Raw genomic sequence first — 115343 nt, 5'->3', positions numbered from 1 at the left:
TATTCCGGTGAATCTGCTGTATATACTTCAATCGGGCAACCGATTTCATTTGAAAGGCATCCGCTATTCTCTCGGAGTATATTCTGTTCATCAAGATTAAAATCAAGCAACATCTCGAACCTTTCTGTTTTCATACTTGTAATGTCCGGGACAAGCTTCTGCACGTACTTCGGTATCTCTTTTCCATACCGGCGATTCTCCGGGTCTGCCATGAGAGTCTTGATAAGTTTTCCGGGATTAAGCTCATCATCCTTCCTCATCTTCAGGGCCAGCTTGAATGCTTCTGTTTTCCACGCAGGAGATGTATAAAGCACAGCCTTCTTTGGAGTGAGTTTTGTAACCTTGATAATCTCCTCAATGTCTGACAGTGTGTTACAGATAAGTTCCTCTGCAAGTTCAGCATCGTTGTCCACATGCTCAGGGGAGAATATCGGATACGGTGCCATTGATACAAAGTCTCTTCCACTGTGCCCCATCGCAGACCAGATTTCTTCACATACATGAGGTGTGAAAGGCGCCATCAGACGTATCCATGTGTCAAGTACGTCATAGAGAACCGCACTTCCACCACGTCTCTGGTACCATTTTACATCATTATAGAGCAGGAAGAAAGAATTCTGCAATGCACCCCTTGTCCTGATAGATGTCATATCGTTATTTGTATCTCTTACGAACTGCTGCAGCCTGCTGAGCATCCAGCGGTCGATGAGTTGCAATTCACCCTCTATTCCTGATTTTGCTCCGGAATCGATTATCTCCTTAGCCAGCTTGTAGAACCTTTCCATCTGTTTTTTAGCACTTTCCACTCCTGTATTTTTCCAGTCAGCATCCTGGGTTTGCTCTGCGCTGGAAAGAATGTACATGCGTGAGACATCAGCACCGTATGTATCTACTGCTTCTTTCATGGTCAGGATGGGCCCCTTTGACTTACTCATCTTCTGGCCCTCCAGCGATACAAAGCCATTTACAGCCATTGCACGTGGCCATTTATCCTCGTCAAATATTGCTACGTGATGGAAGAGGAAGAAAAGCAGGTGGTTTGGCACGAGGTCCTTCCCGGAAGATCTGAGGTCTACAGGATACCAGTAATCGAAGTCCGCTTTCATGTTTGCGATAAGCGGTTCATCGAGTCCTGTATCTTTTGCAGTTTCCTGTACCGTACCTTTCCCGAGCAACACATAGTCGAAAAGTGAGGGTTTTAATTGCACTGGCAGAATTCCATTTGAAAAAAACTTGTTGGTAATATAATATGACATATATATAGTCGAATCTCCAAGGGATTCGATAAGCCAATCTGTGTCAAAGGGCAGCTTTGTACCAAGTCCCTTCTTTCTGGCGCATGCCTTATCTTTGAGCCAGTCAACCTTATTGTTGAATTCGACCCGGATCTCTTCCGGGATTATTTCCATGTTTTCAATGCACCTGTAAACTTTGTCCTTCCACTCTGGGTTGGAATAGTTCAGGAACCACTGTCCTTTGACCATGTTCACTACACATGGAGTTCCGCAGCGACAAACTACTGGTTCACTGAATTCGTAGAATATTTCTCCAATTCCTTTTTCAAGAAGGTCACGTGTCAGTACATCTTTTATCTTTGAGACGGCAATTCCTGCGTATTCGCCGGTATTTTCCTTTAGTACGCCACCATGAAACTCGCGTCGGTATACAAGTTTGGTTGCCTCTTCTGCTTTTGGGTCTTTCTGGTCTTTTACCCCTAGCTGTTCAACAGCATCAACAGCAGGGAATTCCCCGAAATCCTTCACTTCGATAAGTGAGATTAGATCTATATCACGTACGTTCTCATTAATTCCATATTCGGAAAGATCTCGATCATACAGGTCCTTGACAGCGAGGTAATCGTAAGGTGCATGGGCAGGAACACTCATAACTATGCCGCTCCCGTTGCCTGCTTTAACAAAGGATGCTGGTAGTGTGATAACCTCTTTCCCTGTCAGTGGGTTCTTTACCTTGATTCCAATGATAGATTCCGAGGGAACGCTTTCTATAAATTCGACTTCCCTGTCCGTGTAGGTGAGTTTGTTATACGCTTCTTTGCTGACTACCCAGAACTCCTCTTTTCCGTCTTGTTTTACCTTAATCTTAACATGCTCAATTTCCGGGTTAACCCAAAGGTTTGTGACACCGAAAATAGTTTCAGGCCGCAGGGTAGCACAGGGTAGAATAAGTCCGTCATACTCAAATTTTATGAAAGTGAAGTCTACTATAGTTGCATCCTCGCCGTGGAGGATATCATGATCTTCAACCGGGTTATTGTCATTTGGACACCATTTTACAGGATGTGATCCCTTTACGATAAGGCCTTTGTCATGCAGAAGGTTGAATTGCCATTCGATGAACTTCTTATATGTTGGGTCAGTAGTGGTGAATTTTCTACGCCAGTCAATGGAATAACCAATTGAGCGCATTGCAATTTCCGCTTCTACACTGAAATAGTCAACTATCTTTTCCGGCGTATCCAGTGAAGGCAGGATTTCTTCCGGTATTTTGTGTAGCCTTGAGTAGACGTCCATAGTCTGCGGGTCCCTATTGGCGATGAGTTCCGCAAGACCTACTATGGGTGTCCCTGTAACGTGAAATCCCATGGGATAAAGTACATTGTAACCGAGCATTCTTCTGTGCCTTGCAACTACGTCACCAATCGTGAAGGTCCTTGTGTGTCCAGCGTGTAAGTTGCCGTTTAGATAAGGGTAAGGGATTGTTATGAAGAATTTCTCCCTATTGTCGGGTTCAGGTTCGAAGACCCGGCTCTCGTTCCAACGGCTTTGCCATTTATTTTCTATTACATGCGGATTATAGTCCTGTTCCATTGTTCGCACCTTCTCACGCCGGTTTTGATCTTTGATGAAATTGTAATTTAGTTAGTAAAATGCAAATATTAACTTTATGTCTTTAACTTTGAAAAGACAACCTTTCTAATATTAGGCTCTTGTGCTGCTAATAAGTGCCAAGCTAAATAAAACAAACGGAAATAACACAATTTTCTTATTTTTGAACTTCAAACAAGTAGAAAAAATTAGTTTTTACAAATCTCTCACTCTCTTAACTGCAAGGGTTCACCGCAGCACGGACATATGGACCTTCCTTCATCACAAACATCACAGGGATTCACAACTTCCATCTCAAAATCGCAATTCTCACAGAAATAACGGTCCCCTATTTGCATATCGCACGTCTTGTTCATGGAATCTTACCTCCCATAATTCATTTGTTTCCCCGGAAAATATAATTTGCGCAGATATGTGCAGAATTTTTTAAGAGATACCGATATGCTTATCCGGGATAGCTCCAATTCCAGCACATGGATTTTAGAGTACTCTGTGGCCATATGAACATAGGCAACGTTCCTGAATTTTTGGCACGGCTCTCATTAATATCTTCAGATAATGGGACTATTATCCAGGCAATGGATGTCGGAAAGGTAGCAGGGGAGAAACATATCATGTTTGCCGTCGAAAAGGCATTGCGTGCGATAAATAACAATTGCAATGCTGCAAAGGATCCCGGCATCGAGATCATGAGATATGCTTCTGGGAAAAGACAGATTGGGGAAGCGTTTTCTATGGGAGTTCATGAAGGAGAGATGGATCTTGTCTTTGTTATCCTAGGTGATTCTGAAAATATATCCATTTCAATGTCAGCACTGGAGAAACTGGTAAGCAGGAACAATTCAATCGATTACTCTGCTGAAAAGAAGGAAGCAATCCTCTCTCAGTTTGACATAACGAGCAAAGAGATCGATGCTGTAGGAGAAGAAATGATACCTGATCTGGTTCTTGAAAGAGTAGCTCTTGTGGATGTATTGAAGTAGTTCTCAACAGATAAAGGCTAACATTCTAATATGGAAATTGTTAATACAGGTATTACTTAATCTATTTATGTGGAATTAATTGAAATCAGGGGAAGATAATTATGCCTCATCCGAAAACAGCAGAAGAGATGATAAAATGTGCAGGTTCGATAGAAGCTGAGCTTCTTCCAAGGTTATTGCATGTTACTGAAGCAGCAGCTATTGCGGCATCCTACCAGATGGGCCGCGGAGACAAACACTATTCTGACCAGGTGGCAGTAGAAGCCATGCGCAGGATGCTGAATTGCCTTGATATGAAGGGTATAATCAAGATAGGGGAAGGTGAACGTGATGAGGCTCCGATGCTCTATATCGGAGAGAAAGTCGGTACATGGGAGGACGATTTTGAGGTGGATATCGCAGTTGATCCTCTTGAAGGTACAAACCTCGCTGCAAATGGATTTCCCGGAGCTATCGCGGTTATGGCAATGGCAGAAAGAGGAGGCCTTTTTCACGGACCGGATATCTATATGGACAAAATAGTAGTGGGTCCCGAGGTTGTTAGATATGAGCGTGAGCATCCCGATAAAAGAATAGACCTTGACGCACCAGTCCGCAAGAATCTTGAGATCGTTGCGGAAGCCCTTAACAGAAATGTAGATGAACTTGTCGTTGTTATTCTGGAAAGGAAGAGACATGAGCAGAAGATTCAGGAAATAAGGGAAGCAGGTGCACGTGTGATCCTTGTTACCGATGGTGATCTCATGCCCGGCGTGTCTACAGCTATAAGGGGTTCAGGAGTGCATATGGTTCTAGGATCTGGCGGTTCAGGGGAAGCTGTTCTCACTGCTGCTGCAATAAAAGGTCTTGGTGGAAAAATCCTTGCTCGTTTGGTACTTCCTACGGTGGCTAATGGCAAGTCCGATGAGGATGTTGCAAAGGAAAAAGAAGAGAAAATGGAAAGGCTGGCAACCATGGGTATAACCGAAGAGAACATCAATGATGTGCTTGACACGGAGAAGCTGGTGCCGGGAAAGGATGTAATTTTCTCAGCAACCGGGGTTACCTCTGGACCAATTTTGCGTGGTGTGAGTCTTTTCGGTGAAGGTGATGCAAGGGTGCACAGCCTGACTATTGGCAGTTCGGGTGTAGTTAAGTTCACTGATACCATTTACATCCATGACAAGGAAGAAACACCTCTGCGCTACCAGTAATTGAAATGAAGGTTCACGTATCAACCTACGGATGCTCTGCAAGCCAGGCATCCGCAGAGATTATGACGGCTACTATCCGAGACAGAGGTCACTCTCTTGTTTCCGAGAAGGATGCCGATGTGCTGGTTATCAATACCTGTACTGTAAAGTATACTACAGAGCAGAAGATTCTGCATAAGATAAGGGAAGCAGGTGAACTTGGAAAGGAAGTAGTGGTTTCGGGATGCATGCCTGAGGTCCAGCTGGATGATATCCTGGCCAGGAATCCTGAGGCTCACATATTAGGAGTAAATTCTGTTTCCGGGATTGGCCAGGTGCTTGATTCACTTGATTCTTCCGGGGAAAATGTGCGACTATTCATGAAGAAGCCCGAAGGTTTTCAGAATGTGCCCCGCATACGCTTCAATCCCAACATACACATCTGCCAGCTATCCCAGGGTTGTAATTATTCCTGTGCCTACTGTATCGTAAGTATAGCCCGTGGGAAGCTAAGATCCTTTGAGCCGGAGGAAATTTTTGCAGATATCAAGAATGCTGTTTCTGAAGGATGCCGGGAAATATGGCTGACATCCCAGGACAATGGGCAATATGGAACAGATAAGAGTGTACTTCTGCCTGAACTGTTGGATATGATATGTGGCATACCCGGGGATTTCAAGGTGCGAGTAGGAATGATGAATCCCTTTTCAGTAATTCCTATTCTTGATGATCTGCTTGATTCTTTTGAGAATGAGAAAGTTTACAAGTTGTTGCATCTTCCTATACAGTCAGCTTCTGACAGTGTCCTTGAAAAGATGAATCGTTATCATGGTATTGAAGAAGCTAACGATGTTATACGGAAGTTCAGGGAAAGATTCGATGACCTGACTCTTTTTACAGATATTATAGTAGGTTTTCCCGGAGAAGGAGAAGAAGATTTTCGGAAAAGCCTCGAATGGGTAAAGGAGTTCCGTCCGGACAAGGTGAATATCTCCAGGTATACTCCCCGCCCACTTACAAAGGCCCTGGATTTCAGGCAGATCGATTCCCGTATCATTGTCAGAAGGTCCAACGAACTTCATGATGCTTGTGAAAGCATCAAGCTAAATTCCAAGAACTCTTTGGTGGGTCGTGAATTCAATGTTTTTATTTCCAAGGAAGCAAAACAACGGGGAATGATGGCACGTACGGATTCGTATCTCCCGGTTGTGATACCTGAATGTGGTCCGGATTCCGGCCTTGGGCCTGGAGTGTCCTGCAGGGTTAGTATATATGAGGCCACTCCGGGATATTTCCTGGGAAAGATTATTAGTTGACTGTAAAAAGGTTATGGAAATGAGTATCACTCATCTTCCTGATGAACTTTTTCAAGTACTTTCTTGTCGTATACGTTGACAATATCGCTTCTGGTTATTATTCCCAGCAGTTGCCTGTTATCTTCTCTTGACACTACAGGAAGTCTCCCGATATCTTTTGAGGCCAGCCGTCTTAAAACTGTGTTGAGAGTTTCGTCGGGATACGCGACTTCAATTTCTTTGGTAGATATGTCACAGATGCTTCTTTCAAACTCGTCTTTTTTGACTTTGTCCCTGAGGTCTTTAAGGGTTACTATTCCGCAGAGCTTTCCACTTGAGTCAAGCACCGGGAATCCGGCGTGGCGACTTGACTGCATAAGGTCTATCAGTGCTGTTACGTCTTTGTTTTCAGAAACCGTCTGTACATTATGCTTCATGGCATCACGTACAAGCACGGATTCCATGATGTCAACTTCCTTACCCTTGCGTATGATGAAACCCCGCTTACGGAGTCCTTCTGTGAATATCGATTCGGGATTCAGTGCACTTGATACCAGATTACTTACAACACATGCGAACATGAGTGGCAGGATCAGGTTGTAATCCCTTGTCAGTTCAAAGAGTATGAGTATTGCCGCAAGAGGTGCGTGGCTGGTACCTGCCAGCAAGGCTCCCATTCCTGCAAGTGCGTAAGCTCCTGATTCGGCGGTAATTTCAGGGAATAAGCTATGTACGATAGTCCCATATGCGCCGCCCAGCATGGCTCCCGTGAACAATGCGGGGACTATGGAACCTCCCGAACCTCCCGATCCGAGGGTGAATGAGAATGCGACTATCTTCAGGACAACAAGTGCAAGCATAAGACTAAGAGCAAGATTGTTTGCAAGCGCATCCGTAATTGTGTCGTACCCGACTCCGAATACCTGAGGGTAGAAATAACCTATTATTCCTACAAGCAAACCACCAATTGCCGGTTTGACAATAGGGTGGAAATTAAGGGTTTCGAATGCGTCATGTGTTGCATCCAGAAACCGCATTAATATGACTGCAGTAATCCCTGCGCAAATTCCAAGGATGAGGTAGAGTATTGATTCATAGAAAGGACTCACAAGTTCGTAATTCGATACCTGGATCGTTCTGACTCCGAAGACAGTGTTAGAAACAAGGGTAGCAAAGACTGCTGCTATGACTATAGGTATGAAAGTGCTGGCTTCAAGTTCACCCAGAATTACTTCTACTGCAAAGACAACTCCCCCAAGAGGTGCGTTGAAAGATGCGGCAATCCCTCCGGCAGCGCCACATCCAAGGAGTATTTTTACGCGATCTCCACGTATCTTAAGATTTCGGGCGAGGGATGAACCAATGCCTGAGCCTGCAAGAACAACTGGCGCCCCTTTTCCAACTGATCCTCCTGAACCAATGGAGATCACAGATGCAAGGACTTCCAGGAAAGCGTATCTGGGAGAAATTCGTCCTCCTCTGAGTGTAGTTGCTTCTATGACTTCTTCAATATCATAGCGCCTGATTTTTATGAAAAAGTGTGCAATTATGCCAACAAGAAGACCACCAAGAGCAGGAAGCAGGATTACATAATAATCCGGGAGCCCGGAAATGCTACCAAAGAAAAGGCTTTCACTACCTATAAGAGCATAATTGTAAAGGACTATCGCAAGCCCAGTCAGGATGCCCACAATGAGTGCTAAAGTATTGGATATTACAGATTCGTTCTGAAACCAGTGGTAAAGGTTATGTTTAATTTTTTCCAGCAAATCATCCAAAGCAGGTCATCTCTATTAAAACCAAGTTGTCAAGAATATCCGTGCATTATAGAAAAACTTTACCAATAACTATTTAAATTGGCTGATAATATATTTATTTCAGCTCCTTAATTAATGTGATTTTATAATTTGGAACAAAATAAATAATTTTATAATATATTATTGTATATTACCTCTTAGTGGAGATATGTGGGTGTATCAGTTGTAATACTGGATGTCCACATTAAACAATACATATCAAATATAGGGTACGTAAAGTGCACTAACTGAAAAGTGGAGTATGACTTTAGATCTTGTCAGTCTGGAGTCTAATTAAAAATTGTCATCGAGGGTGGTAGTTATGCATCCTTTTACTAAAAACGAAGTTAAAAAGAGATTACTGAATAATGTCAAAATTCTTATAAGCATTTCAATTGTGCTTTCGATATTTAATCCTGTATTTATTGCGAGCGCTGCTTCAGGTGCAATTGCATCTGTTGATGATCTTAGTTTAGATGTTGGGGAAACATCTTACGTTTCCATCAATATTGGAAATTGCAGTAACGTTACAGCTTTGAACGCTACTCTTAGTTTTAATGATAATACTGTGGAATTTGTCGGAGCTATAATTAGCACAGGTGTTTCAGGTTCTTTGATCAACAAGAGCTCACCAGGAACTGTTAATATTGAGCTTACTGAAATGAACCAATTTAATGCGACCGGGCAGGTCTCGGTAGTTGATGTAATTTTTAAAGGAATTGAAATTGGAAGTGATGCTGTTTCTCTTGATGTTGTGGAGCTGACCACACCCCTTGGTTCAGAATTCCTGCCAGATTCCAGTCTTAATGATGGTTCTATTACTGTGGACTCAGAACCTGTTTCTAATAATGCTCCTGAGTTCGGTATTATTTCCGACCAATTTGTCAATGAAGGTGAAAAGCTCTCCTTGTTGCTCAATGCGAGTGACATTGATGATGACAGCCTTACTTTCAGTAAGAATTCCAGTATCGGTACCATCTCCGGTCATTTCTTCAACTGGACTCCTACTTCCTCTGACATCGGTATTCATTACATCAATTTCAGTGTCAATGATAGTGAGCTCTCGGATCACTCCGTTGTTACTATTACTGTAGAATCAGAACCTGTTTCTAATAATGCTCCTGAATTCGGTACTATTGCTGACCAATCTGTCAACGAAGGTGAGGAGCTTTCCTTGCTGCTCAATGCAAGTGACATTGATGATGACAGCCTTACTTTCAGTAAGAATGTCAGTATTGGTACTATCTCCGGTCACTTCTTCAACTGGACTCCTACTTCCTCTGACATCGGTATTCATTACATCAATTTCAGTGTTAATGATAGTGAGCTCTTGGATCATTCCATTGTTACTATCACTGTTAATGACGTAAATCATGCTCCAGAATTCGGTATTATTGCTAATCAATTTGTCAATGAAGCTGAGAAGCTCTCCTTGCTCCTCAATGCAAGTGATGCTGATGATGATATTCTTACTTTCAGCAAGAATGTCAGTAATGGTAGTATCTCCGGTCACTTCTTTAACTGGACTCCTACTTCCTCTGACATTGGTACCCATTACATCAATTTCAGTGTCAATGACAGTGAACTCCTGGATCACTCCATTGTTACTATCACTGTTAATGACGTAAACCATGCTCCTGAATTTGGTATTATTGCTGACCAATTTGTCAATGAAGGTGATGAACTTTCCTTGCTGCTCAATGCAAGTGATATTGATGATGACCTCCTTACTTTCAGTAAGAATTCCAGTATCGGTACCATCTCCGGTCATTTCTTCAACTGGACTCCTACTTCCTCTGACATCGGTATTCATTACATCAATTTCAGTGTCAATGATAGTGAGCTCTCGGATCACTCCGTTGTTACTATCACTGTTAATGACGTAAACCATGCTCCTGAATTCGTTACTATTGCTGACCAATTTGTCAATGAAGGTGATGAACTCTCCTTGCTGCTCAATGCAAGTGATATTGATGATGACCTCCTTACTTTCAGTAAGAATGCCAGTAATGGTACTATCTCCGGTCATTTCTTCAACTGGACTCCTACGTATAATGATTCTGGAATTCACTATATCAAGTTCAATGTAACCGACGGAATTGCATTTGATAGTGAGACCATTAAAATAACTGTGACCAACGTCAACCGTGCGCCACAATTCAATCATGTAGGCCAGCAGAATGTCAACGAAGGTGATCCTCTTTCATTCACTGTAACAGCAACTGATGCGGACGGTGATTCTCTGACATATGAGGTTTCAGGTGATCCCTCCGATGCTACAACGTCTTCAAATTCTAGTGGAATAACATTGAGTTGGACTCCTGATTTCAATGAAGCAGGCACTTATAATGTAACATTCTCAGTTACAGATGACGTTGTTGAGGATATTTTGATTGTCCCGATAGTCGTTAGTGATGTAAATCGTGATCCTGAATTTACTTCTCTTGAATCAATCTATACTGTAAATGAAAATGCTACACTAACAATTACTCTTGGTGCATCCGATCCTGACGAGGATGATTCTATCACCGTATGGGTGAATAATAGTGACAATGCTTCAGGAGCACTCAATGGAGGCTCTTACATCTGGAATACTGGTTATCTTGACAGTGGTGCTTATAATATAGAATTTGCAGTGTCAGATGGAAAATCAAACGTTACCTCAATAGCTACTGTAACTGTCAACGATGTGAATGCTCCTCCTAAATTCGAGCAGGTTTCATCTAAAACAGTGGAAATAAACAATAATGTCCAGTTTATGATCAATGCAACTGATATATATGACAACGATCCTCTCAACTATTCAGTAGTAGAGGGTACTTTGCCGACCAATGCAACATTCGATAATTCCACCCTCCTGTTTAGCTGGACTCCTTCTGATAGTCAGAAGGGAACATTCCCTGTTAAGTTTCAGGTAACCGACGGAGATGATTCGGATTATATGACCGTTTCAATAACCGTAAAGGACTCATCAACCAGCACAAGCTCAAGCTCCAGCAGTTCTGGTGGTGGAGGCGGTGGCGGAGGAGGTGCTACTGGCGAAGCATATGAGAATATTGATTTCAAAGATTATGTCATCAAGTCTGTTGTAAAGGATATGGAAACTGTCTTCAGCTTTGTAAAAGAAGACAATAGCATAATTTCTGTAAGCTTCACTACAGGCATCAATGGCGGACAGACAAAAGCAGTAGTTGAAATGCTCAAGAATACTTCCACGCTTGCCTCTGAAGATCCTTCGGGAACTGTTTACAAGAACATGAACATCTGGATGGGAGATGGAAAATTCCTTCCGGAACTAATCTCCGATGCGAAGATAGTGTTTAAGGTAGAAAAGAGCTGGATTGATGATAATGACATTGATCCTGATTCAGTAAAACTGCTCAGGCATTCAGGAAGCCAGTGGACACAGTTGCCAACTTCCAGAACCAGTGAGAATGATGAGTATTTCTACTATGTTGCCGAAACTCCTGGATTTTCACCCTTTGCTATTTCAAGCGTTGAAGAAGAAACTGTAGGTGTGCAGGCAAGTGACGAAAAGGCAGAATCCATATCAGAGGACAATGATGTCAAAAATTCAGTGGACGAAATGGTAACACAAGAAAGTAATATTGCAAACCAGGATGAAAAATCAACCGGTTTTATTCCGTTTGTTTTGATTCTTCTGGGAGCTGTTTTCATTGGGCTGCTAGGCTACAATAAAAGAAATTATTGTGAACAGTATTACGAAAGGATTCGGATGAATCTTGGTAATCCTGATGGAAAACGTTACAGACGTGTTAAAAGATAGTCGTAGGCTATTTTTTAACCTATTTACAGGACAGGGTCCAAGTATCCTGATTCTTTATTTAGATATATAAATAACTGAAAATTTATATTTATAGCTATATCTTCAGTAATATTTATCTCATGAAAAGAAAATATTGCCGTATAAGCGGTGGTACATATAGCTTTCAGATTTCCTTGCACATTTCAGGATTCCCCAGTAAACTCCTACTGTAAATTCAGTAGATTGTTTTCATATCTCCTTCTTATTCTGTTGGCTTTGTTTACTTCTTCTGCAGCAGCCGACAGTCTGCTTACCGATGATAATGTTCTTGGAGTAAGCAATGCTCCTGTTCTTGAATTAATAGGTGACAAATCTGTAAGTGAAAATAGTACGCTGACATTTGAATTATCCGTAACGGATTCTCATAATAGCAATATCAGATACTTTTCCTCAAATTTACCTGAAGGTGCAAGTTTGGATAATATATCAGGTGTTTTTGAATGGATACCAAGATATGACCAGTCAGGTGTTCATTATGTTGAATTCATTGCCAACGATGGAGAATACAATGACTCTGAATATATTGCCATTACAGTACTGGATGTGAACCGTCCACCTGTGTTTTCCACAATTGCCGATTCTGAAACGGAAGAAAATGCTTTTCTAGAGATTACACTGATGGCTTCCGATCCAGATGATGACATCCTTGAATTTACTAAAAATGTACCTTTTGGCACGATTTCCAATAACAAATTTTCATGGCTCCCTTCCTATAATGACTCGGGAAACTATACGATAAACTTTGCAGTGAACGATGGTAGTGAAGAAGTGGTCCGAACTGCGAAAATCAATGTTAAAAATGTGAATCGCCAACCAATCCTGTATTATATCTCTGATGTGGCAGTGAACGTAAGTGAATCAGTCAATATATCATTGGCTGGTTTTGATCCTGATGGTTATAATCTGATTTACTCTAATGTGAGTGCCTTGCCAGATGGTGCTTCGTTTAATAGTTCAACCGGAATATTCCAGTGGATTCCAACAAAGCACGCTAAAGAAAGAAATAATATAGTTTTCACAGCAAATGACGGCATATCAAGTTCAAATGTGAAAGCTGTAGAAATAATGGTTGACGTCCATAATTCTCCTCCTGTCTTCAATCCTATTTCGCCACAGTCAGTAAATGAGAACAGTACTCTTTCTTTTGAAATCAGTGCTATTGATTATGATGGTGATGGTCTTAGCTATTCAATGAGAACATATCCAGATGATGCTACCTTTGAGAGTACAACAGGATCGTTTGAGTGGACTCCTTCCTATGAGCAGGCAGGCACATATGTTGTTGAGTTTATGGCGATGGATAATGGCATATTTGATTTCAAATCGTTCGCATCGGTTTTGATTGATGTACACGATGTTAATCGTGCTCCTGTGATTTATCTGGATGAAACTGAAACTTATACTGTTAACGAAACGGAAACTCTTTTTGTAAACTTAAGTGTTTCAGATATTGATGGTGATTCTTTATCTCTTTCAACTAATGCATCATTTGGGACTTTGCGTGGAAACACTTTCATCTGGACCCCGGATTATAGTGATTCAGGCATTTATGATGTGCAATTCCTCGTTTCCGATGGAGATCTAAATTCAAGTGCTTCTGCAACTATATTTGTAGACGAAACAAATATGCCTCCTGAACTTGAAAGAATCGGATCCAGAACTGTTATTGTTAATGATACATTGCTTTTTACTGTAAATGCCTCTGATGGATATAATGATGAATTATTCCTATCTGCAAATGGATTGCCTGCCGGAGCTACATTCAACAATTCAAGCGGCTTTTTTTCATGGTCCCCTACCATTGATCAAAAAGGACTACATACAGTTTCTTTTCAGGTTACAGACCAGGAATTAAATGATTACGAAACAATATCGATAAATGTGAAGGAGCAATCGGAAAACAGTAACGAGACCACCCCAACTACTTCCAGTAGCATAAGTGGTGGTGGGGGCGGTGGAGGTGGCTCTCAAAATACCGGTGAGGCATATGAGAACATTGATTTCAAAGATTACACTATAAAACCTGTCCTGAAGGATGTGGAAACAGTTTTCAGTTTCGTAAAAAAGAATAACAGCATAACTTCTGTCAGTTTTACTACAGGTATCAATGGCGGACAGACAAGAACAGTTATAGAAATGCTCAAAAAAACTTCTACGCTTGTTTCCAAAGCTCCTTCCGGAAATGTTTATAAGAATCTTAACATATGGGTTGGAGATGGAAAAATCCTTCCTGAGATAATTTCTGATGCAAAGATAGCGTTTAAGGTAGAAAAGAGCTGGATTTCTTCCAACGACATCGATCCTGACTCAATAAAGTTGCTCAGGTACTCTGGAGATCAATGGACTCAGTTACCGACTTCCAGAATTAGTGAGAGTGATGAATATTCCTATTATGTTGCTGAAACCCCTGGTTTTTCCCCATTTTCTATTTCAAGTGTAGAAGAGGAAGCTATAAATTCAGGGACAAGTGGTGAAACGATTGCATTGTCACCAGATGACAATAATGCAAAAAAGTCAGTGGATGACAAAGCAATCAAGGAAAGCAATATTGCAAATCAGGATGAAAAATCAACTGGATCAGCTATATTCATTTTGGTTTTGCTGGGAGTTGTTTTTATCGGATTGTTTGGCTACACCAAGAGAGAATATTGTGAGCAATATTATGAGAAGGCCCGGATGCAATTTGGTAATCCTGACGGAAAACGCTATCGTCGCTTGAAACGTTAGTCATCTATTCTTTTTAAAAATATTAAACTAAATTGATTATGAATTTAGCTGATGCAATTAGCATTTCAGTCTATTTGGATCAATGAATTTTCTTATCAGGTAATTATATACTAAAAACAGTTTCTATAAAGCTTATTGCAATCCAGATTAAAACAAATTCGTTGATGGTGGGGATTCATGATATGTTCTTTTTTTCTCAAAGAGTGAGAACTACGGGGACAGGTCAATGTACTCATAAAAAAATAATTGTTTTCTTAGTCTTTATCTCTTCTCTGCTGCTGATTCCTGGATTGGCGATAGCAGATTCTTCTGAGAGCAGTGAAAATGATTCCGATAATGACGTAGAAGATTCCTCGGACAAAAAGGAGAAGAATGGAGGAAATGATCATTCTTCTGACGATGATTCGGAATCCAAAAACGATGATAGTGATGTCGGTGATGATTCTAATGATGAATCATCTCCTGAAGAAGATGACAACGCTGGCAAGTCGAATGACAGTGGGAATGGCAAATCTTCTGATGATGATGGAGAATCTGATGATATCGAACCAGACGATGATGAAGATGCCAGTGAAGATTCCGGTGATAATGAGGATGAAACCTCATCTGATGACATTGAACCAGATGATGTTGAAGATACCAATGAAGATTCCGGCGATAATGAGGATGAAACTTCATCTGATGACATTGAACCAGATGATGTTGAAGATGCCAATGAAGATGACAATCAATCCAATGACGATACAGGATCGGACGATTCGGAGGAGGATGGTGTCGATGAAAATAGTCCTTCTGATGGTGATGCCGAATCAGATAGCGACACAGGTGATGATTCATCCAATGATGATGTCAGGTCGGGTAATGTGAAGGAAGATCAAATCGAAGATGATACTTCCTCTGAAGATAGTAATGAATCGGGTGATGATAATTCATCTGATGATGACAACGAGTCAGATGATATGGAAGATGATTCCTCGAATGACAGAGAGAAAAAAGGACAAAGTAATCACTCCTCTGACGAAAATTCGAAATCACATAGCAGTGATGGAAATGCCGAGGATGATAACTCTTCTGAAGAGGATTCCAAAGCCGGCAATGCGAATACTAATGATCGGAGAAATGAAATTTCCTCAGAGGATAACAATGAGTCGGATGATTCAGAGGACGATAGATCATCTGTCGATAGTAACGAGTCAGATAGTGCTGAAGATCAAACCGATGATGAAAATTATTCTGAAAACACTTCTTCAGGTGATGAAGAACAAGGCGAGGATGAGGTTCAGCATGCAGAAGATGACAATGAGAGTAATGAAGCTATAAACAGTGCTTCAGGCAATACAACTACTGAAGATTCAACGGATTCGGCAGATTCCGGAAACTCAGCTGACACAAGTGGTACCAGTTCATCCTCCAGCAGTTCAGGGAGCAGCAATTCAGGTATTTCTAATCAGGCACATGAACCGTATGACAATATTGAGTTCACCGACTTTTCCTTCGAATCGGTTCTGAGCGGTAACGAAACGGTTTTTGATTTTAGCGAAGGAAAGACAGGCATTATATCAATTAGTTTCATGCCACAGTTAAGCGGGGGGCAGGTCAAGACAATAGTTGAATCATTGAAGAACACCTCAACTTTTGTAACTGAGAATCCTCCCGGTATAGTTTACAAGAATTTTAATGTGTGGGTAGGGAAAAGTCAGTATGCGCCTTACAAACTCACTGAAGCAAATGTAAACTTCAAAATAGAAAAGAAGTGGCTGGAATCCAACGATATCGAATATGATAACATCGTACTATACAACTACCATAGTGGATGGGATGCACTGGCAACAGAAAAGACGGATGAAGATGAAAAATATGTGCATTATGAAGCTCAAACTCCCGGCTTTTCAATGTTTGCCATAAGTGCGGATGAAAATTCATCTCTCACTCCTTCCGATGAAGATGAAGGTAATCTATCAGAACAAAATGGAAGTTATTCGAAAGATGAGTCTTCTGTTTCAGGTGAAATGGCTGTTACTTCTGAGACATCGAATATATCGTATGGCTTATTAATAGTGGGAATCAGCGTATTTGTGCTTTGGGTTATCGGATTTATAGTCATAAAACGCAGGGTGAGTCTTGATGAAACTGACTCCCAATTGAAGAATCAAGATGAAGAAGTGCTCAAGCAACACAAGAAGTAGTCTGCTATAAGGAATGAATCCCGGAACTGATTTTTCTCGGTGTTTAGTAATTATCCATTATCTTTCCCAATATTTTATCTATAATCGGGACTTAAGGTTAGCAAGGGAAATTCAGGGAAAAATATGCTTGACAGAATGTTTAATCCGAAGGCTGTGGCAGTGATAGGTGCTTCCAGAAAAGAAGGTAAAGTAGGAAGAGCGGTACTTGAAAACCTGGTAGCAAACGGTTTTGAGAACATTATACCTATAAACCCCAAAGATACTGAAATACTCGGGTTCAGTGCCTACCAAAGCATTCTTGATATACCGAAGGAGAAAAGTGTTGATCTTGCTGTCATAGTTATTCCTGCAAAGCTCGTCCCCGAAGCTATAGCCCAGTGTGGAAAGGCAGGTGTAGCGAATGTTGTTGTCATATCAGCCGGTTTCAAGGAAGCAGGTGTAGAGGGTGCCCGTCTGGAAAGGGAATGTGTTGAGATATGCAAACAATACGGTATCAGAATGGTGGGGCCCAATTGTCTTGGAATTATCGACACTGATTCCGGTCTTAATGCGACCTTTGCAGCAAATATGGCACATAAGGGCAATATTGCTATGATGTCGCAATCAGGTGCAATCTGTACTGTGGCTCTGGACTGGGCGGATAAAACAAATGTAGGCTTTTCCAAGTTTGTCAGCTTAGGGAACAAGGCAGACCTGGATGAAAATGATTTTCTGAAATTTTTTGAAAAAGATACTTCCATTAAAGTTATTGCTGCTTATCTGGAAGGTGTGAAAAGCGGTCCCGATTTCATCAGGATAGCACAGGATGTCACCCGGTCCAAGCCGGTAATCATTGTGAAATCCGGACGCACCTCTGTAGGTTCAAGAGCGGTTTCCTCACATACCGGAACGCTTGCAGGGTCTGATGCAGCTTATAATGCAGCTTTCAGACAAAGTGGGGTCATACGTGCAGACTCTTTGATAGAAATGCTTGACCTCTCAAGGGCTTTTTCATCTTATCCTCTTCCGAAGGGCAGGAACATTGCTATTGTTACTAATGCTGGTGGTCTTGGCATATTGACGGCGGATGCATGTGCCAGTGCCGGGTTGAACATTGCATCGTTTGAGGAACCAACCATCAGTAAATTGCGTGATACCTTGCCTCCTGCTGCGAATATATACAACCCGGTAGATGTTCTGGGGGATGCCAGTGCGGATGTATATGCGCATGCTTTGGAAATCGTACTTGCAGATGGTAACGTAGATGGTGTAATTCTTCTTGTTTCTCCCCAGGCAATGACCGATGTGGGTGAGATCGCCGAAAAGATAGTTAATGCGATAAGAAAATCGGAAAAACCGATTTTGTGTAACCTTGCAGGGGGGACACGTATTTCGGAAGGGGAGGATCTGCTGCAAAAAAACGGTATCCCTAATTACCCATCCCTGGAGCGGGCAGTTAACAGCATGGATGCATTATGCAGTTATTACTCAATAAGAAATAGAAAATACACTTCATCAGAGGAGATCAGTTCTGACAAAGATGCTGCGGATGCCGTAATAAAGGAAGCTATCTCAAATAAGGAACGCATACTCGGTCTTGAATCCATGGACATACTGGCTTCTTATGGTATTAATGTGGTTGATTCCCGAATAGTGAAAACACTTCCTGAGGCTGTCGGGGTATCTGAAGAGATTGGCTATCCCGTTGTCATGAAAATAGTCTCGCCGGACATATCTCACAAGACCGATGTGGGAGGTATACGTCTTAACCTGAAGCATGCGGATGATGTAGAACGTGCCTATAATTCCATGATGTCGGATGTCCATCGTTATATGCCGGATGCAAGGATAGCGGGCGTGCAGGTTCAGAAAATGCTTTCCGGTGGAAAAGAGGTTATCATTGGCATGAACAGGGATCCGCAGTTTGGTCCGCTTCTTATGTTCGGGCTTGGTGGTACCTATGTGGAGTTCCTGAAGGATGTCTCATTTGCCGTGGCACCGATAAGTGCAGATGAAGCAAAACACATGGTGTCGTCAATCAAAACCTATCCTTTGATTGCGGGTGTGAGGGGTGAGACACCTGCAGATATCAATTCTATCATTGACGCGCTTATGAAGATCTCGCAACTTGTGATGGACTTCCCCGAGATCCTGGAGTTCGAAATAAATCCTTTGATGGTGATGCAGGATGGGGAAGGCTGTGTCGCAATGGATGTAAGGTTCACTATAGATGTAAACTAAGCTGTAACAAACATATATCAATAATACTTCGCAGGGTTCAATGTTATGGAAATCAGATTCAAGGGAGCAAGATAATGGCATCGATATTGGTTAGTTCTTCAGAGAAATTTTCAGGTAAAAGCTCCATCTGTATGGGGCTGGGAAAGATATTCCGGGACAAAGGTTACGCAGTCGGATACATGAAACCAGTGGGAAATCTCCTGATAGATGTGCATGGTTCTCTCACGGATGAAGATGCTGAAAGCATTAAGGAAATGCTCGGACTCGATGATCCTACTAAACTGATAACTCCTATTCACCTGACAGACAGTTTGATAGATGATGCACTTACAGGTGTCAAAAAGGATCTTGATGAGAGGCTTCTGGAAGCCTATTCTATTATCTCGGAAGATAAGGATGTTGTTTTTGTAGAAGGCACGGGAGGTATTGGCGGAGGGGCTATGTATGGTCTTTCTGATCCCGAGATAGCTTCCAAACTCCAGACCAAAATGCTTCTTGTGACACGTTTTGATTCCATCTATGCAATCGATCGTATATTGTGTGATCTTCGCATAATACAGGATTCAAAAATACTTGCAGGTATCATCCTCAACGAAGTACCAGCAGATATGATGGAAAGAGTTACCGAGCTTGTTGTTCCTTTCCTGGAGAAAAAAGGTATCAGGGTATTCGGGGTTATTCAGCAGGATAAGACACTTCGTTCGGTGCCGATCTCTGAAATAGTTGAAGGTTTGCGTGCAGAAGTTCTTGTAGGTGCAGACAGGCTTGAAGAGTTTGTTGATAATTATCTTGTCGGAGCCATGGAAGCAGGTTCTGCTATCAAGTATTTCAGGAGAATTCCTAACAGTGCGGTGATAACCGGTGGTGACAGGGCTGATATACAGATGGCTGCCATCGAAACAAGGGTGAAATGTCTGGTGCTGACAGGGAACATGCTTCCGAGCGGTGCTGTCCTTGCAAGTGCCGAAGAGGCGAACATCCCCGTGATTCTTGTTCGCGGTGATACCATGACTACGATTGAGAGGATGGAGCAACTGATGGGTCACGCTCACATAAAACAAAAGGTAAAGCTCGACAGAATGGTCGAGCTGCTGGAAAGAAATGTTGACCTGAAATCGATCGCTGAAAGTATAGGCCTGAAATTTTGAAAAGAGGAGTGAAAACAAAGAGAACCTTTACGGTTCTCTAAGGAAATATTGTAATAGTCACTCCTCTTCTAATGTTTTCTTTTTTAGCTCATCAACAACTTCCGGATCCTGCAGCGTGGTAACGTCGCCTGTATCCTTTCCATTGGCTATGGCTTTGAGCACTCTGCGCATGATTTTGCCACTGCGTGTCTTTGGCAATTCATCGGAGAAGATGATTCTCTTAGGACGCGCAAAGGGTCCTATATTGGAACTAACATGTTCAATAAGCTCTTTTTTCAGCTTATCATCTCCGGATATGCCGGACTTTAAGATCACATAGGCATAGATGACTTCTCCCTTTATCTCATCTGATTTGCCCACAACTCCTGCTTCTGCAACCGATGGATATGATACCAGTATGCTTTCGACTTCTGCCGTACCGATACGATGACCGGCTACTTGGATTACATCATCAACTCGTCCACTAATATGGAAATAGCCATCATCGTCCAGTTTTGCCCCATCACCGGCAAAATAGGTATTTTTGTCCCATTTTTCCCAGTATGTCTCTATAAACCTCTTTTCATTTCCATGAATAGTTCTGACCATACTGGGCCAGGGTCTGGTGATAGCCAGCAGGCCATCCTCTCCCGGAGGCATTTCATTTCCATTGTCATCTAGTACTGCTGCCTTAATTCCCGGGAAAGGGAGAGTTGCACTCCCGGGTTTTGAAGTTGTGATTCCCGGAAGAGGTGATATCAGTACCATTCCTGTCTCTGTCTGCCACCATGTATCTACAATAGGACACCTGCCTTTTCCTATATTTTCATGATACCAAATCCATGCACCGGGATTGATAGGCTCTCCCACAGAACCCAGCAGCCTGAGTGTTGAAAGATCATGTTTTGCAGGCCATGTATCTCCCCATTTCATAAAGGACCTGATTGCTGTGGGAGCTGTGTATAGTATGGTTGCCTTATGCTTTTCCACAATGTCCCAGAACCTGTCTTTTTCCGGATAATCAGGAGCACCTTCATACATCACAATGGTTGCACCGTTTGAGAGTGGTCCGTAGACAATATAGGAATGCCCGGTTATCCAGCCACAGTCAGCGGTACACCAATAAATGTCATCGTCCTTGAGATCAAAGATCCATTTTGCGGTTATATGTGTCCCGACCATATATCCTCCTGTGGTATGCACGATCCCTTTTGGCTTTCCGGTAGTGCCGCTGGTATACATTAAAAATAGCATATCTTCTGAGTTCATTGCCTCAGGCTCACACACAGGTCCTGATGCTTCCATGAGATCATGCCACCATATATCCCTCCCGGCTCTCATATTGATATCGTTGTCAAGATGTTTGACAACAACAACCTTCTGGACCGCGCTACAGGAATCCAGCCCGCAATCAACCTTTTTTTTCTGCTCGACTATTTTCCCTCTTCGATAGTAACCGTCACAGGTTATGACAAGGTCGCTTTCAGCATCTGAGATACGTGTGCACAGTGACTCACCGGAGAAAGCCGCAAAAACCACACTATGGGGAGCACCTATCCTGGCACATGCAAGCATCGCGATGACTATCTCAGGTATCATTGGCAGGTAAATGGTAACAATATCACCTTTTTTCACGCCAAGTTCTTTAAGTACGTTTGCAAAACGAGAAGTTTCTACAAGGAGTTCTTTATAGGTGTACTTCCGGATCTCCCCGTTTTCCCCTTCCCAGATAATGGCAATCTTGTCTCCGTTTTTTCTGACATTTGCATCAAGGCAATTATACGACGCATTCAGCTTTCCACCAACAAACCATTTTGCGTGAGGAGGTTCCCATTCAAGAACATTATTCCATTTCTCGAACCATTCTATTTCTTCTGCCTGTTCTTCCCAGAATGCTTCAAAGTCTTCGTTGGCTTTTTTGTAGACATCAGAGTCATTGATATTTGCATTTTTTACAAAATCATCTGGTGGTCTGAATTCGAGGTCTTTTGCTTGAGGATTGATCGTTTCACTCATTGATAACACCACAGTTTGAATATTGTTCCCCAAAACAATATTGTATCAATTTGCTTAAATCGTTTGTTATAAGAGAAAAAATAAAGATAAAGGGCTTTTAATAACCCTAAAAAAGATATTTCGGATTATTTCATCATTTGCAGAACATCGCACAATTTATTGACGGTATCTTCTGCTGTTTTTATACCTTCTTCGTCTTCAGCAGCAGGTTTTTTGAGTATTCCTCCGAAGTGCCCGCCATCACCGACAACTATCATGCCATGTATGTGCATCCATTCATGTATTGACTGGACCGTCTTTTCCTGGCCTCCGTTCCTGGAACCGCCGATGGCCATTGCTGCACCCACTTTGTTGTTCAACTGGAAACCCTGCCTTCTGAGCAGGACACTCCTGTCACAAAGTGCCTTGAGCTGTGCGGTCATTGTTCCAAAATATACAGGTGAGGATACGATAATGCCGTCTGCCTGTGCAAGTTTATCGTATACTGGCTGCATATCATCATCTATTGGGCATTTTTCTCCTTTTCCGCAGACTCCGCAGGCAGTACAGGGACCAATTTCAGATCCTGAGATCAGGACAGTCTCAGTCTCAAACCCTCTTTCCTCTGCAATACCAAGCATTTTTCCAATGAGTGTATCATTATTGCCGTCTGTTTTAGGACTTCCTGAAATTCCGATTATTTTCATTTTATCACCGATGAAAATTTCCATTGATTGCCGTTGAGAATTACAGGTCAACAAATATTAGCTTTTGCTAACCTTCGACTAATCTTTGGTAAATTTTTGGATTAAGGTTTTGTGAAAGACGCAAAAATTATATCTTATTGGTCTATTTACACCAAAATTAATGATAGTTGTCTGTATTTATATCTCATAAAGATATTATGTATATAGACCTATATTGCCAGATATTTACAGGTGACAATTTTAATGGTGATGGAAATTTGACTGCCAGAGATTATCTTACTATCGATGATTTTGATGTGGATGGAAAAACTATCCTCGTGAGAGTGGATTTGAATGTACCCATGGACCCCGAGGAGAACATCCTTGATGATATGAGGATAAAAAGCCACATCCCCACATTAGAAGACCTGGAAGATGCCAAGGTCGTGTTGCTTGCGCATCAGAGCAGAGCCGGAAAAAGCGATTTTACTACTATGAAACCGCATGCACAACGCATGTCAGCTTATCTTGGAAAAGAGGTTGAGTATGTGGATGACATCTTTGGCAGCCATGCAGGATCCAGGATTGCTTCCATGGAAAAAGGAGATGTGTTATTACTCGAGAATGTCAGGTTCTACTCTGAGGAAAGCCTGAAACGTCCTGCAAAAGAACATGCACAGACACATATGGTAAAAAAGCTTGCACCTCTTGTGGACATATTTCTGAATGATGCTTTTGCGGTATCGCACAGGTCCCAGCTCTCAATTACCGGTTTTTCTGAAGTTCTGCCAAGTGGGGCTGGAAGGGTTATGGAAAAAGAGATAACTTCTCTTGACAAGGGTCTAAAGGGCAGTGAATGCCCCTGTATATTTGTGCTGGGGGGCGCGAAGGTAGATGATTCACTAAAGGTCGCCGAGAATGTACTGTCCAACGAAAGTGCAGACCGGATGCTTCTTACGGGAGTTGTGGCAAATGTTGTACTCGCAGCAAACGGTGTTGACATAGGTAAGGTTAACATGGATTTCATAGAATCCCAGGGTTATCTTGACCAGATAGAGCGTGGAGAGCAGATACTTGATGAGTATGATGGAAATATTGGTCTTCCTGTTGATGTCGCGTTAAACGATGGTGGAAAAAGGGTTGAGGTTTTGGTTGATGAACTTCCTGCAGATGGCTTCCCGATAAATGATATCGGCATTGAGACTATAGTTGCATATTCCAAGGAAATCAGGAATGCCAAGACTGTTGTACTTAACGGGCCGGCAGGTCTTTCGGAGCTTGATCCCTTTGCACTGGGAACTCATGAGATTATAAAGGCAGCTGTTCATTCTGATTACTCAATAGCCGGTGGCGGACACATCTCTGCCGAGATCAGAAATCTGGGATATGATGACAGGTTCTCTCACCTGAGCACGGGTGGTGGTGCATGTATTGATTATCTTGCCGGTATGTCCCTTCCTGGCATTGAAGCCCTTAAAGATGCAGCTTCACGATACAGACATAACCAATGAGATACAAATTCTAATTTATGGCCCGTAAGGGCCTGCAAGTCTGGCGATATCAGAAGGCATTCGGTATCGTTGATTTTGTAATTGATGATAATTGGGGTATGTGCATGGACGATAAGTTCGAATTGCTAACAGAAGATCAAGGCAAGAAAGTCGTGAAACTGGCAAGGGATGCAATAGAAACATACCTCTGGACCGGTGAGATGATTGATGGTTCAGAGATACAGCTTCCCCCGGTGTTCGCTGAGACAAGGGGAGTTTTCGTAACTCTGAACAAGAACGGGGAACTTAGAGGCTGCATAGGTCATCCTTATGCTGATTCTCCTCTGAAATATGCCGTCACTGACTCGGCTATTTCCGCAGGTTTCAGGGATCCGAGATTTCCGCCGGTAAGCAAAGATGAGATGGACCATATAACTGTTGAGGTTACAATCCTCACACCACCTGAACGTTTGAATTTAGCTCCTAATGACATTCCATCTTCCATTGAGATCGGCAGGCATGGACTAATAGTTAAGAGAGATTACCGTCAGGGTCTGCTCCTTCCTCAGGTAGCGCCGGAACATGATATGGATGAAGTGGAATTCCTGAGCCATACGTGCCTGAAAGCAGGTCTTCCGCATGATGCCTGGACAACAGGTGCTGAGGTCTACTGTTTTGAAGGGCAGATATTTGCAGAAAAAGAGCCCCAAGGAGAAGTTCTTGAGAAAGATATTCGTGAGAAGAGCTGTATAAAGGAATGATTGCCTTTTCTATAGAAATTAGCTGATTGGAAAAATAAAACCAGCATTTTCCAACTGGTACTAAAAATGTAAAGTAGAGGGAATAAGAACGTAGAGATATTCACTTGTGTCTTTTTTCCAAATTTCTTCATATAGCAATACCTTAAAATAAGAAATTCATGCAGAATTAAAGGTTGATTTGTTGTTGAGGATACAACAAATTCTACTGCTTATTTGTAGTTTTCAAGCTCTTTCAGGATATTATCAACATCCCTTTCCAGTTTTGCAACAGACATTTCCATCATGAGATTGACGATGCCTTCATCCCCAAAGGTCCTGAAATCGGTTTTGAGTCCAAGGACAGGTATTCCCTTTGCATACGCGTATCCCATCTCCCAGGCAGTCCCGGAGTCAACGTCGCTGCCACCGTCAAGTACAGCAAGTACGATATCCGAACCGTCGATACCTTCTACATCGTTTTCGAAGATGTTTTTCATCCTTTCTTCAAGTCTGCTTGAAAGTGTGTCATTTCCGTCTTCCTGTGGCAGGAATACCTTAAATCCTATCTCTACCAACCTGTCCCTGAGATATAAGTTAAAGTCTCTTTCTGCTTTAGAAAAAAGAGGGCCTGCAAGGTAAATCTGTTTTTTCCCATCCATAATTTATCATCCTCGAATTTTGAGAATACTTAGATTGTCGGGATGGTTAATAATGCTGTTGTGAGCAGGGTGAAAATAATGAAGTTATTACGTGTCATGCCAACAAGATGCACTTGCCCGCTGCCTAGATTTACTCTTGTGGAATAAAATCTACTCTTAATCTGTTGCCATTAATTACATCCGCTTCTTCTACTGAAATCTGCTTTGTGTAATTTGCATTTTCGGCTATTGTCACATAATAGGGTTCTATGCTCTGATTATATTGTGTAGCATTTGAATAGGGAACTTTCAATTCATACCAGCCTGAATTGTCGGAAGTAGCTTTATTCTGATACTCAAATGTACGGCCGTTGTCTAGAGTCACATTTGCTTTTGCTGATACGTTCTGTCCCGGGCTGGCAAAACCTTCTATTGTAGCACCTGGTACATACTCAAATATTTTTACATTCTTTATTTCAGTATAATTATCAGGGTTTTTGTCAGAACTTTCGTCGAGATTCATCCTTAAGCTCGCTTGCTCAGATTCATGGATCAATCTAAGGTTTCCAAGATCGGATCCGTCAAACAGATGCAGTTTTACTAGAGTTGTTTCCCGGATTTCTTCTTCCTGAAGGTAGTTGTTGGATGTATTTCCCTTGTAGTAACTTTCTCCGGCAACATCAAATATGGATTGGGATTTTCTAATTGTCATCTGGTTGTCAGTGATCACGTATTTCACATTTCTTTTTTCAAGAATGGATAAGGCATCCGATTCGTTTGTCGTGGCGAAAAAGTGAGACGAATCTTCAATTCCCGTCTGGAAATTGTTTGCAACCACGGGCCTTTTTGCGATATAAAGTATCCAGTTACCGTAATCCCACCAGCTTAGTACTCCATATTCGGGTGTTTCTTCAGGTTCAAGGTAAAATGAGGTTTCAGGGCTATTTGCCTCGAGCCACTCAAGAGATTCCTGCCAGTCAGAAGAAGGAGTTTCGGGGTCACCAAGGGTATCAACTATAGGTGCGAAGAAAGAAAAAGAAATTATAGGAATAAATATCAGCATAATAGAAGCACTTGTAACAGTTTCCCATACAGGTGTTTTTGATGCTGCTTTCTTAGATTTAGACTTAGAATTAGACTTGGATTTAGTCTTAGTGTCCTGTTTTTGTTCATTTTTCCACAATCCATAGAGTGAGTTCACGAAGTATCCCGACAATACAGCAAAATTGATTGCAAGCATATAGGCAAATCTTCTCTGTGAAAGAGTCAGGACCAGAACAATTATTGTCCATGTAAAGAAAAAGACCATCTCAGGTGGATATTTTTTATTATTCAGGTTTGCAGTAAAAATAGCAAGACCAATGATTGCTGTTAAACTAAAGATGGTGAAATAATTCCACACGTGTACGAGTGTAAATGTCTGATCAAACAATAAAGGACGTGCCTGGGCAATTGTTCCCAGAATACTGGCATCTCCTCCCAGATACTCCATTCCCTCGATTACATTCTGGTAAAAGGAAGGAAGAACCTGGTTTATTAAAACAGTTCCAATAGCAGCAATCGTTATGATTACTACGGGATAGTACATCCAGCGTATATTCTTTATGTCAAATATTTTTGCAATAATTCCGCTAAATGATGATGCTAACAATAGAGCTACGACAAAAGTAACATGGAACCAGGAAAGGAACATTCCACTCACTTCAAGTCCGGGTCTCAGGGTTCTTTCAATAATAGGTACAATGAACAGAAGTATTGTGGTATAAACAATAATTACATTGATTAATGCATATTCAGATTGTCTTTTTTCTTTGAGGTCGGCTGTGAACTGGACAAATATATATAGTCCTACCAGGCCCAGGAAAATAGGTGATCCGATCCAGGTAAAGATTGTAAGGGCAAGTATGAGTCCCGCAGCAATGGATAATAAAACTGGCTTTATAAGCAACTTTGGTTCCAGAGTTTTGATATTCGAAAATTTGAGGTCTATTTCCCGGCTTTGCTTCAAAGCAATTATTAACAATGCATATGCTGTAGTCGAAAGAAGGACTTCTGCCACATGGTGGTCAGTAAATCCGGCTTCTGATATAATCAAGTGTGCAGGGATAAGTGAGATTATGACTGCGCTTGCAATTGCTGTTTTTTTGTCAAAGATGGCCGAAGCAAGATAATAGAGGGGAAGGATTGTCAAAGCTCCCAGCAAAGCAGGAAATATTGCACTAACCATTTCTATGGTACTGATACTGGGATTTCCATTGCCCACAACTAATGCCAAAAATGCAATGACCTGATCATAGAGCGGTGGCCATCCGATTTCATAACCAAATGGATAATTGAGATAAGTATCAAAAGTTATAGTATCAGGAAAATGCTGTGCTGAATAAACTATTCGCCTGACGTGATAAAATGGATCTGCCCCAACAAATATGATTTTTCCGTTGGAGTAGATCGTAAATAAAGATGATAGACGTATAAGGAAAGCGGATATTACCAGAAACACAACTAACAATTTGCTATTAGTTATCTTATCAACGTTTTTCATACACATCCCCTCAAATTTATGTAAAAATGTATTAAATTGTATAAGTATCTTTCTAAGATAATGTATACCAGATAATATAACTTTAGCAACTGTATTATCAATCTACTGCAGCTTTTACTATAACTTTCAATTTAGGTTTCACTTAATATGTACTTTACTTCAAAATCTTTTATCACTTCAAGAATACCCACAAAAAATGACCAAATAAAATTCTGTTATGTATCCTGTACACTAGAAAAAGGTTTAAACATCACTATAATTGGTGACCCTGATCAAACACAAAAAACAGTAAATTTTTTCGATCATCAGTTTTGTTCACATCATCTCTTGTTCGATTTTTTCCATTTCTTCCAAAAAGTTCTTTACTACCTTTTCGAGCTTCAGTACCTGTCTGTGATAATGTTCTATAATTCTCAGTTCCTCTTCTGAGTTTTTGGAATTCTCGTTTTTGTATTTCTCTATAATATCCGGGAGTCTCTTTTTTGAAGGAATAATCACATCTTCGTATTTTGTCCTTAAGACCTGGGTTCCTGCTGAAACCAGATTCTTATCCAGGAAGAAGAAGGCTTTTCTGGAACCCGGTTTCTTAAATCTTTTCACAATGTGAAGATGAGATAGGTTCTTCATAGCAGTGCTTACCGCCGAGAGGCTGTAGCCCGTTTCGATTGCTATTTCTTCAAGAGACATCTCTTCGGTTTCTATAAACAGTACACCAACTATTCTTGATGATATTTCATCAAAACCCTGAGCTTTCAAATTCTGCGAAATAAGTTCTATAAACTCATCTCTTGGTTTGGTCGAAATGGCATAGTCACCAGATAAACTTTTACCCTCCGGGTTTGGTAGGGGAATGTAACAGCGTTTCTCCTTACCGATCCTTTCGTCACCCGGGCGGGAGGGTATTACTTTCGCTACCTTTGCTTTCTTTTTTTCATTTTCATCCATGTGCTTGCCTCAAATCAGGTACTGCTTTGAAGGAATGAAAAACTTCAAAGCAAAAATTATGTGCACTTAAGTAGTGTAGTCCTTCTTATTTCCTGCTCTCTTTCAGAGCTGGAACGTTGTTTTGGAATTCAGGATATTCTTAATCTTATTTATGGAACCGGTACCTATAATGTTTTCATCATAACAAATTGATAGATGTATCTTTCCATTGATTGTTAGTATACCAATGTATTTCTCCATTGTATCTGAATAAATTATCGGGCCATATAGTGTCTTCAGTTCCAATGGGCCATACTCTGTGGGTATTTCCAGCAGACCCAGATTTGAAACCGTAAAGGTTGTGTTTATTTCATCCATCATTGTTTTTTTGATGAACTTTCTGGCCATCTTATCGTTTCTTTTTCCAAATTTGTTTAATACAATCGAATCCAAAAATTTTGTATCGATCAGATTGATTGCCAGACTCTTGAAAAGATTCCCGCTAAGCATTTTTGATATCTCTTTCTGGAATATGAGTGCATTTTCCAGGAATGCCTTATCACCTGAATATTTTAACTGAGGCCTTATTGCAGTGGCAAAATAACCAATGCTTTCCTCTGGCTTTTTGGTCAGGCTGTCCCTGATATTAACGGCAATCGTAACCTTATCTGAATATTCTTCATCTTCAAGAACCATCTTTTCCGTTTGAAGCAGTGCAGTTGTCAGGGCTGTATTTACTTTTATTCCATGTTCCCTGCATTTGGATATAATCTCCTGAGATTGCTTTTCTGAAAAACTGAAACAACACATTTCCGGCATATGCTCATTCCAGAATCCATGATGTATACTCCTGTAGGTTTCTCTGGAAAAAGCTACATGCTTTCTTTTCCATTTCCAGTTTATTATTCCAGAAAAAAGATGTGTGAAAAAATTCCCTTCTTTTTGTGAAACATTTTTCTGTTCAAAAAAAACAGGTTCCGAAGGTATGTACTTTTCTTCATTATTCCTGTTCGCAAGATTTTGCATTATATCTTTAAAAAGATAAACAAGAGACATCCCGTCACATATTGTATGATGGCAATTTACAACCAGAAAAGTCTCCTTATTCTCCTTGACTAAAGTTATCCTCACAAGAGGCTCCTTTTCAAAATCAAAAAGATACTTGAGTTCATTTTTTACTACTTCTTTCATGTCACAGGATTCAGCATTGATAACAGGAAGAATTAGAGTCCTGTCAATCGTATAAAATGCATTATCATCATTGTCAAATTTGATTCGACATTTCAAAAACTGATGGTTATCCGGGAGTTTCCGGACGGCCTTCTTGAGATCATCAGCAGAAAAATCTCCCTTAATTGATCCGAACATCAGCACATTTGAGTTTGGCATCCGGAGCAATAGTCTGGGCATCCCTCTAATTTCTTTTTTGAAGGTATTGCGTGAGTTGTTATTCATCAATTCCTCTCCGCCTATTTTGCCTGTTTAATGTTCTGGTTTCATTAGTCTGGTATATGTCAAAAATGCAATCATTTACCCTGTTAATCTTATCTTCCATTCTTTGTAAAGAATATACTCACAAATACAAGCATTAATAATGTCCGGGACATAATCCTAAGCAGTATTTTCTATCCTTTCAGCAACCATTCAAATATTTTGCCCTGTCGAAGAATTCAGAAATCAAAATTGATATAATTGTCATGAGAATAAGTGATAAATTATCTTCCGGCACATCAAATATCCTTCCATGGCCTGTGTTGAAATCCTGCTACCCAAAATTATGATTGGATAAAATGCTTGAATGCTACTTGTCTGAAATTTAGACGGGGTGGGGGTTTATGGAGTTTTGATGGTACAAAAAGTAACATTCAAGCGTATCATTTTGACATGATCTATTTGCAGGTTATATCGACAAATGTTCTGGATTAGTCTGAATGTCAATTTGCTGCAGAAGCGCCGGGGGAAGAAGAATCATCTGTTTCTATTCCTCTCATTATCCGGCGAAGGCTCAAACAAATTCTTCCTTTTTCACAAAGGAAGTAATCTATTGCTTATTCCTCAATATTCTTCCAGGTGTAATTAAGCCCCGACCCCATTCTGATAAGTGCGGCTACAAGTATTGCCTCATCGATTTCTTCGTCGGAAATGCCTGCTTCTTTTGCAAACTTTTTGTTAGTTAAAAAACATGTGTCACAACCTACAGCAACAGCACTTGCAACTGCAAGGAGTTTCTTTGTCCTCCTGTCAATTGCACCATCTTCCATAATTGTTTTTTTCATGCTAGAAAAGCCTATCTTCCTGTCAATTTCGTCAATTCTTTCCTGATTATTCATTATTTCATCTCCTCCACATTCTCAAGGTAAGCTTCACCTCTTGGTGATATTTGGTATATTGTCGGTTCACTGTTTTCTACTTTGTCAACATAAAGTGCATTTTCCAGCATGTCCACATGGAACTTCGCCTGTGAGTTATTGAGGTTCAGGTTGTTGCATATTTCTTCTATACAGAGTGGACCGTCATTGAGCATTTTGAGAATTTTTCTGCGTGTCGGATTTTGAAGAGTCCTGAGTCCGATAGCGTGATCCTCGGTAGGATTAGACTTTAGCCTTCCCTCTTTTTCCAGTTTGCTTATCCATTCCTGTTTTTTGTTTGCAAGATCCTTTTCACTCATTTTCTTACCTTCTACTAATGTTCTGAAATCACTGAACTTTCAGTATTTACTGAAAGTAAAACAATCAACTTATTTATAATTATGGTTTCGGATTTCGTGAATGCTACTGCTAACTAAATGAGCTGTCTGGAAGGATACTGTGAAACGTTATCACCAAAGCCTTTTATTCCCTCAGGACAAACTCATATAAGGATGGATTTGGGGTTAGAAAATGTTGAATGATTCTTCAGGCAGAAGCTTTTGGTGGAGCTTGCTCCTTGTTGTGCTGATAGTGTTCATACTTGCTTTTATCGCTTATGATTACATTGGTGTGCGACCTTCGGCAGGGGCCAATGGTTTAGAGGAGATTTCTCTTCCGCAGGGATTTACAATTGATACGTATGCAGAGAACCTGGGCAGCAGTCTTGTATCATATCCTGGCCCTGATCCAGGGCCTCGAATGCTTTTGCAGAAGGATGGAGTGGTTTATGTTTCCATTCCCAACAAAGGCCTGGTGTCTGTATTGCCGGACAGGGACGGAAATAACAAAGCTGATGGAGTGTCAGTCTTCATTTCCGGCCTGAACAGTCCACACGGCATAGACTATTCTGAAGGCTGGTTCTATATTGCAGAGGAAGATCGGGTAATAAGGGTCAGGGATGATGATGGAGACCTCATTGCAGATGCTGACAGTTTGGAAGTGCTTATTGATGATCTTCCAAGCGGAGGACACTCCACAAGAACAGTGAAGGTAACTGACAATGCATTCTACCTGAGCATAGGTTCCTCATGCAATGTATGTTACGAAGAGGATGAACGCAGGGCTGCCATTACAAAGTGTGATCTCGACGGTAGCAATTGCAGCATATTTGCCAGTGGGCTGAGAAATTCAGTAGGCATGGCATTTCATCCTGTCACAGGACAACTTTACGCTACCGATAACGGACGTGACTGGCTGGGAGATGATCTTCCTCCTGATGAAATCAACCTGATTGAGGAAGGTAACGATTACGGCTGGCCTCTATGTTATGGTAAGAATGTCCGTGATACGGATTTCGATCCCGATAATCCCGATGAGAATGTCTGTGAAAACAAGACTCCGAGCCTTGTGGATCTACAGGCACATTCTGCTCCTCTCGGACTTGCATTTTATGATGGGAACACTTTCCCGGAAGAATATGAGGGTGACATGTTCGTATGCTATCACGGTTCCTGGAATCGTGAGGTGCCCACAGGTTACAAAGTAGTAAGCATTGATATGGATACCCTGGAAGTCAATGATTTTGCCACAGGTTGGCTGAAGGATAATGGCACTGTCACCGGAAGGCCTGTGGATGTCATAGTCGCAGAAGACGGATCGCTTCTTGTAAGCGATGACAATGCAGGAAAAATATATAGAATATCTTTTTCTGAATAATTTTTTTTATTTCTATAATCTGTTTTTTAAGCACTTAAATACATATAAGAGGGAACTAATTAAGTAATAGTGACAGTTATCAGGATCTGCGGGGTCATAATATCAGGGTTGATACAATAGATTCGAACATTGATTTTGTAGTTGATATGCCACAGGGGAGCTATTTTTCTCTCCTGTACGAAACCACTGAAGAATTTATGTATGTAGTTGCTGCTTTTCTTGATGCCGGCCTGAGAGGGAACGAGCGTTGTATCTGGGCAGTCTCAGGTCAGATTACATCGGAAAGTGCTGAAAAATTCCTTAAAGATGTCGGTGTAGACGCAGAATCATATCTTGAGAGCGGGCAATTGATCATAATGCCATGTGCTGAATGTTACATTGCAAGTGAAGGTCCTATGTCCGAAAGAACTCTTAAGAGATGGGAGGATACCTACGACTCAGCAATATCTGAAGGATACAGCGGCCTGAGGATCGCAGATAAATTTACAATAGTTGGAGAAAATGCCTGGAATCGATTTGTAGAATTTGAGAAAAAGGGTATGGGTATAATACGCAGGAAGGGGATTATCGGCCTTTTCGTCTTTCTCTTGGAGGCGCGCACAAGGTCGGAAATACTTGGCATAATAGGGATGCATGACGGTACGATAATCAAACAGGATGGCCAATGGACTCTGCTCCAGAGCTCTTCAACCTGCAAACCCCTTATCCAGGAGAGGCACTTTCCTGAAAACATACTTGAGAATATCTGGACCGGTGTGTGGGCAGTTGACCGGTACGACAGGATTGTATACTTCAATAAAGGGATGGAATCGATATCCGGCTTTTCAAAAGAAGAAGTTATCGGGCAAAATCTGATGAAGTTTATTCCTCAAGAATCAATCGAAGGGGAAATGTGTTTCATCGATCTTTTCAGAGCAGCAAAAGAAAATCTACTATCAAAAACCTATGATGTTTTTCCATTCATCAAACCGGGCGGACAATCCATCTATCATAGTGGAGTCCTGCTTCCTCTGACTGATGAAGATGGTTCATATGGCGGGATGCTGGGTACAATTGGAAAAGTATTCGAGCGCAAGATTAGCCATAAAACATTGAGAGATAAGTTCAGGTCGATAGAAAAACTGGAAGATATTTATAAAAACAGTCCTGTGGTTGCTGTTCTCTGGTGTGCGAAAAAAGAGTGGCCTATAGAATTCATTTCCGAAAATATTTCCCAGTTTGGTTATGTTCCTGAAGATTTCACATCAGGGAGGCTTGTCTATGCGGACATAATCCATCCGGATGATCTTGAACTTGTACAGACTTCCACTAAGCAGCTTGAGATAGAGGACAAGTTCTATTACTCAAAGGATTATCGACTCCTGACAAGGTCCGGGGAAACGAGATGGGTAACAGAAAGGTCCTATCTGATAAGGGATGAGAACGGGGAACCTGCCTATTACCAGGGAATAATAATAGATACCACTGATAGGAGAAAGGCTGAAGAAGCAGTCCTTGAAGCTGAGAAGAAATATCGTCTCATATTCGAAAACTCTCCTTTGGGTATTTTTCATTTTGATGACAAAGGCATAGTAAGCCACTGCAATGAGAAGTTTTTGCAAATAATAGGTGTGAAGGATAAAAAAGCTGTCATTGGTTTCAACATGGTGACACACATTAAGGACAAAGTTATGAGAAAGGCGATTAGTGATGTTCTTTCCAGAAAAGCAGGCCACTTCGAAGGGAAATATCATGCGGCAATAAGTGGTGAAGATATCTTCATCAAGGCAGATTATAGTCCGAATATTGCAGATGATGGCACTTTCCTTGGAGGTATTGGTATTTTCGAGGACATTTCTGCTCGCAAAAAAGCTGAAGAGGCTTTGCTTTTGGATGAGTCACGGCTTGAAACACTCCTTAAACTTACCAGAATGACTAATAACACATTCAAGGAAATAGCCGATTTCGTGCAGGAAGAGGCTGTAAAACTTACTCAAAGCAAGATGGGATACCTTGCATTCCTGAATGAGAAGGGTACGGTCCTGTCCATATATTCATGGTCAAGAAATGTAATGAAAGAGTGCAATGTGGAGGAGGAAAAGAAGTTCGATTATCTTCTGAAATCCACCGGTCTCTGGGGAGAACCCGTCCGACAGGAACGTCCTATTATTGTCAATGATTACGGAGCCTATAATGAGCTCAAGCGAGGTTATCCCAAAGGCCATGTGAAAATGAAGCGCTACATGAGTGTTCCCATAATCGAAGGTGGAAGGGTTGTTGGCGTGGCAGGAGTCGGCAACAAGAAAGATCCCTACGACCAGGCAGATATCAGGCAGCTTACCCTGCTCATGGAAGGAATGTGGCAGATGATGGAGCAAAAGAGGGCAGAGGATACTCTCAGGAAATTCGCTTCCGAACTTGCCCAAGTGAACAGGGAACTTTCAAAAGCCAATACCGAACTATCAAAGGTAAACGAGGACCTTAAATCCCTGGACCTGATGAAGGATGAGTTCCTGTCAAATGTAAGCCATGAGTTCAAGACTCCCCTTACATCCATACAGGGATACAGCCAGCTTATATCGGACGGTACGCTCGGACCAGTGAACGGACAACAGAAAAAAGCTGTTGACACTGTGATCCGCAATTCCGAACGTCTCCGCAAACTTGTGGATTCCCTTCTGTATCTTAGCAGGGCACAGGCAGGTAAGCTATCTTACACCTTTGATGAGGTCAAGGTTTCCGATATAATCGATAATCCAATTCAGGATCTTGCCCTGCAGATTAAGAAAAAGAACATCTCTCTCAACAGGGATGTTGCTGAAGACCTGCCGTTGATTAAGGGTGACGGGGACAAATTGTCAGATGTAATTATGAACCTCATGGACAATGCGATCAAGTTTACCCCTCAGGGTGGAAAGATCAATATTGGTGCGGAAATCAAAGATGATTCTATCCATATATATGTAAGTGATTCGGGAATCGGTATCCCTGAAGACAAGATACCAAACCTGTTCGAACGTTTCTACCAGGTTGATTCTTCGATAAAACGCAGATATGGTGGAACCGGTCTTGGTCTCTATATATGCAAAAAAATAGTTGAGGACCATGAAGGAAAAATCTGGGTGGAAAGCAGGGAAGGAGAAGGAAGCACGTTCCATATTTTACTGCCCCTGGAAAACTCATCTATCAGCACCCAGGTATCTACGTAGTTGGGGCAGGATGAAAGTAATTTGTTGTTCTCGAGCGACAAAATGATATAAAATCATTGTACCTTTTCAATGCTCAAGTTCTTTGTAATCAAGGGTGAAACAATTGAAAATTATAATCATAGGTGGTTTTCTGGGAAGCGGAAAAACCACGACTCTGAGAAACCTTGGGAAACATCTGATTGCCAAGGGGCACAAAATTGCCATCATCGTTAATGAGATTGGCGAGGTGGGTATTGATGGTGAGACCATCTCTGACTCCGGTCTCGTCACAAAAGAGCTGACAAGCGGTTGCATATGCTGCTCACTCAGGATAAGTATGGAATATACCCTGCAGACCCTTGCAGAGGAATATAACCCTGATATTGTTATCATCGAGCCAACAGGCATAGCTTTCCCGCTACAGATCAAGGAACATCTCGAACTCATGGACCTTGAGGATTTAAGTTTTGCTCCTCTTGTGTCACTTGTGGATGCAAGCCGGATTAATATGGAGATCGACCAGATACCTGTTTTCATAGCAAACCAGATAAGGGACGCTGAAATTGTCTGTATAAATAAGATTGACTTGGTGGACGCTGAATCCATCGCTGCAACTACAAAAACCGTGCTTCAGCTTAATCCTGATGCGATAGTAGTGGAATTTTCAGCTATGAATATGGATTCCAAGTTCCAGCTCTTTCTGGACCTGCTTGCCGGTGAGAGTGAGAGCGAATTCACGGGAAGTGATCTCAACTCCATAGAGATGTCAGGTGTTGGCAGCTATTCAGGTGAATATTCTATTGATGCTTCCGACCTGCATGCTGATAAGGTCACCAGCATGCTTGTGAATCTACTTCTGGATATAAAGCAAAAGTTGCAGGAAATTAACCCTGAATTCATCGGTCATGTCAAGATGACCATGAAATTCAAGGAAGGACTCATAAAGGCTAATCTTACGTCTGCACATGGTGATCCATTCGTGGAAATACTAGACGAAGATGTGGATGGTGAGCAACATCTGAGATTCCTTTCTGCAGTAACCCTTGTACCCAAAGATAAACTTGAAGGTATTATTAACGGGGCGGTTCAAAATGTGCTGCAAGCAGAAGGGATTGAATTTGAGAAGAAGGCTCCGTCTTCATCCACCCAGGCCCCTATCAAACTTTAGTATTAAAAAAGTAATTGTATCATTTTTCATTTCCCGGGTTTTTTCCGGGAACTTTTCTATCCTGGAACAAAGATATCAGGAATAAATTAGAGTTATCCTTTTTTATTCAATTCAAAGTACCCTGGCTAACTCTATTTAGTTCTAATCAGCAAAGTACACTCAACAAATTTTGTTTGATTTTGCAAATAAAAAGCTAAAATATTCAAATAAGTTGATGTCAAGACAAAACCGAAAGGTTTTAAACAACTAAAATCATTCGGGTATCCGGGACTTTAAACGATGGTAGACTGATCTTTGCCAGAGTGGGAAATATGTTGAATCACGATAAATCTATAGATAGCAATATGCTTAAAAACGGGGCTGGAAGAAATTTACATAACGACGATAAGTATTTGGATCTAATTTTAAGATATATGGATATAGTTGTCTGGTCTGCAACATTTCCCGATCTTAAGCTACTTAACATCAGTCCTTCATTCGAGAATATATTTGGCCGGGAACCGCAGGAAATTGCGGAGAAGGATGATTTCTGGTATCAATACGTCCATCCTGAGGATACGTACATCGTAGAGGCTGCGACAAAAAAAAGAGAAGATGGGGAGGATGTATCTGCAGAGTATCGCATTTTGCTACCTGACGGAAGCATTCGCTGGGTAAGTGAACGTTCGGAGCTTGTCTGTGATGAGGATAATGCTCCTTTACATGTGGAAGGCATTATCACAGATATCACCGAACTGAAAAGAACGGAAACCAGGCTGGATGAATCTGAAAAACGTTTCGATTCCGTTCTTGGGAATATTCAACTTGTGGGCATGATATTAGATCCGAAAGGAAAAATTATTTTTTGTAATGATTTCTTACTCGGCCTGACAGGATGGAAAAGAGAAGAAGTCCTGAACAAAGATTGGTTTGACACGTTTCTTCCTGCTGAAATAGTTCCCGAGGTAAAAAATCTCTTCCTGAAGACAATTGAAGCTGCAGATGTCCCGTCATATTATGGCAACGACATTGTCACAAAAGACGGGAAAAGACGAACTATTGCCTGGAATAATACTGTCTTTAAGGATGAAAATGGCCGGATATCAGGCATCGTCAGTGTAGGCGAGGATATAACTGATCGAAAGATCGCTGAAAGGTCATTGTTGGAAAACAGAGGTCATTTACGTACTTTAATAGATACAATTCCTGATCTGGTCTGGCTGAAAGATAAAGACGGTGTGTACCTTACATGCAATCAGAAGTTTGAGCGTTTTTTCGGTGCAAAAGAAGAAGATATCATCGGAAAGGATGACTATGATTTTTTTGACAAGGAGGAGGCAGAGTTCTTCAGAGGGCATGATATGGCTGCAAGGAAAGCCGGCAAGCCCACTATTAATGAGGAGGAGATCACCTATGCCGATGACGGGCACAGAGAATATCTCGAGACTATCAAAGCTCCTATGTATGATGCAAATGGACAGTTGATCGGAGTAATGGGTGTTGGTCGCGATATCACCCGACGTAAAAAAGCTGAGGATGAACTTCGCCTAAGGGAGGAGCGATTAAGAAGTCTCGTGTCTATTCTGCGATACAGGTCCGATTCATTTCAGGATTTTCTTGACTATGCACTCAATGAAGCAATAAAACTCACCCAGAGCAAGATCGGTTACATCTGTCTTTATGATAAGGATCAAAAAGAATTCACTCTTAGTACCTGGTCAAAGGAAGTAATGAATTATTGTGGCATTTGTGACCCTCCGACGACTTTCGAGTTGGAGAACGCAGGCATCTGGGGAGAGGCTGTGCGGCAGAACAAATCAATAGTTATAAATGATTTTCAGGCTCCAAACCCACTGAAGAAGGGATGTCCTGAAGGACATGTTGAATTATATAAGTATATGACACTACCTGTGTACAATAACGGAGAAATCGTTGCCGTTGTAGCTGTGGCCAACAAGGAATCGGATTATAATGAGAACGATGTACTTCAGTTAACCTTGCTTATAGATTCCGTCTGGAATATTATAGAGCAGAGAAAGGCTGAGGAAGCGCTACAACAGAGTGAAGGATACCGGCAGGCATACAATCTTATGCAGTCAGTCCTTGAAAGCCCTAACGATGTTGCCGTATTTGCTCTTGACAGAGCTTACCGCTACATTACCTTCAACAAAAATCATCAGATAATGATGAAACGCAGATGGGATGCCGAGATTGAGGATGGCATCGGTATGCTCAGCTACATCAATGATCTTTCGGAAAGAGAAAAAGCAAAAGTGAATTTTAATCGGGCACTTGCAGGTGAAGCATTCACCCTGGTCGAAGAATATGAAGATTCGTTGTTCGACGGGAAGTGGTATGAAAATGTGTACAGCCCTCTCAGGGATGCCGAAGGAAATGTCATCGGAATTACTCTCATTCAAACAGACATCACCGAACGCAAGGTGGCTGAAGAAGCTTTACGTGAGAGTGAGGTTCGAGTAAAAAGGAAATTGAATGCCATTCTGGAACAGGGAGGAGATATCGGAGAACTGGAACTCGTCGATATCATTGACAAGGAAGCCGTGCAGTTGCTTATGGATGATTTTTACCGGCTGACTGGTATCCCTGTTGGTATCCTTGATCTAAATGATAATATTCTGGTTGCTACCGGCTGGCAGGATATATGCACGAAATTCCACAGGGTCAACCCTAAGACATGCAGTCACTGTGTTGAAAGTGATCTGGAATTGGCTCGGGGCGTAGCGCCAGGTTCATACAGGGCTTACAAGTGCAAGAACAACATGTGGGATATAGTAACTCCTATAGTGGTGGGCGAGTCACATTTAGGCAACCTGTTTCTGGGACAGTTTTTTTTTGATGATGAGGATATCCCCTACGATGCTTTCAGGCTTCAGGCAAAAACGTATGGTTTTGATGAAAAGACATATCTGGAAGCACTTGACAAAGTGCCACGCTGGGACCGGGAAACTGTTGAAGCAGTAATGGAGTTTTATACCCATCTGACAGATATCATTTCTTCACTTAGCTATAGTAATATCAATCTTGCCAGGACACTGAAAGAGCGTGACAATCTGCTTACCTCGCTGCATGAGAGTGAAAGTCGCTTCCGCAGTTATGTGGAACAGGCGCCAGAAGGTGTATTCATCGTAGATAAAAAGGGCAATTACGTTGAAGTCAATGAGGCTGCAAGCAGGATCACCGGATATTCAAGGGAAGAACTTTTGGGAATGAACCTGGCAGATATAGTCTCACCTAATTCTAAGGAAAGTGCTTCATTGCACTTCCAAACTGTTGTTGAAACAGGAAATGCTGTCGATGATATCTATCTTTTGACGCGGGAAGGAGAAAGGATAGTATGTAATGTAAAAGCTGTCAAATTGAGTGAAACAAGATTCCTGGGGTTTGTAAACGATATCACTGAACGCAAAACTGCGGAGGAAAAACTGCTAAAATATGCTGATGAACTGAAGAACAAGAACATCGAACTTGACAATGCTTTAATAAGAGCAGAGGAAGCCACAAGAGCAAAAAGTGAATTCCTGGCCAATATGTCCCATGAGATCCGGACACCTATGAATGCTGTAATCGGAATGACCGGACTGCTTCTGGATGCCGGCCTCACGGACGAACAACGTAATTATGCGGAAACGGTACGTGTAAGTGGTGAATCATTGCTCGAGATCATCAATGATATCCTGGATTTCTCTAAGATAGAAGCCGGAAAGCTCGAACTTGAAACTGTGGACTTCAACCTGAATGACCTGCTTGATGACTTTGCATCAATGCTTTCTGTCAGGGCCCACGAGAAAGAACTGGAATTCATTTGTGCGGCTGCGCCGGATGTACCTGTCAGTATCCGAGGTGATCCGGGACGTTTGCAGCAGGTATTGATGAACCTGGCCGGAAACGCAATTAAATTTACGCATGAGGGAGAGGTGGTGGTACACGTGAGCCTGGAGTCTGAGACTGACACAGAAGCATTCTTGCGCTTCTCAGTCCGTGATACCGGTGTTGGTATTCCAGATAACAAAAAATGTCATTTGTTTAACAAATTCTATCAGGTTGATGCTTCAAAGACGCGACGATATGGTGGTACAGGGCTCGGGCTTGCTATCTGCAAACAACTGGTGGAGATGATGGGTGGTGAGATCGGTGTGGAAAGCGTAGAGGACAAAGGTTCAGAATTCTGGTTTAAGATTAAATTTGTCAAGCAGCAGGATACTGATCATGGGGATGTTATCCCTGCAGAAATTCAGGATGCTCGCATCCTGGTGGTTGATGATAATTCCACGAATCGTGAGATACTCAACAGGCAGTTATCCTCATGGGGTGCAAAAGTAAAAGAAGCTATGGACGGTCCTACGGCACTGCAGGTGCTGTACAAAGCACTGGAAGATGGTGATCCTTTCAAGGTGGTCATCCTGGATATGCATATGCCGGGAATGGACGGAGAATCAGTTGCAAGGGTGATCAAATATGATCAGAAACTTGAGAATATAAGTCTGGTTATGTTAAGTTCTTTGGGCCAGCATACTGACTCCTGCCATATGAAAGAAAGTCACTTTGCGTCTTATCTGACAAAGCCTTTGAGGCATCAGGAATTACTTCATGCGTTGTCCGATATCCTGGGTATGAAAAGAGAGGACAGGAAACCGGAAACAACTGCCAATGTCTGCTCTTCTTCTGAGCATCATCGCAACAATTTGAGGATATTGCTGGCAGAGGATAATACCGTGAACCAGAAAGTGGCTCAGAACATGCTACAAAAACTGGGCCACCGTGTAGATACCGTGGCCAACGGTGCTGAAGCGATAAAAGCGCTGGAGATACTACCATATGATCTGGTTTTCATGGACCTGCAGATGCCCGAAATGGATGGGTCTGAAGCCACCCGGCACATCCGTGATCCACAGTCGTCGGTCCTTGTTCATGATATTCCTATTATTGCAATGACAGCACATGCAATGAAGGGAGACAAAGAACGCTGCCTGCAAGCCGGCATGGATGATTATGTCGCAAAGCCGGTTTCATTCCAAATGCTTACGGAATTAGTGGAGAAATGGCAGTTTCCGGTGCAAAAAGAAAGATATCAGGATAATCTGTCTGCAGGAGAGGTGGAGAGATCAGTGAACCCTCCAATATTTGACAGACAGGCACTTCTTGAGAGAGCAATGGATAATGGGTATCTTGCCAGGGAATTAATCGGGATTTTCTTTGAAGATACGCCAAAGCAGGTGTATGCCCTCAGGGAAAGCATAGAAAGAGGAGATGCAGAAAAGATTCACAGGTTTGCACACAAGATAAAAGGTGCATCGGCAAACATCGGAGGTATGGCCTTAAGTAAGGTGGCTGCTGAGATGGAGGAAGCCGGCAAGAATAGCCAGGTTGATAAAGTAGCCTCCATTGTTCCGGAACTTGAAAAACAGTATGATTTGCTAGCTTCACAACTCAGGGACCTGTAACAGATATTTATTTGACTGTTGACATCCCCTTATAAATAATAAAAATCTAAAATAAGGTTGATATTCTTCATGAAAATGAATCCTGAGACAGAGATTATCGAATCGCTTGCAAAGATCATTCTTGTTGCTGCAAGAACCGCACCAAAAGGCAAAGGAATCGATGATATCGTGACCTTTATACCGGATGATTCCGAAAAGGCCGAGCTTACAAATAAAATGGAAGAGTTAAGTGAGATCAAGGGTTTGAAATTCCTGATTCGGGATGCAAAGAACGTCAGGGATGCTGATGCAATAGTCCTCATCGGTTTGAAGTCATCAGGTGCAAGTGGTCTTGACTGTGGAGCTTGCGGCTTTGGGACCTGCAAGGAAATGCTTGAAACCAGGAAGGTTAAAAAAGAATTTACCGGTCCTCATTGTATGATCAAATACATGGACCTTGGAATTGCAGTGGGGTGTGCGGCTGCAAAGGCAAAGGATCTGTGTGTGGATAACAGGGTTCTATATACGGCAGGAGCAGCAGCATGCTATTTTGATATTGTGGATGCGGATGTTGCTATGGGACTTCCGCTGAGTGTCAAGGGTAAGAACATCTTCTTTGACAGACCGTCTGTAAAATAGGCGGTCTTCTTGCATATATTGAAAATAATTGCTGATTTGTTTGATTAATATTAAGTTCAATCTTTTTCACAAACTGGAAGACAGATTATTAATATATAAAAAGTTGAATTCTTATTTCTATACAAACTGCCAGGATACTGAGCATGGATAAGCTACCGAATGTCACTATCAGGCTATTCAGGGAAAATGACTATGGAGCAGTTGCCAGCATTCTTGTTGATTCTTTTATGGATAAATTCTACTCACTGGCAAATCTACCGAAAGAAACGATGATTGAGTTCTTTAAAGACTCCGGTATTGTCGGGAACAGAACCTTTGAAGGATATTGGGTAGCTGAAGCTAATGATGAAATTCTTGGTGTAATGCTATTAAAGTGGAAGAAGCAGAATCGGGTCAAAAGTCATAGTAATTTGAGTTTTGTCCAATTATGTCAGAAATATGGATTTTTTAAAGTAATCAAACTATTTCTGGGACTGTTCGTGTTAAGCTATGAAGAAATCAGCGATGATGAATGCTATATAGAGCATATCGCTGTTAGTTCCGAATCCCGTGGGTTGGGAATAGGTACAAAACTCATTAATTTTGGAAGCAGATTCGTAGAGAGTACTCCTGGCCTGAACAAATATTCTCTTTCTGTGGCTTCGAGCAATAAAAGAGCAATTGATCTATACGAGAGTTTGGGCTTCGTGCTTGAGAAATCCAAGAACAGCATGATATCAAAGTTGTTAGTTAACGAGGGTAGCTGGTTATATATGGTCAAACATTGAGTTTATTTCAAAATCCTGTTTATGATACTTTTCCCTTACAATAGGAAAAATACACAATTTAGTAGCTTTTGGTTTTTTATTTCTGATATTGATGCTTCCTAAGCTTCAATGGAACATCTTCTTGTAGTGAGGGTAAGCATCTTTGACAAATATCCATTGAGTTTCAGCACTATTGTCATCGAAGAGATAATATATATTTTTAAAAACATATTTATATATTTGATAATAATATGTTAGTTGATATTTATGGAGAAAATCATTCAAAATCTGGATTTAATATTTGTAGCTGCTTTAGCTTTGGATATACTAATCGGTTATAAAGTTTACACTTTTTTGAAAAAACACATTTTCCGTTTTCTTCACTTAACTGAATAAATACGACTATATTGTACTTTTCAATCTATTTTTACAGAACTTAGGCTGTATGGTTTTGCGAGCTTTAGTAAAGCCACTTTTAATTTTCACAATGCATAATTTTTATATATTAGTAACTCCGTATTTCAAATATATTTGAAACAACTGCTACGTATGGTTTATAATTGAATCCCATCCCGGTATTATCAGGAGTTCCAAGTATCAGATAAGCGGAGAATAATCCAATGGTAACAAAAGCATGCATCGTAAAACAGCCACAAGGTCTTGCCTTTTTTGAAAAATATCTTCCATTATGGGTTTTTCTTTGTATTATTGCTGGAATCCTGCTTGGAAGATTTGCACCGGATCTGGCACTTTATCTTGACAGTTTGGCAATATATGTTGACGGAGCACCTGTAGTCTCTATTCCCATAGCTATCTGCCTGTTTTTCATGATGTATCCAATTATGGTTAAGATCGATTTTGGGGAAGTGCTCAAAGCCGGACAGAACCTGAAGCCTGTGGGGCTTACGCTATTCATCAACTGGGCAATCAAACCTTTTAGCATGTACTTGATATCCTTTTTCTTTTTGGGTACTGTTTTCATAGGCTTCATTGGCCCGGAAGCAACAGATCTTGTAAAGATGCCTTTCGGGCTTGATCTTCCCGTAGGTGCGACTTATGGTGAAGGTACGGTTGTACTGGAGAACGGCATAAAGATGCTGGAGATTCCTCTATGGAGAAGCTATCTTGCAGGCTGCATACTGCTGGGAATCGCTCCCTGTACTGCGATGGTACTGGTATGGGGATACCTGGCTCGCGGAAATGACTGCCATACTCTCGTGATGGTTGCAATCAATTCCCTGACAATGCTGTTTCTCTACGGTCCTCTGGGTGGTTTCCTGCTTGGTATAGGGATGCTTCCCGTACCGTGGGAGGCGCTAGCACTGTCGATCGGAATATATGTGGCACTTCCTCTGGCTGCGGGTTACGCTTCCAGGAGACTGATTATCCGTACAAAGGGTGAAGAATGGTTTAACACGAATTTTGTCCCTCTGCTGACACCGGTTACGATAGTAGCGCTTCTTGTTACACTTATACTGCTCTTCAGTTTCAAGGGTGAGACAATACTTGCGCAGCCACTGACAATCCTATGGATAGCAGTGCCGCTTTTCATACAGACAGTGTTTATATTCCTGCTTGGATATGTGCTTGCAAAGTTCCTGAAACTGACTTATGAAGATGCAGCACCTTCGGCGATGATCGGGGCTTCAAATCACTTTGAGGTTGCGATAGCAACTGCGACGATGCTCTTCGGATTGTCATCAGGAGCTGCACTGGCAACTGTTGTAGGTGTGCTTATTGAGGTTCCTGTAATGCTAATGCTCGTGAGGTTCTGTCTGAGGACAAGAGGATGGTTTAGTTGACCATTCCTTTTCTTTTTCGCACGTCTTTTCCCAGGCTTCTGCAAATTCCTGTACTTTTTTTATTAGAATTTTTATTAGAATAAAGATGTATCTGAAAGTAAAACTTTTAAAATAAATAGTAGCTATCTACTGATAGTGTCAGGAGAATAGCTATGTTTACGAAAAAAAAGCTCATTTGTTCTATATGTATCCTCCTCATGGCCACGTTTGTTACAGGATGTACCGGACCCGAAAACATGTCTCCACCATCTGGAAATCCTGATGAAGCATCGGGAGAAGAAGTCGAGAATCCTGGTATCTCAGAAGACAAGACTGTTAATAGGGATTCGGAAATGGAAGTTTCAGAACCCGGGCAATATGTCGTTACAGATACGATGCAGGACAAGTACTATAATGACAATGGAAACGTAATCAAATCTCCATCCCAAGGTGACGTATTTTATGGCCAGGATGCTCAGTATGATGGCACAAAACCTGGTTTTGTGGATAATGACGATGGGACTATCACTGACCAGAGTACCGGTTTGATGTGGCAAAAAGAGATCACAAGGTCGGATTTCAGTGATGCAGAGGATTATGCTGCTGCAGCAAAAACAGGTGGATATGACGACTGGAGAGTTCCCGCGATAAAGGAATTATATTCCTTAATGGATTTTCGAGGAACTGATCCCAATCCTACAGCAAACTCTGCTTCCGGGCTTACTCCCTTTATTGATACTGGTTACTTTGATTTCGAGTACCCTGAAACCGGAAGGATAATTGATGCCCAGTATATTACCAGCACTGAATATGTTTCTACGGTAATGAATAATGACGATGCTTTCTTCGGACTCAACCTTGCTGACGGAAGGATTAAAGGCTATCCTCAGGATGGCGGGCCTTTGAAGGTAGATGAGGGAAGATACTATCTGAGACTTGTAAGAGGAAATGAAGCATACGGAACCAACCTGTTTGTGGATAACGATGATGGTACTATCACAGACAAGGCTACCGGATTGATGTGGGTAAAGTATGACAGTGGAAGTGATGAGTTTGCTGGAATGCTGTCAGGTTATACAAATGATGATGGTTCATTGAACTGGGAGGAGGCCCTGGATTTTGCAGAGAGCCTGGAGTACTCAGGTTATGACGACTGGCGTTTGCCAAATGCAAAGGAATTGCAGAGCATTGTGGATTACACACGTTCCCCTGACACAACAGGTTCACCTGCAATTGATCCTGTATTTGAAAGTACGGAAATCGTGAACGAAATGGGTGAGGATGACTATGGTTTCTACTGGACCGGTACTACACATGCAAGATCCAATGACATGGGCTCGAGTGCCGTTTATGTTTCGTTTGGAAGGGGAATAGGCTACATGCACGGAAACTGGATGGATGTTCATGGTGCAGGTTCCCAGAGGAGTGATCCTAAATCAGGTGATCCTGATGATTTTGGTAATGATGCTCCGCAGGGTGACGCGATAAGAATTTATAATTGTGTACGTCCTGTACGTGGTTAATTACTTTTGTTTGAGAATGAAACTGTGTCGATGATGAAGGATATGTGTTAACAGGTGTGTGACAGCAGCTATTGGCAATGCTGAAATAGAATTAAGAAATAGGTATATCCATGGAAGTTAAAGATGTGATGAATCCGGATGTCGTAGTATGCAACCCTGAGGATACTATCGGGGATGTTGCACGAATGCTCAAGCAGAACAACATAAGCGGACTTCCTGTTGTGGAAAATGACAGGGTTGTCGGGATTGTGTCCGAGGGTGACCTTCTCAAGTTGCTTGAGGTACCTGAGCATACCGGGCTCTGGCTCCCGAGTCCCTTTGAGGTTATCGAGGTTCCTATCCGGGAGCTTATTAACTGGGAAGATACAAAGCGAATGCTCGATGACATTGGTTCAAAGCCTGTAGAAGAGATTATGAAAAAGAATGTATACACTATCTCCCCGGAGGATTCTATTGAAAAAGCTTCCGAGATTATCACAAGGCATAAGATTAACAGGCTTCCTGTTGTTGAAGACGATAAACTGATAGGAATTGTTACCCGTGGTGACATCATCCGCGGACTTGGCAAATTGTGAAAAGAGGTTATATGAATTTCATTGAAGGCGGTATCTGTGCGGTAAAGGGTGTGCGTGCAAGTGGCATCAAACCCGGGAAGATGGGACTGGCGATAATGCAGGCAGAAGGAAATGCTGCCGGAGTGTACACCAGAAACAAGGTAATTGCAGCTCCGCTGGTGGTTACTAGGGAACATATCACAGATACCGGCAGGCTTGCCGGAATAATTGTTAATAGTGGCAATGCAAATGCTTTTACAGGTGAGCAGGGTATTGCCGATGCTAGGATGATGGCATCTGCACTTGCATCAAAAATGGGTGTTGACGAGAACTTGATAGGTGTGGCTTCCACGGGTGTTGTTGGACACAAGCTTGATACTGGCTGGATCAGTGATCATCTGGACGAGGTTCTGGCTTCCCTGGACGAGGATGCTGATGCCAGTATGAGGGCATCCCGTGCCATTATGACTACTGACACTGTCCCTAAGGAAGTTGCTATCGAGATGGAATCCGGCATTCGCATCGGAGGTATTGCCAAGGGTGCAGGCATGATCGAGCCGAATATGGGTACTATGCTTGCCTTCGTGTACACGGATGCTAAGGTTCACCCGGATGTATTGCAGTCGTGTCTTACAGTTGCTGTTGACAAGAGCTTCAATATGATAGTAGTGGACGGTGACACAAGCACCAATGATATGGTGCTGGTGACAGCTACAGGCCAGTCAGGTATTACTCCTGAACTACCTGACCTTCAGGCAGGTCTTGACCTTGTACTTACCGAGCTTGCCAAGATGATAGCAGCCGACGGTGAAGGCGCCACCAGATTGATTGAATCCAAGGTAACAGGTGCAGCGACAGAAGAGGATGCCTGTCTTGTAGCCAAGGCAATAGTCCGCTCCCCGCTGGTAAAATCCGCCATATTCGGCGAGGACCCCAACTGGGGACGTGTTGTGGTGGCAGCAGGCTATTCAGGTGCCGGTATGGACCAGACAAAGATATCCCTTTCTTTCTCGGCAGGTACCGAGGTCGCTGAGCTTGTAAAGGACGGCGAGGTTGTCAAGAATGACAAGGAGACCCTGTCTCATCTGAAATCCATCATGTCACAGGATGAAATTATCATAATAACTGACCTTGGCATGGGACATGAGAGTGCAACTGCCTGGGGGTGTGATCTGACATACGATTATGTCAGGATCAATGCCGAGTATACGACTTGATTACCTTTTTATAATTCGTCTGATATTTGAGGAAAGCAATGTATAAGATATACGTGGACGGACAACATGGAACCACAGGCTTGTTGGTAAATGAACGCCTGGCAGATCATCCGGAAGTTGAGATTCTGGAAATTCCCTATGAAAAGCGTCATGACAGGGAATTAAGAACTAAGTTACTCAACGAGGCCGATCTTGTATTCCTCTGCCTGCCGGATGAAGTGGTAGAAGATACTGTGAGCCTCGTCACAAATCCAAACACAAAGATCATCGATGCATCTACAGCGAACCGCTTGAATGATTCATGGGCTTATGGTTTGCCTGAACTCTCCGCCTCTCATAGGAATAAGGTGGCCGGAGCAAGCAGGGTTTCTAATCCCGGCTGCCATGCAACAGCTTCAATTGTTGCTCTGTATCCACTGGTTCAGGAAGGCATCATCTCCAGAGAAACGGTCACTCCATTGTTCTCCATCACTGGCTATACCGGTGGCGGGAAGAAAATGATCCAAACCTATGAGACTACAGAAGAGCAGGCTTACAAAGCTCCAAGGCAGTATGCTCTGGGACTGACTCACAAACATGTGCCTGAGATAATGGTTCATTCCGGCCTTAATTTCAGACCCATTCTCATGCCTGTGGTTTCCAATTTCCCGAGGGGACTGGCTGTCACATTGCCTCTGTCCGTAAAGGATCTGGAAAAAACTGTGGAAAAACAGGATCTGTATGGTCTCTACCAGAAATACTATGGGGATTCAATTTTCATCCGTGTTCATGCAGTGGATGATACAGAGGATCTAGTGGACAATGCCTTTGACGTGCAGGGAAGCAATGATACCAACTATCTGGATCTCTACATTTTCGGTAATGACGAACAGATACAGGTGATTTCCCGTCTGGACAATCTTGGTAAAGGTGCATCAGGTGCAGCTATACAGAATATGAACATCATGCTTGGTATGGATGAGACGACGGGTCTTTTGTGAGAGTAATTTTTGTATCTTGATGATGATTGCAAAATCATCACTTTAGCTTATTTGTCTTTTACATGTTTTTCATATTAACTTTGTTTCAGTCATAACTCTCTTTTTTTATAAAATATTTTGTGAATTGGATACTTAATTTTGGAAAGACTCAATATGAAATCACACTTGCGATTTTGAAAGTAGTAGTATTATTATAATGCATCATCAATTAAAAAAATTTATTAACTAATGCTTCCTTTCCGTATACTATTTAAAGAGATTGATGTAAGCTCTCAATTAATGGTGCAAACTAATGAATTACACTAAATCAAAGCAAAAAAATGTCAATTTAATGTTTTTGTGACTACTTTTCAAAAATAATCAAGGTAAAGAAGGTAACCCAACCTGATAAAATTGTTTGGTAGTGTTTGCTACACAATTTCGCAAGCAAGGTCTTAGGATAATCATATTAAAAATATTGAAAACAATTTATGCAACATTATATACAAGGTGATAATGTGAAAAATGAAAATGTGATAAAAAGTATATTTCTCACGATTTTTTTGATGTTATTTCTAATACAATCTGTTTCTGCTGATACTGGCAACAACGATGATTATTTCATAGCTTTTAATGAGAGTGGTGGTTCAGAGGAACCACAAGTGAATGCTACTTTATCTTACTGGATTGAAGGTGTTGACAGTGACGACAGGACCTTTATGAAGGTTGATGAGTTAGCGCCTTCTGAAACAGAGGTCTATGCTGTTCAGAAGGAGAACGGTTATGCACCAAATGGTGATGATGTCTTTGATTTCTTTGAAAATGCGCAATCATACACAGAAGGTACAAATGATCCTGGAGACTGGAGTATAGATTCTTACAACGGATACAATGGTGGAATCTCAATAAAAGCAGTTTCCAGCAGAAATAGTTATGACTTTGGTTCGAGAGTACTTGAAACAACTGGAGTTAAGGATAATTCTGGATGGGTGGATTGTTATGTTAGATTCAAACAAAATATCACCATTCCTCAAAATAATTATATCTTTGAATCAAGGCTAAATCCCGGCTATAAAGACTATTTTGGTAAATGCCATGCAGAAGTATGGATAGATGATGCATTGCTGTACAATGATAATCCTTGTGTGGGTTCATCAGGTACTTGCGACCAGTGGTATAATATCTCATTTAGCTTCAACGATAGTTGCAATGTCATAAAAATAGGAAATCATTTTGACAGTCTTTATACAGGTACTACCCGTGCAGCTTTTGATGATATCGTAATAAGAAAATATGCATCAATTGAGCCAACTGTACTGGTTGAAGACATGGGAACTTGGTATAAGGTAACCATAACCAATAATGCAACTGAAACACTAAATGACTATCAGGTACCTATACCATCTGCAGATTTGAACATTAGTTCAACTGAAGAAAGTCTATACATTGTTAAAATGGATAGCTCTCAGTCTGTAATGATTTCTGAATCTGATTTCACTAGCAACAAAATCATCACTATCTCTCCATCCTCTGATGGAACCTTGACAGATTATCAGATGAGCTTCGCTATTAGTTATGAACCTGAAATGCAGTCTGATTTCGATGATCTTCGGCTCACTGATGAGAATGGAGTTCTTCTTCCATACTGGATTGAGGAAAAGACCGATTCCACCTCTGCAAAGGTCTGGGTAAAGGTTCCTGTGATCGATGGAACAAATGGTGCAACTATCAGGATGTATTACGGTAACTCAACAGTTTCATCTGCTGAAAACGGAGAAGATGTTTTCGAGTTCTTCGATGATTTTGATGGTACCTCACTGAATGCATCTAAGTGGTTTGTAAATCTTCAGAGTGGTGGATCTTTCTCCGTGTCAAATAGTATTTTGTATTTGAATAACCCGGTTGAAGTTTTCTCTACACAAGTATTTGATTCCTCTACTCCATATGAGGTTGTTTTTGATTCTCGTTTAGACAATTTGGCATATGGCTGTAGTCATATCGGATTTATGGACCCTACGCTCTCCAACATGTCATCCCTATATCATTACAGAACTGGCAGATACTATACACGATCAATAAATAACGGCTCATCAAAAACAAATCAATGGCCTGACATTGAAGGAATTGAAGGTGAGTACCATAAATGGTATATACAGTGGAATTCCGGTTCGAATGTTTCTACATCTATTGAAAATGGAAATGTATATTCTGTTGTTGAAAATGTTACAGCAGCTCCGTTGAATGTTGGAATTAGTACCAGGCTGGATACTATTTATGATCATGATTCCAAAGTTTGGACTGATTGGGTATATGTCAGAAAATGTACCGAGAATGAACCTGAGTATTCAATATCAGATATTGTTGATACTTCAGGTTCTGCTAGAACTATTGTCATCTCCAATTCAGGTTCTGATGGAGAGTTAACAGATTTCCAGTATACGCTAGATGACAGGAATTTACCTGATTATGCAACAGGATATGAATATCTACATTACTACTACGACTCGAACTTCACTCAAGAGATTCCTCAGTATCGTGATGAAACTGATAGTTCCATAGTCACTCTCAAACTTGATTTGAATAATGGTAATACGATAATCTATGAGCGCGCAGAGGATGAAGAGGCAGTCAGTGATATTCTCTCTGTTTTCGATCTCATTGAAGGGCTGGATACTGGAGGTACAATAACTGCCAGTAGAACTCCGGAAGTGGGGACTATTAATAACATACTTGACAACAGCACATCAACTTCTGCTTATTACAAAAATGATTATTCTACCTATATAGTCAGGGACTTTGGAGAACCTGTGTACATGTACAAGCTGCGTACGGCATTTGGTACTGCAGCATCAACTCAATACATAAAAGTTTCAAATGATGGCTCTACATGGACAACTTTAGCTTCATGGCCTGGAGCTGACTACAGAAGCACTGTCACGCCGTGGTATAGTGTTGATAATTCATGGCGATATATTAAGCTTGAGAAATCTGGTATAGGATGGCATTCATATCATGTTTTGAATGTATTGTCAAGACAGGATGCTATCAATACAATATCTCACACTTATGAATTAGCATCTTCACCTAATGGTACTACCAATTCAAGTATCTCAGAATCAGATTTTACTAACAACAAAACCATCATTATCTCTCCTTCAACTGATGGAACCTTAACTGATTACCAGATGAGTTTTGATATCGGTTATGAAACTGGAATGCAACTCGATTTCGATGATCTAAGGTTCACTGATGAAAACGAAACTTTGCTTCCTTACTGGATCGAGGACAAGAATGATTCGAGTTCTGTAAAGGTCTGGGTAAAGGTGCCTGTGATCGATGGAACAAATGGTGCAACTTTGAAAATGTACTATGGAAATTCTACTGTAGAGTCGGAATCTGATGGAGATGCAGTATTTAAGTTCTTTGATGATTTTTCTTCCTCTCTTGATACAGATAAATGGACTACTGTCTATCACACTCCAAATGGAGGTAATTGCGATGTTGTCACTGAAAATGGAAAATTAAAGGTAAGTGTTCGGGGTCCCTCATATAGTGTGAAGACAGAGGCATACGCAAAGACTCAAGTCTCTTTTAATTATGAAAATACTCCGTTAGAGATTGAATTCTCTGCAGATCAGGTCGTATCAAGTGGAGAGGGTGCATGGTGGAAATCAGGTTTTATCCTTTCAAATGATACAACTATGCCTCACAAAGAAAGCACTGGCCATTACACGCCGGATAATGGTATATCTATACGCCAACCACAGGATGGATATGGAAGTGAAGGTACAGCTATTGATGTAGATTCATATGTTGATGGCTCCTCCACTCCAATATATTATATCTCACATAATCCCGGTTCACACAAATTCAATCTTATAATGGATAAAGAAAACGTGACATTATATGTGGATGATGTAATGGTTGCAGAAAATGTAAAGCATAATCTCATAGAATATGATTCTTATATCTATTTCTTGCGTTCATCAGACCAATACATATGGAACACCCAGAAATGGGATTATGTCATGGTTCGCCAGCATGCTCCCAATGAACCCATATACTCAATTGAAGATCAAGTTCCAGAGAATACTTTACCTTCCATTTTCAGCAACAATAAAACTATCACCATATCTCCTTCAACTGATGGAACCTTAACCGATTACCAGATGAGCTTTGATATAGACTATGAAGCTGAGATGCAACCTGATTTCGATGATCTCAGGTTCATTGATGAGAATGGTACGCTGCTTCCTTATTGGATTGAGGAAAAGATAGATGGCAGTTCTGCCAAGGTCTGGGTAAAGATACCTGTGATTGATGGACTTGATGGTTCTACTGTTAAATTGCACTATGGTAATTCCACAGTGAGTTCAAAATCTAATGGTAGTACTGTCTTTGAGTTCTTTGATGATTTTGAGAATACTGCAGTTGGTAATACCGGAGGCTGGTCTCTTGAAAAGACAGGTTCATTCAATACAGCTCAATATATAAAGGTGATTTTGGATGATACTGGTGACTACACCAATGTCATGGAGACATATGTTTATCAGGTAGGTGATTGGGCAGGCTGGTACTATACTTGGGCAAGAAAAGACCTATTGATTCCCGCTGGAGATTATATTGTTGAATGTGATTCTAGGACATCGCACACTGACGCAACTTATCGGAAAACTTCTATACAGATAAATGAAGTATTTAAATATCAGGCAGCTCCTCCAAGCAAGGACTGGCTCCACCATTCCTACAACATTCTTGATTCTTCTATAACATCTCTCCGACTTGGTCAGTATGCCAACTTGCATACAGCGTATAATCGTGTCCGATATGACGATGTTATTATACGAAAATATACGTTAAATGAGCCAACCTACATCATGGCAGAAGGACTTGCGGCCCCTTCTGGTCTGGTAGCAACTGGCATGAATACTTTCATGCGATGGGATTGGAATGATGTCGATGGTGCAGATTCTTATAATGTCAGTTTATCAGACGGATGGCATAACGGTACTGTAAGCACAACCATTGATGATACTTCAATTTCAGCACATGGCAACTCAACAATTGAGGTATTTGCTTACAATGCTACCTACAACACGTTATCAGAAGGTGCTTTTAGTTATCATGTGCTTGAGGACAATGTTCCTATAATAAGTGACGTTCCTACAAGTAATTCCGTAACTATCGAGGACACTATTAATATAGATGTCAATGCAACTGACTTGGATTCAGATACCCTTACATTCGGATGCAACAGGACTGATTTGTTCAGTGACTTTAACACTTCAAGTGGTGAAGGTTCATGGTCTATTTCTCCGTTCATTGAATCTGGGACTTATGATGTAGAGTTTACTGTCAGTGATGGTTATGGTGGAAGTAACTCTTCAATAATGTCAGTAAATGTAACTAATAACTTGTCATTAACACAGGAAAACTACTATATTGACATCGACTACGCTAGTGGAAATGTCTATGTAATGGACAATGTTACAAATGGTATCAATAATACCTATTATATCGAAAAGACTAGCGGATATAGTAGAGGTGGAGATTCTGTAATGGCAATTTATGATGATTGTCCTAGTTCAATTGATACATCTGTTTGGGAAAATCATGGTATGCAGACAAGTACCACGCATTATATTTCAAGTAGAGCATACATGAACAATGCCGGATCTGGTGGCAAAGATTATGTTCAACTTAAGAATGGACTAACATTACCACAAATACCAATAATAACCGCATGGATGTGGAGTTCAACCTATTGGACAGCTCAAGAAAGTTACATCAAAATGATAATTGATGGACAGCCTCTATATTGGGGTGTCAGAAGTGGTACTTCAAAGAAAAATCATGTCTATTATTGGGATGGTTCATACCACGTTGCAACTACTTCAAAGAGTGGTTGGGATAAACTGGAAATAGTGTTCGATGAGGACAACTTCTATCTATATGCTGATGCCAATCTGGCATTCAGCGACAGCTACGAGTCATTTGATGACACATACCTTGTGATGGGTGATGATATTGCTAATACACACTATGCAGCTACTTGGATTGATGAAATCTCAATCAAGCAAAGTTCACACCTCGGACCTGATGTCACAGTCACAGATATGGGATCTTACTACCAAGTTGATGTTGCTTCTGATGTATCCTTAATAGATTATCAGATTCCAATACCTGTAAAAGACCTTGGACTATCATCGTGGTCCGATTCATTGAATATTCAGTCTGTTGATAATGGTCCTGCAACTTATCCGCCAAAACCCGTGCTTCTTGATGTCACCGCTGACATGACTTCTGTGACACATAATTGGGTTAACAATACTGGAATAGCAACAGGCCACTATGAAGTATACGATAGCGGTATTCTTGTGCAGAATAACACAAATACATCATATACTGATGTTGTGGGCTTTCACAATGCTTCAACGATAACAATCTATGCAGTAAGTGCAGGTGGTTATCTCTCGGATGGTGTCAGAAGTGAGGGAATGAGCAACTTAGCACCGGTGATGGATGTAATCGGAGACGGTGCTTATCTTATTGGTCAAACCATCACTGTCGATGTCAATGCAACTGATGATGATGATGTTTCTCTCATTTACGGTTGTAACAGGACTGACCTGTTCACAGATTTCAGCACAAGTGATGGTACAGGTACATGGACTACTAGTGCACTTGGAGAATATGTCGTAAAATTCACTGTAGATGATGGAAATGGTGGAATTGATACTGAAAATGTGACATATACAGTTGTGTTACCGCCTGATACTCCAACAAATCTCGATTACACAACAGGAATATTCAATGTGAATTGGACATGGACACCCGTAACTGGTGCAGACTTATACTACGTAAATGTTGATGATACATGGTATAATGACACTGCTACGCCGTACTTCTTATATGAAGCTACAATGGATTCACAGGTTGCAAAGCCACATAGTACATCAAATATCACCATTTACAGCTACAATAGCACCTACGAAATATTGTCTGAGACATATCTTGGTGGAATGGCTACAATGCCAAACCACGATATCAGCATTACAAACTTCGAAAATTGGGTAAACATTACTGATTTAGAGAATGTTTCGGTAGCTATAACCTACGCTGACTCTGATAACGATGATTATCCGGGTGAGAACAGATTTGATGATGCTACTGTTGCATCTGGGACTACTGTAGGTTGGACAAAGGGTGGCATAGGTACCATGTCAGCAGTTTCAAGAAGTCCCGATTACTGCATAAAGATCTCATCAGTTGGTTATGATATGGTATGGGCTTCACAGACACTTAACCTTACGGATGTTAGCATTCTCTCAATGAGACATGTCTATAGTGATTGTTGGAGTCCAGGAGAAGGCGCTTACTTCCAGTTGGATGGTTCAACATATGCTAGGTTCCATGACGATTGGTCAAACCGTGTTATCAACAAGAATGTTTCTAATTTGAACGGAATGCACACTGTTACCTTGAAGGCAATCGGTGGTACCATGACTGCTGACGACTTCTTTGCGATTGCGGAATCACCAGACTATGATACAATAACCTATGGATGTAATCGGACTGACCTCATTTCTGACTTCAACACTTCAACCGGTACAGGTACTTTCAAATCAGCAGTAGGTATCTATCCGGTGGAGTTCACTGTATCTGATGGCTATGGTTCAACTGACAGTTACGTTATCATTTACAACGTTTCGGCTTCAAACAATCCGGTCACTATAACTGATGTTCCAACTAGTATAACGGTGACTGAAACCGAGTCAATCTCAATAGATGCTAATGCATCAGACATAGACGACGATACATTTACTTTTAGTTGTAACAGAACTGACCTATTTCCCAACTTTAATTCATCTGATGGTACTGGTACGTGGGATACAAACCTTGGGGATGCGGGAACATATTACATCGAATTCGGTGTAGATGACAATGCAGGATCCACTGACAATCAGACTATGGAAATAGTAGTTATAAACGCGCCTTTACCCAATGGTACTACCAGTTCAAACATCTCTGTTAATTTCCTTGAACCAAGTGAATACAGTCTGATTCAGGCTGGAGAAAGTATAGATTTCATACTTGAAGCAAGAGACAATACCACCAAATTCGATCTAGATGGTTTTTCGGGATATGTGAAATTGGAAGGACCTGAAGATGCTTCTGAACACGTTTTCCTTTCAAATGTAAATGGTAATCTAAGTGGTCAATATTATGTAGAAGAAAATGATCCGGATGGTGTATGGCTTGCAACTGCAACTGTTTATAATAGCACTCTGGTCATAAATGAAACTACTATACTCTTTAAAACAGGTCCGTACATAATCCAGTCCTATGCTGAATCCAGCGCTTACGTAACAGGTCAGGATATTAACTTCACAGCAATTGCATTCTCAGCAGACAATGTCTCACAATATCTTACTTTAGATGATCTGAACATGAGCCTGGAGTTATATCCGTATAACAATTCTACATCTGCATTCGGTCCGGTTTTCATGCAATATGATTCTAATTCACATGAATTTGGGTATACTGTTAATTCCGGTTCAATTGGCCAGGGTGTCTACACTGCAATAATAACAGGTGACGATGGGAACAGCCACATAGAAAATGCAAGTATGCAGATTGGCATTTCAGATGATTTTAATGTCAATGTAGACGTTGATAGCAAATCCCATAATCGTGCAGAAACTGTTGGAATTTACGGTTCTGCTGAATACTTGGATGGAACTCCAATGGTAAACACTTCAGTCAGCTTACTTTTGGATGTTGATGGTTTCCAGCGTTCATACACTGTTACCACCAATGAATCTGGTGATTTCACCTATGCTTTCGAACCCTTAAGCAATGAAGCCGGTACTTATCTGCTCAACGCTTATGTCGTTAACAATGGGATTGGAAGATCAGCAGATACGGATTTCGTAATTCATGGTCTTCGCATCAGACCTGTCTCATCTACAATAGACATGTGTGAAAATTCCACACATAGTATCCAGTTGGAGCTAAGCAACCTGGGCGACACAACATTGACCGGTTTATCTTTTAATATAACAGATACCGACCCTGCAGATAATGTGACCCTCGTAGTAAACGGATCGATTCCATCCGAACTTGCTCCTGATGAAAGTATACCTATCCTGTTAAATGTACAAGCAGGTTCACTGGTTACTGAAAATACAACATTTGATCTTCGTATGTTCAATAACCAAACAGAATGCACAGCAAACCTGACCGTGAATCTGTTTTCCGATACTCCGGTTTTAAAGTGTCAACCTGGAAATATTGAAGTTGGCCTTAACAAAAACCAGACGACAACAAAAACAGTGACCCTGTATAATGCTGGTTACGGCAACTTGCAGAACGTAACTTTAGAACATTCAGGAAGCCAGTGGTTCACAATAACTACTGACACGCACTTAGGAGATATTCTACCCGGTGATGAATTCTCCTTTGATATCAACCTGAATTCCTACAATGTTGATCTGGGAACTTACACCGACACAGTCCGTGTAGTCAGTGACAACCATGATGATGTGCAGATCGGTCTTGCTCTGTATGTCACAAACCTTCCTTCAGGAAGTGTAAATTTCAATGTATCCGACAGTATTGGAAGGCAGATCCCGGGTGCAGAAATCATGCTTCTCAACAGAGAGACCTATGACGACTATTATGGTAGCACGAATTCTTCAGGTAATGCCCTGTTCACGAACCTTAAGGTTGGAAAATATTTCTACGACATATCATCTGATGGAACAAACACTCTTCCTCAAAGAGGATATTTAGAGGTTGAACCGTCTCCGGTACCAGACGAGATCGATATCAATCTTATGATGAAACTTGGGAACTACCACTCAACAATTACTCCTATAGATATTGATGATACGTACCAGGTAATCTTGAATGGCACGTTTGAAACAGATGTTCCGGTGCCTATAATCGTTGCATCTCCGCCGAATTTAGTTTACAGTCTGGAACCAGGCGATGAAATATCCGATAATTTCAAACTTTCAAATTATGGGCTTATATCTGCTTATGATGTTTCAGTATCTGCAGTCTCCTATGAAGGAGTGATAATTGAACCTCTGGTGAACAATATCGACAATCTTAAAGCAAGAAGCAGTGTCGAGATTCCTTTTAAAATCAAAATTAACGAGTCTGATATAAAGTCTGAAAGATTAAAAGGACATTTTGACATAACGAGTAATTATGTTCACTATGTAAATGATAAAAAAGTGGCAACTTGTGTTGGAACACAAGTTCCTGTATATGTTAAGATTATTGATGACGTTAATTTAAAAATTAATCCTCAGTATCTCTGGCTACATTCTGTTAGTGACACTTTAAATCCAGAGAGCCATTTACCTGTAACATATGAATTGCACGAAAAAGTAGTGACTGCACAGAATCTGGAGACAGATAAAAATATAATCTTAAGCCCTGCAATTGGTGCGTCTTTAGACTACAGTATAGAAACAATTCTGAAACACGGAATGCCTGATGGCGGTAGTGGTTGGGCCGGTGAATTCGAACCTTACGTAATAAAACCAAACTCTACTGCTACTTTAAATCTCACTGAAGTGACAATATCCACTCGCATAACCGAGATTCTTAATATAGATATAGATAATTTTCTATCTTTGCCAGCAGTAGAGTTTGGTATTCTTGGGTTTTCTTATGGGAAAGTAGATACTAATGTTTCACAAGATGACGTGAATAATTGGATTCCTATGTACTATTATACGGAAAGAGCTTATATTCCTATTTGTAAAGTTACCGAATCTCGTCCTACTGGTAACTCCTCCAATGATAAATTCACAGTTGAACATATTAGTTATGCAGTAAAGGAGATGATCTATGCTTTCGGAGGTATTCCACACGCCTTTATTTCACTTATTGAAGATCGTGAATATTATGGAGGTAATGATGGAGGCAGTTCATTAGATTATTCTGGAACACCATATATACCACCTGATGATATCGAATGGATTAATATTCCACCTGAATTGCTCATTGAAGAACCATTTTCTATAATTAATGAAACGGTGCATGTGAAGGTAAAGATCACAATACCTCAACTAGTATTTATGGAGAGGGAAGCCTTCCAGTATGATGTAGAAGTCTTTAATAAAGGGTTCAATGATGAATGGGAGAATGTCAGTTTTGATCTGAATATTCGACAGAATGGAACTTTAGTTAATGATATGTTTTTCACCAATACTCCTGAATTGAGTGGTATAGATGCCATAGATGGATCAGGGGTACTTCCCCCTTCTTCACCTGCAAGTGCAGAATGGTTAATAATACCTAATACGGGTACCGGCGGAACTGATCCTGAAGGAGAGAGCTATACAATTTCAACAACGATCTCCTATAGTATCAATGGAGAGATATATGAAATGGAAATGGAAAGTTTTGAGTTCACCGTCCTGCCTTGCCCTGAAATGGTTCTTGATTATTGCATTCCCGCTAATGTAGAAGGCAATGAACCTTTCAAACTAATGGTAGTGGCTACAAACGATGGTTATGGACCGGCAAATCATTTTTCTATCGAATCATCACAACCTTTGATCTATGAAGATCTCTCAGGTCTTCTGATCGATTTCAAGATAATCGAAAGCCAATTGCAGGGTGAACCACGAAGCAATTCTCTGACAATTGACTTTGGTGATATCCTCCCGGGAGAAAGTAAGATTGCTACATGGGATATGGTCACAACTCTTGATGGAGAATTTACCGAGTTCACAGGAGAATATACCCATGCTGAAGAACTTGGTGGTGTGGCAACATCCCTGATACGGGAAATTAATACGCATATTATCCAAAGCCCGGTGGATGGAATGGAGGAGACTTATGACTACATTATGGCAAGCAAGCTTAATGAAGAGCAGTATACACTAATTGATTCGTCCAGCGGTATTTCCAGATCAGTTAAAAATGCGAACTATACGCTTGTTGGAAATGATTCTTCAAGTGCAAGTCTGGATCTCAGTATGGAAACACATGCCAATGAATGGATGGTAGCTTCAATCGATGATCCGTTTAATAATGAAGTCCCGATTGAAAAAGTTGTGCGGACCTTAGATGATAGTGAGATTCCTGCGCAGAATAGCTGGTTGTCAGATGGTAAAATATTCCTGCTGGACTACTGTAATGGAGGTTTTGATGGGAATTACAGTGTACAGTTTGAACGGGCCGACTTGCAAGCCAATTTTTCCGCCAATATAACTTCAGGGCTTGAACCGCTATCTGTACAGTTCACGGATCTTTCCACAGGTGCCAATAACTGGACCTGGGACTTCGGCGACGGTTCTAACGTATCTGGTACACTTGCTCCAACCCATGTTTATGCTGACAATGGTGTATACAACGTTACTTTGACCGTAACCGATGATGATGGAGGGATCGATACTGACGCTCTGGAAATAACTGTCAGCAACGTTGCTCCAGTTATTGATATCGGCTCCGATGTGATTGTTGATGAAGGCGATGTTGTTTCGTTCTTCGGAAACTACAGTGATACTGGTACTGCCGATACTCACACCTTTGTGTGGGACTTCGGCGACGGTTCTAATGCAACTGATACTCTTGTTCCAACCCATGTTTATGCCGATAATGGTGTATACAACGTTACTTTGACTGTAACCGATGATGATGGAGGAATTGGAACTGATACTCTGGAAGTAACTGTTAACAACGTTGCTCCAGTTGTTGATATTGGCTCCGATGTGATTGTTGATGAAGGCGATATTGTTTCATTCTTCGGAAACTATAGCGATAACGGCACTGCCGATACCCATACAATTGAGTGGGATTTCGGTGACGGTAGCAATTCTTCAGATACACTGACTCCAGAACATGTTTATGTGGATGATGGAGTCTATAATGTTACTCTAATTGTAACTGATGATGATGGTGGAACCGGAACTGATACTCTGGAAGTAATAGTTACATCGAGCAATGAAAGAACGGTAACCGTAAATTTGCAGGATAGTTCAGGATTACCTCTCACAGAAGGAATCGTCAAATATTATGATGGAGGCTGGCAAGATTTTGGAACTACTGATGAGCATGGTGAAGTAAGCAAAAAACTACCAGTTGGAAATTACAAGTTCAGAATGAGCTATGCCTATGGTTCTAACGAGAAGTATCAGAATGTAGGAATCAATTCCACTGTTGTTTTCTCTACTGTCGATGCAACCATTGAATTAAGGGATAGTAACGGTAGTTTGCTTGACAATGGTTCTGCTCAATATTATTCCGGTAACTGGTATGACCTTGGATCTCTTGTTAATGGTAGTTCTCACGTGGAATTGTTACCTAATAATTACAAGTTCAGGATGAGTTATGCCCATGGTTCTAACGAGAAGTATCAGGATGTAGGAACTAATTCCACTGTTGTTTTCTCTACTGTCGATGCAACCATTGAATTAAGGGATAGTAACGGTAATTTGCTTGACAATGGTTCTGCTCAATATTATTCCGGTAGCTGGTACGATCTCGGAGCTCTTGTTAATGGTAGTTCTCACATCGAATTGTTACCTAACAATTACAAGTTCAGAATGAGCTATGCCCATGGTTCTAACGAGAAGTATCAGAATGTAGGAACTAATTCCACCGTTGTTTTCTCTACAGTTGATACAACTGTTGAATTAAGAGATAGTAACGGTAATTTGCTTGACAATGGTTCTGCTCAATATTATTCCGGTAGCTGGTACGATCTCGGAGCTCTTGTTAATGGTAGTTCTCACGTGGAATTGTTACCTAACAATTACAAGTTCAGAATGAGCTATGCCCATGGTTCTAACGAAAAGTATCAGAATGTAGGAATCAATTCCACCGTTGTTTTCTCTACAGTTGATACAACCGTTGAATTAAGAGATAGTAACGGTAATTTGCTTGACAATGGTTCTGCTCAATATTATTCCGGTAGCTGGTACGATCTCGGAGCTCTTGTTAATGGTAGTTCTCACGTGGAATTGTTACCTAACAATTACAAGTTCAGAATGAGCTATGCCTATGGTTCTAACGAGAAGTATCAGAATGTAGGAATCAATTCCACTGTTGTTTTCTCTACTGTCGATGCAACCATTGAATTAAGGGATAGTAACGGTAGTTTGCTTGACAATGGTTCTGCTCAATATTATTCCGGTAGCTGGTACGATCTCGGAGCTCTTGTTAATGGTAGTTCTCACATCGAATTGTTACCTAACAATTACAAGTTCAGGATGAGCTATGCCCATGGTTCTAACGAGAAGTATCAGGATGTAGGAACTAATTCCACTGTTGTTTTCTCTACAGTTGATACAACCGTTGAATTAAGGGATAGTAACGGTAGTTTGCTTGACAATGGTTCTGCTCAATATTATTCCGGTAAATGGTACGATCTCGGAGCTCTTGTTAATGGTAGTTCTCACGTGGAATTGTTACCTAACAATTACAAGTTCAGAATGAGCTATGCCCATGGTTCTAACGAGAAGTATCAGGATGTAGGAACTAATTCCACTGTTGTTTTCTCTACAGTTGATACAACCGTTGAATTAAGGGATAGTAACGGTAGTTTGCTTGACAATGGTTCTGTGCAATACTATTCCGGTAGTTGGTACGATCTCGGAGCTCTTGTTAATGGTAGTTCTCACGTGGAATTGTTACCTAACAATTACAAGTTCAGAATGAGCTATGCCCATGGTTCTAACGAAAAGTATCAAAATGTAGGAACTAATTCCACTGTTGTTTTCTCTACAGTTGATACAACCGTTGAATTAAGAGATAGTAACGGTAATTTGCTTGACAATGGTTCTGCTCAATATTATTCCGGTAGCTGGTACGATCTCGGAGCTCTTGTTAATGGTAGTTCTCACGTGGAATTGTTACCTAACAATTACAAGTTCAGAATGAGTTATGCCCATGGTTCTAACGAGAAGTATCAGGATATAGGAACTAATCCAAATGTAGTGTTTTTCACCGGAAAAATAATTTCAGATTCTGATACATGCATCCATTATTATTCAGGAGGCTGGCAAGTGTTCACCAATGGTATGGAATTACTTTCAGGTTCGTATAAATTCAGATTTAATGATGGAACATCAGAAAGATATTACAGTATAGGGTCCAGCACTGTTAATACAATATATTAGGTACTGCTTTTAAGAAAAAAGTTGGAAATTTAATTTTCAATTTTCTTCTACATTTTTTCTTTTTCTTTGCTCCAAAGGATTTCATAGCTACCATCTCTAGTTGTTCTTTTGTCAGTGAATGTGTGTTTTCTGAACCATAACCTTTGTCTATATGGTAGATGAGGCCGAGGATCTGGTAGATAATGCCTTTGACGTGCAGGGAGCAATGATACCAACTATCTTTATCTCTATATTTACGGCAACAAAGAGCAGATACAGGTTATTTCCCGTCTGGACAATCTGGGTAAAGGTGCCTCAGGGGCGGCTATACAGAATATGAACATCATGTTTGACATTGATGAGACGACTGGTCTTTTGTGAGGGCGGTTTTGTTTTTGGGTAGATTCAGGATACATATTTTTTTCAAGTGGATATTATTTTTTTCAGGTGAGATTTAAGTCTTGAATAAGGAATCTGTGTTAATTATAACAATGCTGTATCTCTGTTGAGGTTTCTTGTGTCACAAACACAAAATATAATGCTGCTGGGGTACGGTAGATAATTCTTGAAGCATGTGGTCATGCTTGACTACGATTAAATCAGAACCAATACTAAGTATAAACTTTATTTGTTCTAAGAATTGTTTTGCTTAGTTTTTACAAATTAATTTTATAATATTTTTTTTTTATGTTTAAATTATATTAAAAAAGTTTATCTACTTTTAATTATTTTTACTTTAGTAAATCTGAATATTTGTTTAGCCTAATGAAATTTTAGTTAAGTAAAATGCGCTGATCCTCTAAGCTGTGTTTTGAGAGATTTTCTTATGAATTCGAAAAACAAGTTAATAGAAGTTTTTTATTTATATATCAAGACAGTAGAATTTCTGTTTTTTCACATTAAGATAAATTTAGTGCACTATGTTGCGACTTGGAAGGTTCAATGATCTGAGTACTTTGTTTGATAAGTTGTTTGTTATTCCATTCTGCACACAATAAACTTTAAGGATAAATCAATAAATTTAAAAAATAAATTATTTATATCTTAAATTAAATTTGGTGAAAATATGAAAAATACATATAAAAAAGTAATTAAAATTTTTATTGTTGTATCTTTTTTGATTCTATTTCTGACACAATCTGTTTCAGCAGAAGGAACTTATCAGATTTATACTTTGGAAGATTTGAACAATATCAGAAATGATTTGTCAGGCGATTATACCTTAATGAACGATATAGATGCCTCACCCACATCTTCATGGAATGATGGAGCTGGATGGATGCCTGTCGGAAATGATTCGGCACCTTTCAATGGTACTTTTGATGGTTATAATTATAAAATTAATAATTTGCATATCGATGGGCCCGAAACTGAGAAAATAGGATTTTTTGGACTTACACGGGGGGCAAGAATTGAAAATGTTAAACTTGAAAACGTAAATATTACTGGAAAGGAAACCCTTACCACTTATAGACATGAAATAATTGGCGGGCTAATTGGCCAAATGGAAAATACTGAAGTAGTCAATTGTCATACATCTGGTAAAATCACAACTAAATATTATTTCTCTAGTAATAAAGCTGCTGGGCTTATTGGTTATGCTACATATGAAGATCCAAGGGTATCATCAAGACTAAATTACATTGGTTATTCAACTTCTTCATGTGATATCTATGGCAGAGATGGTGCAGGTTTTATTTTTGAGGCAGAGGGATATGGAGTCGTGGCTACATGTCCAGACGAATCATACTACTATGAAATAGGATATGAAGAAGGTGTAGACCTTATCATTGAGCATTGTTCTGCAACGGGCAATGTTAATACTTATAGAAGTGGTGCAGGATTTGTATTCTATTCATATAATACTAAGTTTATAGATTGCTTTGCAACTGGTAGAGTAGGAACTATTGGAAATAAAGATCTTGAAGGCGGTGGATTTGGATATGAAGTATGGGGATGCAAATTTGAAAGATGTTATTCTACTGGAACAGTTGAGGGAAGAGACTTTCTTGGTGGTTTCTTGTCTTACGGCGATTCAATATGGATTACTGAATGTTATTCAGATAGTAGGATAATTGGGCATGAAGGATTAGCTCACGGTGGCTTAATAGGTGAACTTACTTCAAATTATGAAGGTGTAACAACAATAGAAAATTCATATGCTACCGGAATGGTAACACAGGACTCAAATCCAAATGGATATGTTGGTGGGCTAATTGGAATGATACAAGATGCTGATTCTTCTAATATTACCAACTGTTATTCAGTTGGATTTGTTCAGGGTGAAAGTCCTTTTGGTGGAATGATTGGTAATATGTCAGGATCAAACAACATCATTCACTGCTATTATGACCAAGAAACATCTGGGCAGACAGATAATGATGGCAGAGGATATCCAAGAACAACAAGTGAAATGAAAACTCAATCCAACTATGTTGATTGGGATTTTGACGATATTTGGGCGTTTTCAAGTGAAGTAAACGATGGCTATCCCTATTTACAGCGACTAGAATCTGATGCAACTCTTCCATATGTAACTATTACCTCACCTTCATACGGTAGTGTAACAACCAGCAGTGTTGTTACTATCTCAGGTACTGCAACTGATGACGTTGGAATAGATGCCGTTACCGTAAATGGTGTTCTTGCCAGTGGGACTACTAGTTGGAGTGCAACTATATCCCTGCTTGAAGGAGAAAACATTGTTGATGTTGTTGTTAGAGACCTTGAAGGTAACGAAGTTAGAGATTTTACACGGGTTTATTATTACATTGATGACAACTGTCATCCCTTGTTCGCAGGAACGTCGCAAGTAGAGGTTGGGGGAACTTATTATTTATGGTATAAAGCAACACCGTATTCTGAAATATCAATTGAATCCGAATACCTGACATATACGCAACCGGATGAAAATGGAATATTTAATGTTTCTGTTGATACTAAAACAGAAGGATTTAGTGAAGGAATCTATGATATTTCTGCTTCTAGTGTAACTTTGTCAATAGGAGATGATGTGTATGATATCGATCCTTCGATGTTTGATTTCTCACTTGAAGTCTTGCCACGTGATTATTCCACATCTTGGTACATAAGTGAAAAAAGTGGGGGAGGATGTGGATTTTTTATATATGAAGACAATGAAACAAAAAAAGACTTTAAATTAACTGTTCAAAATCAAGATACAAACTTAATAATGAATAGATTATTGGATTCTACCCTAACTTACAATGGAGGTCTTGGTTTTGGAACTCGAGTGCGTTCAGCGGAAATTTCTGTAATCAATTCAGATGTCTATTCAGGCTCTAAAACCATGGTTGGATCACAGCTTCAGGTAGATTATGAAAACGCCCCCGATTCAGAGAAGCTGAAAGGTGCCCTATATATATTGACAAGTGTTGCTGATAGTCAAAATCCACTATTATATAAGACAATAGACGCTGTTACAAATCAAATTGAGACCGATTTATCATTAGATTATTATGAATCAGGAGTTGCAACAGTCGATGGAGCTGAAGCATATTTACTTAAAGCTGGCTTATCAGCAAAAGATGAAAATTCCGAAAGTACAAGTATTTTGGCAACTTTAGCAAACATTGCTGTTGGTTACAGTGCAGAAAATACAGCAGCTTGCATAAAAAATAGATTCTATCCTGAGGAAAATTATCAAGAATGCTCGGTTCAGTACACTATTAATCGTGATAAGGACATTTCTGCATCGATACTTAGTAATGAAGTTATTGATTGGGGAGAACATAATGGATATGATGCAACCGTAATAATTGGGAATGATGAATATAATAAAATGTACGGAAAAAAAATAATTAGGGATAATGTCTATTCTGATGAAGGCATTGTTCAACAGAAAACTTATGATTACGGTGAAATAACAGAATCCAACATTGCCAATCCTTTTGGAAAAGAAGATATTGAGCCAGAAAAAGTTTTCTCCAGCTTTTGTGAGAATACAAAAGATGCTGATTCTGGAAACATTAGTATTCAAGAAACAAAGGATGATTCTTATAATGTTGGTTTTCCAATAGAAGTCAAGATTGGACCCGCAAAATATATCTTGCATGATGAGGTAACTTTTGGGACTGCAAACAACTACCTCACTGAAAAGCAATTGATTTTTGGTAAGAATCCGTATATTGTGGAGATGTATTCATATGATAGCCATGTTGATAGTCCCACACAAGACTTGATTACAATTTTTAAGACTCTCCTCGAACCCGTCGGAAATGTTCTGAAATCTGTGGTGAATATTTTAACAGTGGAGATAGGCTCGGCTTCAACAGTCATGTTTTCAGATGGCAGCCTTTTTATCCCACACGCAGTAGAAGGAAATGTTTCCATAATATCATTTGGAACCAGTGAACCTGAAACCATGACATTCCAAATGTTCAGCACTATGGGTTTATTCTCTAGTTATGTAACAAGTATGAGTGGAGATGATTTTGCAATAGGGAATATTACAGATTTACAGCCATACAATGTTACACTGGATCAGGAAGCAACCTTAACCCTGAACTATGAAGACTCGGGAATTGCTGATGAGACGAATATTTCCATTTATAAGTGGAATGACTCACAAAACGCTTGGCTTCCTTTGGATTCGGTCATCAACCAAAGTGCCAATGAAGCTGAGACAAACATATCGAGTTTTGGAACTTTTACTGCAGGATATGACCAGACATCACCGGTAATGCAATGGAACACATCAACTCTGCATCTGGACAGGATATCTGCAAAGGCAAGAATAACAGACTCTGGATCAGGTGTCAATTCGTCTGCTATTTATCTATATCTGGACGATGTCCCACAAAACTTTACCTATAATATTTTCTCGGGAATGTTGACCTCAACTATGGAAACATCAGTTGGAGAACATGTGGTGAAGATATATTCAGAAGATACTTCCGGCAACTTTGAAACACTTGAAGTAAACGTTTCAGTAATTGAGCCTGTAGAGATTACCGATATGGACGTAAATTTCCAGGGTAGTGATTCAATCGTTGTAGAATGGGAATACGAAAGTGGGACATACCCACTGGATTACTTTGTTGTTTTACAAAACAACGAGGTATTAGAAAACACAACAATGAACAACTTTAGTTCAACTGACTTCATAGGCTCTACCTATGGTATATATCCTGTTGATACCTTCGGCAATTTTGGACGGGGAGCTGTTGTAACTTATCGGAGAAGTCAATTGGTACCATTGTTCTTCTATGAAGGTAATAGTTCATTCCTCCCGACAGTTGGGACACCGGTAACTTTCAATGCATCTGATAGTTATGTAACAAAAGGCACAATTGAAACAAATATCTCTAACTATACCTGGATATTCAATGATGATACTGCGAATGCAACGTCTGGAAAGATAGTTAATCATGTTTTTGATAGTGAAGGCCTAAACAAAATTCTGCTTATCGTTGAAGATGAGCAGCAGAACAATGCAACATTGATGAGAGTAATTGATGTGGCAAATAAGACACAAACTTCTGAAGTTCTACCACTAATCAACTTCGTTGCTCCGACTGCAGACAATGCTTCAATAATTTCTGAAAATTATATGCCTATCAATGTTACTGTAGAATCTTCGGTAAGTCAGAACAATACAACGGCCTTTATAGACTGGAACAATTCGCTTGTCGGCTGGTGGAGATTTGATAATGACAACGGAACACTTGTCGAGGATTATTCGATCCATCAAAAAACCGGGATCATGCACAACATGGATACCAGTCTAGATAATGGAACATCCGGTTGGACAACAGAAGGCAAATTTGGCAATGCAATGAGGTTTGACGGACTGGATGCCAGAGTAGAAATGTTGGATGATTCCGTATATGACATACCTATCCAAGGTGACGGAAAAATTACAATGGAAGCCTGGGTTTATCCTTTAAATTTGACCTATGAGTCAGGCATACTTTCAAAAAGAAGTAACTATAGAATGGTCATTCGGTCAGGAGGAGAACTCAAATTTCAATCATTTGGCTGGACAGGCGGAGGAGTTTCTTCAAAAGTGAAGGAGAATGAATGGTCTCATATAGCGATAACTTATGACGGAGAGACGGACCAGCTAAAATTCTATCTTAATGGCAATAATGTGAGAACTGTAGATTTATATCTACCGAATGGCGGAACAAATTCTAACAACTTGTGGATTGGTAGAGGTCATGATTACCTGACAATGCCTACCTTTAATGGAACTATAGATGAAGTCAGGTTATGGAAAAGATCTCTAAATCCTGAAGAGATCAAAGCATCCTACAATTCAGGTCTATATCGTCTTGAAACTAACATCACAGGTCTCGAAGATGGCATATATACTTACACAGCTCATGCACAAGACATTGAAGGTAATGTCAACCAGACTGAAACGAGAACAATAACAATTGACACTTATGTCAATAATGCTCCGGTACTCGATCCTATAGGTGATATTGTTATTGATGAGAATCAGGTTCTTTTACTGAATCTCTCAGCAGCAGATGATGAAGACGGACTTACTTACAGTGTATCATATCCAACTAACGACACATTTGGAAATTTGAGTGGAAATATGTTTACTTGGACCCCATCTGCATCAGATGTCGGTGTTCACTACCTGACTTTCAGCGTTTCAGACGGCAGTTTGAGTGATAATGAAACCATATCAATTACAGTGAACAATGCATCACCATTCAATGGTGATGGTACAGAATCAAATCCATACCAAATAACGAATGTTAATGAATTACAGTCGATGAACCAAGAATTATCAGCACATTATGTCCTGATGAATGATATTGATGCCAGTGAAACATCTACGTGGAACAATGGTGCAGGTTTTGAGCCAATAGGTAATTCTACAATGAGGTTCACAGGTTCATTTGATGGGAAAAATTGCACTATCAGTGATCTGTACATTAATAGACCATCTACTGATATTATTGGCTTATTCGGATATGTATATGGTACATATCCTGAAGATGGAATATGCACTATCAAATACCTAACTCTCGAAAATGCTTCTGTCGTAGGAAACTATTTAACTGGTGGACTTATTGGAAAGGCCGAAAGTAGTGGGATATACCAATGCAATGTTTTTGGACATATTGAGGGCAATTACTATACGGGTGGTCTGGTTGGTTTTCATTCTGGGGGTGATATCATAAAATCACATTCGAACGGAACAATTACTGGGACATATACTGTGGGTGGTTTAGCTGGTCTTAACGGCGCTGGTATTAGGAATTCATACTCTACAGGTTTGGTAAATGGAATATCTGCTGTGGGTGGTCTGGTTGGTGCTAATTTTGAGGTTTATATCATAAACTCGCACTCGAACGGAACAGTTACTGGAATATCTTCTGTGGGTGGTTTGGTTGGTTCCAACGGTGGTGGTATTAGAAACTCATACTCTACAAGTCCAGTTAACGGAGAAGACTACATAGGTGGTCTGGTTGGTTTTAATGCTGGAGGTATTGAAGAATCATATGCATGTGGTCCAGTCAATGGAACAACCAATGTGGGTGGACTTGTCGCTATGGAAGAATATTCCATTGTAACCTCCTCATACTGGGACACAGAAGCATCAGGTCAATCTACCAGTTATGGTGGTACAGGTAAAACAACTGCCGAAATGCAGAATCAGTCAACTTTTGTTGGCTGGGACTTTACTGATACCTGGTCAATATCAGGACAAATAAATAATGGTTATCCATTTTTACTCTAAAAAATGGATAACCTAACATTTTTATTTTTTACATCGTTCCGTCTTGGCAGTTGAATAGTTGACAGTATGGATAAAGTATTTTGACTAACTTACCAGATATGGTTTACATTTACAAATATCATAAATTACAAAATTTATTTTCCTTTCAACATCCAATCTTTATATATAAATTCCAACCATATCCTATACTCACCGGGTGAAACTATGGAGATCGAAGAATGGGAGAAACACTACGTAGAGGCGTATACAAACATCAAGGACTCTTTAAAGGATATAAGGGGAGTGTTCGTAGCCTATAACAGTAATATCGATGCCATCAAGCACATAAATGAGGATGAAGTGAAAAAACTTGTAGGCATCCTTGGCTGCGGTGCTATTCAGGAACAGATTATAAACTATCCCCGGGAAATAAAGGATCCGGTTGATTTCATGGCCCGCCTTGTCATTTCCATGCGTGACGGGAAAGCTGCGGAAGTGCCTACTTATGGTACTGATTTAAATGAATGGCTCATGGACAATCTTGTCTTCGATCATGCACGGATGGGGGGACAGGCTGGTATCATGTCCAATTTGCTGGCAAATCTGGGCCTGAATAACGTTATCACCTATGTACCCTGGCTCTCCAGGGAGCAGACTGAATACTTTGTTGATTCTCCTAACCTGAAGTATCCTGTTGTCGAGGATGGTAAACTGGTGCTGAAACGTCCAAAGGATGCTTACGACCCGGACCAGAAACCCAAGGTTAACTGGATAATCGAATACTCTAAAGGAACCAACATCTCCTGTGCAGGTACGTGTTTTGAGGTTCCCAGGGACAATCGTCTTATCATTTCATCAAGGCCTGAATGGCTGCGCATAGACATGGACAGTGAACTTTACGAACGGATTCCACAGATCAGGAAGGAAATTGATGGTGCAATACTTGCAGGCTACCAGATGATAAAAGAAGAATACGGGAACGGGATGACATATCGCCATTACGTGGAAAAAGCCGTTAATGTCATCGAATCCCTGAAAGCCTGTAATCCTGACATGCCCATTCATGTGGAATTCACATCCATACAGAACAAGGTCATCCGCAAGGCCATACTCACCGACATAGTGAAAAAGCATGTAACATCCCTGGGTCTTGATACTGTAGAGGTCGCGAACGCCCTCAATGTTCTCGGGTATGAGGAACTCGCCTACTCCGTTATGAGCAGGGACGAAAAGAGTGTAATTGCCCTGTATGAAGGCGCTGTCAGGCTTCTCAAGGATTTGCATTTGCATGTTGTCAATATTCATTCCCTGGGTCATTTCATATCCCTGGTTTCCGAAGACAATCCTGTTGATGTAGAAGATTACAGGGAAGCACTTCTTTTTGCATCAATTCTGGCTGCAACCCAGGCTTCCCTTGGTGGCATCAGCAGCATAGATGACGCAGAGGTAGGTCTGAAGGTGCCTGTTTATGAAAAAGGCCATGAAGACCTGAACAGCCTGGCCGCGTACCTTGTCAGGCAGGGAATCTGTACAATGGAAGATTTCGAGGACGGATGCGTGAATGCTCTCGGTCACAGCTTGGTGATCGTACCAACTAAAGTCGTGGAAGATCCCGCAGGAACAGTCGGCATAGGGGATGCTATCTCAGCAGGCACTTTTGTGGCAATGTTGACCAAGATCAAGGACTCAGACAAAGTTAAATGCCCGGAGTGATGCATGAACATACTCTGCGGTTATAATGCTAACGTTGATGCCATCAACAAGGTAGAAGGTGCCATGATGGCTGAAATGGCTGAAACATATAAAAAAGAGATAGTTGGAGTGATGCTTGATCCTCCAGGTACCATATCCTCAATACCTGAATTTTTTGCGGGTCTTTTCATCTGTATGCAACATGGTACGGGTGCTGAATGGATGGTTCTGGATAGTGAAGTCTTCCGCTGGCTCCGGGACAATTTTCTTGAAAGCTCATTCATGAGAATGGGCGGTAATATGGGGATCATGGCAAATGTCCTCTCTGAGCTTGGTGCATCTAAAGTGGTACCCAACGTTGCAAACCCTTCTGAACTTCAAATGTCTTTCTTTTCCAAAAAAGCGATATTCATCCCTGATTGCAAGGATGTCCGGAACGATGAATGTCCGGAAAGTTATGGGAATGAACTTATTCATTTTGTCTTTGATTTCAAAAAAGGAGACAAGTTCACATTTCTTGGAAAAGAAATATCCGTTCCAAGGGAAAACAGGTTTATTGCAACCTTTGATCCTCTGAATTTTGAACTATACATAGATGAGAATTTCAGCAACTACGCCCTTGAGCATATACGGGAAACAGATGGAGCGTTGGTATCGGGTTACCATATGCTGAGAGAAAGCTATCCCGATGGCAGCAGTTACACTGAAAAACTGAACAGGTCACTTGAACAGTTAAAACAATGGAAAAAGGCCAATGATAAATTACACATCCATGCAGAGTTCGGCCATTTCTCATCGGAAAAAATGGCATATGATGTTTTTAACAGTCTTTTTCCCTACGTTGACAGCATGGGTATGAACGAGGATGAGCTTGCAATGCTCGCACATATGAACGGACTCGATGCAGCCGGGATACTCGGGATGGATGCAAATGCGATTATCGAAACGGCCATAAATCTGTGCGACAAGTCCGGGCCAGGCAGGCTGTTGGTACATACAAGGGAATTCGTAATATCCATATCATCCAACGGCCTGCTGAAGCCACAACAGACACTTGAAAGCCTGCACTTCGGAGTGGATTGTGCTGCAGCCTTTGCTTGTTTCGGAAAACTTGATGACAGGGCGTCATTGCTGAGAATCGCATCAAACATAGATGAAAGTGAATTCGGAAAGATGCAGATGCAAAAAATTGCAGACACTATACATTCCGAAGCTGGCATAAAGACCGGAAATTCAATTTTCAGAAGGTATCAGGGGCACGACATCTTTGCAATTCCCACGCGCCTTTGCGATGATCCTGTCTCCACCGTGGGACTTGGAGACACAATATCCTCCGCCATATTCTTAAGGGAACTTGAACTAAAATCCTGATCATGTACACACTTTTTTGTGAAAACTTCAACCTGGATTATACACTGGACTGCGGTCAGGTCTTTCGCTGGGACTACATAGATGACTGGTGGACAGGAGTCGTAAATGGTGAGGTTGCACGCTTGCAGCAGGATCCAAAAAGTGGCGAAGTTCTTGTGGATTCAAAACTTCCGGCCTCTTTATTTGAGAATTATTTCCGCTTCGATGATGATCTTGATACCATTCTGCGGGAGGTTAACAAGGACGAGTTTATGGACGAAGCCATAAAAAAGTACTGGGGACTACGTCTTATCAGGCAGGATCCCTGGGAATGCCTGATATCCTATATGCTTGCAACTGCCTGGAGCATTCCGAACATCAAAAGGGGTATTTCCATGATGTGCAGCAACTATGGGGAGAAAATTGAAGACGGTTACTACAGTTTTCCGAAGCCTTATTCACTAGTCCATGCATGTGACGATGACATGCGGGCCTGTAAGCTTGGTTTCAGAGGAGGTCGTGTTATCAAGGCAGCAAAGCATATAGAGGAAGGGAATCTTGTACTTGAAGATATCTTCGAACTGGATTACAATGTCGCAAAACAGAGATTGATGTTCCTTGAAGGCATCGGGGAAAAAGTCGCAGACTGTATACTTCTCTTTGCATTCGACAAAATGGAGGCTTTCCCTGTGGACACCCACGTGGAAAAAGTTGTAAGAACTGTCTATGGTCACGATGATTTTTTCAACGGCACGGTTACAAAGAACAAAATCGGTAACTGGGGACGCATGTATTTCGGAAGATATTGCGGCTATGCCCAGCAGTACTTTTTTTACCAGAAAAGACTGGAAGGCCTGGCTTGAGAAGCTTTTTGGTTTATTTTTTCTTCCATTTTCTCAGGAACGTCCGGAAATTCTTATCCTCTATATTGCAAAGCTGTTCATTTTCAAGTATCTGGTATCCCTCTTTAACAGTTTCTGTAAGTTGCTTACCCATAGAGCAGGTAGCTAATTTTTCCTCAAGAAGTTCTTTTGCAGTGGGGAATTTCCTTTTGATATCTGCAACGTAATTCCCGTTCTCAATGTAAAGTGAAAAAGTTTCATCTGATCCCTCATACTTGGACTTGAAACCCTGTGCATGACTGCGTACCCACACAGGTGGGCCCGGATGTTTTTTCACAATCGGAAGTGTGGATGAGAGCAGTTCCAAAAGCACAACTGAATCTTCACCTGCCCATGTGCCGGTATTTATTACCGTGAACTCATGCTGTTCCAGCAGTGCCCGTACACTTGCTTCCATTTTATCAAGCTGGGGATACAGTACATCTTCCACCACATTCGGTGTCTCAAAAACAATCGCTATGAAGGAGCTTTTTCGCTCCTGGAGAATATTAAGAATCTCCTCGTCGGTAAGAGGATTTTGAGCCTTTGGGAAAAAGAATTCCACTGAAGGCTTATCCACATATGACCTGCACACTTCTATAAAGAGAGCAAACTTGTCAATAGAAAGTGCAGCGGCGACATTTCTTCGCGGGTCTGTAGGGTCCACGACTACAAGAGGTTCTTCATGTTTCACACTTCCATGTCCCAGCAGGTCAATAACTATTCCGGGTTTCCATTCGCACGCGTGGGCTATGACTTCCCTGAAAGAGCCATAATGGATGACCAGCAGTTCAGTAAGATATCCCGAAAACCCCCGGGTGCGCAGTTCGGAACCATAAACCCCGGTTCCTTTCATGAATTGCTTCAATATCAGGACATCATCCTGAAGACTATTGATTTTCTCCTTTACAAACCTGTTATGGAAAGGTGTCCTGTCAACTGCTGATTTAATATTAGATGCCGAGCCTACCGCAAAGCAAGGTACAACATCCACATCGAATCCTCTGTATCTCATATTAAGATAGGGATGCTCTGCATAGCGCTCCTCAAATGCTTCAGCATCCTTTGCAAGTTCCCTGGCAATCAGAAGACCCGATGATTCAAGTTCTTCCCGGCTTGTTTCCTCGGGAAATGATATGAAAATGTCAAGGTCGTGGGTGCCTGATATCCATGTTCCTCTGGCAGCAGAACCCACAAGCATTGTTTTTGTTTTTTCGATACCCATTTTGCCGGCAGCAACATCTGCCTTCTCAAGCAGTTCATCAACTATAATGGAGAGTCTTTTTTTCTCTTCCCCGGAAGGTTTTATTGTTTCCAGTACCTGCTCTTCTATTGCAGTTTCGGGTTTCTTTTCCATTGCCATTGTCCTGTCCATTGTTACTTCTTTTTTCAGATATCAAGTTTTGTATGTGCAGGTTTAATCTGATATATTCTAAAAGCTTAATAACTAATATGTATCTCTTTTTTGCCCGGATAGTATTATAATTTGCATAAAATAGTAATACCTGACAAAAAATCGACAAATTATTTATACTATCAAATTACTTTGATTCAGTATTATATTAACTATTTAAGTGCTGGCGCAAAAGGGGGACTAAAAATCAAAAACTTTTTTGAGAGGCTTGGTTTCTTCATTGAAAACAATACCATCCCTATCCTCCTGATAGCCTTTCTGTTCATTATTATCTCTTTTCAGGGTGCTCAGTTTATCGAAATGAAATCGGGTACTGATACTTTTGTCGAAAAGAATTCAAAGTTGTATCAGGATTATGATCATCTTTATCTTGGTCTTTTCAGCACTGAATCCATTGTCATATTGATTGAGGGGGACGATGTGACAAAACCCGAGGTCCTGCAGGCAATGGATCGTATAGATAAGACTGCCAGCAACATCCCCGGTGTCATGGAGGTCACATCCCCCTCCAGAATCATAAAAGACAATAATTATCAATCGACGGGTAAGTGGACGATTCCGAACGAGGAAGGTGCGGTTGATGAATTGATATCCCAGGGAATGCCTGAATATCTGATGCCGGATGACAAACACGCTTTTATTTCAGTTGTTTTCGGTGGAACAGTTTCAGAAACCACACGTGAAGAAATACTTCGTGAGACGGAAATATCAATTCCCTATGCAGAATTCCCGCCCGGTTACAATATCATTGTTACGGGAGATGTCGCTTTTGATATCGCCATGAACGAGGAAATGAATACAAGTATGGGTACCTTGCTCATGCTTTCCGTGCTGCTGATGATCGTGGTGCTATATCTGGTTTTCAGGCATGTACGCTGGAGACTTTTGCCTCTTCCCATTGTTCTTCTCGGAATTATTTACACGTTCGGTGCAATGGGCTATCTTGATATACCCATGACAATGGTCTCGATGTCCGCTTTTCCTGTGCTAATAGGTCTTGGCATTGATTATGCCATACAGTTCCATAACCGTATAGAGGAGGAGTTTGAACGCAATCATTCCGCCTCGTATGCGGTTATTGAAACCGTAAAGCATACGGGGCCGGCAGTGCTCATTGCATTGGGTATAACAGGGCTTGGTTTTGTTTCTCTTTTCACGTCATCAGTTCCAATGATCCAGGATTTCGGGAAACTGTTACTTATTGGTATTATAATGTGTTTCATGTCTTCCCTTTTTGTCGGTGTGAGCGTCATCTATGGCCTGCATGGATTATCAAATAATTCTATTGTCAAAAAACTGAGTTTCAGGAAAAAAGAACGCAAAAAGAAAAATAATCGTTCAGGTGCTGGTGGTCCCGACATGATGGAACGCCTGATCGAAAAGTCTACTGTGACTGCAATGCATCATCCTTTTATTATCCTGGCAATAGCAGGTTCCTTATGTCTGGGAGGTTTGTACTTCGATGCACAGGTTCCCATCCAGACCGATGTCACAACTTTTGTTCCCCAGGACATGGAAGCACTCATTGACCTGAAGCATTTCGGGGATATCCTTGGTGGGGATGAAGAGATCAACATTATCATCAAAACGGATAACAATGCCGATCCGGAACTTCTGGAATGGGTTGATGAGTTCTCGGATCACGAAGTAGAGAGCAGGGGACACATTTACGGTTCATCGAGTATCGTAGATGTTATCAAATCTATGAATGATGGTGTTATTCCGCAAGACACCGGGGAAATTGAACAGTTGTATTCAGAGATCCCGGAAAACCAAAGGGATAGGTACCTTCATGGCAATAACATGCTGATCCTGAACCTGAATATCGGCAATGCGATGCTTGAGATCGGACTGGAGGGTATTCAGGACCTTACCAGTATTGTCGAGGAAGATGTAGTATGGATGCCTCCACCTCCCGGTACTACTGTTACTATGACGGGCAACTCCGTAGTGTTTTTCACAGTCATCTCAGCTCTTACATCAGGCCGTCTTATGATGACACTACTGGGACTCGTACTGGTCTTTGCCGGCCTGCTTGTGATCTATCGTGACCTTTTGAAAGCATTCACGCCGGTCATTACAATGTTCATGGTAATCGGCTGGTCAGGAGGACTCATGTACCTGATGGGTATGGAGTACACACCAATGACCGCGACTCTGGGTGCGCTCATACTTGGAGTTGGCTCCGAGTATGCGGTACTCATGATGGAAAGGTATTTCGAGGAAAGGGACAAAGGTGCTGAGCCAGAAGCAGCCATGAGAGAATCAAGTGTAAAAATCGGAAAAGCCATTGTTACATCGGGACTGACAACGGTCTTTGGTTTCTCGGCATTGATAGCTTCCCCATTTTCCCTCACAAGCAATTTCGGAATAATAACTGTCATGGATGTAATCCTGGCTTTAATGGCATCTTTCATCGTATTCCCTGCGGTTATCGTGCTACTTGATAAGCATCGAATGAAAAAGAAGGCCAAAAAGCTCAGAAAAAACAAATCATCTTACAACAGCACACATGAATTGAGTAAAAAACCAAAGGAGGTAACGTTCTGATGAGGACAAAAGAAAAAATAGTTCTCAGGAGATTTTGTCTGATTGCAGCTTGCCTGTGTTTGCTTATAGGGGCGGTACTGCCTGTTTCTTTTGTGGCAGCAGCAAAGGATTATCTTCCTCCTGTTAATGAAATGACAACGAATTACTACACAAGCTACGGTGAACCTGACATATATGCCTCCGTAATTGGTGATACGGAACTTGAGCGTGGGGAGACCGCCAATATAGAAGTGGTTCTCTCGAACAGAGGTGTTCTCTATGGTGTAAAAGGCGATACAAGCACGGGCACTTCTGAAGCAGCCCATTCGCTGGCTTTGCAGGAACTTGAATATGAAAAAATGAGGACAACTGCCATTGGTGTGAAAACCAGTCTGGTGTCGGATACGGAGTATATAGATATTGATCCGGAAACCAGCAGTCAGTCACTTCCGGATCCACTCTCACCGGGCGTACTGCCTGATGATCCTCTTATTTTCACAGTCACTGTTTCCAATAATGCTCCTGCGGGCGTTTATACGCTGGAAATGCCTGTGACATATGAATACCAGTATGATGCCAGGATGACTGCCGGAGAGACTGTAGCCATTGGTCTTCCGGAACTTGACCATGCAAGCTATTACAGGTCCGTTAACAAGACCCTTTCAATCCCTGTGATTGTAGAACCGGATGCAGATTTTGCAGTCACGGATGTTTCCGGTCAGCTTGTCCCCGGGGAAGATAATGTTATCAATATAACCTACAGCAATACAGGTGAACTCCCTGCTAAAGATGCAGTAGCCCGTGTAATTGTCATGAAACCACTTCAGGCCGACAGTCCTATACAGCGCCTTGGTACCATTATGCCAGGTGAGAGCAAAACAGCTTCTTTTGTTCTTTCCTCCGAGGGTCAGGCTGTTGAAAAGACCTATGGTATAGACAGTGAGATAAAGTATCTGGATGAGGATGAGGAAATTGCCTATTCCGATAACATGAAGGTTAATATTGAACTGGAATCTTCCGGAAGGGAACTTAATATCTCGTTACTGGCTTTGCTTGGTATACTCGCGATATCAGCTGTAATAATCATAAAATCATTTAAAAATCAGAAATCGAAGAAATCTCAGAAAAATGAGGAGAATCAATCGGATTTAGGAGAATAATTATGCTAGACATTCGATCAATAAAACGTCCGCTGTTAATATTTGTCACATTGTTCTTCATATTGCAGGCTTGCATGCCTGTACAGGCTGAGCTGCCTGAATTTTTCAATTTTGACGAGAACTACTATACCGTATATGGTGGTCCTAATTTGAGTGCCACTTTCATAGGTGACAATGAATTCTCGCGAGGAGATGAGGTTACAATAAACCTTGACCTTATGAACAAAGGTGTAGTTACGGGCTTTGAATCCGAGGATGAGCCAACATTTGGTTCAGATCTCGAGCAGAAGCTTCAAAAGTCGGAAATGGGATACGAGGCACAACGCACTACTGCTATAGGTATAATTGCAGCGCTGAATTCCAGTAGTCCTTATGTAAAAATAAAGTCCGGTTCCCAGGAAGCAGGCACACTTCCAAGTGGTGAACAATTAGAAGATCCGGTCCGTTTTGATATCGAGATATCAAAAAATGCACCTGCAGGCACATATCCTCTGATGCTTGACCTCAATTATGGTTATCAGGAGAATGTACAGGTTAACGGTGACAATGAGACCGACATTGGGATCACAAACATGGAGGTAGGACTATGGTATGCCGAGGGTTACCAGAACCAGACAATTGATATTGTAGTTAAGGAAGCACCTGAGTTCGAGGTCGTAGATGTGGAAGGTAATCTTTACGCAGGTGAGGAAGGTCTTCTCTATGTGACCTATGAGAATACCGGTGAGGAAGCTGTTAAGGATGCAACTGTCAGGATAAGTGCGGATGATCCTTTCAGCACTACGGATGACCAGTCATTCATTGGTTCGCTGGCTCCCGGAGAAACTGCAGAGGCCGTATTTAAACTGAAGGTGGATGAGACTGCCGTGTCCAAGTCATATGCTATTAACAGTGAGATCAAATATGAGGATACGGACGGACATAACCAGATATCCGATACTCTCAAAATAAGGACGGAAACCGTTCCCGGCCAATCAGCATTGGAATCGCTTTCAGGATATACCTGGCTTCTGGGTATTCTGGCAATTGGAGTTATCGGTGCTGGAGGATACTTTGTCTATGGAAAATTCGTGAAGAAATAAGGATACAGGATTTTCCTTATTTTTCTTCTTTATTAAAAAGTCCGATATTCTCCTTTTTTATGACATGGTTGTAGTTTTTATAGCCAAGAATATCGGCTATCATGTTCGTGTGCTGACCTTTGATTTTTTCCAGCTCTTCAGAAGTATAATCCGTGATTCCCTTGGCAAAGGTCTCTTCATTACATTTTATCTCTATGATGTCTCCCCTGTCAAAACTGCCTTCTACATTGAGCACGCCCGAGGGAAGAAGGCTCATGCTGTTAAGGATAGCATCCCTGGCACCTGCATCAACTTCCACTGAACCGCATGCTTTGGAGAGAAGTATCCATCTGATCCTGTTCCTGTGTACTTCCTGGTTTGCAACGAACAGGGTACCTATTTCCTCGGCATCCAGAACCTTTTTGATAATGTTCTCGACATTGCTGTTGGCAATTACCATATTGCAGCCGGCCATGTAACATATCTTGGCGGCTTCTATCTTTGTTCTCATCCCGCCAACTCCTTTCATGCTGGTCGGGCTGCCGCCGTAACTTTCTACTTCGGGAGTGATCTCATCTATGATACTTATGAAATTGGCATCGTTATTGCGTTTCGGATTCTTGTCATAGAGTCCGTCGATATCGGAAAGAACTATGAGAAGATCAGCTTCTATCTTGCTTGCAACCATTGCAGAGAGTTTGTCGTTGTCTCCGAAGGTGGCTTCTATTTCGTTGACAGAGGTTGGATCGTTCTCATTGATGATTGGAATGACACCGTAGCTGAGCAATGTGGATATGCTGTTTCTCAAGTTCAGGTATGTAAGCCTGTTAGAGAAAGATTCGTATGTCAGGAGAATCTGCGCAATTTTAAGGTTATGTTTGGCGAAGGAATTGCTCCACTCCTGCATAAGCACACTCTGTCCGACCGCAGCACAGGCCTGCCTGACCGGAATTTCCCTGGGTCTGCTGTCAAAGCTGAGCATATCGATACCTATGCCGATTGCACCTGAGCTTACGAGGATGACTCTCTTGCCCATTTCATGCAGAGCGGCAACCTGGGATGCGATATTGTCCATAAAAGGGTGATTGAGTCTCCCTTCTTCCGTATTGATGGAAGATGTGCCGATCTTTATTACTATCTTATTGATGTCGCCAATGATCTCTTTCCGGTCGGTCACAGGTCTGCCTCTACTGTAAAATTGTTATCCATTTATCGGGATTATTCTAGTGTAGTGTCTAGTACTTCAGAGACATTCCTGTCCATAATCCTGTGGGTGAACTTCCTGGCTTCGGGGCCTGCATAGTCTGCTACTTTGTCACCGTTGCCAACAAGTATGTATTTGTATATCAGTAGTCCTTCCATGCCCACCGGACCCCTTGCATGAATCTTGTTAGTACTGATACCTACTTCCGCACCTTTTCCGTACCTGAAGCCATCTGCAAATCTTGTTGATGCGTTTATCATTACGCTGGAAGAGTCTACAAGGTCTGTGAAATCCTTTTTCTTGAATTTGTTTTCGGTGATGATGGCGTCTGTATGATGTGAACCATAGGTGTTGATGTGTTCTATTGCTTCGTCCATTGACCCGACTATCTTTATGGAAAGAACAAGATCGTTATATTCGGTACTCCAGTCTTCTTCGGTGGCCCTGAGAATGCTTTTCAGGAAATCGATCATTTCAAGGCTGTCATAGGACTGCTCGTCGCAGCGCATTTCCACACCTGCTTCGTCAAGCATCTTTGCCATTGTAGGAAGGAACTTTTCTGCAACTTTCTCATGCACAAGCAATGTCTCCATTGCGTTACACACTGCAGGGTACTGGACTTTGGAATCAAAGCAGACATCGTATGCCTTTGAAAGGTCTGCGTTGTCATCAACATAAACATGGCAGATACCGTCTGCATGTCCGAGGACAGGTATCTTTGTGTTGTCCTGCATGTATTTTACGAATGCATTGGAGCCCCTTGGAATAAGCAGGTCAATATATGCATCCATGCTGAGGATGTCGTTGACCTCTTCTCTTGTTTCCATCAACTGGAACGCACCTGCTGGCATACCTTTCACAGACTCAGCAGCTTCATTCAGAAGATCAAAGATTACACGGTTGGAATTGAGTGCTTCGCTGCCACCCTTGAATATAGTTGCATTCCCGCTTTTCAGGCAAAGAGACATAACCTGTGGAACTACATCGGGACGAGCTTCGAATATTACACCGATAAGCCCAATTGGGCAGCTTACCTGGTAGAGTTCAAGCCCCTGGTCGAGTTCAAGTGCTTCGATGGTTTCACCAACAGGGTCTGCCAGCTCAATAACATCACGGATTCCGTCTATCATTCCGCTGATCTTACTGTCACTGACCTTGAGCCTGTCCACAAGTGCCTGGGAAAGCTCGCCTTTTCTTTTCAGTTTTTCTGCTGTTTCGACGTCTTTCTGGTTTGCCGCCAGGATTTTTTCGCGATTATTGTCAAGTGCCTGTGCCATCGCTTCAAGAGCGGTATTCTTTGTTTCTGTATTGACACTTGCGAGGATGATGGATGCCTTCTTTGCCTCAATGACCTTTTCTTCAATTTCCGTAACCATGAAATAAACCACCTTGGGTTTTTAAAAGAGTGATGTAAGTATTAAGTGTCTCTATTATATAGTATAGTGATATTGCACATTGTTCTTTGGTTTTATAGTTATCGATAATGGTGCTTGGTGTCTTTCTATTTCAATCATAACAAAAGAAGACTGTCACCAATTAGCACGATTACTGTTTTCAGATATCTTTATCAATAATCGTTAAGTATACGCTGGCAGGAGATTCTTATGAGAAAACGCGAGTATATGCTGGGAAACGTTGCAATTGCACGCGGTATCGTTGAAGGGGGCGGACAGGTCATATCCGGCTATCCCGGAACCCCGTCGTCAGAAATCATCGGTACACTGGCAGGAATGAAAGAAAGGGACTTTTACGTAGAGTGGTCGGTCAATGAGAAGGTTGCCCTTGAGGTGGCAGCCGGTGCCGCGATGGCAGGTGTGCGTTCAGTTGCAACCATGAAACATGTTGGATTAAACGTTGCAGCAGACCCCCTGATGACTCTTGCATACACAGGTGTCAAGGGTAGTATGGTCATCATTGTTGCGGATGATCCTTCATGTCACTCATCACAGAACGAGCAGGACACCCGCAGGTATTCTCAATTCTCACTCATCCCCTGTCTGGACCCTTCCACGCCACAGGAAGCAAAAGATATGATGGTTTATGCACTGGAAATATCCGGTAAATTGCAGATGCCTGTGATCTTCAGGCCCACAACACGTATATCGCATGGTAAATCCGATGTGGAACTGGGACCTGTGAATGAGGACCGGCCTGAGGCTGGTTTCCAGAAAGATCTGGAGCGGTGGGTCATGGTTCCGAAAAATGCGAGGATACAGCACCCTCGTTTGCTTGAATTGCAAAAGGACATTCTCGGTGAACTCGAGGATTCTCCCTGGAATGAGCTGGATCTTCGTGAAGATGCCAAAACAGGTGTCATAGCATCGGGAATTGCTTCTGTTTACGCTGAAGAGGCCATTATAAAGCAGGGTATAAATGCATCATTCCTCAAGATCGGGACTTATCCGCTGCCTGACAAAAAGATACGCACCCTTATGGAAAACTCCGACCGCATAATCATTTTTGAGGAAATGGAGCCGGTCGTCGAGGAACAGGTAAGGATAATTGCACAGGAAACAGGTTCCTGTGTAGAGATTGTTGGCAAGATGCAGGGTCCTGTGCCAAGGATATTCGAACTGAACACTGATATCTGCGCAGACGTCCTTGCAGAAGTTCTCGGACTTGAAAGGAGTGACGTTCCGGCTGATGTCGGAGAGGATTTTGATTACGATGCTTGCAGGATCGAGCTTCCTATGCGTCCTCCTGTCATGTGTCCGGGCTGCTCTCACAGGTCAACTTTCCATGTCATGAAGAAAGTATATGGAAAAGATGCTATTTTCCCGAGTGATATCGGTTGCTATACACTTGGTATACAGAGCGGTACCGTTGATACCACTCTCTGTATGGGTGGAAGCATAACCGTTGCAAGCGGGATGTACCAGGCCGGGGAGAAAAAACCAATATGCTGTTCCATTGGTGATTCTACTTTCTTCCACACAGGTATGAACGGTCTTCTCAATGCTATCTATAATAAAGCTGACATTACGGTAACCATAGTAGATAATCGCACAACTGCCATGACCGGACACCAGCCAAATCCCGGAATGGGAAAGACGGCTACCGGTGAGGAAACAACTGAAGTGGACCTGGAAGAGTTGTGTAAGGGCATGGGTGCCGGTTTCGTGGAGACTGTTGACTCTTATGATCTCGAAAAGACAGAAGAAGTATTTAAAAGAGCAAAGGACTACAAGGGAACTTCTGTTGTAATCACAGAGCAGCTCTGTGTCATTGATGCAAAGCGTGCAGGAATTCGAAAGAATCCGTTTATCATTAATACGGAGGAATGTGTTGGATGCAGGATATGTGTTAACCTTGGTTGTCCGGCAATTGAATTTGATACGGAATCCAAAAAAGCATCTATTAATTCTATGTGCACTGGCTGTGGAGTATGTGCTCGCTTGTGTAAGTTTAATGCAATTACGGAGGTGAAGAAATGAGTGCTGAAGGAATCTCGCAATTTGATCTTGTCATTGCCGGTGTGGGCGGACAGGGTACTATCCTTGCATCTGATATAATCGGTAAAGCTGCAGTGAGGGAAAATCTGTCAGTACGTGCAGCAGAAACTCATGGTATGGCACAACGTGGTGGTTCAGTAGTCAATCATGTCAGAATCGGATGTGAGTTTGGTTCCATGATTCCCGTAAAGGGTGCTGACGTATTGCTGGCTCTTGAACCAAGTGAATCTCTCAGGTATCTGGAATACCTTTCCGATGATGGCGTGATCATAGTCAACACCGAACCGATACTTCCGGTGACAGTTACCTCAGGACTTTGTACATATCCTGATGTTGATTCTATCATCGCAAGACTCAAGCAAAACCATGAAGTCAAGGAATTCAATGCAACAAAACTTGCAAAAGAAGCGGGAAATCTGCAATCCATGAACGTTGTAATGGTTGGTGCAGTCTCAAATTACCTGCCGATACCTGTTGAAACTATGCTGGAATGTGTAAGGGAACTTGTCCCCCCGAAAACTATCGATATCAATGCCAAGGCCTTTGAGATGGGAAGGTCTGTAATACAGGGATGACCTTCAGGTCATCCTGATTACTTTTATGCCTGTTTTTTCACTTACTTATTGATGTTATCGGGCATCTGTTTACTTTTTACATGTTCTTCGATTTGCTCTCTCATATCTTCATTGTTGAGGGCGAAATCAATGATGGCCTTTACATATTCTACCTTGTCACCGGTATCGTATCTTTTACCCCTGAACCTGTAAGCATATATCATCTGTTCTTCATTCAAAAGACGTATGGCATCTGTGAGTTGTATTTCGTTGCCAACTCCCTTTGCTGTCTCTTTTATGCAGTCAAGTATCTCGGGTGTGAATACATATCTTCCGATAGCGCCGATATTGGATGGAGCTTCTTCAGGCTTTGGTTTTTCTACGATGTCATCAAGAGTATATAGCGAGTCATCAAGTGCTTTGCCTTTAATAATGCCATAACTGCTGATTTTTTCTTGAGGAACCTCTTCTACAGCCAATGTGGAACGTCCGTATTTAAGGAAGTTGTCAATCAGTTGCTTGGTGCATGGCTCCTTGTTAACGATAATATCATCACCAAGCAGTACGGCGAAAGGTTCGTCATTGATGTGTTTTTTCGCTGTGTAGATTGCGTCACCAAGTCCTCTTGGTTCCTTCTGTCGTATGTAGTGGATGTCAACCATGGAAGAGATATCCTGCACAATCTTCAACATGCTCTCTTTATTCTTTTCCCGTAGATGGTGCTCCAGTTCAGGTGAATCATCAAAGTAGTCCTCTATGGATCTTTTGCTTCTACCGGTAATGAATACTATATCATCTATCCCTGATGCTATGGCTTCCTCTACTACATAGTGAATTACCGGTTTATCTATTATCGGAAGCATTTCCTTTGGCATTGACTTTGTCGCCGGAAGGAATCTTGTTCCAAGCCCTGCAACGGGTATTACAGCTTTTTTGACTTCCAAATTCTAACTCCTGATTTTGCAGTTCAGATGGTTATATAATAATTGCACTAATATTTATATGGTTTCTCAATCAATTTTACTCGGTATTTTACGGATCATCACTTATCTATCCTTCAGAACATCCTCATTTTCATGCAAAGATTTTAAATACTTAATATACGTTTAAGAGCCCAACGTTAGATCAAGTGAAGAATATCTAACCAAATTAAACTTACAGTGCGAAAAAGTCGGATTTAACATGAAGTATAGGGCCTCTTCAAGAATGCCCGCCGTGCATAATATAGTGCACAAGAATGCAGAGATGTTTAAATCTTTTCGAGATGACGCCGGAGTTTGCCCTTAGAAGGGTATGCCAAGGTCCATCAGTAGATAATGGAAACGGCATGTCGCTACGCTGAATGCGTGTACGATGGTACACGTGGAGTTCACATAGCGTTATTACCGTCTGAATCAGGTTGATTCTGGTTGACTTGATGGCTTTTTTGCATTTTGGCCATACGCCCAGTGTGGTTCTATTAAGAAGAAAATGTATAATCAGGAGAATAAGAATGGCAAAAGGACATAGACCAAGACGAGGATCACTCGCTTTCAGTCCGCGCAAAAGAGCAAAAAGCCACATCCCAAGATTCAACTCATGGCCAGAGTCAGCAGGAGAACCTAAACTCCAGGACTTTGCCGGGTACAAGGTGGGCATGACTCACGTGCTATTGGTTGATGATGTGAAGAACAGCCTGACAGAAGGCATGGAGATCTCTGTACCTGTCACAGTTGTGGAGACACCTGCTATTCATGTCGCTGCTATCCGCGCTTATAATAATACTGTTGACGGTGAGAAAGCTGTTGCAGAGGCTTGGAGCTCCGAACTCGATGAAAGTCTTGGAAAGACCATCAAGTTACCAAAGGAATCCAATACAGATGCGGCTCTGGAAAAAATTGGCAGCCTGATAGAAGAAGGCAATGTTTCTGATATCAAGGTTATAACCTACACTTTACCAAAGAACCTTACCGGTGTTCCTAAGAAGAACGCAGATATCATGGAAACCGCTATCAATGGCTCAAGTGCGCAGGACAAGTTCGATTATGCGAAGTCAGTACTGGGAACTGAGATTAAGATCAGTGATGTCTTCAGCAATGGCGAGTTCGTGGACGTGGCAGCTATTACCACAGGTAAAGGTACACAGGGACCTGTCAAAAGATGGGGCATCAACCTTGCAAAGAACAAGCATTCCCGTCAGGGAAGTCTCAGGCAGGTAGGAACTCTTGGTCCTTTCCATCCGGCACGTGTTAGCTGGAGAGTACCACAGATGGGTCAGATGGGTTACCACCAGAGAACAGAATACAACAAGCGTATCCTTAAAGTGTCCACCGATGGTCAGGAGATCAATCCTGAAGGTGGTTTCCTGAATTACGGACTTGTTAGGGGAGATTATATCCTGCTCAAAGGGAGCATCCCCGGACCCTCCAAGAGGCTTGTAAGGCTCAGAGATCCGATGAGGTCTAAGGCAACTGCAATGGGTGAACCACAGCTCCTTCATGTGAGCACACAGTCCAAACAGGGGTGAAGTGAATGGCCACAGTAAATATTATAGATTTATCCGGTAACAGCAAAGGCGATGTACAGTTGCCTGCAGTATTCGATGAGGCATACAGGCCTGATCTTATCAAGAGAGCTGTTCTTGCAGCACAGGCAAACAGGCTGCAGCCCTACGGTACCAAGCTGTATGCAGGTATGGAGACTTCCGCTCATTCATGGGGTTCAGGCAGAGGTGTCGCGCAGATCCCAAGGATAGTAAATGGCAGTCGTGCAGCAAGAGTTCCTCAGGCTGTCGGTGGTAGAAGGGCACATCCTCCTAAGACCGAAACAGACAGGACTGAGAAAGTAAACAAAAAAGAAAGGCGTATGGCAATCCGTTCAGCAATAGCATCAACAGCTAATGCAGATGTTGTCAGAGGACGTGGTCACCAGTTCGATGCCCAGCTTCCACTGATTGCTGAAGATGCACTTGAAGGTCTTGAAAAGACAAAAGATGTTGTCAGTTTCCTGCAGGCTGCAGGTGTATATGATGATGTCCTTCGTGCAAAGGAAGGCAAGAACATCAGGGCAGGAAGAGGAAAGCTTCGTGGCAGGAGATACAAACACAAGAAGAGTATCTTGATCGTAGCGGCAAATGATACTCCACTTTTCAGGTCAGCAAGGAATCTTGCAGGCGTGGATGTAGTATCAGTTGATTCCCTGAATGCAGAGGTCCTTGCACCCGGAACTCATGCCGGCAGGTTGACCATATGGACAGAATCCGCATTATCCAACCTGGAGGGAATGTTCGAATGAACGTTGTCAAATATCCATTCATTACTGAAAAAGCAATGATGCTTCTGGAAGATAACAAACTCCAGTTTATTGTTGATTCCCGCGCAAACAAGAATCAGATCAAAGCCGAGGTCATGAAGATGTATGGCTTCCCCGTTGCTTCGGTATGTACTATGAGCACAATGAAAGGCATGAAGAAAGCCATAGTGACCTTTGAAGGCACAGAAGCTGCCCACGAGATCGCTACAAGGATAGGTCTGATGTGAGGTGAAATAATATGGCAAAAAGACTCATATCACAGAACAGGGGTCGCGGTTCTCCTACTTACAGGGCACCTTCACACAGGTTTAAGGCCTCAATGAAACATCCTCGTGTAGACGAGAATGATACCGTATACGGTACTGTGCTTGAGGTTACACACGATCCGGCCCGTTCCGCACCTGTGGTGAAAGTTTCCTTTGATAATGGTGAGGAGCGCCTGATCCTTGCACCCGAAGGTATTGCAGTGGGTGAAAAGATCGCATGCGGAATTTCCGCTGAAGTAAAACCAGGAAACATCCTGCCATTGGCAGAAATCCCTGAAGGTGTTCCTGTCTGTAACATAGAAGGCAAGCCCAACGATGGCGGACAGTTCGCACGTGCTTCCGGGACATACGCAACAGTGGTATCTCACGAGCGTGGAAAGACTATCATACAGATGCCTTCTGGTGAGATGAAATGGCTGAATCCAAGATGCCGCGCAACTATTGGTATAGTCGCAGGTGGCGGCAGAATTGACAGGCCTTTCCTCAAGGCAGGTAAGAAGTATCACAAGATGAAGACAAGAGCTGCAAAATATCCCCGCGTAAGCGGAGTCGCCATGAACGTAATCGACCACCCCTTCGGTGGAGGTAACAGGCAGCACCCCGGAAGACCAACAACGGTCAGCAGAAATGCACCTCCGGGACGTAAGGTGGGCCAGATTGCAGCACGCAGGACCGGAAAGCGTTAAACCGGAGGCTTAAAGCATGGCAAGAAAATCATCATCCAAATTACCAAAACGAAAAGGTGAATATACATTCCGTGGCAAAACGGTTGAACAACTTAAGTCCTTGAGTATTGAGGAGTTCGCTGAGCTTTTGCCTTCCCGTGAACGCCGTACTATCAAGAAAGGATTCACAGAAGGCAGAAAGCAGGTCCTTCAGAACCTTAAGGACGGCAAGGATAACGTACGTACCCATTACAGGGACCTTATCATATTCCCTGATATGGTGGGTAAACACATCGAAGTATACAACGGTAAAACATTTGTGGCAGTAGAGATACAGCCGGAAATGATCGGACACAGGTTCGGAGAATTCGCACCAACTCGCTCAAGAGTCAGTCACGGAAGTGCAGGTGTCGGAGCGACCCGTTCAAGCAAGTTCGTTCCACTGAAGTAAGGTGATCTGTATGGCAAGAATTGGATACTCAATAGAATTTGACCCGAAGACCTCTGCCAAAGCAATGGGTGCAGAGCTTCACATATCACCTAAGAAATCCCGCGAGGTTGGAAGCGCAATCAAAGGAATGCGTACCGAAGTTGCCCAAAGGTACCTCGAAGATGTTATCGAAATGAAACAGGCAGTTCCCTTCAAGAGACACCACGACGGTGCAGGACACAGAAAAGGTCCTATGGCAACAGGCAGATACCCTGTTAAAGTTGCAGAGGCCTACCTTAAGATCTTGGAGAACGCAAAGAGCAATGCTGAGTATAAAGGGCTTGAACCTTCGCAGATGTATATAGTACATGTTGCTTCAAAGCGTGGACGTGTCATACACGGAATGAGGCCAAGGGCTCGCGGACGCGGAAGTCCCAAGAATACGGAAACTGTAAACATCGAGATTATTTTGAACGAGGTGCGCTAATGGCAATAGAGAAGAAGTTTGTCCAAGAAGGCTACGTGAAAGCCTCAATGGATGAATATTTCGCAAAACAACTCAGCAGGGCAGGTTACGGTGGCATGGAGATCAACCGTACTCCAATGGGTACACAGATAACAATATACGCCGAAAAGCCCGGAATGGTTATCGGTAAGGCTGGTAAGGTCATTCGTAAACTTACCAGGGATATTGACAGGATGTACAACATCGACAATCCTCAGATCGATGCACAGGAGGTCAGAAAGCCTGAACTCAATGCTCAGATGATGGCTTCACGTCTTGCTTCCTCTATAGAGAGAGGCTGGTACTTCAGAAAAGCAGGCCACAATACCATGAGAGCTATCATGAACTCTGGAGCACTGGGTTGTGAAATTGTCATCTCCGGAAAACTGACCGGTGCAAGGTCAAGGGTCGAAAAACTCGTAAATGGCTATATCAAACACGCAGGAAAACCTGTAGACGATATTGTTGATGAGGGTTTTGCGACTGCTGTAAGGAAGCTCGGAACCCTTGGCTGCAAAGTAAGAATTATTCCTCCTGGCGCAGTACTACCCGACTCTTTCCATTTGAAAGAAATTGTTGAGGAACCTGTTGCAGAAGTTGCTGCTGAAGAAGAAGGTAGTGACATCAAGAAGCTTGTTGAAACGGAAGCTGAAGGTGAGGTTGCCGACGAAGAGGAAGTTGTTGTTGAAGAAACAGTTACAGAAGAAGTTACTGAATCAGTATCAACAGAAGAACCTTCTGAGGGGATATCCGAAGAGGCTGCTGTGGAAACATCCGAAGAAGCTCCTGAGGAACCTGCACCAATGGAAGATCTTGCAGACGAGCAACGCAGGCTTTTAGATGGTGTATGGCAACACAAACATGAAGGTTACGATTACTGGCATCCTATCGCACGTGTTCATAAGGAGGAGAAGTAATGGCAGTTCTTCGGTTGAACGAGATAAGGGACATGTCCCCTGACGAAAGGATGGACGAACTTGACAAGATGAGAGACGAACTCATTCGTGAACGTGCTCTTTCATCTGCAGGAGGAGCTCCTGATAATCCCGGAAGAATCGGGGAACTGAGGAGAACCATTGCCAGGATCAAGACCATCCAGAGAGAAATGAAGGAGATCTGAAGTGGAAATCACTCCTTCAAAACTAATATTCCACGAATTAATTGGATTAGTAGTTGAAGTTGTAGAAGCTACTAACCCAACACTGAGCAATATACGCGGCAAAGTGGTTGACGAAACAAAGAACATGATAATTGTTCAAACAGAGGCAGGTCTTGAAAAAATGGTTCCAAAAATGGGCACGACCTTTGTGTTTCGGATACCCGCCCAAATTTCGGGCAAGCATGCTGAGAGGCATGTAAAAATAGAAGGGAACCTTCTGCTCTCACAACCCGAGAACAGAACGAAGAACATTAGGAAAATACGCATGAGGTAATAATCATGGCAAAAGATATTGGATTGGATGTCCCGACTCCGGAAAAGGAGTGTAATGACATTAATTGTCCATTCCATGGAGAACTGCCCGTTCGCGGACAGGTCCTTGTAGGGACCGTTGTAAGCGATGATATGGACAGGACCGTGGTCATCCAGCGCAAGCATGAGATGCTTATCAAGAAATATCAGAGATATGAGAAAAGGCAATCTAAGATCCATGCACACAATCCTTCCTGCATAGATGCAAAGGTAGGAGATGTTGTGACGATCGCAGAATGCAGACCGTTGAGCAAGACTAAATCATATGTGGTGATCAAGGCGGAGGCTCAGGCATGAGGGGTATCAGGTCAAGTATCCCCCGTGCTTTGAATGCCGGAGCACAGATCGACTGCGTGGACAATACAGGTGCCCGTGTGGTTGAAATCGTATCTGTCAAGGGATACCGTGGTGTCAAGAACAGGCACCCAAAGGCTGGTATCGGTGACATGTGCGTTGTGTCTGTGAAAAAAGGTACTCCTGAGATGCGCAAGCAGATCCTTCTGGCTGTTGTAGTCCGCCAAAAGCAGGAATTCCGTCGTCCTGATGGCCTGAGAGTCTCATTTGAAGACAATGCAGTTGTTATTGTTGACAAAGATGGTGTCCCAAAAGGAACCGACTTCAAGGGTCCTGTGGCAAGAGAAGCAGCTGAAAGGTACCCAAAAATTGGTACGACGGCATCTATAGTTGCATGAGGTGTGAACAATGGTATCAAATCAGCCAAGAAAGCAGAGGAAAGCAAGATACAACGCTCCTCTTCATGTAAGGCAGAAGTACATGGGTGCTTCCCTTTCAAAGGAACTACGTGAGAAGTACGGTTGCAGATCTGCAAACGTAATAGTAGGCGATACTGTAAAGGTAATGCGTGGAGACCACGCAGGTAGTACAGGTAAAGTAGAGGCTATTTCCCTGAAACATGGAACGATTGTTGTTGAAGGGGTCAGCGTGTCCAAGGCAGACGGAACAGAAGTTGCAAGACCTGTGTATCCTTCAAACGTGATGATCACATCCCTTGAGATGAAGGATGACCGCAGAGAAGCAGTTATCAGCAGGAAGTAGGTGATTCTGTGGGTAAACATCAAAAGAGAATATCTGTACCAAACAGCTGGCAGATATCAAAGAAATCTAATAAGTGGATCACTGCTACAAGGCCTGGTCCACATCATAAAGAACAGAGTATCCCTTTGGCTATAGTACTAAGGGATATGCTGGGTGTAGTTGACAATCGTGCAGAGGCAAAGCGCGTACTCTCAGAGGGCAAGATACTCGTCGACGGTGTAGTCAGGAAAGACCTGAGATTCCCTATAGGGTTACTGGACGTAGTATCCATCCCGGATGAGAATGTATCTTATCGTGTCTTGTTGGATCGTAAGGGAAGGCTTGAACTCCACAAGCTCGAAGACTCCGATGTAGACAAGCTTTGCAGGATCAACGGCAAGACGGTTATCAAGGGTGGAGCCATACAGCTCAACCTCAGTGACGGTTCAAACGTCCTCGGATCCAACGATTACAATACAAAGGATTCAATTATCCTTTCACTACCTGATAAGAAAGTAGTTAAACACATCAAGTACGAAGTCGGCAATCTCGCAATGATCGTCGGTGGTAAACACACCGGTGAGATCGGTACTATTAAAGAGATCAACACTGTCCGCAGTTCAAGGAATAACACGGTTTCAATATCCGGTGACTATGACTTTGAGACAATTGAGGATTATGTGGTAGTTATCGGCGAGAACGAGCCTGAGATCAAACTCGGTGGTGAGGTAGTTGAGTAACGTAATGAGGACGCCTGTTGTCGAAAAGGTTGTAGTCCATATGGGTGTTGGAGAAAGTGGTCAGCATCTTGTGGATGCTGAAGGTATACTTGGAGAGGTTACAGGACAGAAGGTCATCAGAACTTACTCCAAGAGAACCCTCCCTGCTTTCAGCATTAAGAAAAATGAACCTATCGGATGTAAGGTGACTCTCAGAGGCGAAAGTGCTGAAAAATTCCTTACTATTGCACTCGGGATCATCGAGAACAGACTTCGTGCTTCACAGTTTGACATAAATGGCAATGTGGCTTTTGGTATAGAAGAACACACCGACTTCCCCGGAATGAGATACGACCCTAACATCGGTATCTTTGGAATGGATGTCAATGTAGTTGTTAACCGCCCGGGCTACAGGATCAGTAAAAGAAGGATTGTAAAAACCAAAATCCCTACGTCACACAGGATAACAAAGGATGACACAATTGCCTTCTTCAAAGACAAATATTCAGTGGAGGTTATCTAATGGTTCAGACCACAAAGAACTTCGGCCGGGGCGCACACGAATGCAAAAGATGCGGCAGGAAACAGGGACTTGTCAGGAAATATGATATTTACCTTTGCAGGCACTGCTTCCGTGAGATTGCCCACGATATGGGATTCGAGAAATATACGTGAGGTGAGATAAATGGTATTATTAGATCCGCTTGCTGATGCTTTATCCACTATTAAGAACGCTGAGGCTATAGGTAAGAGTTCCTGTACGATCCAGCCTGCTTCAAAGCTCATCGGAACTGTACTGAAGGTCATGCAGTCCCGCGGATATGTCGGCGAGTTTGAATTTATAGAAGATGGTAAGGCAGGTATTTATAAAGTAGAACTTGTTGGTAGGATCAACAAATGTGGTGCTATCAAGCCACGTTATTCAGTAGGTGCTGCAGATTTCGAAAGATGGGAAAAGCAGTATCTTCCCGCAAAGAACTTCGGTACACTTATATTGACCACATCGATTGGTGTAATATCACAGTACGAGGCTCGTGAGAATAACGTTGGTGGACAGTTACTTGCTTATGTGTACTGATGGAGATGGGATATCATGGCAAAAGAGATCAAAAAAGAGATCCCTATTCCCGATGACGTCACTGTTACGTTTGCAGGGAAGGTTCTTTCAGTATCCGGACCCAAAGGCAAGGATGAAAGAGAATTCTGGTATCCAGGTATCAATATTGAGGTCATGGACTCTGAGATTGTTATCGATACTTCGATAAGCAAAAAGACCCAGAAAGCGATGGTAGGTACCTTTGCTTCGCATATCTCCAACATGCTGAAGGGTGTAACAGAAGGTTTTGAATACCGTATGAAAGTTGTTTACTCTCACTTCCCTATGCAGGTGAAGGTAGAAGGAAAGAGGCTTTCAATAGGTAACTTCCTTGGTGAGAAGAAAGCAAGGTCTGCAAATATCCTTGGTGAGACAACTGTCAAGGCAAGTGCTGATGAAGTAATTGTCTCAGGCATCAACAAGGAAGATGTTGGCCAGACTGCCGCCAATATTGAACAGGCAACAAAGATCAAAAGGTTTGATCCGCGTATATTCCAGGATGGAATTTACATAGTGGAGAAGATAGTGTAGGTGATTTGAATGGAAGGAAAAATCAAACGCCTCTTTAAGGCAAGAAAAGTCCAGAAGGGTAAAAAACCCGTATTCAAAAGGACGGACTCCCACAAGTACAAGCGCTTGGATTCAAACTGGAGACGCCCAAGGGGTCTTCGGGGAAAACAGCGCAGGCATTACAAGGCAAAGGGTGCCCTTGCACAGGTAGGCTACGGTAGCCCTAAAGTCGTTAAGGGTTTCCACCCATCGGGATATTCCGAGGTACTTGTTAATACTGTCAACGACCTTGACAATGTTGATGCTTCATCCGAGGCAATCAGGATCGCTTCAAAGGTCGGTTCAAGGAAGAAATCAATTATTCAGGCAAAGGCTTCTGAGCTTGGTATCAAAATCCTGAATCCTCTGAGGAGTGAGTGAGATGACCGATCTGACTAATCAGAAAAGGATAGCTTCCGAAGTACTTGGTTGCGGTGTTCACAGGGTATGGCTTAACCCTGAAGCTGCAGGTGATATTGCAGTTGCTATCACAAGGGCTGACATACGTGAGCAGGTTGAACTCGGTAACATCAAGGCAGAACCTGTAAAGGGTGTAAGCCGTGGTCGTGCAAGAGCAAGGGATGCCAAGCGTAAGTACGGACACCGTAAAGGACACGGTAAGAGAAAAGGTAAGCAGGGTGCACGTAATCCAAGCAAAGAACAGTGGATGAAAAAGATCCGTGCTCTTAGAAAGAGACTCAAAGAGCTACGTGCAGACGGTTCACTGGACAAATCCACCTATTGTAAGGTATACCGCAAGGCAAAAGGTGGCGAATACCGTAGTGTTGCTCACTTGGAAGCACACCTGGAGTCCGAGAAGCTCATTAAACGTGGTGAGGAATAATAATGGATCATTTGTATCATAATTCAATCAGGGGGATCTGATCATGGCGACAGGACCCCGATATAAAGTCGCCTTCAGAAGGCGAAGAGAAGGTCGCACAGACTACCACTTAAGGCTAAGGCTTCTTCTTTCAAAGGAAGATCGTGTAGTTGTGCGCAAGAGCTCAAGACATATGCAGATCCAGCTCGTTGCTCCAAAGCCTGAAGGGGATGTTACCCTTTCATCTGCTGTTTCGACTGAACTCAAGAAGTACGGATATGACGCATCCACAGGTAATACAACGGCTGCGTATCTTGCCGGCCTTCTGTTTGGTTACAGGGCACAGAGCAAGGGATTCGAATACGGTGTTCTTGACCTGGGACTCCAGGCAGCATCTCCCGGATCACGTGTATATGCAACCCTGAAAGGCATTGTAGATTCCGGATTTGAGATTCCTCACAATCCGTCAATATTGCCTTCAGACGAGCGCATAAGAGGAGAACATGTAGCAGAGTATGTGGAAGGATCAAATCTGCCTGAACTGTTCGATGCAGTTAAGGAAAAAATCTCTGCTGACTTCAATTAGGTGATTATATGGCATATGAATATGAAGAAGAATGGGTTCCGCAGACAAGGCTCGGAAAACTCGTTCATGAAGGGCAGATTACTTCCATGAATGAGGCAATCGATTCCGGTCTTCCGGTAAGGGAATCCAAAATAATCGATATTCTGTTACCTGATCTCGAAGACGAGGTGCTCGATATAAACATGGTCCAGAGGATGACTGACTCCGGACGTCGTGTTAAGTTCAGAGCAACTGTCATCGTAGGAAATGGTGATGGTTTTGTAGGTCTTGGACAGGCAAAGGATGTTCAGGTTGGTCCTGCTATCAGAAAAGCAATCGACAATGCCAAGATCAATATCATAAAGGTCAGGCGTGGTTGCGGTTCATGGGAATGTGCATGTGGCCGCGCACACACAGTACCATCTGAGGTAAGAGGAAAGGCAGGCAGTGTTATTGTAGAACTCAAGCCTGCTCCACGTGGACTTGGTCTTGCTGCAGGTGACACTGCAAGAAAAGTACTTGAGAAAGCAGGTATCAAGGATGTGTGGACCCGAACTGAAGGTACGACCAGAACTACCCTGAACTTCGCAAAGGCAACTTTTAATGCACTTCACAATACCGGTACTGTAAGGCAACCTATCCAGCTTGAGGAGGAGGCTTGAAAATGTACGCTCTGATAAGAGTACGTGGTAACGTGAATGTCAGGGGATCTATTGAAGATACCCTGAAAATGCTCCGTTTGCACAGGGTAAATCATTGCGTCCTTCTCAGTGACAACCCTCACAACAAGGGAATGATCCAGAAGGTCAAGGACTATGTTGCTTACGGCACCATTGATATGGAAACACTTGCAGGGATGCTTAAGAACCGTGGTATGTTGCAGGGTGGCGAAAAACTCACAGATGAATATGTTTCTGAGAATACGGATTTCTCTTCAATTGAGGCATTCGCACAGGCAGTAATCGATGGCAATGCATCACTCAAAGATGTTCCAGCTCTGAAGCCGGTATTCAGACTTCATCCTCCAAGAAAAGGCCATTCAGGCATAAAAAGGACTGCACAGCAGGGTGGTATACTCGGTAACAACGGTGAGGATATCAATCTCTTGTTGAAGAAAATGAGGTGATCTGGATGAAAAAATGTAACACCAAGAAATTCAGAGGTTCACGCACCTGCGGTGGAGGTACCAGTAAGAACAGACGTGGTGCCGGAAACCGTGGTGGAAGAGGTAAAAGTGGTGAAAATAAGCACCATGCAACTCTTGCACAAAAAATGGGATACCAGCGTGGTCACCAGAAGGGATTCAGCCGTCCGCTGAAGATCATCCGTGATACTTCCATTGTTAATGTGGGAGAGCTGGATGAACTTGCAGATCAGCTTGTTGAGGATGGTTTTGCGGAACTCAAGGATGAAGTATACTATATAGATCTCAACGGTCTTGATATTGAGAAAGTCCTTGGTACTGGCAGAGTTTCAAAGAAACTGGCGGTCACAGCCTGTGACTTCTCAGCTACCGCAAGAAGCAAAATTGAAGATGCAGGTGGATCCTGCACTGAACCTGAAGAGTAATGCCTTTTGGCATTACATATTTATTCTTATATTTTGTTATTTTACCTAAAATAGATAGAGTATATTTATTAATGGTTAAGGCTATTTAGGGTTGTTTTACCCCAAAAAGTATGGATTTCCCACAAGGGTGGAATTAATGAGTCTTAAGGAAAGTTTAAAACCAATTTTTAACAGATTGCCTGCGGTTTCAAGCCCAGAAGGGCATGTGCACTTTAAAAACAAGCTGACATGGACGCTTGGTATACTTGTGCTCTATTTTGCGCTGGCTAATGTGCCGTTGTTTGGATTGTCCCCGGATTCGATCGATCTGTTCGAGTCCTATCGAGCATTCTTTGCGGGAGCGTCGGGTTCTTTGATGCTTCTTGGTATAGGTCCTATAGTCACTGCTTCCATCGTACTGCAATTGCTTGTCGGTGCTGATGTTATCAAGCTCGATATGTCCAATCCGGAAGACCAGGCATTTTTCCAGGGTGCTCAGAAGGCGCTAGTTTTTGTTATGATAGTCCTTGAGGCTCTACCACAGATAGCCGGTGGCTACATACAGCCGGATGCAGCACTTGCGGCTACATTAGGTGTTAGTGCAAGCCTTATTACAGCCATTATATTCATTCAGATCTGTATCGGAGGTGTCTTGGTTCTCTTCATGGATGAAGTGGTTTCCAAATGGGGCATCGGTTCCGGTGTGGGTTTATTCATTGTTGCAGGTGTGTCCCAGCAGATCGTAACGGGTCTGTTTAATTGGGCGACGGATTCCTCAGGCTTGCCCGCAGGTTTCTTCCCTAAATGGATATATCTTTTACAGAGTCAGGATATCGGCTACTTGTTAACTGACGGTATCGGGTTTACATTGATTAATGGAGGCATACTCGCTCTTTTCACTACGATTATTATCTTCCTTCTCGTAGTATATGTGGAGAGTACTCGTATTGAGATACCTCTGGCCCACAGTGCTGTAAGGGGTGCAAGGGGCAAATTCCCTGTAAAGCTGATCTACGCTTCAGTCCTTCCGATGATTCTTGTCAGGGCACTTCAGGCCAACATACAATTAATCGGAATCGTACTGAGCAGCAGAGGAATTACAATCTTCGGGGAATATGTAGGTTCAACTCCTGTTAATGGTATTATGTATTATCTTTCTCCTATTCAAAGCCCGTATGACTGGGTACCCTCGCTTGTAACAGCGACCTTCTCTTCATATGGAGTCGCTGCTCCTGCAACCTGGCAGATTGCCCTTCATGTGCTGGTTGATGCCGTGTTTTTGATAGTAGGTGGTATCATATTCGCTCTCTTCTGGATCGAGACTACTGGAATGGGTGCAAAGCCTACTGCAAAGAAGATATTTAATTCCGGGATGCAAATTCCCGGTTTCAGGAGAAATATAGGAAGCATCGAGAAGGTGATGCTAAGATATATCCCGAAGGTAACGGTTATCGGTGGTGCTTTCATTGGTTTCCTGACACTGGTTGCCAGTATGCTCGGTACGCTTGGAGGTGCAGGAGGTACCGGTCTTCTGCTTGCTGTCAGTATAGTATACCGCCTCTATGAGGATATAGCATCCGAGCAGATGATGGAGATGCATCCGATGGTGAGGTCTTTCTTCGGGCAGGAATAATTCATAATTTAGGTGTTGATAATAATGAATGTTGTATTGTTTGGTCCTCCGGGTGCAGGAAAAGGCACCCAGGCCAAGGAATTGTCACAGAAATATGACATTCCTCATATTTCTACAGGTGACATTCTCAGGGCAAATGTCCGTGAAGGTACCGAACTTGGTCTCAAAGCAAAAGAGTATATGGACAAGGGTGAACTTGTTCCTGATCAGGTTCTTATAGGTCTCATAAAGGACAGGCTGGAAGAGCCTGACTGTGCGAACGGTTATCTTCTGGACGGTTATCCAAGAACTATTCCTCAGGCGGATGCGCTGGATGATATTCTGAAAGAAATATCCAAGCCACTGGATGTGGTTGTTAATATCGATGTATCAGACGAGGAACTTATTGGAAGGCTCAGTGGTCGCCGGATGTGCAAATGTGGTGAAAGTTACCACATTATGTTCAACTCTCCAAAAGAGGAGGGTGTCTGTAATGCATGTGGTGGGCAACTCTACCAGCGTGATGATGACAGGGAAGATGTTATCAGGCAGAGGCTTGTAGTCTACAGTGAGAAGACAAAACCACTCATTGATTACTATGAGGAGAAAGAACTCCTTGTTAATATTGCCGGAAACGGTACTGTCAATGAAGTGTTTGAAGCGATATCCGAAATAATGGATCGCTATAAGTAAAAAATTTATCAATATAGGTGATGCTTTGGCAACTGCCGAATTTAAAAAGAAACTGGAGCAGGCACTGCTTGCTCTGGGTATTTCATTGATGCTGGGTATTGTTATCCTGGGCGAGGATTTCAGGAATTCCCTCGGACAATCCGTTGGTTTTCTTATGGATCCTCTTGTGAATCTTCTGGGAGCAAGTAATTTTCATATTGTCCTTTTCATAATGGCATCGATAACTGCACTTTATGCATCACTGATTCAGAAATACACCATGGACTGGGAACTGATGCGCTCTACCCAGGAAAAGATGCGTGTGTTCCAGAAGCAGTTCAGGGAAGCCCAGCTTTCAAATAACACTTCACTTATGAAGAAGATGGAATCTGAGCGTACCGCGATGATGTCCGAACAGATGGAGATGTCGAAGCAGCAGTTCAAACCCATGGCATATATCAGTATAATATCGCTCCCCTTGTTCATGTGGGCGTATTATTTTATTACATTGCCAGAGCACGGAGGTGCTTCATTCGTATTTCCGTTCTGGGGTGAACAGCTTTTGACAGATACCATCATCGGTCCTTTCCAATACTGGATATTCTGGTATTTCATCGCTTCTCTTGCGGTAAGTCAGTTGATCAGAAAAGCATTGGATGTCGGTGGAATTTAATTGCTGCTGACTATCAGTGGTCTTCCGGGCAGTGGTACTACCACTGTTTCCCGTATCCTTTCGGAGAAGCATGGGCTCGAGATGATATCAGCAGGAGAGGTATTTCGTTCACTTGCAAATGAATACGGAATGACTCTTGCTGAGTTTGGTGAACTGGCGGAATCCGACGATTCAATTGACCTCAAAATAGATGAGCGCCAGAAAGAAATTGCCAATACAAGAGACAACGTGATCCTTGAAGGACGGCTTGCGGGCCATATGGCGAACAAGGCACTCAAGATCTGGATAAAGGCTCCCGTGGAAGTCAGGGTCAGCCGTATTGTGGGACGTGAATCCGGTTCCTTTGAAGGAAAACTTGAGGAAACAAAGGAGCGTGAGGCTTCCGAAGCTATTCGTTACAGCAGTATTTATGATATTGACATAAGAGATTTGTCTATTTATGATCTTGTGATTGATTCTGAAAAATGGGATCAGTATGGAATCGCAGATATTATTTCCTGTGCAATAGGCATTTTTTCTGATGACACTTAATTGTAACAGGTTCCTATGAAATCTTCTGATATCTTACCCTCCGAATATCCGCGAAAACTTATTCAAAAGGCGGATGTTACAAGCAATCCTGATTATGGTTGTCCCCCTGCAGACCGCCCCATGAGAAAATATATCGAGATGGGAGTTGTGAACCTTGACAAGCCACGAGGTCCTACCAGTCATGAGGTTACTGCCTGGGTCAAGGATATCCTTGAGTTAAGTAAGGCCGGACATTCAGGCTCCCTGGACCCTGGTGTGACCGGTGTCCAGCCTATCATGCTCGGAAAGGCTACAAAGGTTGTTTCTGCCCTGCGTCTTTCGGGCAAGGAGTATATCTGCCTGATGCGTATGCATGAGCCTGTCCCGGAGAAGAAGGTGCGTCGCATCTGTAAGCAATTCACCGGGCCAATTTTCCAGATGCCACCTGTGATTTCTGCTGTTAAGCGTGAGGTACGTGTTCGGATGATTTACTACCTCGAGGTGATAGAGGTAAAAGACAGGTCTGTGCTGATGAGGGTCGGATGCGAAGCAGGAACATATCTTCGTAAACTCTGTCATGATATCGGTAATGCACTTGGTTGTGGAGCTCACATGCAGCAATTGCGCAGAACAAAAACGGGTCCTTTCGGGGAAGATTCCCTCGTAACCCTGCACCAATTGAAAGATGCCTATGTTTTCTGGAAAGAAGACGAAGATGAATCCTACTTGCGTAAATATATAAGGCCTATGGAAGAGGGTCTCAGTCATCTTCCGAAGATTATTGTCCGTGACAGTGCTGTTGACGCAGTATGTCAGGGTGCGGCATTTGCAGTTCCGGGTATAGTAAGCCTTGACAGCGATATAAAAAAGGATGATGTTATCTGCCTTTTTTCTTTGAAGGGTGAAGCTGTTGCTTTGTGCAAATCCTTGATGAATACGGAAGATATGCTGAATTCCGAGCATGGGATTGCAGCAGTGACCGAAAGAGTAATAATGGATGCTGGCACTTATCCGCAAGGCTGGCACAGCAAGCCAGAATAATCACGCGTGCCGAGGTAGTCTAGCGGTAGGGCGCAAGCCTGGAAAGCTTGTGGGGCATCCGCCCCTCGGGAGTTCGAATCCCCCCCTCGGCGCTTCTAATTTTGTTCAAAACTCATTTTTTTATGTTTCTTGCAATTTTAGTGCACTGGTGAGCGGAAGCAGATAGTATGGTTCACATCTGTTTAAAAAATAGAGAATGCCAAGAGGTGGGGCATTCTCAGAAAATGATTCGTTTTTCAATTTTTCCGTTTGCTGAGGATCTTTTAGGAATAGGCTTCCTCAGTCTCTTGGCCAGCTAAATCTCCTGGGTTGTCGGTTAGCAAAGACTTGGGTTAAGTCTTGTACCAAGTGGAATTTTGTGGGGATTTTTTGGCACCTTCATTGCCATAGCAAGGAGAGGTGCAATTGCACTACTATGTATATACAAATCTCTATAAATATTTTGCGCACAGTTGCACTACTATTGCCTTACTTCAAAAGCTTTGCAGATGTTGGGTCAATTAATATGTGGTCTTTGATCTCTTTTTTGATTTGTCAGTTCGTTGGGATTGATCATACTCTCTGTAATTGTAAATATCAGATTGCAATATTTGATGGGATGAAAGTGCCTGTGCACTAGGGAAAAAGTATTGAAAAAAGGATGATTGGCAGATAATAAGAAAAAATGCTCGTTGAGGACACAACTCTGTATTCTGTCAGAGCGCGAGGAATTTTATGTAAAATACGCATTCAAAATGATGCGTAAGCAACGGTTAAATGAAACCAATCAATGTCTGGTCTAGATAGTTATTACTTCTGGTTGCTAAAAAAAGTTTATTCCTAAAATGAATGGCTATCGCTATCTAATCTAATACATAGATAACTAAAAAGAAAAAAGAGATTAAGCAGTGACTGCTTTTTTAGTTTTCTCAGCTTTCTCTTCTTCAGGAACTTCAACAGTTTCAGCTTCTTCTCTCGTAAGAGCTGCAATCAGACAGCCTCTTGCGATGGAGTAGATAGGATCTTTTGAGTCCGAATTGGTGTACTTGGTCTTCTTTACTTTGGAGATATTTATCGGCAGGTTTGCTTCGGATATTCTCTTCTCGAAAACCTCGAGGAAACCTTTGGAACGGCTGCTGCCTCCTGCGATTGCAATTGGGAATTCGGCATCTGGTGGTGCTACTTCTAGGAGTTTCTTCTTCAGGTTTGCAATGATATAGGTAATCAGAGCATCATAGTAAAGGGCAAGTGCACCCTGGACACTTCCAATTTCATATTCAGAGTCCAGTGAAAAGTCACTCTCCTTTATTGCTGTGATTCTTTCTGTTGCTACGCCAGTGGCACCCGCTACCTGTTCATCGATCCAGTCTCCGCCTCTTGCAATACTGAAAGAGACTATTGGGGTTGCAAGGTAGGCAACAGTAATATTTGTCATGCCTGCTCCAACACTGATTCCGATACCTGTAAAGTTAAAGTCTCCGAGCTCCGAGAAAACAACTGCCAGGCCTTCGTCGATCAGGCTTGTTTCATATCCGAGCCTTCTTGCCAGGGCTTCAACAGTTTTGCTATGGTATAAAACATTGATCTTGCTGTCAACAGGACTTGCAGGAACAGAAATATAAGCAATTTCTCCATCAGTCTCAGGTTCTCCCAGGACTCTTTCAATAATTAATTTAATCATCGGGATGGATTCTTTCTCATCTGGACTGATAATTCCCTGTTTCATTGGTCTCCTGATTGGTTTATTGAATACGTTTGAGAACTTAAAGGCATCCTCACCAAGTACATTCATATTAATTCCTTTTTGAGTGTACAGTATCTTGGCGCTATCAAGCATGTTCTGTGCCAGGTCTCCTGCCTCCATTTCCAAAAAAGCATTTCTTTGCTGTGCAAATGAGATTGAGTCTCCCTTCCCTTTCTCTGCACATATTATGTTCATAGTTCCAACATCAAGTCCTTTTGCCATGTTTTATCTCCTGATAGAGTTCAATTTGGTTTTAAGTTTATTAGATAAACTTTTATTCTGTAGATCTGCATTTTGTTTCATTGTATTTTTCAGCATTTTTGTTGTTAGATCGATGCCATAGTCATTCACATTGACCTTTCCATTGATTGTGTTTTGTAGACATTCAACTTCCCTGGTGCTATCTTTTACTCTAATTTTGCTTTGCTTTGATTCTTTCAAAGTTTTTCCCGGAATAAAATCTAATTTCTCTTCTTTGATGTCCAGATTGAATTTTGAAAAACTTGTACTATCTGAAAAAGATTTATTCAAGGAATCTTCAACTTCTTTTTCAATGTCTTCTATAGAATACTGTTTTGCTTTTGTTTCGATCAATTGCATTGAACGTTCTTCAATGAGTTTCAAAACTGCATTTCCAAAAGCATTTCCTGAAAGCAGGCAGATTCCCGAAGCATATGCAAAAGATACATAGCTGACATTTGGATAAAACCAGCTATTTTCAAAGACTACCGCAAAGAGACCTACACCAAAAACTGAAGACAGGAATCCGAATATCATAACCCAATTACTATAAAATCCATAAGGTCTGCGTTGGCTTATCATTAGGTTAATTCCCAGTAATATGAAAGAAAGCCCAACGCCCAGAAGGCCATAGGTTGTTATTATTTCAGAAGCATCAGATGTCCTCCTGAGATGAACCATTATAGCAAATCCAATTGCACTTATGGATACTATGAGACCAGAAAGAAACATCATCGATCCAAAATAGTATCTGAATTTTGATTCCATCAGCATATATGTATATTATTATTAATATATAGTTTTTACTTATTCATATATTTTTTATTTCAAAATATAAATATATGTGTATATATTTATATGCTTGTATATTTATCTCAGATTTTAGATTCTATCAACAGCATAGGGCAAATTTAAGATAGCTGTCTTTTGTTTCAATGATCTGGTTCCCAACTCTAAATCTAAAACAAAACTATATACGCCCTTCTCACATTTTTCCATATGGGGGTAGCTTTGTGAATCCGAAAATTGATGCTACAAGTTTTGGCTCGATCACAATTGATGGAAAAGTATATGAGAAAGACGTTTTTATCCGGCTGAGTGGAAAAGTTAAAAAAAGAAAAAAGAAACTCTCCAAGGTAATGTATGGCACATCCCATATCATTTCTCTTGACGAAGCCAAATATGTTTATGAGAAGGGTGCTGAAAAATTGATAATAGGCTCAGGACAGAACGGGATGGTAAAATTATCTGATGAGGCTCGGGATTTCTTCAAAAGCAAAGATTGCAGGGTAAAATTGTTTCCAACTCCCGAAGCTATCGGGAAATGGAACTCTGCAGAGGGAAAATTCATAGGTCTCTTTCACGTTACATGTTGAACCAAATTAGATTGGTATATGTAAAAAAATAAAAAGGTAAAATTAATTTTTAGAAACCCGTTGTTTCATATTATACTGAAAAAGAGCCTGAAAACTCTGCTTTTGAAGGTAGAGAGCTTTCAAGCATTTCTCTCCACGCTTCATCTGTAAGTCTCTCTGACATTGGCTGCTCAAACTCATAATGCGTCATTACAGGACCTGCGCCTATGATAATCCTGCCATCAGGTAACTTATAGGCCACAACTATCATATCCACATATCCGACACCTTCTTCCAACACATTGCCGGAATTGATGTCAGTATGTACATCTGCCACTATTGTGGTTTTCTGGTTTTCTTTTTCAACACCGCCTATCACATCTTCAAGCTCTTCCCCGAAAGATTCAATGAAATCATAGTCTTCGTCCGAAAGCTCCTCATTTTGAAGTTCCTTCTCGGATATCTCAACCAGTTTTTCAAGTACTTGTTCCAGGTTTTCCAGGCGATTTGTGGAATAGGTTTCAATTACGTCCATTTCTCCAAGGCCGTTGTTTGTCATGCGGGTGAGGGCAAGTAGTCTGTTGTAGAATTCCGGCACAGGCTCGACATAGCCTACAACCTCTTTTTCCTCAGGTTTAAATATGCTTGCTCTGAATGCATAGCTCTGCTTGGCATAAAGGATTGTATCATGCCTTAGCTCTGTCCATGATGCCATACTTGCCGTAAGTTGCTTGTCCTGCCATGCTTCGGTCTGCATGAAAGTGGGGTAACCTGTTCCATAGTCTTTCATTAAAGGCTGTAGTGCATAGAGCCATGACCAGTACAGGTTCCTTGTCCAGTCCGAATCATTAAAGTCATTGAACTCGGTCTCAAGTATCTCATATTGTTCCGTATATCCGGGTTTTGAAGTGTCTCCCTGAACTTCAAGATATTCATAAGCTTTTTCCGATCCAAGAAGTGCCATAACATCCAGGCTTTTGGGCATGAACCTGTCATCTACGGCGGGATATACAAGATTCTGGAACATATACGAGTCCGGTATGAATCTCTGGCCCATAAACCTGAATCCTTTTGTGTCCTCAAGTGCTATATCAAGTTCTTCAGGGTCAGCTACATTAATTTCTATGGCCCCCGTACCTCCGTATATTTCGGGACTCCTGTATGTCGCAAGTTCTGCCTTTAATGCCTCAATATCAAGTTCTTCTATGTTCCTGCTTCCTCCCATTACGGAATTAAGGGTTTTTATATACTCATATGGTCCCAGATCATCTGAAAATCCTACATAGAAAGCGGTTACAGAGTAAATCCTTTCCCAGCTTTCCATAAGTTGAACGTCTTTTTCAAGGTGGGAAGCTATAAGGCTGGCACTCAGGGTCTGTATCCTGGCATCATGTTCAGGATCGGCAGATTCTATCAGATCACCCTTGAGTAACATGCTCATACGGCCGTGCCACATAAAAGCTTTGAAATAGTTTTTTAGTTTTTCAGAATAGGTGTAGTGTCCTCGTGGAACATACTGGGAATAATCTTCTTTGTAGCTGAATATGGGTGAGAGGGCGAATCCCTCATGGGATTCTATGAGTGCGAGTTCTGCTTCAACGTCGTTTTTTACGATTTCAGGGACTTCGAATGTGTATATCTCAGCTTCTTCGGGTGTAAACTTACTTTCTTCTGAAAGAAAGGCTTGTTCATCATCAATTGCAACCTGTCCTTCATCCGGTTCAAGCAGGCTCAGTGCAACTGCAAAATAAGCCATGTTTCTTCTGGCTGCTTCTTTTGTGTCTCCTGTGGATGTTTCATAATCCTTTATGGACTTTTGGAGAAGTTTATAGTCTAATTCCCAGATGGTATTGTAGAATTCCTTTTCTTCTATACGTTTCAAAGTTTCATCAAATTGAATGTGATATAAGTGCAGCAGGGAGTCAGAAGTTATGAATACGGGAATTTCTTTGTCTTCAAGTGTTCCGTACATGTCAGTGATAATCTCTTCTCTGGGGTAGAAGGGATTTTCCATAACTACAAAACCATTCTTCTGCAGCTTTTCAATCGCATCCTCGTCAAGTGGTATGCTTGAAACGAACTCCTCGTAATTCACTATGTCTCGTGTGTCAAGTGGCAACTCGTATTGTGCTGCTTGGAGCTCAACGTCAAGTGGTTCAAGGTGATAGTGTTGTCCGAAGGACATTTCCTCACCTTCAAGTTTGGCGATCGTTACTTCTTTGCTTGACAGCATTACTACATTGTCTGCTGTCTCATTTGAATTGTCAGAAGTACTGGCATCATCGATACACCCTCCGGTGAACAAAATGGATAAAAGTATTGCCAGTGCGATTAATTTGCTTGATTTTGTCTGCATAGTTTTTTCCGTTTGCCTTGTCTTTGAATATAACTCTGAGTAAAATTAATTATCAGTTTATTTAATAATTATCAAAGGTTCAAAATAACTTGAAGTTATAATGTATGAGAAGCATCAACTAAAAACGAAGGAGAAAAAGTCTTCATTCCTGCATTGACTTTGCGATCCTTATTATTTCTTCTTTTTCAAGATTTGCATCGATAATCATAAGTGTATTATTTGTTTTCCATTGCAGTTTCCTGAAATGTCCGGTATCTGCCACAAATTTTGCATCTACACCATTAATGGAAATGTTTTCTCTTTTAGAAGGTATGGGGATTAACCCATTGTCTTCTTCATAGAATGTCTCAGATACAAATATCTCATTTTCCCCATTTGAATAGATCAGAGTAAGCGCTCCCTTATCGGGAACCCCAGAAGATTCATCGTTAAAAAATGTGTGTTCCAGCTCATAGCCTTCAGGCATGTATGAAGGTATCAGAAAGTCAAATTCCGATTCTTCCAGTGTGCTTTTCAGTATTGCATACGCATCGCCGATTTTCCTTACTTCAGCACCATTTGGTATCTCAAACTCGAATTCTTCATCCCGGATACCTGTATTGGTTTTGAAGTTCTGGTATTCTACGGTGGAGCGATATTCTCCCTCTTTTGCTCTAGTCATGGTACTTTCATACTTTAACGGTATCCATGTTTCTTCATCAACCCATGCCTTCATGTCATAAGCAAAGTAATTTTCTTCATCTCTTTTTTCTTTCGATTTGACTGTTATTACATAGGTATTCCTATCATTAAATTCTTCAACTCCGACTATTGCAACATCGCTTTCTTCCAGAATGTCTTTGAACATATTTGCGTAATCAAACTCGCTTGTTTCTAAGACTTTGAAGTTATCCCATACTTCTACGATATTGGTACTAGGATTATATTCCCACTTATTCTTCCCATTGCAAACAGATATTGATCCTGCAAACTCATCTGGTTGTTTTATGGTGATTTTTGTTTTTTCCGGATTCTTCTGAATTATTTCATATTCCATTTTTTGAACTTGACCTTCAAATGAAGTCGTCACGTGAATTGTTGCCGAGTAATCCTTGATATTTGCTTGCTTTTCCTGCATTTTTTCGGCAATTCGTTCGGCTGAAAGTTCTTCATCAGTGCATCCCGAACTGAACAGAGCTATGCCTATCAATAATAATACAAAAAATAAACCGGTTTTCATATATTTGATCCTGTATTTTTGTGTTTGAATTTTTCACTTAATTCAATTTCAAGACTTTCTTTGCATTTTTAGAAATGGTTGCAAATAATAATTATAAAGTCACATCAATTTTTAAACTTGTGGCCAAACTATCCAACTATCATCAAGAATTCATCGTTAAAGTTGTTCCAACCCCCGAAGCTATCGGGAACTGGAACTCTGCAGAGGGAAAGGTCATAGGTCTCTTTCACGTTACGTGTTGAGCTTATTCTCTACAAATTCGCTCAAGTTTTAGACCAAATGTATCATTTCTTAGAAATGATTTTTCTTATCAAGAGAAGTTAAGACATTAAACTTTAGCTTAGAAAGGTCTGGGGTTTTAATTAGCTTTTATAAGGGTTTAAATGCAGGATTTTTGGAGGTGAGTCTTATTGCTTGTATTTAATATATTTTCATCTTCATTAAATCTTCTTTTCATAAATTATCATAATCGGAAGGTTCAATAGCCTTTATCTAACTTGCATAAAATTGTGCATAAACAATTTGATATAATCCGAAGCAAGTTGGGTCCGCAACCACCATGAAAGTTAATACAATCCAACTCCTTGCAAGCTCCTCACACACAATGTCAATTATCTTCATCCCCATATTTGCCAAATCTCTTGGTGCTTCATTTTTTGAAGTGGGGATAATAACTGCTGCTTTTGCTGCTGCATCTTTCCTGTCTTCTTTCATATTCGGGAAGGCAGCGGATATCAATCGACTGCGTCCGATAGTTCTGGCTGGATTAATAATGTCAGCCCTGACTTTCTTCCTTCAGGTTTTTGCGTATGATGCTATCTCACTTGCTCTCATCAGGGCTATGGCCGGCTTCAGTATGAGTATATACCCTGCTGCACTCACTGTCTACATCTATTACCAGAAAGGAAGTATTGGTAAGTTCAGCTCCTTTGGTTCCCTGGGATGGATGATAGGTTTCCTGATGGCTGCCTTCATTGAGAATGTCCAGTATTTGTTCACTCTCTCTTCCCTCTTCTATTGCATCGCCTTTATCACTGCCTTGGGCCTGAAAGATGTACAAAAACCATCTGTCAATGTGAGTTACTTCTCAGTGGACACTTTCTCAAAGAACAGTCCTACCTATCTCTCTGTTTTTATCAGGCATGCCGGGGCAGGTGCAGTTTGGACGATACTGCCTCTCTATCTTACATATCTGGGTGCATCCAGTTTCTGGATAGGGATTATTTATGCTATTAATCCATTCGTCCAGTTCTTTGTAATGCGCAGGCTGGACAATCTCAGGAACGAATGGCTTGTAAAATGGGGTTTCATCATGTCAGTACTGGCATTTGTAGTCTATTTCCTGGCACCTGGCTTCATATTCCTGATTCCGGGGATGCTTTTCATTGCCTTTGGCTGGTCATTCCTGTTTGTGGGTGCAAACCAGCTACTGGTTGAGCGCAATGCAGAAAAAGCTACAGCTGCGGGGATCCTAAATTCAGTAATCGCTGCTGCTACTATTGTAGGTTCAGTTTCCGGAGGATTGATTCTTGAGTATTTCGGATACAAGGAAACGATGATCTTTGCAATTCTCTGTTCACTTGCCGGAATGTTCATATTTATTGCAAATGGTCGTTTTCCCTTCGGGATTGTTGATAAATTGCTTGCCCGTACGCCATTAAAGGATTGACTATATTGCTTGGGAGTCGCTTTTTAAGCACTCCTACTTTTGTCTTACTCTGAAATACAAATAATCCGGCATCCTGGAAGGTTAATTCCAATCAGGTCATGTGAAAAAGTATTTAAGGAATAAACCTCTAGTGAATGCTCGCTTGCATTACTATTTCTTGCACAAATAATGTTAAATACAAAAAATAGTATATACAGCCGAGTCATGTTCTATTGTTAGAATACATTACCCCGGATTCGGGGTGTGCCGGGCTTTTCGACCCCGGGGCTACGGGATGCGTTGCATCCTTAAGGAGGAAATTTAATGGCAGACGAAGAAATAAGACATCTTGTCCGTATCATGAATACTGACCTTCAGGGTAGTCAGCCTGTAATAAATGCGCTGACTGGCATTCGTGGTATAGGGATGAGGACATCAAAGGTTATTGTAGAAAGCACCGGCATTGACCCGAAAGCGGTCATAGGATATCTCTCAGATGAAGACATTGCGAAGCTCGATGAAGCTATCGGCAACTTTGAGACGAAAATGCCAAAATGGATGCTTAACAGGCAGATGGACCCACTGACAGGGGATGACAAGCACCTCCTTGGACAGGACATTCTCCTTACTTTCAGGGAAGACATAAACACTCTCAAGAAGATCAGGGCATACCGTGGTCTCAGGCATGAGAGAGGTCTTAAGTGCAGAGGTCAGAGGACAAAATCCACCGGCAGGCGTGGTTCAACCATTGGCGTAAGCAAGAAGAAGTAATACTA

The 115343-nt window shown here is 41.8% G+C and carries 82 protein-coding genes and 1 tRNA gene (1 of these 83 only partly in view); 64 read left to right on the top strand and 19 right to left on the bottom strand.

The annotated features are described in order from the left end of the window. Both leuS and V7O62_RS06385 read right to left on the bottom strand, forming a co-directional pair. On the bottom strand, positions 1-2828 hold the 5' portion of the coding sequence (gene leuS, locus V7O62_RS06390; protein WP_406658171.1) for a leucine--tRNA ligase. 61 nt of this gene lie to the left of the window's left edge; 2828 of the gene's 2889 nt are visible here — the first part of the coding sequence; the start codon lies at positions 2826-2828; its stop codon lies off the left edge, out of view. A 224-nt stretch (positions 2829-3052) separates the two neighbouring features. Then, entirely contained in the window at positions 3053-3202 is a 150-nt protein-coding gene (locus tag V7O62_RS06385) for a hypothetical protein (RefSeq protein WP_406658170.1), read from the bottom strand. 117 nt (positions 3203-3319) lie between these two features. On the opposite strand from V7O62_RS06385, the gene cgi121 reads away from it, so the two are divergent. From cgi121 to V7O62_RS06370, 3 genes are all read left to right on the top strand, one after another. Further along, positions 3320-3829: a KEOPS complex subunit Cgi121 gene (gene cgi121, locus V7O62_RS06380; RefSeq protein ID WP_406658169.1), complete on the top strand. Its 510-nt coding sequence runs from the start codon at positions 3320-3322 to the stop codon at positions 3827-3829. Between the two features lie 101 nt (positions 3830-3930). Further along, positions 3931-5022: a class II fructose-bisphosphatase gene (glpX, locus tag V7O62_RS06375; RefSeq protein WP_406658168.1), complete on the top strand. Its 1092-nt coding sequence runs from the start codon at positions 3931-3933 to the stop codon at positions 5020-5022. A 5-nt stretch (positions 5023-5027) separates the two neighbouring features. Then, positions 5028-6317, top strand: a complete 1290-nt coding sequence (locus V7O62_RS06370) for a tRNA (N(6)-L-threonylcarbamoyladenosine(37)-C(2))-methylthiotransferase (protein WP_406658167.1) — start codon at positions 5028-5030, stop codon at positions 6315-6317. A 26-nt stretch (positions 6318-6343) separates the two neighbouring features. Here the strand turns inward: V7O62_RS06370 and V7O62_RS06365 are convergent, their stop codons facing one another. Beyond that, positions 6344-8065 carry a chloride channel protein gene (locus tag V7O62_RS06365; RefSeq protein WP_406658166.1) on the bottom strand — a complete coding sequence of 574 codons (1722 nt, stop codon included), beginning with the start codon at positions 8063-8065 and terminating at the stop codon, positions 6344-6346. A gap of 349 nt (positions 8066-8414) precedes the next feature. Here V7O62_RS06365 and V7O62_RS06360 point away from each other — a divergent pair, with 349 nt between their 5' ends. The 5 genes from V7O62_RS06360 (at position 8415) to V7O62_RS06340 (ending at position 20199) form a co-directional block, all read left to right on the top strand. Further along, positions 8415-11879, top strand: a complete 3465-nt coding sequence (locus tag V7O62_RS06360) for a PGF-pre-PGF domain-containing protein (protein WP_406658165.1) — start codon at positions 8415-8417, stop codon at positions 11877-11879. Positions 11880-12134: 255 nt separating this feature from the next. Further along, positions 12135-14645 (top strand): PGF-pre-PGF domain-containing protein, encoded by a 2511-nt coding sequence (locus V7O62_RS06355; RefSeq protein WP_406658164.1) that lies wholly within the window; start codon positions 12135-12137, stop codon positions 14643-14645. 290 nt (positions 14646-14935) lie between these two features. Beyond that, positions 14936-16831, top strand: a complete 1896-nt coding sequence (locus V7O62_RS06350; RefSeq protein ID WP_406658163.1) for a PGF-pre-PGF domain-containing protein — start codon at positions 14936-14938, stop codon at positions 16829-16831. 123 nt (positions 16832-16954) lie between these two features. Then, positions 16955-19051 (top strand): acetate--CoA ligase alpha subunit, encoded by a 2097-nt coding sequence (gene acs, locus V7O62_RS06345; RefSeq protein WP_406658162.1) that lies wholly within the window; start codon positions 16955-16957, stop codon positions 19049-19051. 74 nt (positions 19052-19125) lie between these two features. Further along, positions 19126-20199 carry a phosphotransacetylase family protein gene (locus V7O62_RS06340; RefSeq protein WP_406658161.1) on the top strand — a complete coding sequence of 358 codons (1074 nt, stop codon included), beginning with the start codon at positions 19126-19128 and terminating at the stop codon, positions 20197-20199. Between the two features lie 57 nt (positions 20200-20256). On the opposite strand, the gene acs (V7O62_RS06335) is transcribed toward V7O62_RS06340, so the two are convergent. Both acs (V7O62_RS06335) and V7O62_RS06330 read right to left on the bottom strand, forming a co-directional pair. Continuing rightward, positions 20257-22194 carry an acetate--CoA ligase gene (gene acs, locus V7O62_RS06335; protein WP_406658160.1) on the bottom strand — a complete coding sequence of 646 codons (1938 nt, stop codon included), beginning with the start codon at positions 22192-22194 and terminating at the stop codon, positions 20257-20259. A 125-nt stretch (positions 22195-22319) separates the two neighbouring features. Then, complete coding sequence (locus V7O62_RS06330; RefSeq protein ID WP_406658159.1) at positions 22320-22880, bottom strand: flavodoxin family protein; 561 nt, start codon at positions 22878-22880, stop codon at positions 22320-22322. 257 nt (positions 22881-23137) lie between these two features. Here V7O62_RS06330 and V7O62_RS06325 point away from each other — a divergent pair, with 257 nt between their 5' ends. Both V7O62_RS06325 and V7O62_RS06320 read left to right on the top strand, forming a co-directional pair. Then, positions 23138-24370 carry a phosphoglycerate kinase gene (locus tag V7O62_RS06325; RefSeq protein WP_406658158.1) on the top strand — a complete coding sequence of 411 codons (1233 nt, stop codon included), beginning with the start codon at positions 23138-23140 and terminating at the stop codon, positions 24368-24370. Between the two features lie 122 nt (positions 24371-24492). Continuing rightward, positions 24493-25110 carry a TIGR00296 family protein gene (locus tag V7O62_RS06320; protein WP_406658261.1) on the top strand — a complete coding sequence of 206 codons (618 nt, stop codon included), beginning with the start codon at positions 24493-24495 and terminating at the stop codon, positions 25108-25110. A gap of 209 nt (positions 25111-25319) precedes the next feature. Here V7O62_RS06320 and V7O62_RS06315 read toward each other — a convergent pair whose 3' ends face one another. The 6 genes from V7O62_RS06315 to V7O62_RS06290 form a co-directional block, all read right to left on the bottom strand. Continuing rightward, positions 25320-25748, bottom strand: a complete 429-nt coding sequence (locus V7O62_RS06315) for a nucleoside 2-deoxyribosyltransferase (RefSeq protein WP_406658157.1) — start codon at positions 25746-25748, stop codon at positions 25320-25322. Positions 25749-25878: 130 nt separating this feature from the next. After that, on the bottom strand, positions 25879-28269 hold the full coding sequence (locus tag V7O62_RS06310) for an oligosaccharyl transferase, archaeosortase A system-associated (RefSeq protein ID WP_406658156.1): 2391 nt from the start codon (positions 28267-28269) through the stop codon (positions 25879-25881). 315 nt (positions 28270-28584) lie between these two features. Further along, on the bottom strand, positions 28585-29214 hold the full coding sequence (locus V7O62_RS06305; RefSeq protein ID WP_406658155.1) for a GbsR/MarR family transcriptional regulator: 630 nt from the start codon (positions 29212-29214) through the stop codon (positions 28585-28587). Positions 29215-29316: 102 nt separating this feature from the next. Then, positions 29317-30648: a condensation domain-containing protein gene (locus V7O62_RS06300; RefSeq protein WP_406658154.1), complete on the bottom strand. Its 1332-nt coding sequence runs from the start codon at positions 30646-30648 to the stop codon at positions 29317-29319. Between the two features lie 593 nt (positions 30649-31241). Further along, a complete protein-coding gene (locus V7O62_RS06295) occupies positions 31242-31523 on the bottom strand; it encodes a carboxymuconolactone decarboxylase family protein (protein ID WP_406658153.1) in 282 nt (93 codons plus the stop codon). After that, a complete protein-coding gene (locus tag V7O62_RS06290) occupies positions 31523-31861 on the bottom strand; it encodes a winged helix-turn-helix domain-containing protein (protein ID WP_406658152.1) in 339 nt (112 codons plus the stop codon). The genes V7O62_RS06295 and V7O62_RS06290 overlap by 1 nt, the downstream gene beginning before the upstream one ends. Positions 31862-32072: 211 nt before the next feature. On the opposite strand from V7O62_RS06290, the gene V7O62_RS06285 reads away from it, so the two are divergent. The 16 genes from V7O62_RS06285 (at position 32073) to V7O62_RS06210 (ending at position 77163) form a co-directional block, all read left to right on the top strand. Beyond that, entirely contained in the window at positions 32073-33257 is a 1185-nt protein-coding gene (locus V7O62_RS06285; RefSeq protein WP_406658151.1) for a PQQ-dependent sugar dehydrogenase, read from the top strand. A 146-nt stretch (positions 33258-33403) separates the two neighbouring features. Then, complete coding sequence (locus V7O62_RS06280) at positions 33404-36445, top strand: PAS domain S-box protein (RefSeq protein WP_406658150.1); 3042 nt, start codon at positions 33404-33406, stop codon at positions 36443-36445. Between the two features lie 103 nt (positions 36446-36548). Continuing rightward, a complete protein-coding gene (locus V7O62_RS06275) occupies positions 36549-37592 on the top strand; it encodes a CobW family GTP-binding protein (protein WP_406658149.1) in 1044 nt (347 codons plus the stop codon). A 413-nt stretch (positions 37593-38005) separates the two neighbouring features. Further along, on the top strand, positions 38006-43033 hold the full coding sequence (locus tag V7O62_RS06270) for a PAS domain S-box protein (RefSeq protein ID WP_406658148.1): 5028 nt from the start codon (positions 38006-38008) through the stop codon (positions 43031-43033). Between the two features lie 69 nt (positions 43034-43102). Then, complete coding sequence (locus V7O62_RS06265) at positions 43103-43651, top strand: ferredoxin domain-containing protein (protein ID WP_406658147.1); 549 nt, start codon at positions 43103-43105, stop codon at positions 43649-43651. A 143-nt stretch (positions 43652-43794) separates the two neighbouring features. Next, on the top strand, positions 43795-44418 hold the full coding sequence (locus V7O62_RS06260; RefSeq protein WP_406658146.1) for a GNAT family N-acetyltransferase: 624 nt from the start codon (positions 43795-43797) through the stop codon (positions 44416-44418). Positions 44419-45017: 599 nt separating this feature from the next. Beyond that, positions 45018-46199, top strand: coding sequence for an ACR3 family arsenite efflux transporter (gene arsB, locus V7O62_RS06255; RefSeq protein WP_406658145.1), 1182 nt, complete (start codon positions 45018-45020; stop codon positions 46197-46199). Between the two features lie 152 nt (positions 46200-46351). Further along, positions 46352-47701: a DUF1566 domain-containing protein gene (locus V7O62_RS06250; RefSeq protein WP_406658144.1), complete on the top strand. Its 1350-nt coding sequence runs from the start codon at positions 46352-46354 to the stop codon at positions 47699-47701. Between the two features lie 110 nt (positions 47702-47811). Continuing rightward, the gene (locus tag V7O62_RS06245) at positions 47812-48276 is read left to right on the top strand and encodes a CBS domain-containing protein (RefSeq protein ID WP_406658143.1); all 465 of its coding nucleotides are present in this window, start codon (positions 47812-47814) and stop codon (positions 48274-48276) included. 11 nt (positions 48277-48287) lie between these two features. Continuing rightward, complete coding sequence (gene argJ, locus V7O62_RS06240) at positions 48288-49472, top strand: bifunctional ornithine acetyltransferase/N-acetylglutamate synthase (protein ID WP_406658142.1); 1185 nt, start codon at positions 48288-48290, stop codon at positions 49470-49472. A 38-nt stretch (positions 49473-49510) separates the two neighbouring features. Further along, on the top strand, positions 49511-50452 hold the full coding sequence (gene argC / locus V7O62_RS06235) for an N-acetyl-gamma-glutamyl-phosphate reductase (protein ID WP_406658141.1): 942 nt from the start codon (positions 49511-49513) through the stop codon (positions 50450-50452). A 545-nt stretch (positions 50453-50997) separates the two neighbouring features. After that, positions 50998-65577, top strand: a complete 14580-nt coding sequence (locus V7O62_RS06230) for a DUF2341 domain-containing protein (protein ID WP_406658140.1) — start codon at positions 50998-51000, stop codon at positions 65575-65577. A gap of 1045 nt (positions 65578-66622) precedes the next feature. Then, the gene (locus V7O62_RS06225) at positions 66623-73279 is read left to right on the top strand and encodes a LamG-like jellyroll fold domain-containing protein (RefSeq protein WP_406658139.1); all 6657 of its coding nucleotides are present in this window, start codon (positions 66623-66625) and stop codon (positions 73277-73279) included. A gap of 204 nt (positions 73280-73483) precedes the next feature. Further along, the gene (gene pfkC, locus V7O62_RS06220) at positions 73484-74971 is read left to right on the top strand and encodes an ADP-specific phosphofructokinase (protein WP_406658138.1); all 1488 of its coding nucleotides are present in this window, start codon (positions 73484-73486) and stop codon (positions 74969-74971) included. Positions 74972-74974: 3 nt separating this feature from the next. Next, positions 74975-76321: an ADP-dependent glucokinase/phosphofructokinase gene (locus V7O62_RS06215; protein ID WP_406658137.1), complete on the top strand. Its 1347-nt coding sequence runs from the start codon at positions 74975-74977 to the stop codon at positions 76319-76321. A 2-nt stretch (positions 76322-76323) separates the two neighbouring features. Continuing rightward, positions 76324-77163, top strand: a complete 840-nt coding sequence (locus V7O62_RS06210) for a DNA-3-methyladenine glycosylase family protein (protein ID WP_406658136.1) — start codon at positions 76324-76326, stop codon at positions 77161-77163. 13 nt (positions 77164-77176) lie between these two features. On the opposite strand, the gene cca is transcribed toward V7O62_RS06210, so the two are convergent. Beyond that, positions 77177-78556 carry a CCA tRNA nucleotidyltransferase gene (gene cca / locus V7O62_RS06205; RefSeq protein WP_406658135.1) on the bottom strand — a complete coding sequence of 460 codons (1380 nt, stop codon included), beginning with the start codon at positions 78554-78556 and terminating at the stop codon, positions 77177-77179. A gap of 285 nt (positions 78557-78841) precedes the next feature. Between cca and V7O62_RS06200 the strand changes: the two genes are divergently transcribed. From V7O62_RS06200 to V7O62_RS06190, 3 genes are read left to right on the top strand one after another with little or no spacing between them, the layout of a single operon-like run. Then, complete coding sequence (locus V7O62_RS06200) at positions 78842-81145, top strand: hydrophobe/amphiphile efflux-3 (HAE3) family transporter (protein WP_406658260.1); 2304 nt, start codon at positions 78842-78844, stop codon at positions 81143-81145. Continuing rightward, positions 81145-82284 (top strand): COG1361 S-layer family protein, encoded by a 1140-nt coding sequence (locus V7O62_RS06195; protein WP_406658134.1) that lies wholly within the window; start codon positions 81145-81147, stop codon positions 82282-82284. Before V7O62_RS06200 ends, V7O62_RS06195 begins: the two co-directional genes overlap by 1 nt. A gap of 2 nt (positions 82285-82286) precedes the next feature. Further along, on the top strand, positions 82287-83366 hold the full coding sequence (locus tag V7O62_RS06190; protein ID WP_406658133.1) for a COG1361 S-layer family protein: 1080 nt from the start codon (positions 82287-82289) through the stop codon (positions 83364-83366). A 16-nt stretch (positions 83367-83382) separates the two neighbouring features. On the opposite strand, the gene proB is transcribed toward V7O62_RS06190, so the two are convergent. Together proB and V7O62_RS06180 are read right to left on the bottom strand one after the other, a co-directional pair. Next, positions 83383-84522 (bottom strand): glutamate 5-kinase, encoded by a 1140-nt coding sequence (gene proB / locus V7O62_RS06185; RefSeq protein WP_406658132.1) that lies wholly within the window; start codon positions 84520-84522, stop codon positions 83383-83385. A gap of 41 nt (positions 84523-84563) precedes the next feature. Next, positions 84564-85925: a glutamate-5-semialdehyde dehydrogenase gene (locus V7O62_RS06180; RefSeq protein WP_406658131.1), complete on the bottom strand. Its 1362-nt coding sequence runs from the start codon at positions 85923-85925 to the stop codon at positions 84564-84566. 228 nt (positions 85926-86153) lie between these two features. On the opposite strand from V7O62_RS06180, the gene iorA reads away from it, so the two are divergent. Further along, positions 86154-87983 carry an indolepyruvate ferredoxin oxidoreductase subunit alpha gene (gene iorA, locus V7O62_RS06175; protein ID WP_406658130.1) on the top strand — a complete coding sequence of 610 codons (1830 nt, stop codon included), beginning with the start codon at positions 86154-86156 and terminating at the stop codon, positions 87981-87983. Next, entirely contained in the window at positions 87980-88576 is a 597-nt protein-coding gene (locus V7O62_RS06170; RefSeq protein WP_406658129.1) for an indolepyruvate oxidoreductase subunit beta, read from the top strand. Before iorA ends, V7O62_RS06170 begins: the two co-directional genes overlap by 4 nt. Before the next feature lie 41 nt (positions 88577-88617). Here the strand turns inward: V7O62_RS06170 and galU are convergent, their stop codons facing one another. Beyond that, the gene (gene galU, locus V7O62_RS06165; RefSeq protein ID WP_406658128.1) at positions 88618-89499 is read right to left on the bottom strand and encodes a UTP--glucose-1-phosphate uridylyltransferase GalU; all 882 of its coding nucleotides are present in this window, start codon (positions 89497-89499) and stop codon (positions 88618-88620) included. A gap of 548 nt (positions 89500-90047) precedes the next feature. Here galU and rpl3p point away from each other — a divergent pair. From rpl3p to V7O62_RS06020, 29 genes are all read left to right on the top strand, one after another. Then, complete coding sequence (gene rpl3p, locus V7O62_RS06160) at positions 90048-91061, top strand: 50S ribosomal protein L3 (protein ID WP_406658127.1); 1014 nt, start codon at positions 90048-90050, stop codon at positions 91059-91061. 5 nt (positions 91062-91066) lie between these two features. Beyond that, positions 91067-91828 carry a 50S ribosomal protein L4 gene (rpl4p, locus tag V7O62_RS06155; protein WP_406658126.1) on the top strand — a complete coding sequence of 254 codons (762 nt, stop codon included), beginning with the start codon at positions 91067-91069 and terminating at the stop codon, positions 91826-91828. Continuing rightward, positions 91825-92073 carry a 50S ribosomal protein L23 gene (locus V7O62_RS06150; RefSeq protein ID WP_406658125.1) on the top strand — a complete coding sequence of 83 codons (249 nt, stop codon included), beginning with the start codon at positions 91825-91827 and terminating at the stop codon, positions 92071-92073. Before rpl4p ends, V7O62_RS06150 begins: the two co-directional genes overlap by 4 nt. Before the next feature lie 11 nt (positions 92074-92084). Then, complete coding sequence (locus tag V7O62_RS06145) at positions 92085-92798, top strand: 50S ribosomal protein L2 (RefSeq protein WP_406658124.1); 714 nt, start codon at positions 92085-92087, stop codon at positions 92796-92798. Positions 92799-92814: 16 nt separating this feature from the next. Continuing rightward, complete coding sequence (locus tag V7O62_RS06140; protein WP_406658123.1) at positions 92815-93228, top strand: 30S ribosomal protein S19; 414 nt, start codon at positions 92815-92817, stop codon at positions 93226-93228. Between the two features lie 10 nt (positions 93229-93238). Next, positions 93239-93694, top strand: a complete 456-nt coding sequence (locus V7O62_RS06135) for a 50S ribosomal protein L22 (protein WP_406658122.1) — start codon at positions 93239-93241, stop codon at positions 93692-93694. Next, positions 93694-94629, top strand: a complete 936-nt coding sequence (locus tag V7O62_RS06130) for a 30S ribosomal protein S3 (RefSeq protein WP_406658121.1) — start codon at positions 93694-93696, stop codon at positions 94627-94629. Before V7O62_RS06135 ends, V7O62_RS06130 begins: the two co-directional genes overlap by 1 nt. Then, entirely contained in the window at positions 94629-94832 is a 204-nt protein-coding gene (gene rpmC, locus V7O62_RS06125; RefSeq protein WP_406658120.1) for a 50S ribosomal protein L29, read from the top strand. Before V7O62_RS06130 ends, rpmC begins: the two co-directional genes overlap by 1 nt. A gap of 1 nt (position 94833) precedes the next feature. Further along, positions 94834-95145 (top strand): ribonuclease P protein component 1, encoded by a 312-nt coding sequence (gene rnp1, locus V7O62_RS06120; RefSeq protein ID WP_406658119.1) that lies wholly within the window; start codon positions 94834-94836, stop codon positions 95143-95145. Positions 95146-95150: 5 nt separating this feature from the next. Continuing rightward, on the top strand, positions 95151-95480 hold the full coding sequence (locus tag V7O62_RS06115) for a 30S ribosomal protein S17 (protein ID WP_406658118.1): 330 nt from the start codon (positions 95151-95153) through the stop codon (positions 95478-95480). Further along, positions 95477-95875, top strand: coding sequence for a 50S ribosomal protein L14 (locus V7O62_RS06110; protein WP_406658117.1), 399 nt, complete (start codon positions 95477-95479; stop codon positions 95873-95875). The genes V7O62_RS06115 and V7O62_RS06110 overlap by 4 nt, the downstream gene beginning before the upstream one ends. 10 nt (positions 95876-95885) lie before the next feature. Next, the gene (rplX, locus tag V7O62_RS06105) at positions 95886-96239 is read left to right on the top strand and encodes a 50S ribosomal protein L24 (protein WP_406658116.1); all 354 of its coding nucleotides are present in this window, start codon (positions 95886-95888) and stop codon (positions 96237-96239) included. Between the two features lie 8 nt (positions 96240-96247). Continuing rightward, positions 96248-96958, top strand: a complete 711-nt coding sequence (locus tag V7O62_RS06100; protein WP_406658115.1) for a 30S ribosomal protein S4e — start codon at positions 96248-96250, stop codon at positions 96956-96958. 4 nt (positions 96959-96962) lie between these two features. Continuing rightward, the gene (locus tag V7O62_RS06095) at positions 96963-97460 is read left to right on the top strand and encodes a 50S ribosomal protein L5 (protein WP_406658259.1); all 498 of its coding nucleotides are present in this window, start codon (positions 96963-96965) and stop codon (positions 97458-97460) included. Then, positions 97460-97612 (top strand): 30S ribosomal protein S14, encoded by a 153-nt coding sequence (locus tag V7O62_RS06090; RefSeq protein WP_135390009.1) that lies wholly within the window; start codon positions 97460-97462, stop codon positions 97610-97612. Before V7O62_RS06095 ends, V7O62_RS06090 begins: the two co-directional genes overlap by 1 nt. A gap of 10 nt (positions 97613-97622) precedes the next feature. Next, positions 97623-98015 carry a 30S ribosomal protein S8 gene (locus V7O62_RS06085; protein ID WP_406658114.1) on the top strand — a complete coding sequence of 131 codons (393 nt, stop codon included), beginning with the start codon at positions 97623-97625 and terminating at the stop codon, positions 98013-98015. Positions 98016-98030: 15 nt separating this feature from the next. Further along, positions 98031-98564 (top strand): 50S ribosomal protein L6, encoded by a 534-nt coding sequence (locus V7O62_RS06080; RefSeq protein WP_406658113.1) that lies wholly within the window; start codon positions 98031-98033, stop codon positions 98562-98564. A 9-nt stretch (positions 98565-98573) separates the two neighbouring features. Further along, complete coding sequence (locus tag V7O62_RS06075; RefSeq protein ID WP_406658112.1) at positions 98574-98963, top strand: 50S ribosomal protein L32e; 390 nt, start codon at positions 98574-98576, stop codon at positions 98961-98963. 1 nt (position 98964) lies between these two features. Beyond that, the gene (locus tag V7O62_RS06070; RefSeq protein WP_406658111.1) at positions 98965-99426 is read left to right on the top strand and encodes a 50S ribosomal protein L19e; all 462 of its coding nucleotides are present in this window, start codon (positions 98965-98967) and stop codon (positions 99424-99426) included. A gap of 43 nt (positions 99427-99469) precedes the next feature. Beyond that, positions 99470-99991 (top strand): 50S ribosomal protein L18, encoded by a 522-nt coding sequence (locus V7O62_RS06065; RefSeq protein WP_406658110.1) that lies wholly within the window; start codon positions 99470-99472, stop codon positions 99989-99991. 8 nt (positions 99992-99999) lie between these two features. Next, positions 100000-100632, top strand: coding sequence for a 30S ribosomal protein S5 (locus V7O62_RS06060; protein ID WP_406658109.1), 633 nt, complete (start codon positions 100000-100002; stop codon positions 100630-100632). 2 nt (positions 100633-100634) lie between these two features. Then, positions 100635-101096 (top strand): 50S ribosomal protein L30, encoded by a 462-nt coding sequence (locus V7O62_RS06055; RefSeq protein ID WP_406658108.1) that lies wholly within the window; start codon positions 100635-100637, stop codon positions 101094-101096. Positions 101097-101101: 5 nt separating this feature from the next. Continuing rightward, on the top strand, positions 101102-101539 hold the full coding sequence (locus V7O62_RS06050; protein WP_406658107.1) for an uL15m family ribosomal protein: 438 nt from the start codon (positions 101102-101104) through the stop codon (positions 101537-101539). 136 nt (positions 101540-101675) lie between these two features. Further along, positions 101676-103151 (top strand): preprotein translocase subunit SecY, encoded by a 1476-nt coding sequence (gene secY / locus V7O62_RS06045; protein WP_406658106.1) that lies wholly within the window; start codon positions 101676-101678, stop codon positions 103149-103151. Between the two features lie 24 nt (positions 103152-103175). Next, complete coding sequence (locus tag V7O62_RS06040) at positions 103176-103823, top strand: adenylate kinase (protein WP_406658105.1); 648 nt, start codon at positions 103176-103178, stop codon at positions 103821-103823. Between the two features lie 25 nt (positions 103824-103848). Then, complete coding sequence (locus V7O62_RS06035) at positions 103849-104475, top strand: DUF106 domain-containing protein (protein ID WP_406658104.1); 627 nt, start codon at positions 103849-103851, stop codon at positions 104473-104475. Next, positions 104476-105006 carry a (d)CMP kinase gene (gene cmk, locus V7O62_RS06030; RefSeq protein ID WP_406658103.1) on the top strand — a complete coding sequence of 177 codons (531 nt, stop codon included), beginning with the start codon at positions 104476-104478 and terminating at the stop codon, positions 105004-105006. A gap of 15 nt (positions 105007-105021) precedes the next feature. Beyond that, positions 105022-106026 (top strand): RNA-guided pseudouridylation complex pseudouridine synthase subunit Cbf5, encoded by a 1005-nt coding sequence (locus V7O62_RS06025; RefSeq protein WP_406658102.1) that lies wholly within the window; start codon positions 105022-105024, stop codon positions 106024-106026. Positions 106027-106034: 8 nt separating this feature from the next. Further along, positions 106035-106118: transfer RNA gene (locus tag V7O62_RS06020), tRNA-Ser, on the top strand. A 788-nt stretch (positions 106119-106906) separates the two neighbouring features. Here V7O62_RS06020 and V7O62_RS06015 read toward each other — a convergent pair. Continuing rightward, a complete protein-coding gene (locus V7O62_RS06015) occupies positions 106907-107971 on the bottom strand; it encodes a hypothetical protein (RefSeq protein WP_406658101.1) in 1065 nt (354 codons plus the stop codon). A 3-nt stretch (positions 107972-107974) separates the two neighbouring features. Beyond that, positions 107975-108757, bottom strand: coding sequence for a hypothetical protein (locus tag V7O62_RS06010; protein ID WP_406658100.1), 783 nt, complete (start codon positions 108755-108757; stop codon positions 107975-107977). A gap of 245 nt (positions 108758-109002) precedes the next feature. Between V7O62_RS06010 and V7O62_RS06005 the strand changes: the two genes are divergently transcribed. Then, on the top strand, positions 109003-109365 hold the full coding sequence (locus V7O62_RS06005; protein ID WP_406658099.1) for an Mth938-like domain-containing protein: 363 nt from the start codon (positions 109003-109005) through the stop codon (positions 109363-109365). A gap of 70 nt (positions 109366-109435) precedes the next feature. Here V7O62_RS06005 and V7O62_RS06000 read toward each other — a convergent pair whose 3' ends face one another. Both V7O62_RS06000 and V7O62_RS05995 read right to left on the bottom strand, forming a co-directional pair. After that, a complete protein-coding gene (locus V7O62_RS06000; protein ID WP_406658098.1) occupies positions 109436-111700 on the bottom strand; it encodes a DUF3160 domain-containing protein in 2265 nt (754 codons plus the stop codon). Positions 111701-111842: 142 nt separating this feature from the next. Continuing rightward, a complete protein-coding gene (locus V7O62_RS05995) occupies positions 111843-112919 on the bottom strand; it encodes a DUF4367 domain-containing protein (protein WP_406658097.1) in 1077 nt (358 codons plus the stop codon). 119 nt (positions 112920-113038) lie between these two features. On the opposite strand from V7O62_RS05995, the gene V7O62_RS05990 reads away from it, so the two are divergent. The 3 genes from V7O62_RS05990 to V7O62_RS05980 all read left to right on the top strand — a co-directional run bounded on the left by V7O62_RS05990 (position 113039) and on the right by V7O62_RS05980 (position 115338). Then, complete coding sequence (locus V7O62_RS05990; RefSeq protein ID WP_406658096.1) at positions 113039-113161, top strand: hypothetical protein; 123 nt, start codon at positions 113039-113041, stop codon at positions 113159-113161. Between the two features lie 317 nt (positions 113162-113478). Further along, the gene (locus V7O62_RS05985) at positions 113479-114588 is read left to right on the top strand and encodes an MFS transporter (RefSeq protein WP_406658095.1); all 1110 of its coding nucleotides are present in this window, start codon (positions 113479-113481) and stop codon (positions 114586-114588) included. Between the two features lie 303 nt (positions 114589-114891). After that, complete coding sequence (locus V7O62_RS05980; RefSeq protein WP_406658094.1) at positions 114892-115338, top strand: 30S ribosomal protein S13; 447 nt, start codon at positions 114892-114894, stop codon at positions 115336-115338. The last annotated feature ends 5 nt before the right edge of the window (positions 115339-115343 follow it).

The sequence above is a fragment of the Methanolobus sp. ZRKC2 genome (genome assembly GCF_045291185.1).
Taxonomy (GTDB): Archaea; Halobacteriota; Methanosarcinia; order Methanosarcinales; family Methanosarcinaceae; genus Methanolobus.
The sequence above is the reverse complement of the archived record's forward strand: the minus strand, read 5'-3'. Positions and strand labels throughout refer to the sequence as shown.

What these genes read in the sequence shown, in the direction of transcription:
- V7O62_RS06085 (WP_406658114.1), top strand. Translation starts at nt 97,623, where the DNA reads ATGGTATTATTAGATCCGCTTGCTGATGCTTTATCCACTATTAAGAAC.
- V7O62_RS06055 (WP_406658108.1), top strand. Translation starts at nt 100,635, where the DNA reads ATGTACGCTCTGATAAGAGTACGTGGTAACGTGAATGTCAGGGGATCT.
- V7O62_RS06015 (WP_406658101.1), bottom strand. Translation starts at nt 107,971, where the DNA reads ATGGCAAAAGGACTTGATGTTGGAACTATGAACATAATATGTGCAGAG.
- iorA (WP_406658130.1), top strand. Translation starts at nt 86,154, where the DNA reads ATGAGAAAACGCGAGTATATGCTGGGAAACGTTGCAATTGCACGCGGT.
- V7O62_RS06215 (WP_406658137.1), top strand. Translation starts at nt 74,975, where the DNA reads ATGAACATACTCTGCGGTTATAATGCTAACGTTGATGCCATCAACAAG.
- V7O62_RS06370 (WP_406658167.1), top strand. Translation starts at nt 5,028, where the DNA reads ATGAAGGTTCACGTATCAACCTACGGATGCTCTGCAAGCCAGGCATCC.
- V7O62_RS06135 (WP_406658122.1), top strand. Translation starts at nt 93,239, where the DNA reads ATGGCAAGAATTGGATACTCAATAGAATTTGACCCGAAGACCTCTGCC.
- V7O62_RS06050 (WP_406658107.1), top strand. Translation starts at nt 101,102, where the DNA reads ATGAAAAAATGTAACACCAAGAAATTCAGAGGTTCACGCACCTGCGGT.
- V7O62_RS06245 (WP_406658143.1), top strand. Translation starts at nt 47,812, where the DNA reads ATGGAAGTTAAAGATGTGATGAATCCGGATGTCGTAGTATGCAACCCT.
- arsB (WP_406658145.1), top strand. Translation starts at nt 45,018, where the DNA reads ATGGTAACAAAAGCATGCATCGTAAAACAGCCACAAGGTCTTGCCTTT.
- V7O62_RS06190 (WP_406658133.1), top strand. Translation starts at nt 82,287, where the DNA reads ATGCTAGACATTCGATCAATAAAACGTCCGCTGTTAATATTTGTCACA.
- V7O62_RS06330 (WP_406658159.1), bottom strand. Translation starts at nt 22,880, where the DNA reads ATGAAAATAATCGGAATTTCAGGAAGTCCTAAAACAGACGGCAATAAT.
- rpl4p (WP_406658126.1), top strand. Translation starts at nt 91,067, where the DNA reads ATGGCCACAGTAAATATTATAGATTTATCCGGTAACAGCAAAGGCGAT.
- V7O62_RS05995 (WP_406658097.1), bottom strand. Translation starts at nt 112,919, where the DNA reads ATGAAAACCGGTTTATTTTTTGTATTATTATTGATAGGCATAGCTCTG.
- cca (WP_406658135.1), bottom strand. Translation starts at nt 78,556, where the DNA reads ATGGACAGGACAATGGCAATGGAAAAGAAACCCGAAACTGCAATAGAA.
- V7O62_RS06305 (WP_406658155.1), bottom strand. Translation starts at nt 29,214, where the DNA reads ATGGATGAAAATGAAAAAAAGAAAGCAAAGGTAGCGAAAGTAATACCC.
- V7O62_RS06295 (WP_406658153.1), bottom strand. Translation starts at nt 31,523, where the DNA reads ATGAATAATCAGGAAAGAATTGACGAAATTGACAGGAAGATAGGCTTT.
- V7O62_RS06170 (WP_406658129.1), top strand. Translation starts at nt 87,980, where the DNA reads ATGAGTGCTGAAGGAATCTCGCAATTTGATCTTGTCATTGCCGGTGTG.
- acs (WP_406658160.1), bottom strand. Translation starts at nt 22,194, where the DNA reads ATGAGTGAAACGATCAATCCTCAAGCAAAAGACCTCGAATTCAGACCA.
- glpX (WP_406658168.1), top strand. Translation starts at nt 3,931, where the DNA reads ATGCCTCATCCGAAAACAGCAGAAGAGATGATAAAATGTGCAGGTTCG.
- V7O62_RS06225 (WP_406658139.1), top strand. Translation starts at nt 66,623, where the DNA reads ATGAAAAATACATATAAAAAAGTAATTAAAATTTTTATTGTTGTATCT.
- V7O62_RS06075 (WP_406658112.1), top strand. Translation starts at nt 98,574, where the DNA reads ATGGAAGGAAAAATCAAACGCCTCTTTAAGGCAAGAAAAGTCCAGAAG.
- rpl3p (WP_406658127.1), top strand. Translation starts at nt 90,048, where the DNA reads ATGGCAAAAGGACATAGACCAAGACGAGGATCACTCGCTTTCAGTCCG.
- argJ (WP_406658142.1), top strand. Translation starts at nt 48,288, where the DNA reads ATGAATTTCATTGAAGGCGGTATCTGTGCGGTAAAGGGTGTGCGTGCA.
- V7O62_RS06280 (WP_406658150.1), top strand. Translation starts at nt 33,404, where the DNA reads ATGCCACAGGGGAGCTATTTTTCTCTCCTGTACGAAACCACTGAAGAA.
- V7O62_RS06360 (WP_406658165.1), top strand. Translation starts at nt 8,415, where the DNA reads ATGCATCCTTTTACTAAAAACGAAGTTAAAAAGAGATTACTGAATAAT.
- V7O62_RS06270 (WP_406658148.1), top strand. Translation starts at nt 38,006, where the DNA reads ATGGATATAGTTGTCTGGTCTGCAACATTTCCCGATCTTAAGCTACTT.
- V7O62_RS06195 (WP_406658134.1), top strand. Translation starts at nt 81,145, where the DNA reads ATGAGGACAAAAGAAAAAATAGTTCTCAGGAGATTTTGTCTGATTGCA.
- V7O62_RS06210 (WP_406658136.1), top strand. Translation starts at nt 76,324, where the DNA reads ATGTACACACTTTTTTGTGAAAACTTCAACCTGGATTATACACTGGAC.
- V7O62_RS06385 (WP_406658170.1), bottom strand. Translation starts at nt 3,202, where the DNA reads ATGAACAAGACGTGCGATATGCAAATAGGGGACCGTTATTTCTGTGAG.
- V7O62_RS06250 (WP_406658144.1), top strand. Translation starts at nt 46,352, where the DNA reads ATGTTTACGAAAAAAAAGCTCATTTGTTCTATATGTATCCTCCTCATG.
- V7O62_RS06260 (WP_406658146.1), top strand. Translation starts at nt 43,795, where the DNA reads ATGGATAAGCTACCGAATGTCACTATCAGGCTATTCAGGGAAAATGAC.
- pfkC (WP_406658138.1), top strand. Translation starts at nt 73,484, where the DNA reads ATGGAGATCGAAGAATGGGAGAAACACTACGTAGAGGCGTATACAAAC.
- V7O62_RS06230 (WP_406658140.1), top strand. Translation starts at nt 50,998, where the DNA reads ATGTTATTTCTAATACAATCTGTTTCTGCTGATACTGGCAACAACGAT.
- V7O62_RS06110 (WP_406658117.1), top strand. Translation starts at nt 95,477, where the DNA reads ATGAGGGGTATCAGGTCAAGTATCCCCCGTGCTTTGAATGCCGGAGCA.
- V7O62_RS06060 (WP_406658109.1), top strand. Translation starts at nt 100,000, where the DNA reads ATGGCATATGAATATGAAGAAGAATGGGTTCCGCAGACAAGGCTCGGA.
- rpmC (WP_406658120.1), top strand. Translation starts at nt 94,629, where the DNA reads ATGGCAGTTCTTCGGTTGAACGAGATAAGGGACATGTCCCCTGACGAA.
- V7O62_RS06040 (WP_406658105.1), top strand. Translation starts at nt 103,176, where the DNA reads ATGAATGTTGTATTGTTTGGTCCTCCGGGTGCAGGAAAAGGCACCCAG.
- cgi121 (WP_406658169.1), top strand. Translation starts at nt 3,320, where the DNA reads ATGGATTTTAGAGTACTCTGTGGCCATATGAACATAGGCAACGTTCCT.
- V7O62_RS06000 (WP_406658098.1), bottom strand. Translation starts at nt 111,700, where the DNA reads ATGCAGACAAAATCAAGCAAATTAATCGCACTGGCAATACTTTTATCC.
- V7O62_RS06025 (WP_406658102.1), top strand. Translation starts at nt 105,022, where the DNA reads ATGAAATCTTCTGATATCTTACCCTCCGAATATCCGCGAAAACTTATT.
- V7O62_RS06180 (WP_406658131.1), bottom strand. Translation starts at nt 85,925, where the DNA reads ATGGTTACGGAAATTGAAGAAAAGGTCATTGAGGCAAAGAAGGCATCC.
- V7O62_RS06315 (WP_406658157.1), bottom strand. Translation starts at nt 25,748, where the DNA reads ATGGATGGGAAAAAACAGATTTACCTTGCAGGCCCTCTTTTTTCTAAA.
- V7O62_RS06070 (WP_406658111.1), top strand. Translation starts at nt 98,965, where the DNA reads ATGACCGATCTGACTAATCAGAAAAGGATAGCTTCCGAAGTACTTGGT.
- V7O62_RS05985 (WP_406658095.1), top strand. Translation starts at nt 113,479, where the DNA reads ATGAAAGTTAATACAATCCAACTCCTTGCAAGCTCCTCACACACAATG.
- secY (WP_406658106.1), top strand. Translation starts at nt 101,676, where the DNA reads ATGAGTCTTAAGGAAAGTTTAAAACCAATTTTTAACAGATTGCCTGCG.
- V7O62_RS06310 (WP_406658156.1), bottom strand. Translation starts at nt 28,269, where the DNA reads ATGAAAAACGTTGATAAGATAACTAATAGCAAATTGTTAGTTGTGTTT.
- argC (WP_406658141.1), top strand. Translation starts at nt 49,511, where the DNA reads ATGTATAAGATATACGTGGACGGACAACATGGAACCACAGGCTTGTTG.
- V7O62_RS06140 (WP_406658123.1), top strand. Translation starts at nt 92,815, where the DNA reads ATGGCAAGAAAATCATCATCCAAATTACCAAAACGAAAAGGTGAATAT.
- rplX (WP_406658116.1), top strand. Translation starts at nt 95,886, where the DNA reads ATGGTATCAAATCAGCCAAGAAAGCAGAGGAAAGCAAGATACAACGCT.
- V7O62_RS06145 (WP_406658124.1), top strand. Translation starts at nt 92,085, where the DNA reads ATGGCAAAAAGACTCATATCACAGAACAGGGGTCGCGGTTCTCCTACT.
- V7O62_RS06285 (WP_406658151.1), top strand. Translation starts at nt 32,073, where the DNA reads ATGTTGAATGATTCTTCAGGCAGAAGCTTTTGGTGGAGCTTGCTCCTT.
- V7O62_RS06095 (WP_406658259.1), top strand. Translation starts at nt 96,963, where the DNA reads ATGAGGACGCCTGTTGTCGAAAAGGTTGTAGTCCATATGGGTGTTGGA.
- V7O62_RS06150 (WP_406658125.1), top strand. Translation starts at nt 91,825, where the DNA reads ATGAACGTTGTCAAATATCCATTCATTACTGAAAAAGCAATGATGCTT.
- V7O62_RS06300 (WP_406658154.1), bottom strand. Translation starts at nt 30,648, where the DNA reads ATGAATAACAACTCACGCAATACCTTCAAAAAAGAAATTAGAGGGATG.
- V7O62_RS06065 (WP_406658110.1), top strand. Translation starts at nt 99,470, where the DNA reads ATGGCGACAGGACCCCGATATAAAGTCGCCTTCAGAAGGCGAAGAGAA.
- V7O62_RS06290 (WP_406658152.1), bottom strand. Translation starts at nt 31,861, where the DNA reads ATGAGTGAAAAGGATCTTGCAAACAAAAAACAGGAATGGATAAGCAAA.
- V7O62_RS06265 (WP_406658147.1), top strand. Translation starts at nt 43,103, where the DNA reads ATGAAAATGAATCCTGAGACAGAGATTATCGAATCGCTTGCAAAGATC.
- acs (WP_406658162.1), top strand. Translation starts at nt 16,955, where the DNA reads ATGCTTGACAGAATGTTTAATCCGAAGGCTGTGGCAGTGATAGGTGCT.
- V7O62_RS05980 (WP_406658094.1), top strand. Translation starts at nt 114,892, where the DNA reads ATGGCAGACGAAGAAATAAGACATCTTGTCCGTATCATGAATACTGAC.
- V7O62_RS06340 (WP_406658161.1), top strand. Translation starts at nt 19,126, where the DNA reads ATGGCATCGATATTGGTTAGTTCTTCAGAGAAATTTTCAGGTAAAAGC.
- V7O62_RS06090 (WP_135390009.1), top strand. Translation starts at nt 97,460, where the DNA reads ATGGTTCAGACCACAAAGAACTTCGGCCGGGGCGCACACGAATGCAAA.
- V7O62_RS06130 (WP_406658121.1), top strand. Translation starts at nt 93,694, where the DNA reads ATGGCAATAGAGAAGAAGTTTGTCCAAGAAGGCTACGTGAAAGCCTCA.
- V7O62_RS06010 (WP_406658100.1), bottom strand. Translation starts at nt 108,757, where the DNA reads ATGGAATCAAAATTCAGATACTATTTTGGATCGATGATGTTTCTTTCT.
- V7O62_RS06115 (WP_406658118.1), top strand. Translation starts at nt 95,151, where the DNA reads ATGGCAAAAGATATTGGATTGGATGTCCCGACTCCGGAAAAGGAGTGT.
- V7O62_RS06080 (WP_406658113.1), top strand. Translation starts at nt 98,031, where the DNA reads ATGGCAAAAGAGATCAAAAAAGAGATCCCTATTCCCGATGACGTCACT.